A 115,343-nucleotide genomic window follows, 5' to 3' on the forward strand; every position below is an offset into this window, starting at 1 on the left:
GCTCACGGCCACGGCCGACGCGGCCGCGGAGCTGGTGCAGCTGCGACAGGCCGTAGGAGTCGGCGCGGTCCACGATCAGCGTGTTGGCGTTGGAGATGTCCAGGCCCGTCTCGATGATCGTCGTGCACACGAGCACGTCGAACCGCTTCTCCCAGAAGTCCACGATGATCTGCTCGAGCCGTGACTCCGTCATCTGCCCGTGCGCGACGGCGACGCGCGCCTCGGGCACGAGCTCCTTGAGGTGCGCGGCGGTGCGGTCGATCGACGAGACGCGGTTGTGCACGAAGAACACCTGGCCCTCGCGCATCAGTTCACGGCGGATCGCGGCGGACGCCTGTTTGTCGGTGTAGGGGCCCACGTAGGTGAGCACGGGGTGGCGTTCCTCCGGCGGCGTCGCGAGGGTGGACGTCTCGCGGATGCCGGTGAGGGACATCTCCAGGGTGCGCGGGATCGGTGTGGCGCTCATCGCGAGGACGTCCACGTTGGTGCGCATCTTCTTCAGCGCCTCCTTGTGCTCCACGCCGAACCGCTGCTCCTCGTCCACGATCACGAGCCCCAGGTCCTTGAAGGAGATCTCCTTCGACAGCACCCGGTGCGTGCCGATCACGACGTCGACGGCGCCCGAGGTGAGCCCCTCCGCCGTCTCCCGGGACTCCTTCGCGGACTGGAACCGTGACAGCGCCTTCACGCGCACCGGGAAGCCGGAGAAGCGCTCGGAGAACGTCTCGAAGTGCTGCTGCACCAGCAGCGTGGTGGGCACGAGGACGGCCACCTGCTTGCCGTCCTGCACGGCCTTGAACGCGGCACGGACGGCGATCTCCGTCTTGCCGTAGCCGACGTCACCCGAGACGAGGCGGTCCATCGGCACCTCGCGCTCCATGTCCGCCTTCACCTCGTTGATGGTCGTCAGCTGGTCCGGCGTCTCGACATAGGGGAACGCCTCCTCGAGCTCACGCTGCCAGGGCGTGTCCGGCCCGAAGGCGTGGCCGCGGGAGGCCATGCGCGCCGAGTAGAGGCGGATGAGCTCGCCGGCGATCTCCTTGACGGCCTTGCGGGCCTGGTTCTTGGTCTTGCTCCAGTCCGAGCCGCCCATCTTGCTGAGCGCCGGCGCGTCGCCGCCCACGTAGCGGGTCACCTGGTCGAGCTGGTCGGTGGGCACGAAGAGCCGGTCCCCGGGGGCACCGCGCTTGGACGGCGCGTACTCGAGCACCAGGTACTCGCGCGTGGTGCGGGTGGGCCCGGCGCCCGTGGAGCGCTGCATGAGCTCGACGAACTTCGCCACGCCGTGCTGCTCGTGGACCACGAAGTCGCCGTCCTTGAGCTGCAGGGGGTCGACGGCGTTACGGCGCCGCGAGGGCATCTTGCGCATGTCGCGGGTGCCCGCGGCGCTCGTGCGGCCGAGCAGGTCGGCCTCGGTGAGCAGCCCGATCTTCAGGCCGTCCACCACGAAGCCGCGGCCGGCGCACGCCGTCGTGATCTCGATGATGCCGGGCTGCGGTGCCTTGTCGAGGGAGTCGACGCGGCTCGCGGGGATGTCGTTGTCGTGGAAGAGCTCGGCGAGGCGCTGCGCCGGGCCGGGGCCCTCGGTGGCGACGACGACGCGCCACTGGTCGCGGACGCGCCCGCCGATGAACTCCATCATCTCGGCGACGTCGCCCTGGTACCCGCGCGGCTCGCGTGCGTGCAGGCTGAAGCTGTCGACGTCGCTCAGCTCCTCGTCGGCGCCGAAGGACGTGATCCCCCACCAGGCCACGGAGTTGGCGAGCGCCGTCGAGCGGGTGTCGGTGAGCGAGCGGAAGCTCGCCTCCTGCAGGTCCGTGCCGAGGCTCCCGCCGAGATCGAGCGGCGCCGCTCCACCCTCGGACGCCGTCGACCATGCGGCAGCGAGGAACTCCTCGTTCGTCGCGGCGAGGTCATGGGCGCGCGCCCGCACCTTCTCGGGTTCGATCACGACGGCGATGGACCCGGACGGCAGCTCCCCGGCGAACGGCACCATGGCGTCCACGAGCACGGGCGCGAGGGATTCCATGCCCTCGACGGCGATGCCGCCGGCGATCTTCTCGAGCATCGCGGCGGCGGCGGGCAGCTCGGACCGCAGCCGCGCGGCCCGGGACATGACCGACGGCGTGATGAGGATCTCGCGGCACGGCGGCGCGTACAGGGCCGCCGGCGGATCCTCGGAGGTGATCGAGCGCTGGTCGGCGACGGCGAACCAGCGCATCTGGTCCACCTCGTCGCCGAAGAAGTCGACGCGGATCGGGTGGTCCTCCGTGGGCGGGAAGACGTCGATGATGCCGCCGCGCACAGCGAACTCGCCGCGGTGGGTGACCATGTCGACGCGCGCGTAGGCGGCCTCCGAGAGGGCCTTCACCACGTCGGAGAACGCGATCTCGTCGCCGACCTTCAGCGCCACGGGCTCCAGGTCGCCGAGTCCGGCGACGAGCGGCTGCACGACGGCGCGGATGGGCGCCGTGATGACCTTGACGGGCGAACCCTCCGGGTGGGCGAGCCGGCGGAGGACCGACAGGCGGCGCCCCACCGTGTCGGAACGCGGCGACAGCCGTTCGTGGGGCAGCGTCTCCCAGCTCGGGAACTCCTCGATGGCGCTCTGGGGCAGGTAGCTGCGCAGCGCCGAGGCGAGGTCCTCCGCCTCACGTCCCGTGGCGGTGATCGCCAGGACCACGGGCACCGCGCCGTTGCCGTCGGCGGACGGGCCGGCCGCGGCGAGGCCGTCGACCATCTCGGCGATCAGCGGGGCGCGGAGACCCGCGGGCGCACCGATCTGCAGGTCCGCGCTGCGCTGCTCCACGGGCCGCGACGCGTTGGTCAGCACGCGGGCGAAGGACGCATCCTCGGCCAGGGCAGCGCGCAATCCGTTAAGGCTCATCTGTTCGGGACTCCTCAGGCGGTGGTCCGTCCCCTCCCGTCGCCGGGCGGTGCTCAGCACAGCGGCAACGAGGCGGAGACAGCACGAAAGCCCGGAAAGACGAATCGTTCCCGGGACGTCTCCACACTACCAAGCGGCCCTGACGCTTTGCCGCCCGGGACGGAGGACGCGGCCACCGTGGACAGGGCAGGCCGTAGGATGACCGGAGAACCCCTGCCTGCCGCTCCCTGCGGTCTGCGCGCCGAAAACCCGGAGGAACCATGGCCCTGAACGCTTCCACCACGCTCCCCTACGACACCTCGACGGTGCTCGGCATCTTCACCGACGAGGCGTTCGTACGCCACATGAGCGAGTACGTCGGCGGCACACTGGAGTCGCTCACGGTCGACGGCGACACCGCCGGGGCGTTCACGCTCACCGCCGTCCGCACCATGCCGACCGATCGCCTCCCCGACATGGCCCGCAAGTTCGTCGGCGAGACCCTCTCGGTCACGCAGACCGAGCGCTGGGAAGCCCCCACCGCGGACGGCTCCCGCTCGGCGTCCCTCGAGATGACCGTCGCCGGCGTCCCCCTGAACGTCAACGCCGTCCAGCGGCTGATCGCCCAGGGCACCGACACCGTCGTCGACCTCCAGGGCTCCGTCACGTCCTCCATCCCGTTCCTCGGCGGCAAGATCGCCGGTGCCGCAGAGCCGATGATCGGCAAGGCCCTCAACGTGCAGGCCGTCGAGGCCCGGAAGTGGCTCGAAAGCCGCTGACGACGCCGCCCCGCTTCCTCCGCTCCCGACCGAAAGACCCGCGCACGCCATGGAACTCCCCACACCGCTCGCCCTCATCCTGATCCTCGCCGGCGTCTGGACGCTGATCGTCTGGCCGCCCTTCCTGCGCCGCATCATGAAGGACCCGCGGGCACGCGACGAGAAGGGGGCCGCCACCCGCTTCCTCACGGTGCACCTCATGCTGATCTCCACGTCGATGATCCTCGGCGCGGCCACGGCCGTCATCGGCGTGCGCGCCCTCCTCGCCTGAGCCGGGCCGGTTGAGGCGAACGCGACCCGCCTGAGCCGGGCAGAGCCGCCTGAGGCGACCCGACGTGCCGGAGCGACGCCGAACCGCCTCACACCAGCGGGTCAGAGGCGCTCGTCCTGCTCATAGACGTCCGGGATGCCGTCCTGGTCGGCGTCGACGGCTTCCTCCTCGGCCGCCGCGCGGTAGCGGCGATTCCGGGTGACGAGCACCGACGACGCCAGGAGCGCGGCCAGCAGCGACGCCGCGAGGATGCCCACCTTGGCGTGGTCGTCGTGGATGCTGCCCTGGCCGAAGCTCAGCTCCGCGACGAGGAGCGAGACCGTGAAGCCGATCCCGGCCAGGAGCGACACCCCGAACACGTCGATCCACTTCAGGGACCGGTCCAGGGACGCCCGGGTGAGCTTCGTGACGAGCCACGTGGTCCCCAGGATCCCGATTGGCTTGCCCAGCACCAGCGCCACGATGATGCCGATGGCCACCGGGTCCGTGACCGCCGAGAGCAGACCGTCCCAGCCCCCGACGGCGACGCCCGCCGAGAAGAAGGCGAAGACCGGAACCGCGATGCCGGCCGAGATCGGCCGGAAACGGTGCTCGAAGATCTCGGAGAGGCCGGGTCCCGCAGCCGGGCCGCCGCTGGCCTGTGACCGGATGACGGGGATCGCGAAGCCCAGCAGCACGCCCGCGACCGTGGCATGGATGCCGGACGCGTGGACGAGCGCCCAGGTGGCCATGCCCAGGGGCAGCAGGATGAACCATGCCGCTGCGGGGGTGGTGCCGAAGAACCGGCGGTGCCGCTGCGCCAGGACCGTGTAGGCGGCCAGCGGGAGGAGAGCCAGCAGCAGCGGCACGACCGCGAGGTCGGAGGAGTAGAACACCGCGATGATGGTGATGGCCAGGAGGTCGTCGACGACCGCCAGGGTCAGCAGGAAGATCCTCAGCGCGCTGGGAAGGTGCGAGCCGATGATCGCGAGCACGGCCACGGCGAAGGCGATGTCCGTCGCCGTGGGGATCGCCCACCCGCGCAGCGTGTCCGGGCTGCCGAGATTCACCAGGGCGTAGATGACCGCGGGGACCGCCACGCCCCCGACGGCGGCCGCGATGGGCACCACCGACCGGCTGAACTGGCGGAGGTCGCCCGCCACGAACTCGCGCTTGAGTTCCAGCCCCACGAGGAAGAAGAAGATGGCCAGCAGTCCGTCGGCGGCCCAGGCCCCCAAGGTCAGTTCCAGATGCCAGGGCTCGTACCCGACGGGCAGGTCCCGCAGCGCGAAGTAGCTCTCCGAGGCCGGGGAGTTCGCCCAGATCAGGGCGATGACCGCTGCGGCGACCAGCAGGATGCCGCCGACGGTCTCCTTCCGCAGGATCTCACCGATCCGCAGGGCCTCGGTGTAGCTCCCCCGTCCGAGGACGGACGAGCGCGGGCGAGGTGGAGGAGTGCTGTTCATGGAAGCGTCCTTCTGGAGGGTCGACGAAGAAACTGCCGACCAGACTTCCCGGCTCACCTCCTGCCAGTCTACAGAGCACTAGGATCGGCGCATGGGCGAACCCGGACACACACCGATCGCGGGAAGCCTTGCGGAGACGAGTCGCGGTGCGCGGCGCTCCCGGCAGCGGCGCCGCATCATCTTCAGCGAACTCGCCCTCACCGTCACCTTCACCCTGTCCACGCTGCACGGGATCGCCGAGCGCGAGGAACTCACCTCGCTCCCCGTCTTCCTGACGGCCTGGCTCCTGAACCTCCTCGTCCTGGTGCTGTGCTGCACCGTGCCGTGGTCGCGCATCCCGAGCCGTTGGGTGATCGTCGTCCCCCTCGTGGACTTCGTCGCGATCGGCCTGTCCCGCGCGGCGGCGGGCGAGAGCATGCCCGGCATCGGACTGCTGGCGGCGTTCCCCGTGGTCTGGATCGCGGCCTCCCGGGTCCGTACGGGCACGGCCGTCGCCGTCGCCGCCGCCGCCTCCCTGACGATGGTCTGGCTCCCGCTCCCGCTCGGCCGCCCGATCACCTTCGACGCGCTGTTCGACCCGATCCTCCTGCCTGTGATGCTCTGCGGGCTCGCGTGGTTCGTCAGCTCGCTCACGAAGGACAACCGGCAGCGCCAGGAAGCGCTGAGGGCATCCCAGGCAGCGCTGCGCGAGAGCGTGGAGGCGGGCCGCACCCGCGAGCGCCTGCTCAACACCGTCCTCGACACGGTCAGCGTGGGTCTCCTGGCGGTCGACGCCGACGGCCACGACGTCCTCATGAACGCCCGGCAGCGGGCGGTCCACTCCGCCGCGGCGCCTCCCGGCAATGCCGATCCCAACGAGTCGGAGCTGCTGCTGTTCGGCCCGGACAGGGTCACACCCATCCCGCCCGAGGCGCGGCCGGTCAGGCGTGCGATCCACGGTGAGGACCTCGACGCCGAACAGGTGTGGGTGGGCACGGGGCGCTCGCAGCGCGCGCTCAGCATCTTCTCCCACGCCATGCACGACGACGACGGCACCTTCGCCGGGACGGTCGTCTCCTTCCACGACGTGACCGAACTGGTCCTCGCGCTGCAGGCCAAGGACGACTTCCTGTCGAACGTCTCGCACGAGTTCCGCACGCCCCTGACGTCCATCCTCGGGTACCTCGAGCTGACGCTCGAACGCGACGGGAACCTCCCCGACGGCGTCGCCGGCCACCTCGAGGTGGCGCGGCGCAACGCCGTTCGGCTCGAGCGACTGGTCGAGGACCTGCTCGCCATCAATGCCGGCTCGTTCCGCGTGGACCCGGTGCCCACGGACGTGGGCCGGGTCCTGGCGGAAGCGGCGTCCTCGGGCCAGGTCCGAGCCACACGCGCGGGGCTGCGCCTCGTGAACCGCGCGCCGTCGACCCTGCCCGCCGTCGTGGACCCGGTGCGCCTCGCGCAGGCGGTCGACAACCTGCTCACCAACGCCGTCAAGTACAACCGGAAGGGCGGGAGCATCACGCTGAACGCCTGCCGGAGCGACGACGGCCTGATCGTCGAGGTCGCGGACACCGGGATCGGCATCGAGGAGGACGACCTCCACCAGATCTTCGACCGCTTCTTCCGTTCGCCGTCCGTCCGCACGTCGACGGTGCCGGGCGTGGGCCTGGGGCTGCTGATCACCAAGACGATCGTGACCGAGCACCGCGGGTCCATCACGGTGACGAGCGAGCGCGGCAAGGGTACCTGCTTCACGATCCTGATCCCGCAGCCCGCGCTGGGGACCGTCCTGGCCTGAACGAGTGCCGGCGGCGGAGATTCGGGTATCCCTGGACCGTTCCGTACCCGCGAAAAGGACCGTAGATTGGTCCACGGTGCGCTGGACGGCGTCGTGCTGCGCCGTTGACGAGTGATGAGGCCATCCCCCGAGCCGGCGCAGGTGATCGCCGCGCAGGCTGTGCAGGAAGGCGCAGGTCCGGAACGCCTTTCGTGCGGTGAGGTCCGGGAGAAGCCAGGTCGGAAATGAGCCAGACGTCATGAACACCTCGTCCGCCAGAAGGAACGCCCGCCAGGGGAACGGCATCAGGCGTCCGCTAGCGGGTTGTACGCTCCTGATGATCCTGGCCCTGGGAACTGCCGCGTGTTCGCCGGCCGATCCTCGGCCATCCCCACCGGCTGCGCCATCCGCCGAGGTTCAGCCGTCCCCGCAGGCTGCCCCATCCGCCGACGTTCAGCCGTCCCCACTGGCTGCGCCCTCCGCGGACCCCCAGCCGTCCCCGCAGGCCGCGCTGGTCGCCAGTGGGAAGTACCCCTGGCACACGAACATCGTGGCCACGACCTTCTGGGTCGGCGAGATCTTCGATGCGCAGGCCGCGGACGGCAGCCAGGCGTATTCGACCTACGACTCCGCGTGGATGCAGAGCTATGGCGGGTGCGACGGCGTCCTGGTCGATGGGGTCTGCCGGACGGAGGCCCGGGTGGCGGCCAACGGGTACGCTCCGACCCGCATGACGCCGCGGGAGAACCCGTTCTACCTGGACCTGCCGTACGACGACATCAACAATGCCGCGGCCTTCCGGGAGCGGGCGACCGTCATCCCCTGGGCCAACGAGCCGGCATACGCCGGCAGGGGGACGGACACCTCGTTCAGCTACATGAAGAACCGATGGGTCAGGATCCGCAGTGGTGACCGCGAATGCTACGGACAGATCCAGGACGCCGGACCCGGCCAGTACCAGGACAAGGCCTACGTCTTCGGGGCCGACGACGCACGGCCGGCCAACACGAACTTCAACGGAGCCGGCATGGATGTCTCACCGGCCCTCAACGGCTGCCTCGGCTTCCGGCAGGTGAACGGCCAGGACGACCGGGTCGACTGGCAGTTCGTGGACGACCGGGACGTCCCGTCCGGCCCCTGGAAGTCCATCGTCACCACCAGCCAGGTGCGCTGAGCCCCTCTCCCGCCGGGGCAGACACAACAGTCACACCCCCTTGACAGATACCCCCCGGGGGTATAAATTCTGTGGTACCTGAAAAGCTGTCTCCCCTTCGGGACACACACAGTGATGGTCCAGTCGCACAACCGCCGTCGGCGAGCACTCTGCGGACCACGACGGTCATCGGCGCCGGCACCAGCGCGGGCATGAACGCCACCGACACGAACGCGGGCGGCGGGTCCTGCGGCTGCTGCGCGCCTCAACAAACCACCGAGCCGTCAGCGACCCCCCGGGGACGCGGTGACGGCTGAGTACTCACGGACCGGCAGGGTGCCGAAGAGGGAGTCATCATGAGCACGAAGCAGCACCAGAACCACACGGACCACGACCAGGTGACTCCGCACACCAGCGGCTCCGAACACCAGGCAGGGCACGCCGCACAGGCCGACCACAGCAACCACGGCACGGACGACGACCATCAGGTGCACTCCCACGGGGAGCACGCCGGTCACTCGACCGCGATGTTCAGGACCCGGTTCTGGTTCAGCCTGATCCTCGCGGTCCCCGTCGTCGCCTTCAGCCCCATGTTCACGATGCTCCTGGGGTACATGCCGCCGGAGTTCCCGGGGTCCACCCTGATCGCCCCGATCCTCGGCACGGTCATCTTCCTCTACGGCGGCACACCGTTCCTCAAGGGCGGGGTATCGGAGCTGAGGTCCCGGCAGCCGGGCATGATGCTGCTGATCGCGATGGCCATCAGTGTCGCGTTCATCGCCTCCTGGGTCACCACGCTGCGTATCGGCGGGTTCGACCTGGACTTCTGGTGGGAGCTGGCCCTGCTGATCGTCATCATGCTCCTCGGCCACTGGATGGAGATGCGGGCCCTCGGTTCCGCAGCGGGAGCCCTCGATGCCCTCGCGGCGCTCCTGCCCGACGAGGCCGACAGGGTTACGGCCGACGGCGTCGAGACCGTGCCGGTGAGCTCACTGGACACCGGTGATGTCGTGCTCGTACGCTCCGGCGCCCGGGTGCCCGCCGACGGGCGGATCATCGACGGGACCGCCGAGTTCGACGAATCCATGATCACCGGCGAGTCCCGCACCGTACCCCGCACGGTCGGGGACACCGTGGTCGCCGGCACCGTCGCCACCGACAACGCGGTCCGCCTGACGGTGACCGCCGTCGGGTCCGAGACCACCCTCGCCGGCATCCAGCGTCTGGTCGCCGAGGCACAGGCCTCCTCCTCCAGGGCGCAGGCCCTCGCGGACCGGGCCGCTGCCCTCCTGTTCTACTTCGCGCTCGGCGCCGGCATCCTGACCTTCCTCGCCTGGATGCTCCTGGGCAGCCCGGACGATGCGGTCATCCGCACCGTCACGGTCCTCGTGATCGCCTGCCCCCACGCGCTGGGACTCGCGATTCCGCTGGTGATCGCGATCTCCACCGAGCGTGCCGCGAAGGCCGGGGTGCTGATCAAGAACCGGATCGCCCTGGAACGCATGCGCACCGTCGACGTCGTCCTGTTCGACAAGACCGGCACCCTCACCGAGGGCCGGCACGCCGTCACCGCGACCACGACGACCGCTGGTGTCACCGAGGCCGTACTGCTGGCACTGGCCGGGGCCGCCGAGGCCGACAGCGAGCACCCCGTCGCCCGCGCCATCGTCACCGCCGCCCAGTCCGACCCCGCCGCGGCGGACCTCGCCTACACCGGCACCGGGTTCAGCTCGATGACCGGCCGCGGTGTCCGGGCCACCGTCGACGGCCATGAGGTGGCGGTCGGCGGACCGACCATGCTCAGGGAGGTCGGACTCGGCACTCCCGCGGACATCGCCGGCACCGTGCAGGAGTGGGTGGGTCGCGGGGCGTCGGTCCTGCACGTTCTCCGCGACGGTGAGGTGATCGGCGCGGTCCGGCTCGAGGACAGGGTCCGTGAGGAATCCCGGGCCGCCGTGAAGGCCCTGCAGGCCCGCGGGGTGAAGGTCGCGATGATCACCGGCGACGCACGGCAGGTCGCCGACGTCGTCGGCGCGGAGCTGGGCATCGACGAGGTGTTCGCCGACGTCCTGCCGCAGGACAAGGATTCCAAGGTCACGGACCTGCAGGCCCGCGGCCTGAAGGTCGCGATGGTCGGCGACGGCGTGAACGACGCCCCTGCCCTGGCGCGTGCCGACGTAGGTATCGCCATCGGGGCCGGAACGGACGTGGCCATGGAATCCGCCGGCGTCGTCCTCGCCGGGAACGACCCGCGCTCGGTGCTGGCGATGATGGACCTGTCCAGGGCCAGCTACCGCAAGATGATCCAGAACCTCATCTGGGCCACCGGGTACAACGTCCTGGCCGTCCCCCTGGCCGCGGGCGTGCTCGCGTTCGCCGGGATCCTGCTCTCCCCCGCCGCCGGCGCGGTCCTCATGAGTGTCTCCACGATCGTGGTGGCCCTCAACGCGCAACTGCTACGGCGGATCGACCTCGACCCGGAACGTCTCGGCACCGGGGGCGAGAACCGGACGACCGCGTCGTCTCGCTAGGCTGGTGGGACGAAGAAGGACGACGGCGGCGCACGAGCGTCATCGACAGCACGGGCAGGGAGAGGACGGGAACGGTGACCAGGAACCGGGTATCACGTGCCGTCCTCGCCCTGCTGCGCGCCGCCCTACCGTCGGTCCTCGCCTTCGCCGGCCTGACGGCCGTCATCGTCGGGATCCTCGCGATGCACGTCTGGATGGGCGGCCACGGGTCCTCCCATCACGTCGCGGCCCCCACGAGCACGACCACGAGCACCCACCCGGGCGCCGAGGCCCACGTCGCGGCCGGCAGCACCCCGGGCACGCAGCAGGGCGACGAAACGGGTCACGCCCACGCCCAGCCCGCGACGGCGGTGATCGCTGCCGGGACAGCAACCGTGGACGCCGCGTCGAGCATCGTCGCGGAGGGCGGATCGGTCGGGTGCGGCGGGGACTGCGCCGACGAGATGGTGCTGGGTGCGTGTGCACTGGCGATGATCGTCGTCGGCGTCGCCGGTCTGCTGACCCCTGCCGGCCGCGCGCTGCTGTCGATCCTGGGCCGGCGCGGTCCCCCTGCACCGCCCCGGGCGTCCCGTCCCGCGCCCGCTCCGTCGCTGATTCGGCTCTGCATCAGCCGGACCTAGGATCCGCGGCCCGCACCTGGCCCCTCTTCGGGGCGGCAGGGCCACCGTCCTGCCCGGACCGCGCCCGTATGCGCGGCCCGGCACCTGCCGCACCAGGCCTCCACCCGGTGGTGCGGCCCGCTGACACCCCCACCTGAGCATTGAAGGATCTGACCACCATGAAGCGTTCCCTTTCCCTCGCGTCCCTGTCCCTTGCCACCCTCATCACCCTGTCCGCCTGCGGCTCGTCCTCCGGCGGAGGTATGGAGGGCATGGACGGCATGGGCGAAAGCTCCGCAGCGGCCGCCCCCGGCGCCACCACCGGAAGCACCTCCGGCGCCTCCGACGAGGCCGTGGCCGAGCACAACGACGCCGACGTGATGTTCGCGCAGATGATGATCCCCCACCACGAACAGGCCGTGGAGATGAGCGACATGATGCTCTCGAAGGACGGCATCACCCCGGAGATCACGGACCTCGCGACGAAGATCAAGGACGCCCAGGGCCCGGAGATCGAGACCATGACCGGCTGGCTCGAGGCCTGGGGCGAGCCCATGGACCCCGAAGACGGCATGGAAGGCCACTCCATGGGCGGTTCCGGCTCGATGGACGGCATGATGAGCGAGGACCAGCTGTCCGAGCTCGAGGCCGCCGAGGGCACCGACGCGTCCCGCCTCTTCCTCGACGCCATGACCGCCCACCACGAGGGCGCGGTCGGCATGGCGCAGGACGAGATCGACGACGGCGAGAACCCCGAGGCGATCGAACTGGCCGAGACGATCGTCGAGACCCAGAATGCGGAGATCACCGAGATGAAGGAGCTCCTCGCCGGCCTCTGACGTGCGCGAGCACCATCCCGGCAATCCACCTCGGCACCGCCCGGCACCGCAGCCCTGCCGGACTCCCGACTCCCGACTCCGTAAGGACACCCGTTGTTGCCTTCGACCCTTTCCCGCACCGCACGCCTGGGCATGACCGCGACGCTCGCCGTGCTGCTCAGCGCCTGTACCACCCCCACCCCCACGACCCAGAACACACCGGCGGAACCAGCGGCCCCGCGGGGTACCCGTCGGCGCACATCCATGGGATGAGCGTGGACCCGGCCACGAACCGCATCCTGCTTGCCACCCACGACGGCCTGTTCGATGTCACCCGATCCCCCGCACAGCAGATCGGTCCGACGATCGATCTCATGGGATTCACCAGCACCAGCGACGGAACGCTCTACGCCTCCGGGCACCCCGGGCCCGGCACCGACCTGCCGGATCCGGTCGGCCTGATCACCAGCACCGATGACGGGCGTACGTGGGAGCCCGTCTCCCGCCAGGGTGAGACGGATTTCCACGCCCTCGCTGCGACCAGTACGGGGCTCATCGGCCACGAAGGGCGAATCGTCACCAGCACCGACGGGCATCACTGGACGGTCACCGCCGACGACGTGCCCGCCTACAACCTCGCCGGCGCCACCGGCGGTACGGTGCTGGCCACCACGGAGGAAGGCCTGTACCGCTCCGAGGACAGCGGCACGGCCTGGGAGGCAGTACCCGGAGCACCCTTGCTGGTGTTCACCACCTTCGCCGGCGAGACGGCGATCGGCGTCACCCCGGAGGGCGTCATCCATGTCAGCGGTGACGCAGGCGTCACCTGGGAGCAGCGAGGCACCATCGACGCGGAACCGGCGGCGATGGCCGCAGCACACACCAACGACGGCACTCACCGCATCTGGGTCGCCACGACTACCGGGATCCACGTCTCCTCCGACGACGGCGCGACCTTCCAACCCCTCGCCGCTCCCTGATCTCCCGGCACCATCGGGCGGGAGCGATCTCGTCGGGCGCCTACTCGTGGACGGGCTCTCCGGTGACGCGGTGGTCGGCGTGGTTCATGCCCTCGAGGATGAGCCGGGCGAGGTGCCCGTCGATGATGCTGTAGACGACGTTGCGGGCCTCCTTGCGCGTGGACACCAGCCCGGACAGACGGAGTTTGGCGAGGTGCTGGCTCACCGCGGTCCGATTGGCGCCCGTCGCCGCGACGAGGGTCCCGACGTCGGCCTCGCCCCGGGTCAGGAGCCACAGGAGGTGCAGGCGGGTCGGGTCGGCGAGCATCCGGAAGGTCGCGGCACCAGCTTCCAGCCGCGCAGCGTCGGGAGCGACGGGATGCACCAGGCTCGGCCCGCCGGACTCGCCGCCTGAGGCGCTGGGGGTGCTGATCTCGACCACTCTCCTCGTCCCGGCGTCGTGTGCCGTGCCGCTCCTACGCTACCGCCCGCTACCGCCCCGGGAGGGCGCCCGACCTGGCCCGGAGAATCCGGCGCCGTCCCGCGCCGGGCGCCACACGGCGAGCGCCGTGACGGTGCCGGCCAGGGCCAGTCCTCCCAGGACGAGGGCAGCCGCCGGCTGGCCCGCGGCGGCCCCGACCCACCCTGCGATCGGGTAGGTGAGCATGAAGCACGCATGGGACAGGGAGAACTGGGCCGTGAAGAGGTAGCTCCGGGTGTCGTCGGTCGCCGCGCGCCGGAGGAGGCGCGAGGACGGTGTGCTGATCATCGAGGTCCCGACGCCGAGGACCGCCCACAGGCCGAGGAACACCGCCCACGACCCCCCGGTCCCCGCGACGAGGGCCGCGCCGAGCAGGCCCAGGGGCAGGACGGCCGCGCCGACGAGCATGAACGTCCGGTCCGCCACGCGCTCGAGGAGCCCGGGCGCGACGAAGGCGACGAGCATCGACCCGGCACCGAAGGCGGCCAGGGCGATCGCGACGTCGGTGTTCGATCCGCCGAAGAGGTCCCGGGCATAGACGACGGTGTTCACCAGGACGAGCGCGGTGGCCGTGGCGACGACGAGGTTCAGGGCCATCAGCCCCCGCAGGGTCGGCTCGCGCAGGAAGATCCGGGTGCCGAGGGTGGTGCGGTGCAGGAGCGAGCCCTGGTGCTGCGAGGGCGGGATCACCGGGAGCCTCGTCGCGAGGACCATCGCCGCGGACACGAGGAACCCCGCCGTCGTGCCGATGAACAGGTCGGAGTAGGACACCACCGCCAGCAGCGCGGCGGCCAGCAGCGGGCTGACCAGGGACTCCAGGTCGTAGGCGAGCCGGGAGAGGGACAGTGCCTTCGTGTAGTCCTTCTCCTCGGGCAGGACCACGGGGATGAGGGACTGGAACGCGGGCGTGAAGGTCGCCGACGCCGACTGCAGGACGAACACCAGCACGTAGATCTGCCAGACCTGGTCCACGAAGGGCAGGCTCATCGCGATCGCGGCCCGCACGAGATCCGCGCCCACGAGGACGCCCTTGCGCGGCAGGCGTTCGACCAGTGCCGCCATGACGGGTGCGACGAAGACGTAGGCGACCATCTTGATCGTCAGGGCGGTGCCGAGCACGGCACCCGCCCGGCCACCGGCGAGATCGAACGCCAGGAGGCCGAGAGCGACGGTGAGCAGGCCGGTTCCGAGCAGCGCCACGACCTGGGCGGTGAACAGATTGCGGTACGCGGACCGCCGGAGGACAGAGAGCATGGGGAGCCCGTCTCGTGCAGGGATGAGTTCCCCCATCATAGGTGCACGAGTGTGCACCTATGAACTTGCCACGGCGGTGAGACGAAAAGCGTCAGGCGTTCGCCGCGAGCAGCGACTCCTCGAGGGCGACCCACGCCAGCATGGCGCATTTGACCCGCGCCGGGAACCGCGAGACGCCGGAGAACGCGGCGGCGTCGCCGAGGACCTCCTCGTCCGCTTCGATCCTGCCGCGGGACCGAAGCACTTCGCGGAACGCGTCGACGAGGGCGATGACCTCGTCGCGCGGCAGTCCCTGCACCAGGTCGGTGAGCACCGAGGCGGAGGCCATGGAGATGGCGCACCCTGCGCCGTCCCACGTCACCGAGGTGAGCGTCCCGTCCGCGACGCCGGCGCGGAGGGTGATCTCGTCGCCGCACACCGGGTTCAGCTGGTGGGACTCTCCCACCCGGCCCGCGCCGTCGTACTCGCGCAGCGGGGAACCGTGCCGCGCCTTCGCGTGGTCGAGGATGATCTGCTGGTAGAGCTGCTCGAGGCCCGTGCTCATCTAGTTGGCTCCGAAGAACGGACGGACGTGCGCGACGGCTTCGAGGAAGGCGTCCACCTCGTCCGTGGTGGTGTACAGGTAGGTGCTGGCGCGCGTGGTGGCGGTGAGGCCGAAGCGCCGGTGGAGCGGCTGGGCGCAGTGGTGGCCCACCCGCACCGCGATGCCGCGGTCGTCGAGGAACTGGCCCACGTCGTGGGCGTGCACGCCGTCGACGTCGAAGGCCGCGAGTCCGATGCGCGGCACGCCCGCCCGCGGGCCGAGGACGCGGATGCCCGGGATCGCGCCGAGGCCCTCCACGAGCCGCGCGCCGAGGGCGGACTCCCAGGCCTCGACGCGGGACATCCCGGTCTCGGCGAGGTAGTTGGCGGCGGCGCCGAGGGCGACCGCCTGCGAGATGCGCTGCGTCCCGGCCTCGAAGCGGTTCGGCGACGGCAGGTACTCCGCCCGCTCCATGGTCACCGTGGTGATCATGGAACCGCCCGTGAGGAACGGGGGCATGGCGTTCAGCAGTTCCGCCCTCCCGTACAGCGCACCGATGCCCGTGGGACCGAGCATCTTGTGGCCGGAGAACACGAGGAAGTCGACGTCGAGATCCTTCACGTCCACGGGGAGGTGCGGCACGGACTGGCAGGCGTCGAGCAGCGTGAGTGCACCGACGGACTGCGCGAGCCGCACGATCTCGGCCACCGGGTTGATGGTGCCGAGCACGTTCGAGGCATGCGAGAACGCCACGAGCTTCGTGGCGGGCGTGATGACGGCGGCCGCCTCCTCGAGCCGCAGGGCGCCGTCGTCGTCCACCGGCAGGAAGCGCAGCTCCGCGCCCGTGCGGGCGGCGAGCTCCTGCCAGGGGATGAGATTCGCGTGGTGTTCCATCTCGGTGACCACGAGAGTGTCGCCCGGCCCGACGGCGAACCGGCGCGCCGCGTCTCCCCCGCGGCCGGCGGCAGCGTTGGACATCGCGTAGGCCACGAGGTTGATGCCCTCCGTGGCGTTGGAGGTCCAGACGAGCTCGTCGGTGCGGGCCCCGATGAAGCGCGCGACGGCGGCACGGGCGTCCTCGTAGGCGTCGGTGGCCTCGACGGCGAGCGTGTGCGCGCCGCGGTGCACGGCGGCGTTGCGCTGCTCGTAGAACTCCTGCTCCGCCTCCATCACGCTCACCGGATTCTGGGAGGTGGCCCCGGAATCGAGGTAGACGAGCGGCTTGCCGTTGACCTCGGTGCCGAGGATCGGGAAGTCGTTGCGGATGCGGTGCACCTCGGCGTCGGTCAGCCCGGCGTCGGACGGTGTGAGCGTGACGGGCGTTTCGACCACGGGCACTTCGGACTCCTCAGGATCAGGCAACCTCACGGCAATTACGCAAGGATTATCTGCCTTAATCGTGCCACTGGATCCGCTTCCCGGCATCCCAGTGGGACCTAAGTTCCCTCCGCGAACAGGTGGAGGTCCTCGCGCCGGCTGATACCGAACTTCATGAAGATGCGGTAGAGATGCCCCTCCACGGTGCGGATCGACGTGCCATGGCGGTCGGCGATGTCCTTGTTGGTCAGCCCCTGCAGCACGAGGGTCACGACGGCGACCTCCCGTGGCGTCAGCCGCACGGCCGCAGGAAGGCGGATGGTCTCGGTCGTGGCCGGCCCCTCGTAACCCGCGCTCGCCGCGGACAGCTTCTTCTGCGCGCGGCGCGCGGCCGTGGGATCGCGGCGCTTCTCGAACACCTCGCGCGCCCGCTCGAAGCACCCGGCGGCGAGCGGTCGGTAGTCGGCGGCGAGCGCGGTCTCGCCCGCCTCGAGCAGCCGCTCGGCGTCGGACGCCGCACCTGCTCCGGCGAAGGAATGCAGGAGCGCCTGTTCCCTGCCGTCGAAGGACTCCGTCAGTGCGGCGAGGCGCCCGAAGACCGTCCGGTCGCCGAGGATGATCGCCTGGTCCAGTGCCGTCGCGGTGACGAGCGGCAGCCCGGCGGCCTCGGCCTCGTCGGCGAGCTGCAGGAGCGCGGGGATGCCGTCGGCGTCGGTCTCGAGGACCGCCGTCACGGCCACCGTGTAGACCCGGCCCAGCATGCGGGTCAGGCTGGTGCCGCCCGGTGCCTCCGCGGTCGCCTGCTCGACGAGGACGGCCGCCTGCCGCTTGTCGCCGGCGAGGAGCGCGGCGTGCGCGGCCAGCCCGGAGATCCACGGGAGGACGTGCACGTGGTCCGCCGTGCGCAGGGCCTCCACCGCGAGGTGCAGGCGGGACTGCGCGGTCGGGAACCGGCCCTCCCGCAAGGCGCGGACGCCGTCGAGCAGGTCGAGCCACCCGGCCACGAAGTGCGTGCGCCGGGCGTCCCGCCGATGCCGGGCGGCGGCGGTGGACTGCGCCTGGTCCCACTCCCCCGCCGCGGCGAGGGCCAGGAGTTCCAGGCACACCGCGTGGCTGTGGAAGGCCAGGGTGTCCGCGTCCGTGCCGACGAGGTCCAGCGCCCGCCGGGCGAGGCGGGCGGCCGCGGCGGGCCGGCCGCGGCCGATCGAGTCGAGCGAGAGCGTGAGCAGGGCTGCCATGCGGACCGCCGGCAGGGCGTCCGCGTCGTCGGCCACCGGCCGGAGTGCGTCGGCGTCGACGGGTGCGTCGTCGGTGGCCAGCGCGGTGATGCTGCGTCCCACGGCCAGCGCCTGGAGGTCGGAGGAGGTCGGCCCCGCGTGGGGAAAGGACTGCTCCCAGCGGTCGATGTCGTCCAGCAGGCTCTCGGCGGGCTCCGCACTGCGCAGCCTCACCTCGAGCGCGAGCAGCGTGCCCCCGCGCAGGACGTCGGCCGGGGCGGGGGCGTCGAGGGCGTCCCCGACCAGGTCCAGTGCCTCCTCGAGCAGGCCACCGTTGGCGCGGGCCCAGGCGAGTTCCACGAGGCGGCGGCGTCGGAGGTCCGGCGACCGGATGGCTTCGAGCGCCCGGAGGGCGAAGCCGCTCTCGGCGGAGCGGTTGGCGCTGGTCGCGGCGGCGAGGAGCATCCCGTCGTCGAGCGCGGTCCCGGACTCGAGGGCCAGGGTTGCCCGCTGGTGGAGCTGTTCGGCGTCGTGCGGCGCGTCCGTGACGGCGGCGAGGACCCGCCGCTGCAGCAGGACGCGCCGTGCCGTGGGGACCGCGGAGCGCAGCGCCTCGTCGTGCAGCGGGTGCTCGACGACCAGCGCGCCGTCCTCCCGCGTCCGGATCCAGGATCCGCCGAGCAGGCGCTGCAGCACCTGCTGGCCGAGGAGCTGGCGGGCGACATCACCCGGGAGGGGACCGCCCACCGCGAGGAGCTCCATCGCGTCCCGCTGGGCGGCGTCGAGCGGACTGAGGGCGTCGAGCGCGAAGTCCACGAGGTGCGCGCCGAGAGGCGGCAGTTCGCGGGACAGCTGCCAGACGCCGCCGGTCTCGGTGATGGACCGGCGCGCGGCGCCGTCGCGCACGAAGAGGCGGATGAGCAGCGGGTTGCCGCGGGTCACGTGTTCGACGGTGTGGACGAGCCCGGCAGTCACCGGCCCTTCGAGGAGCGAGGCGCACAGTGCCTCGACGTCGGCGACCGTCAGCGGCTCCACGGGGATGCTCACCACGATGCCGTCAGCGACGAGTTCGTCGAGGCCCTGCGGCAGCCCGGGAGCCGGGCGGGCGAGGAACAGCGCGCGGGCCGTGCGCATGCCCATGAGCTGCGCGATCAGGGTCATGGACCCCACGTCGAGGTCGTGGGCGTCGTCGACCACGAGGAGCGGCAGGTCGCCGCCCGGAGAGACATTACCGAGGGCCTGGACCACGCGCCGCAGCACGGCGACGGGTTGCACCATCTCCTCGGGCGGCAGTCCGGCGAGCCAGGCGGAGAAGACGCCGTAGGGCACGGTTCCGAGCACGGCGCTGCCGCGGACGCGGATGACGCGGGTGCTCTCGGCGAGGTGCGCGACGACGGCGGCAGCGAGGGCCGTCTTGCCGATCCCGGCCTCACCGAGCAGGAGGATGCCGGACGTCGAGGAGTCGCCGAGTTCCCCGATGAGGCGGGCCTGCTGGTCCTCGCGCCCGACGAGCGGGGCGGCGTCCCGATGCCCGCTCACTGCGTGAACACCGTGGAGAGCTGCTTGCGGCTGGAGACGCCGAGCTTGGCCATGGCTTTCAGGATATGCCCTTCCACGGTGCGGACGGAGAGATGGTGGGTGGCTGCGACTTCCTTGTTCGTCGCTCCCCGGGCTGCCATGCGGGCGAACGCGCGCTCCCGGTCGGTGAGGATACGGCGCGCGCTGGTGTTCCTCCGGGGCACGTGCGTGCGGCGGAAGATCTGCTCGGCCCGGATGAAGTCCAGCGGCTCGTCCTCGGTGTCGTGGAGGCGCATGGAGATCAGGGCCGCGGACCCGGCGAGGTCCCGGTGCCCGAAGGCGAACGCCGCCTCCGCGGCCTGCAGCAGGATGAAAGGATCCCGTGCCGCGACGCCGCGGGCCAGGAGTTCGCCGGCCCCGGCGAGAGGCGTGTCCATACCCCTCGCGAGGTCCAGCAGCAACGGGGCCTGGGACTGCTGGCCGAGCCGGACGGCGTGCATCCGCAACAGCAGTTCCGCGCCCGAGTTGCCGGCCTGCCGCTGTTCGCCGGCCAGGACGACGAACCGGCGCGCGGCCGCATCGCTGTCCGAGACGAGGGCGTCGGCGAGGGTCCGGAGCATGCCGATCGTGGACCGGTGGACCCAGGGAAGGTGTTCCGTCGCGTGGTGATCCGGCCCGTTCCGGTTGTCCGGGCGGGCGCCGTCCGGGTGGGCACCGTCGTGCCGGTCCAGCAGGGCGGTGGCGTACGCCGCTGCGGCGTCGGCGAGGGGCAGCAGACCGCTCCGGTTGTCCACGCGCAACTGCTCGACGGCGGGAAGAATCACCGAGAGTGCGGCCTCCCCGTGGCCCATCGTCGCGAGGGCGACCCCGCTGAGGGTGTCCGCGACGGAGGGGTCCTCCCACCTACCGGCAGCGAGGGCGGCGCCCCCGGTGAGCAGCAGGGCGTCGTCGAGGTGGCCCTCGTGGACCAGCGCGGCGAATCCGCACTCCTGCAGCAGGCGCGCCGCACTACCCGAGGGCGCCGGCAGGCCTGGCCCGCTGAGCCGGGCAAGGGACCTCCTGGCGCCCGGGCCGGCACCCGTGAGGCTGCGGGCCAGCACGAGCCGCGCGGCACGTTCGGCCGCGAGCGGGCCCGGGCGGTCCGCGCCGTCCTGCGCAGTGGCGAGCTCCAGGACGTCGGAGAAACGTCCCTCGTGAGCAGCCGCCTCGACGGCGACCGTGAGGGCCAGCTCCACGGCCCGGTCCGGGTCCGTCGGCGCGTCGCCCGCCAGGAGCTGCTCGAGGACGGCGCCCGCCTCACTGAACCGGAGACCGTCCAGGCAGGTACGCACCCGCACGAGGGCACCGGCGTCGGCCTCCGCGAGGTGCTCCGCCGCCAGCAGCGCGAGGCGCGGTTCGCCGGCGTCGTTGGCGGCCTGCGCCACGCTCCGGAGGTAGGTGTCCTGCAGCGGGGTCCCCGCCTCGAGGAACCACCGCAGCAGGTTCAGGCGGGCCGGGAACGGGAGGGAGCCGCCGGCGTCGAGGCCCTCGAGGCGCTCGAGGAACGCGGGGAACGGGTTGGCTGCGAGTGCGCTGCGCACGCGGTCGCCGATCACCGCGTTCACCACGGTGACCGCATGCGGCGGCTCGGGCTCGACGACGCACACGCCCGCCTGCTCGAGCTCGTCCACCACGTCCGCTCCGCACAGCGGCAGCAGCACGTCGAGGGGTACCGGGCCGGCGACGGCCACGACGTCCAGCGCGTTCCCGGCGTCGGTGGTCAGCGCGGTGAGCGCGGCCGCGCCACCGTCGTTCCCCTGCACCGGGATGGTCCCCCCTGGATCGTGCCAGACCCATGCATCGGCGGCGCGGGTGAGCGTGCCCGTGGCGGTGCTTCCGCGCAGGGCGGCCTGGAGGGAGCGGAGGTTGCCACGCGATGCCCGCCACAGCTCGACGGCGGCCGTACTGGTGAGGGGGCCGTCGAGCAGCTGCTCGAGGAGGTGGCGCGTCCCGCGAAAGGTCAGGGGTTCGACGTCCACGCGGAGGAGCCGGCCCGTGCGCCAGAGGTGGTAGAAGCGTGCGGCGGGGGTGCCGGGTCCGTCGCAGGCCACGACGAGCCGTGCGGCGCCGACCTCCGCGAGGTAGGACAGCACGCGGATCGAGGGATCGTCGAGGTGCTGCACGTTGTCCACGACGAGGATCGCGGGGCGGTTGCGCGCGCGTATGCGCAGTGCCGACTGGAGGGACTGCAGCATGGGGAGTGATTCGACGCTCCCGGTGGGGTCGACGTCCATCAGCAGCACGCTGAGCGCACCGTAGGGAGTGGAGGTCATGGCTGCCGAACCGCGGATGAGGACGACCTGCGCGGTGCTCTCCAGCTGCGCTGCTGCGGCGCGGGCGAGCGCCGTCTTCCCGACGCCGGCGGCACCGACCATCAGCACGCCGGCCGAGCCGGGCGCGGCGAGGCCCGCCAGGATCGCGGCGACCTCGTCGGAGCGTTCGAGCAACGGCCAGGCACCCGTGTAGTCGTCGGTCATCACGCCGGGTCTCCCGTGTTGATCAGCAGAGTCATAGCCAGTTCCCCTCCAGCTCGCCTGACCTGCTCAGGCGTCCGCCCCGACCATTGCGTCGTCGACCAGGTCGTTTCGCCGAATCCTACTCGACAATATGCGGGCGGCGCAGTAAGAGCGCTCCCACAAGCAAGTAGTCCCCTCCATGAAGCGAGTACCCGCCTTCGTTTGCCACTGGGCGGTACATGAAGCGCGAGCGAATTCGGGCCGCCCCCAGACTGCAGGCCATGACAGCTGATGAGGACCAGGACCCTCCCATCCCCGAGTATCTCGAGGGGAGCTCCCTGAAACGCGTCCACACCGATCCGGACGCCGACAAGGCTGAGCCTGACACGACCGGGGACCCGCGGGGCACGAGTCCGGACGAATAGGTGGTTCCCCCGCAAAGCACAAGGGCCGAGCGGACTTGCCCCTAGGCCAACTCCGTCGCCACTTGATGGGCCGCGTGGTTCTCCGCTGCCAGTCGACGGGCGGTGTCCTCGCGGATAATTTCGAGGGCACTACGCGTCTGGCGGAGCTCCCGGCGTTCGGCGATGACGAACCTGCAGGTCCGGTACACGCCGGGCAGGGAGAACAGCACGCCGTACAGCATGAAGGGTTTGGCCCGTTCGAACTCACGCTGGTCCCGCATGACGCGTCTGCGCTCTTCCATCGCCGAACCTCCCCCTCGTATCCCCGGGCAATGGCCCTGAGCATACGTGGACCGCACACGACATTCAGCGCATTGACGGTCGCGGCGCGCGCAAACCGTGGGGAATAGGTTCGGCCTACCGCCCCAGCGCTCCGCGAGGTGAAAAGTAGACCGGGCGACGCTCGCTCCATTCCCGCACCGCTAGGCGGGGGTGTGGAACTTCTGCTGGGCTGCAGTCAGCCCGTCGCGAATTAGAAGTTCGACGGCGTCTGCTGCATCGTCGAGGAGGAACGGTAGTTCCTTCTTCTCCACCGTGCCGAAGTCCTTGAGCACGAAGTCCGCGGGGTCCTGGCGTCCGGGCGGGCGTCCGACGCCGACGCGCACACGATAGTAGTCCTTGGTGCCGAGGGCCTTGCTGATATCGCGCAACCCGTTGTGTCCGCCCTCCCCCCCGCCGGACTTGAGCTTGAGGGTGTTGAAGGTTATGTCGATCTCATCGTGCACAACGATCACATGATCGGGGGCCACGTCGTGAAAGCGGGAGAGCGCGGAGACCGGCCCACCGGTGATGTTCATATAGGTGAGCGGTTTCGCCAGGACCAGGCGCGGACCGCCGATGCCCATCCGTCCCTCGAGCGTGACGGCCTGCGCCTTCGAGGAGGTGAAGCGGCCACTCATCCGCGTGGCGAGGAGGTCGAGGACCATCTGGCCGACGTTGTGGCGGTTGCCGGCGTAGCCGGGCCCGGGGTTACCGAGCCCGACTACGAGCCAGGTGTCAGTGGACACCGGTTGCTTGCCTACTTCTCGTCGGCGTCGGTGACGACGGCGCTGGAATCGGCATCGCCGGCGGTCGCGCCTTCGGAGGTGCCTTCGACGTCGGCGTCGGTCTCAGGGGTCTCGCCGAGGTCCTGGACCGTGGGTGCCATGAGGTTGACGATGAGCGTCTCGGCGTCGGTGAGGAGGGTGACGCCCTGCGGCAGCACGATGTCGGAGGCGTGGATGTGCTCTCCGACCTCGCGGCCTTCGATGTTGACCGTGAGGGTCTCGGGCAGGTGGGTGGCCTCGGCCTCGACGAGGACCGTGTTGGCCTCGAGGTTGAAGGCGACGTCGACGGCGGGCTCGCCCTCGACGTGGATGGCGACGTCGACCTGGACCTTCTCGCCGCGGCGGACGGTCAGCAGGTCGAGGTGCTCGACGATGCGCTTGAGCTGGTTGCGCTGGATGTCCTTGACGAGGGCCAGGTGATCCTCGCCGTTGATGTCCAGCGTCAGCAGGGCGTTGGGGGTGCGAACGGCCAGCGTGGTCGCCTTCGCAGGCAGCAGGATGTGGATGGGATCCGCGCCGTGGCCGTAGACGACGGCGGGGATCATGTTGGCGCGGCGGGCCTGGCGGGCCGAACCCTTGCCGAACTCGGTGCGGACGTGTGCGGCGAGCTTCTGCTCGGACATGGTTTCTCCTGAACGGTTGCGGCTCCTCGCCGTAAGCGGGAGCACTGGGACGTTACCGGGGCGGAAGGAACACGCGTGAGGCAGTCGTCTAGAAACCAGTAGAGTCGCTAGCCACCGTCGATCACGGAGTACGGCCGAATAGTTCATCCGGCCCGCTCCCTCGCCTAGGCATCGCGCTCCATGTTACAGGAGCTCAAGCGGTCGAACGTCCCCCAAGTTCGGGAGACCATAATGGAGCGACTCCCCCACCGGCCGTCCGGCCTCCCCTTAAAGGACTCACCGTGAGCACAGCCCCGCGCCCCTCCCCTAGGTACAGGACCGTGAGCGTGGCGCTCTGCGCGGCATGGCTCCTTGCGGTCGCGATGATCGTGCTGTGGCCGACACCGGTGGACCGCGCTGGGGGCGGCACCCTTCGGCGCGGGCTCGAATACCTCTACGCGCATGGATTGCCGACCTTCGTCACGTACAGCTTGGTCGAGTTCACCGCAAACGTTCTGATGTTCGTCCCTCTGGGCCTGTTCTGGTTCCTGCTGACTCCGCGGCACTGGCGTAGGTGGGCACCAGTAGTTGGCCTAGTGCTCTCCGCTGCGATCGAGGCCACCCAGCACATCCTGCTCCCCCAGCGCTTCGCCACTCCCTATGACGTGCTTGCCAATACTTTGGGCGCAACCCTCGGAGCGCTCATCGCCGCCGCCCTTCAACTCAACTCGGCGTCACCGCGACAGGAACTCTGACGCCGAGTCGCCGGGAAAGCCCAAGGTTCACACAGGTCACACTCTGACGTCCGCTGTTACAGGTGTGAACCCCGTTAGAATCGGCACGACTGGGACCTTCTCTTGAGGACAAACACATATGCGTATTTCCGTGATCGGTTGCGGCTATCTGGGGGCAGTACACGCGGCGTGCATGGCGAAGTTGGGCCATGACGTGATCGGTATTGATGTCGACCCGCGGAAGATCGGCGACCTGCAGGCCGGCCGTGCTCCATTCTTCGAACCCGGCTTGCCCGAACTCCTCGACGAGGTGCTCGCCACCGGGCGGCTGAAGTTCAGCGCCGACATGGCCGACGCGAAGGGGGCTGAGGTGCACTTCCTCTGCGTCGGCACTCCCCAGAGAAAGGGCGAGTACGCAGCCGACATGCGCTACGTCGACGGCGCCTTCACTTCCCTGCTCGACTCCCTCGAGCCGGGCAACGTCGTAGTCGGTAAATCCACGGTGCCGGTCGGCACTGCTGCACGTCTAGCAGACGAACTCGCTGAAAGCCACCCCGACGCTATCCTCGCTTGGAACCCCGAGTTCCTCCGCGAAGGCTTCGCGGTCAAGGACACGCTCTCGCCAGACCGGTTTGTATACGGGGTGCCGGAGGGCCATGCCGGTGAACGAGCCACCTCCGCCCTCGACGAGGTGTACAGCACTCCACTGTCCCTCGGTACGCGCCGGCTGGTAGCCGACTACGCCACCGCCGAGCTCGTCAAAGCTGCAGCCAACTCCTTCCTGGCCACGAAAATCTCCTTCATCAACGCGATGGCCGAGGTCTGCGAAGTCACCGGCGCTGACGTGACTGTCCTTGCTGACGCCATCGGAATGGACGAGCGCATCGGTCGCAAGTTCCTCAACGCCGGTATCGGGTTCGGCGGTGGCTGCCTACCCAAGGACATTCGCGCGTTTATGGCGCGCGCGGGAGAACTGGGCGCTGACCAGGCGCTCACGTTCCTTCGCGAGGTCGACGACATCAATGTTCGGCGCCGGATCCGTGTGGTCGACCTGACGCGTACCCTGGTCGGCGGCTCGCTTCTTGGAAAGCGCATAACCGTCCTTGGAGCTGCTTTCAAACCCAACAGCGACGACGTCCGTGACTCCCCAGCGCTGAGCATTGCGGCTCAGCTGCAACTACAGGGTGCGGATGTGACAGTCACTGATCCACAAGCGATTAACGGCGCGCGTCAGCGATTCCCGGAGCTCACATATGAACCGCATTTCGAGCGTGCGATGGAAAGCACGGATGCGCTCCTCCTTCTCACGGAGTGGCAGGTGTACCGGGAGATGAAACCGGAGCAAGCTGCGCGGTTCGTCCATACCAAGAACATTCTAGATGGGCGCAATGTGCTGAACTCGTCCGAGTGGCGTGCAGCAGGATGGAACTACAAGGGCATCGGAAAGCCATGAACGAACGTGACGCCCAGACAGACTCCTACGCCCAGCCCTTCCGCATTCTGATGGTATGTACGGGCAACATCTGCAGATCTCCTATGGCAGAGCGACTGTTGCAGGCCCAACTGGACCAGCGATTCCCAGGTCAATTCATTGTAGAAAGTGCGGGAACAGGCGCGCTTGTGGGCAGTCCGATCGACCCGCTAGTTGCCGCCTATATCCGTGACCTTGGGGGCAACTCCGATTCTTTCTCCGCTCGGCAGCTCGTGCCGGAAATCCTAGCGAACAAAGATTTAGTACTCGCGCTAACGCGTGAACATCGAAGTAAAATTGTAGAAATGTCACCCGCCCTACTCCGACGGGTGTTCACTATCCGACAGTTATCCCAGTTACTGAATGAAACAAATCCAGACGTATCGCTCACTGGTGCAGCGCGGTGGCGCGCGGCATTACCGATGGCACTACGTGCTCGCTCGAGGGACCTAGCGACAACTCCAGAGATGTGGGATGTAGTTGATCCCTACCGGCGGGGAAACGTCCTATATCAACAAATGAGGGCAGAGCTCGCGCCAGCTGTTGAACGACTCGGCAGATTTGGATAGTCACAACTAGAAGTTTAGTCTGATCAGTACCCTCTCGAACTAAAGGTCAGTTCTACTAGCTAAACAACATATGAAGCCAGTAGAAATCCATTTTGAATAATCGAGCGACTTGCCGTAAACCTAGAATTGCAACACGCGGGCTCGATTAGCATGCAAACGTCTGAAAACGGATCAAGAAATCGGCTGGATGCAGAACCACCAGAGGAAACAAGACGCACCGCCATCCACGCCACGCTGCCAAATAAGATTTCGCACCTGTACTCACTGGATTCAAGGACAGATGAGAGGTGAACCGAGCAAGCAAAGCGCTACGAATCAATACGCTCCCTGACGTAAGCACCTCAATCAAGAGAACGGTGTTCCAAGAGATAAAGAAAACCGCCCGAAGCTCCGAAATCTTTGGAAAGGATTGAGGAAACCCCGGAAAGTATAATTCTTCCTTTCTCTCACGATACTCCGTGCTCAGCGTGCGCCACGAGAACAGGGGCAAACACCGTGCGACGGACGAGCCTCAACGTCACCTAGACCTGGCCAGCAGCAACTGACAGCGATTCGCGCCTCCCGCACAATCAATACCCACCGTGCACGGTTCTCCTGGATTCCGCTCGTAAGCCACCGCGTCCTGTTATACATGGGAGACGCCGAAGCCAAACGAGCCGCTGCAAATCAGCAGCTCGTCAACGATGCCGACTGGGTGCCGACCCACGCCAACTTCGCTCAGGGAGACGAAGAACGCAGAACTTTCGGCCCGTACGGCTTCTCTACGGTTCGGTCTTGACCCGCCCGGTCACCTCTCGAGTTTAGAGAGATGAGTGTAAACACGAGCACCATCGGCGCGCTAAGAGCCCAAAATGTACCAGTCAACATTATTCCGCAGAGAAAGGCGATTACCGCCGAGCCGGCCGCTCCAGCTTTCACCTCACGATAAAGACCGCCCCACTTTAACCAACTTGCCAACATCAATACGAATGCGATTGTCCCGAATATTCCAAGCTGCAGAAAGATGAAGATATAACCATTGTCGGCCGCAACCCCTCCGAGGGGATAGTCCGATAAAGGGGAGATGCCTGGAAAGCTATCTGCAACCGGACCTGACGCCCCCACGCCGTATCCTAATGGAGAAGCTGCTGCCAACTCGAGAGACACTGGAATGGTCACCTGTTGCCGGACACTTAACGAATAGTCCTTTTGCAAACCGAACAATGACCCAAGACGGTCAACCGCTACGTCAATGCGCTCGGGAGCAACAGACGCGATCACCAACAAGGCACTTGAGAGTAGGCCAATCAGCCCTAGCAACGCGGTCCCGTGCCAACGCCCCTCTTTGGCACGGCCGAGCCGCAGTTGATGAAATACAAGGAAGACTACCGCTGTTGCTACGCCTACTAGGGCACTTCTCTGCAACACGAGAAAGGTGGTCGCCGACGCAGAGATTCCCACTAATAGTAGTAGTGGTCCCGCGCGCCGAATGCCTAGGCTTGCGATTCTCGCCCAAGCCCAGACCGCGCTTGCCCCTGCAAGTATGGACAGATCTTGCCCCGTGGACATAAGCCCGATGAGCCGAGTCTGCGTTCCCACTTGGAAGGAGGATCCCGCCCCAAGAACCGACGCTAATTCCTGAGCGTTCAACCCGGTAATCGACTGGCGAAGCGCAACTGCCATGTTCAGCAGAACGATTGCGAGCAACACGCGCCGAACGACTGACTCGCTGCGTTCCGATAACATCGCACTTTGAATCACAACGGCCGCGCCGAGGGCAACTGTTAGCGCTCGCAAGCCATAAGTTGAATATTGCACATGGTGCCACAAGGTAAGCGCCCACGACAAGAATGCGCACGCCACAAATACCCACAGCCAAATCATCGCCGGAGAGATAGGGCGGTTTACACGCCCGCCGCGGGTCAGCGAAACTACTGCCGCCAAGACTAGCAACGCATCAGGAAGCAATCCGCTGATAGTAGCAAGCACTCCAACCTGTCGAGACAAGACTCCCGTACTGCCGTAAAAAATGATTGCGACGCACAAGCAGAGAGCAATGGCAACTTCGCGCGGTCTCGCGTGAGGAAAGAATTTGGCGCTACGCGTTTTTCTCGCCGCTATAGAATCCACAACTCGACGATTCGAATCAGGCTTCACTGCGCTACTTCGTTCGGCTGCCTGCGAAAGGCGAGATATATCATTACCAATCCCACTATAAGAGCGAACGTGGACCCAAGAAGGACCGCTAAGTAAGTACTGACGGCGGCTAGCCAAAAATAGGAACTCCAAGTGAGCAGACAACCAATCCCGGTTACCGTACTCGCGAGGAGCAAGTGGCCGCGCACCGTCAGCACGTTCAGCGCGGAAGCCGCAATAGCTTGGACACTAACGCCTATACTGAAAAGAAGAACAAGCAACGGTAAATCGGTATAGGCATCAGGAAGTACCGCTCTTGCCACGTATGCCGCTACAATTACGGCTACTAACCCCGGAAGTAGAGCCAGCACCGCCGCCTGCAGTTGGTTGCGCGTAAATCGCCCATGATTAGCTGCTGCGGCCTCACGGAAAGTGATGGCGGACCGCATCTGCGGGAGGCTGCTCTGCAACTCGGTAAGACTGAGGGCGATAGCAACCACTGCGGCTTCTTGCGCACCTGCGTAGGCCGCCGTGGCAAGTATCGGAATTCGCGCAAGAACCTGAGTAAGACCCTGGCTCAGAAAATATGGGAAAGACTGTCTGTACGACGCTCCAACTGCCGCCCGTGCCATACGCACTTTGGGTCGAGGTAGAACAGAGGATCGGAGGGCGAAAATAGCAACAATTTGGAATACTATGTATGCGGACGCGACGGTGGTGGCTGAAAGATCCGCGTAGAACCACACCATAGCGCTAACAGCGAGCGAGCCGAGCGGAATGATCCCACGCCAGGCCGTACTTCGACCAAAATGACCCGCCCCATACTGACTCCAGGAGAGGTTGTTGAAAAGTCCTCCAAGGAATATAGAGATACCAGTGAGAATCGCTAATACATTAGAAAGTCCGTCAATCGGCTGTACTAAAACCATCAGGCAAGTCAACGTGGTAGCTACCAACAGCTGCTGCGGTATTTGAGCAGCTATCAGGTTTTTTGCATCATCGAATGAGCCGCCTGCCGAACATTTGAGAATGATCGACTGCATGCCGAAGCAGACCAAGTAGCCACCCACTGCGGTGCAAGCCATGAATACCGCCAGGACACCTCTTTCCGCTGGACCGAGGAGAAACGCCGTTGCGAATGTAAGCCCGGCACTGCCAGCTAGACTCAATATTTGCGCCGAATATGGCAGCAACCGCTTAATTAGTGGGGTAGTAAGCTTCACCTCACTCTTATCCATTTCGCAGGTACTCCCCCGTATACTTGGCCGGCACTCAGGTCTTTGGTTACAACCGCCGCTGAAGCTACTACCACGGCTGCTCCGATTGTGACCCCCGGCATGACCACGCACCGCGTGCCCAGCCAGGTATTGGGACCGATTGCGACCGAGGCGCTGTACATGCCCTGATCATGAACTGGCCGGCTTGAGTCGCCCGAATTATGGGTCGACGAGAGCAGCACCGACTCGAATCCAATTAATGCGCCCTCATGTATTACCAACGTACCGCGGGCGTCCAACACCACATCTCGAGCGATGGAAGCTCTAGCGCCCACCTCTAGGCCAGCGGGATGAATCACTCTCGCGCCGGTACCCAGCACAACATTCCGCGATATCTTTGCTCCTCGACTACGCAGAATAGCTAGTCTAAGCCTCATGCTCGCTTTTCCGGGAAGGTGCCGAAGAACCCTTTCATCAGCAATTGATGCCAATCGGTTCCACAGTTTCATCGCTTTCCATTCCCTTGCTTACTTAGAATGCTCATCAAACTTGTGGCGGTCCTTGATAAGTCGAATGTGTCCGTCAACCATTGACGTTGCAGGATAAGGTATTCACGCCGCACCTCCGCATGATCAAGAGCTGCAATTCGAACCGTCCAGGACTCGGGAACTTCCCTTTCAGCCCGCGGCACTACGAGTCGCGTTCGAAGTAGAGGGTGGATCGCCTCCGCGCAGCCGCCAACGTCAGCGACAATCGGGACGACGCCGGCTTCACCTGCTTCAAGTAGAATGGTCGGCAACCCCTCGGAAATAGAAGTAATCAGCATCACATCTAACTGCCCAAATGCTCGATACCGATCCGTAAAGCCGTGAAACTTCACTTGGTTGAAGGCCCCTTCAAGATCTGCTCGCATCGGTCCATCGCCGAACACCGCAAATTCACGCGTAGGGTTGGCTGATGCAATTCTGCAGAAAGCGATTGGGTCTTTTTCTGGAGATAGACGACCGACGAATCCAACTCTTAGCCGATCGGCGACGGTCGGCAGCACGCGGCAAAGCTTTTCTTTCTCGAGTGCTGGAAGGCCCGGGTACACTGTTTCCACTTTTTGAGTTGGGAGCAAGTCGCTAAGCAACCCCGTCAGGTACTCGCTCACGGTAAGAACTCCGAAAGCTCTCCGAGCAGCGGAGCGCCATAAAAAGCGCCATAAGATTCGCTTGACAGGATGTCCCTGCTGCTTGACCGGGAAGGGCTGCCCCAGGGCGTATATAAACCACGGAATCTTAGCCTTGCGGGCTAGAAGAAAAGAGAACACAATGTCACTCTGAGAGATGGAGCTGATGACGTGGGTGACTTCCTCATCCGCAATGACTTGCAGCACGCGCTTGCGAAAGCGCAGAGAGGAGACCAAGCGAAGCTTTAGCGGCTCGTTTTCGACTAAATCCTGGTCGGGGTGGCCTCGGAAGACAATTGTGTGCGTCTTTTGCTGCCCAAGCTCGTGACGTAGGTGATCCCAGAATTGATATGCCCCCGCGTTCTTAGTGCTCGGAGACGCGAGCACCAACAATTTGATTCGGTTGTTTTGGTCGCAAGCAAGATTCCGGCCCATCTACCCGCTCCAATTCTGACATGCGGCACGGAAGACGAGGCCATGAAGTTGCGAAACCTCGTGGTCAGTGTGGATGTCCTCTGTAGCTGCAGCGCCGATAGCTAAGTTGTTGAGCAACTCGGGGTCGCTCTGAATGCTTCGTAAGGACCGAGCAAGACTGTCCACGTTATTTGTACCGAAGAGAAGACCATTTTTTCCGCTCGTGATCCACTCTGCAGGTCCACCACAATCCGCCGCCACCACTGCTTTCCCCAATTTTAAGTACTGTAGGACGTTTTGACCCAACGGCTCCGGCCTGGTTGAAGCTTGCACGCACAAGTCCATACTGGATATGAAGCCCTCAACATCAGTGACCTGTCCAAGAAGGTCTACTTGCGCAGCAACACCTAGCTGACATGCAAGGTCTTTTAGGTCCTTTTGATAGCGCTCATGTCCAAAAGGGGCTCCCCCAGCCAACTGCAACTTAACGTTTTCTCCAGCAAATTCTTTTGCGAAGGCTCTGATAAGCAGTTCTTGCCCCTTCCAAGGGTCAAGTCTCGCCACCATGCCAATTCGGAATACATCAGTGTTGCGCCTTCGAGCTCTTTTCAATGGTTGTCCGTCGCTTAACCCGATCGGACTATGAATAACGTGTATCCGACTCGAATCCGGCATGTACTGCCGCGCGGTCGCTGCGGTTGTCTGTGAGTTCGCTATGACAGCAGCCGCACGTGGCAAGGTTATGAAGCGCATGGCGTTCAAGCCGAACCAGCCGAGAGCCTCCCTGTCGACTAGGTCGCGGAGCTGAACGACCACCGGCTTCCTTAAAAGAAACCCGACCACTGATCCATAAATGGCTGAACGAGAGGTATTGGCGTGAATGACATGAGCTCGCCGTACTCTACTGTCACTCAAGAGGTGTGCAACCTGGCGCCCAATTTGTGCAGCGACGAGAAGCGCACCGAGCAGACCAGCCTTGCTTGCGCCGGACGGCTGTTCAGGGCCTACTCGAAACACGTCGACGCTGGATTGCTTCAATGCATCAAATGCGCCTAAGCCCGTATTTTTGCCGTGAGGAAGGACGACTTGCGGCTGCCAACTGTCGCAATGGCGAACTATGCGCATTAGCGCGAGCTCAGCGCCGCCGAGCGCTGTAGTGTGATCCAAATGAATTACCCGCAGAAGTTCCGGCATTGCTCAAATCCCTGTCTTTGACGCAACCCATGAAGATAAGGAAGAACGAAACACCGCGTCGGAGAATTTCATTGCTCGTGACCTGCTCAACGAGGCTTGACCGCTTAGAGCTCGCTGTACTGCTTCTGTGATGCTGGCCTTGCTGCAAAAATTGGCCAGCGCCCCGGTTCTTCCGTCCTCTACTGTTTCGGAAGTTCCTCCAACCTCGTTCGCGAGAACTAGAGCTCCCGCAGCCATCGCCTCTACGGGCATGATGCCAAAATCCTCCAAGGCTGGGAATACATAAAGTAGTGCTTGCTGATATAGCGCGTAGAGCAAGGAGTCCGACGGTTTCAATATAAAAATTGCCAAGGCTCCGCGCTCCTTGGCGTGGGCCCGAAGCCGCATTTCATCCGGCCCGCTTCCTGCGATTACAGCTGCAACCCCCATACTTACTGCGATATCAATAACAGTTTCAAGCTTTTTATATTCGACGAATCGAGATGCGCCCAAGATAAAATCTGACGGCAAGGAACCTAAGAGGTCTGCATCAGGTCCCGTCAGGGAGGCACTCCAGTCAGATTTTGCTTGGATACGACTGACATCAACCGGGGGGTATATAGTCGACGCGTCTATCCCCCAGCTCCTTTCAATCCTTTGCGCAACGAATTTGCTGTTCGCTGCGGCACTGTAGATCTCTTTTGCTCGTTGACGATCTAACGTTCGCAGCATGGGTCCCGCTGTGCGTGCAGCCAGGCTGCGTCCGCGAGCATCGGCTTCGGGAGCCCAGATATAGCGCGCCGGGGTGTGAACGTATACCAATTTCTTCAAATCGGGATTCTTTGAAAATCGAGCATGGTGAGCAAATGAGTGGCTGCTGACGAGCGCCCAGTCGTACTTCTGAATAGCTGGTAGATGTCGCCATGTGACGAGCGCGGCGGGCAGGGCGAGGACTTTCCTATGGCGCAATGGAGTTCGCGCGAGCACCGTCTCGTAAATCTGTCTCGACCCGTATCGCATCGGGTCGTCATTCCAAAGGCAGTAGATGTCGATGTCATCGAAGGATTCGACCATTCCGTCTAAGACTCGCTCCGCGCCCCCCCGCTTTTCAATCCACTCGTGAACTAGCACTCCGGTCACTGTGCCCCATTTCGCTTCCATCGGTTGGTGATCCGCTTGGTGCCATGCACTCACCACGTGCGCACTGCCGCAGCGCCTGCCCGGGATCCGGCGCGAGACTGCATGAGCCGCGACAACCTTCGAGGGGAGTGTGAGACGCTCCCACTGTAGCTTGGCGTATCAGATACAAATCTTGCCGCAGCGGCGCGCCGTCTGAACCCCGGCATGTCGGCGAACCGACCCGCCCGGCATCAGCAAGAACGTCGTCGATGGCAGCTGCACATGGTTACTATAGATCGGATCTTCCTTCTGGGAGCCCGAACTCTAATTCGAAGGGTCTCAACTTGGAGTTGACGGATTACCTGCGGATTTTCCGCAGGAATTGGATATTAATTGCCGCTTTCGCAATCTTCGGTGTTCTTATCGCCTTGTTTATTTCGCTGGTATTGAAAGCAACGTACCAAGCTGAGACGAGGCTGTTTGTTGCAATCAACAGTTCTGGGTCTGTACAGGAACTACAACAGGGCAACACTTTCTCGCAGGCGCGGGTTCAATCCTACGTCGAGACGGTAAGCACGCCGGCTGTTTTGCAACCTGCCATCGACAGTCTTGGGCTCGAAGTCTCGCCTGCGGACCTATCTACGGTAGTGGCGGCAACCGCGGATTTGAACACGGTAATCATTTCTATTACAGCCGAAGACAGCTCGCCGGTGCAGGCTGCCGCCATCGCGCAGGCAGTGGGCGAGAGTCTCGTCCAAGTTGTGAGCGAGATAGAGGCTGGAGACGGCGCAGGTTCGTCTCCTGTGAAACTAACCGTCGTACAACCTGCCGTGGCTCCTGAAGATCCTTCCGCGCCGAATACGCGCATGAACCTTGCGCTTGGCCTGCTGCTCGGAGCCGCGACGGGAGTATCGCTAGCGCTCTTACGAACCACTCTAGACACCCGGGTTCGTGGAGAATCTGACCTACGGCGAGTCAGCGACGCACCTCTCCTCGGTGGTATCTCCTTCGACACGGACGCCCAGAAGAAGCCGTTGCTGACGCAAACACATGCGCAGAGCCCCAGGGCCGAATCATTTCGGCAGATCCGCACCAACTTGCAGTTCGCTCACGTGAGCCATAAGTCGAAGGCGGTGTTGGTGACCTCATCGCTGCCAGGAGAAGGAAAAAGCACCACTGCCACGAACCTCGCTATTGCGATCGCACAAGGTGGTCAGTCTGTGGTGCTCGTGGACGCCGACCTCAGACGCCCCCGGGTGGACGAATACCTGGGTCTCGAGCGCAACGCCGGTCTAACAACTGCCCTGATCGGCCGCGCTGACGTGGAGGACCTTCTGCAACCGTGGGGCACCGACGAGCTTTATATTTTGACGGCTGGCCAGATACCACCGAATCCAAGCGAACTACTTGGATCCGAAGCAATGAAGCAGTTGATTGCTCGCCTTGAGCAGAAGTTCGACGCAGTCATTATCGATGCCCCACCGCTGCTTCCAGTCACCGACGCCGCAGTTCTTGCGCAAGAGGTAGGGGGCGTCGTGCTTGTTGTGGGAGCCTCAAAAGTGAGGTTGCCGGACTTGCAGAAGTCACTAGGCAACCTTGAGATGGTGGGCGCTGACCTGCTGGGTGTTGTGTTCAACTTGCTGCCGAGCAAGGGTCCTGACGCCTATGCATACAGCTATTACTCGTATGACTCGGCCGAACCGTCGGCAATGGATAAGACGCCGGCGCTTCCCAACCGCTTATTGAAGACCCGAAGTTCTGATTTTGACGAGCGGATCTTTGGGATACCACCACAGGCGAGTAATTAGCTGCGTTTTCGGGCGCCGGGTTAGATAGTACGGGGGACTGGTGTCGGTGGCGAAAGAGAATATCGGCTGGGCGCATCGCTATGGGCGACGACTAGCCATAGTTGATGCGGCGGTGGTTCTATGGGCAACTGTCGGAGCCTTGATCATTCGATTTGGAGTGCCCGAGACGGACCGGCTGAGCGCCCGCGGCCAGCCCTACGTGGTTCTATCCCTCGTCCTCGCCGCGGGGTGGTGGGCACTCCTTTCGCTTCGGGGCAGCCGCGAACCGACCGTGCTGGGACATGGCGCTGAGGAGTATAAACGCGTACTAAGCGCCTCCCTGATTCTGTTCGGGGTCGTAGCGATTGTCAGTTACGCCTTCCAGTTCGACACTGCCAGGGGCTACGTCGGCGTTGCACTCCCAGCTGGTCTGATCATGCTTCTGCTGTCCCGGACCATAGTCCGACGCTTGCTGCACGTGGAACGCGCGCACGGCAAGAGTTCGCTTCGCGTGCTGGTCATCGGCAGCACTAGCGGCGTGAAGCACCTGTCGGAGTCCCTGCGAGCGCAGCCAATGGCGGGTTACATTCCAATCGGTGCCTACCTCCCCGGCGTTGAAGCAGACGGAAGTACTGCCGGTAGCTTAGATTTACCAGTCGTCGGGAGGGCAACCGAGGCGGACAGAATAATCGCCGACATCGAGAGCTTCAATCCCGACGCGGTGGCACTTTCGAGCAGCATGCAACTAGCACCGGAAACCATCCGCGCACTGGGGTGGGCGCTGGCGGACCTTAATATTCGTCTAATTATGGCACCGGCGCTCACAGACGTCGCAGGACCCCGCATTCATACGCAGCCCGTAGCCGGCCTTCCACTGATCCACGTATCGACGCCCAACTTAGAAAAAGGCCAACGTTTTGTGAAGCGAACCACCGACATTGTTGGATCCGCTTCATTGATTATCGGGCTGTCACCGCTGCTCGCCGTACTCGCCTTGCTTGTCCGGCTTGACTCACAAGGGCCCGTGTTTTTCCGCCAAGAACGAGTAGGCACCGCCGGTGAGCGTTTCGAGATGTTCAAATTTCGTTCGATGGTGGTAGACGCAGAAAGTCGATTGCAAGAACTTCGCGGCGTTCACGAAGGCAATGAGGTGCTATTCAAGTTGAAGAACGACCCTCGCATCACGAGGATAGGTGGCGTTCTGCGCAAGTTCAGCCTCGATGAGCTGCCTCAACTGTTCAATGTCCTTGGTGGATCGATGTCTCTTGTAGGTCCACGACCGCCACTTGCCGCTGAAGTAGAGCGCTATGACATCCGCGCCCACCGCCGACTTCTGGTCCGCCCAGGGATGACCGGATTGTGGCAGGTTAGCGGCCGATCATTGCTGTCCTGGGACGAGACAGTCCGACTCGACCTTTACTACGTCGAGAACTGGTCTTCTTTAGGTGATCTGACCATCCTGCTACGCACTTTCAAGGCTGTTGTCAGCCGCCACGGCGCTTTTTAACGCCTCTCGCTCATAGTAAAAAGGACTTTCTTGCATGACTGATCGACCCTCGATGAGCTCCCGGAGAGCGCGGCCCGCTACGATTCAGTCGTCCGGTCAACGCGCGAGCGTGGCGAGGAGCAATAGCCGGAAGCGCTCGAATCTATTGCTCGTCATCGCCGCCACCGTCCTAATATTGTTCGTAGCCGCCGGCTCGTGGCTCGCTCACCGAGCGCACCAAGTGCGCAGCAATCTCGAAAGCAGCATGGCCTTGCTTCCCGAGTTGCAGGCAGCCGTCAATAGTCGTGACGCTTCGGGGGCCAGCGCAACAACAGCTCAAATACAGGAGTACACGGCCGCCGCACGTACTGCGGGTGCAGACCCGCTGTGGAAGGCCGCAGCACTTGTCCCGTTTGTGGGTCAGAACTTCAGCGCCGTCACCGAGGTCACGGTCTCAGCCGACGATGTCATCAGCCGAGCAGTGACACCGATTGTGGACAGTTTCGCCACCCTAGACTGGGACTCGCTGTCCCCTACCGACGGCCGGATCGACACCGCTCCCCTTGCAGACGTCTCGCCTACCCTCTCCGCGGCAGCCAACACGGTCAACCTTTCTTTTGGCCGCCTTGAAGGAATTGATCGGTCAGAGTTGCTTCCGCAAATCGCTGGCCCGCTGAAGAAGGCTGTCGACGCGCTCGACGAAGTGCGGGGACCGATTACTAGCGCATCGCGTGCCAGCGAGCTGCTGCCGTCCATGCTGGGCGCTGACGGACCTCGAAACTACTTGGTGCTGGTGCAGAACAGCGCGGAAGTACGCGCGACGGGCGGCATCTCCGGCGCTTTGGCCGTGCTCACCGTGGAGGACGGGCGAATTTCGCTGACCGACCAGGGCAGTGCTTCCGAAATGGGAAGGTTCACTCCCCCACTCCCGATGGATCCGGAGCAGGAACGGATCTACTCGTATCGCATGGGCACATTCATGCAGAGCGTCAACCTCACCCCCGACTTCCCCTCGGCCGCTTCCACCGCCCAGCAGATGTGGGAGCAACGCAACCCGGGCTCCATCATCAACGGTGTCATTGCGCTGGACCCCGTGGTGCTCGCGAATATCCTGTCAGCCACAGGCCCCGTGGAGCTCGGCGCCATCGGCGATCCCGCAGTCGACGCCCTCCTCGCCAACACGCAGCTCCCGACCGCGCTCGATTCTACGAACGTAGTGCCGACACTCCTCTCGGATGTGTACGCACAGATCGAGGAACCGGCTGTGCAGGACGCATACTTCGCGGCGGTTGCGGCGAAGGTGTTCGGTGCTCTCACCAACATTCAGGGGGACGGCACGCAACTCGTCGACGCCCTGGTGACCAGCGGCGAGCAGGGACGCCTGCACCTCTGGTCCGCGTCGACCGACGAGCAGGACCTGCTCGCGCAGACCGACCTCGCCGGGGCCGCGCTCGGACCCGCGGTCGGCGGGGCAGCGTTCGGTGTCTACTTCAATGACGGCACTGGCGCGAAAATGGACTACTACGTGCGGCGCACCGTGCAGCTCGTGAAGAGCTGCCCCGGCGACGGGTACTCGCTCTACACGGTAAGAGTGACCCTGACCAATACGGCGCCGGCAGACGCGGCCACCAGCCTGCCCGAATATGTGACCGGGGCCGGCGCGTTCGGCGTCGACCCAGGACGGGTGAAGACCAACACTGTGAGCTATGGACCCGCCCAGTCACGCCTGCAACAGGCACGCCTCGACGGCGCTGAGGCGCCCATAGGCTCCTTCGCGCACGGCAACCGGCCTGTCGGGATTCTCACCACCGAACTCGGCCCGGGAGAGACTGTGACTTTGGAAATGGACTTCTCCAAGGTGGTGCAGGAAACGGAGCCGGTGGTCGACATCACCCCGACCGTCCAGGACCCGTCCGACGTTTTACTGCCCGCCCAGGGCTTGCAGTCGTGCAGCTAAGGCGCAAGGTCAACGCAGCGCCAGATTAACACTGCGTTACATCTGCGTCCGGAAGGGCAGACCGCTTTTCATACTTGGTTTGCGCTGCTACTTTGTGAGTAGAGATTCTTCTCACCCAAGTAGTTTCCATGCCAGTTAGAGTATTTCGGCTCGGTGCTATACGGTACGAGGAGTCGATCGAGGGCGTTTGGGGAACGAAGGCCCGATCACTTCACCTGTTTCGTCTCGTCTCATTTCTTTTTTCTTTTGGGGAGCCACCATGCGCAAGACCGCCTCCGTCCTGGCAATCGCCGGTACCATCACCCTCATCGGAGCAGGTGCGGCAACGGCCGCTCCCGTCTCCACTCCGGCCTACGTCACCGACGAGACCGCCACCGTCAGCGACGGAACCATCGCACCGGGCGAAGCAGTGGTCTTCAGCAGCACCGGAAGCCCCTTCACCCCGGGCGAGCTCATCACCATCACGGTCGACCGCACGGACGCCACGCCGTCCGCTGCCGGCTTCGGTGCCGGTGGAGCTGCCTCGGCACGCGGCGGTCTCATCGTCCTCAACCAGATCGTCCTCACCGACACGGTGAAGGCCGATGCCAACGGCAACTTCGCCTACACGGTCACGCTTCCCGAAGAGGGCGTCTACACGCTGACCGCAGCCAACGCCGCGGGCAAGACTGTCACGCAGACCGTTGTCGTCGACGCCGCGAACGCTGTCGGCGGCACCACGGGCGGGACAACGGGCGGCACCACCGGCGGTACAACGGGTGGCACCACCGGCGGAACCACCTCGTCGGTCAAGGGCGGCCTCGCCAACACCGGTATCGATTCCGCCATGGTCCTCTGGGGCGCAGCAGGCATCGGTGCACTCGGCCTGGGCGCCGGCAGCATCGTGGTCGCACGCCGCCGCTCCGTCGAGGCGTAATACCTCGCAGTAGGAACGACGAAAAGCCGGGCCGGAGCGATTGCTCCGGCCCGGCTTTTCGTTTCCATGCTCAGGTTCGGTCAGGTTGCCCTGAATCCGGAGGAAGGGGCCAACGACAGCTGGGGACGAAGTCTCGGTCTCAAGAAGACTCCTATGCCGCTGGCCCCAGTCCGGGACCCGCCTTCACTCGGGTGAGGGCATGAGCCCTGCTGCTGGACCACCCTTGCTCCAACAGATGCAACATTACGTATCCCTTGCATACCTCTCACGAGTACCAAGGGCTTGTCTTTGACTTGTATGTACGCGGAGTTGCTGAAAAAACTACCTAGCCGGGAGCGGCGACTACGCGCTCACCCGTCTCCATCACCGCTGCTCCTGGTCCGTCGCGAATTCCGCGGCGAGCTCCTCGCGCGTGGTGATGCCGAGCTTCCCGTAGATGCGGTACAGGTGACCCTCGACGGTACGCGTCGACAGGACGAGGATTCGGGCAATCGCACGGTTCGTGGCCCCCTCGGCAGCCAGCTTCGCGATCTCGCGTTCCCGTGACGTCAGCTCGTGGGAACCGCGCGCGTCACCCTCCTCATGGGGCAATACCCCCTCGAGCATGGACTGGCGCCGGCGCATGGCCCGCAGGGCGAGCCGCCGCGCCCGGACGTCCCCCTTGTCCGCATAGAGCCGCATGGCCCGGGCCGAGGCGTCGGCCGCGAGTGGGACCTTCTGGATGCTCTCGGCCCGGTCAGCGGCCATGAGGAGCGCATCCGGGTCCGCGGCGGAGAGCGCGTGCGCGTACTCCGACACGACCTGTGCCTCCGCACCCTCGAACCGGTCCGCGAGTTCGGCGAGGCGCCAGGCCCTCGCCGTGTCCCCGAGTGCCACCAGCAGTTCCAGGGTGTCCTTCTCGCCGGCCGGGTAGGGCGCGGATCGGGCCTCCTCGGTGAGTTCGCGGAGCTGGGCCAGATCATGGCCGCCCTCGGAGCTGCCCGAGTTGGCGGCGGCGAGGTAGGCACGGGCGACGAGGAGCAGGGGCCGGCTGCCGGTACCCGACACCTTGGTGAACTCCTGCTCGAAGGCGCCGGCGGTCTCGTTCTCCCCCAGGGAATGCGCGCACCACGCCGCGACGCCGAGAGCGTACGGCAGCAGCATCTCGCTGTCGGCCTGCCGCAGCGACACGAGCGCGGGCACGAGGATCCGCAGCGCCGTCCGGAACTTGCCGCGGCGCACCTCGAGGACGGCCTGCAGCACGGGAAGCGCGCCGCTGAGATAGCTCAGGTCCACCAGGGGCTGCCGCCGGTACTCGTCGAGGGCCTCGGTGGCCGTCGCGATGTCCCCCGACCCCATGAGCGCGCCGACGTACTGGGCCACGATGGGTGCGCGGAGATGCTCGAGCCGACCCTGCGAGCGGTCGACGTCGTCGAGCGCCGCCCGCAGCTCCGCCAGGGCAGCAGTGCAGAGTCCGAGGGCGCCATCGATCATACCGCGCAACGCCAGGACCAGGACCGGCACGTGAGCCGCCGGTGCTGCACTCTTCGACGACACGAATCGCTCGAGGGCCTCGAGTTCCGTGCGGGCCGTGGAGAACTGCCCCTCCAGGACCCAGCCGAGCAGGTGGAGAAGTGCCAGGTCCTCCGGGGCCGACTGCAGGTCCCGTCCGTCGACCGCATTAGCGGCTTGCGCGCCGTCGGATTCCGACCCGGTGGCACTCAGCCGGGCGGCGCAGGCCTCCGCGATGAAGTGGATGGTGCCCGGGTCATCCCCGCGCCGCACGCAGGCCAGGGCCTTGAGCGAGGCGGCGTCGGTGAGCGTGCCCGGCCGTGCCGGGCCGGCCAGGACCTGGTCGAGCATGGCGACCGCGACCGCGTACTCCCCTAGGGTCACCCGGACGCGGGCTTCCTCGACGGCCGATGCCGCGTCTCCCGCCTCGACCTTCGCGGCACCCGCGAACCGCAGGGCGGATTCCGGCCGGGAGACGTGCGCGGCCGTGCGTGCGGCCTCGAGGAGGATCGTGGCGGGAACCGGCACGTTGGCGTCGAGGGCCCAGTTCAGGTACTCGATCCGCCCGTCCTGCAGGGCGGGCAGCGTGACGTCGTCGTCGAACACCTGGCGGCGCAGCTCGGCGCTCCGCCCGGCGGGAACCAGCGCGCGCAGGACCCGCGTCATCATGGGATGCGCCACCCGGAGCAACCCGGTGGGCGAGCCGGGACTGCGCAGGAGCCCCCGCCGCAGCAGCTGCTGCGCCACGGCGTCCTCCTCGAGCCGCGCCAGCCGGGCCGAGGTCAGGCCGCCGCTGAGCGAGACGGCCTCATAGGCAGTCCGCTCCTGCTCGCTGAGCCCCTGGAGCAGGGTCTTCGCCAGGTCCATCAGTGGCGGGCCGGGAGGATGGAAGCGACCCGTGAGGCACCACACGCCGTCCCGGAAGACCAGCTCGCCGGTGGCCGAGGAATGGTTGAGGAGGGCGCGCAGCATCAGCGGGTTCCCGGCACTCTGGCGGGCGAAGTAGGCCTCGGCTCCCCGGGTCACGGGCCCTCCCAGCACGGCCTCGCAGAGCCGACCGGCATCCGCGTCGGTCAGGCCCGAGAGGTCCACCCGGCTGATGAAGCCGTCCGTGTACAGGGAGAACAGCTCGCCCGAGCGGGGCGGTATGCCGTTCGAGAAGAGGACCACCTTGATGGTGCGGGACACCACCAGCTGCGTGAGGATGTGGCTGCTGTCGTCGTCGAGGTACTGGGCGTCGTCGATGATCATGACGGCGTCGCGGCCCTGCGACGCTTCCCGCAGGTAGGAGACCAGCGCGCGGAGGGCGGACAGGGAGGAGCGCAGCGCCTGCGGCGACGCGTCCGAGAGGTAGGCGCCGAGCGATCCGTAGGGCACGTCAGCGAGGCTCGCCGTCGCGCGGATGACGAAGCACCGCTTGTTCTGCCCGTCGATGATCGGCACCATGCGCCGGGCGAGCGCGCTCTTGCCCATGCCCGTCTCGCCGATGACGAGTGCACCGTGCAGGTCGGGGTGGGACAGCGTGTGGACGATGGCGCCCAGGATGCGTTCGGTCCCCACGAGGGGGACCTGGCCGTCCTCGCGGAGCATCACTGCAGTGGAGTGGGAAGCAGCTCTGCGAGCTGGAGGCGGGAGGAGACGTGCAGCTTCGAGTAGATCTGGTAGAGGTGCCCCTCGATGGTCCTCACGGACACGCACATGATGTCGGCGATCTCCCGGTTGGCGTAGCCACCGGCCGCGAGCTGGGCGATCTCGCTCTCCCGCGCGGTGAGGGATTCGAGCTGCGACATGGGGCCGCCGGCGGTCTCGTTCACGAGGACCTGCCGTGCCCGCTGCTGCACTTCGCGCACCGTCGACTTGTTGCCCATGGCCTGTGCCGCACTCAGCGCGGACCGGGCTGCGTCGCGACCGAAGTTCTGGTCCCCCGCCGCCGCCGCCAGCTCCATGGCCTGCAGGAGGACCTCGGCGTCGCGGTGTGCCACGCCCTTGGCGAACATCTCACTGAGGCGGGCGAACGGTCCCTGCACCCTGGCGGCGACGTCGGACAGCTCGGCGAGTGCTCCGGTATTGCCGAGCCGCACGGAGCTGGTGAACGCGGAGAGTTCGAAGAGCGACGCTCCCCGTTCCCTGTCCCGCTGCCCGAGCACCTGCAACTGCTGGGCCGCTTCCGACTTCGCCTCCCGCAGGCCGAGGCTGGAGAGCTGCAGCTGGGCGGTGAGCCGCCGGACCATCCACGGCACGCCGGGCGCGGGTTCCGCATGGACGAGGAACGGGATGGCGTCCTGGATGTTCCGGGTCATGGTGTGGCAGAAGGCGATCGCCCCGGCCGCGACCGGCAGGAGGCGGTTCGGGTCACCGACGCGCAGCTGGTCGAACGCCGGCTTGAGGAGGGCGAGGGCGTCCTCCGGCTGGCCGTAGCGTGCCAGGACGAGCCCCAGGGCGAGCTGGACCGAGGAACCGCGGTGCGCCACCTCGCCGTCCTCGATGTCCAGGCCGAGCCGCTGGGATCCGGACGCCCAGCTTCCCGAGGCGCTGTAGACGGTGACGAGGCGGAGGTAGGCGATCTCGCGTGTACGGTGGCTCACTCCCCCGTGCTGCAGGCGGTCGGCGAGGTCGTCCGCGAGCTGGAGCGCATCGAGCTGGCTCTCCAGCATGGCCCAGGCCTCGCACAGCAGCGCGTCGCTGCTGATCTTCCGGTCGACGTCGAGCGGGTACGCCTCCGTGCGCAGGGCCAGCATGAGGTCGCGGGACAGTGCGTAGTCGCCGTCCAGGGAGGCGAGCTCGCCGCGGGCCAGGAGGATCTCGGCCCGGAGTGCGGCGGTCTCCTCCGGAGGGAGCGAGGTCGAGGCCTCGACGCGGTGCTCCGCGTCCCTGACCGGGTTCTCCACCCCCTGCAGTCCCAGGAAGGTGTGCAGGGCGGCGTCGGCGAGGAGCATCCGGACGGCATCGGCCGGCGCGGCCTGCTCCATGAGTGGAGCGGCGAGGGAAAGGGCGTTCGCGGCGTCCTCGAAACGGCCCGCGTCGGTGAGCGCCCGGACCCGCTCCGCCGCGACGGCGGCCGACGACCGGTGGGCGTCCTGGATCTCGGTGAAGTCGACGGCGTCGCAGTACCGGCCGTCGGTCCTCGCGGACTGCGCGGCGGCAAGGCCGAGGTCGGCGGAGACGGACCGGTGGCAGCGCAGCAGCCAGCGAGCGTGCCGTTCCGGGTCGAGGTCGTCGATCAGCTCGGGGTCGTCCGCGAGCCGTGCATACAGTTCCTGCGAACGCGGCGCGGAGAGGGACTCGACGGCGCCGGCGCCCAGCACGGGGTTCGTGAGTTCCACGTACTCCTGCTTGCCGTGGCGGACGACGACGAAGCCCGCGGACTGCAGGGCGTCGACGTCGGCGCTGCCGGCGATCCGGTGCAGGTCCGGGATGGGCAGGCGGCCCGCAAGCGCCAGGAGATGGGCGACGTCCCGCTGCCCCGCGGGCAGCCCGTCCAGCACGGCGGTGGCCACCTCGGTGACCTCCGTGGGCACGGGGGTGCCGCCGGGCAGGAGCACCCAGGTGCCGTCCTGCTCGACGACGCGGCGACCGCGCAGTGCGCGGACGGAAGCCTGCAGGAACCGCGCGTTGCCGCCGCTCATCCGGAGGAGGAGGTGGACGCACTCGACGCTGACCCGCCCCTCCAGTTCGGCTTCGAGGAAGGCCCGGGCCTCCGCCGCGGTGAAGGGCGAGAGGTCGAACCTCTTGAGGGAGCCGTCCCGCCACAGCGAGGCGAACATGGGATCGGCGGCGGTGAAGTCCTGCGAGGTCAGCAGCACGCTCGCCGTCCCGTTCAGGACCAGCTGCGTGATGAGGGAGGCCGAGGACGGGTCGAGGTACTCGATGTTGTCCACCGCGAGGACCACGCGGCGGCCCCGCGCCTGGAAGTTGAGGAGTTCGGAGACCGCCCGCAGCACGGTGACGGGGTGGTCGATGACGTCCGTCTCGAGTTCCGAGAGCAGGAAGTTCACCGGTCGGAACGCCTGGTGGTAGGAGCCCTTGGAGCCCCGGATGCGCACGACCAACAGGTCCGCGGCCCGCGATGCCAGGGCCTGCTGCATGACGGCGGTCTTGCCGACGCCTGCATCACCCACCAGCACGGCTCCGACCGCGCCAGCCGAGAGGAGGGCCTCCTCGACCGCCGCGACCATGTCTGCCCGGCCCACGAAGAAGGGTGCCTCGGCCAGCCTGCTCATCTCGCTACCACCCTGCGGAACGGGAAGGATAGCGATGGTGGGACGATTACGCCAGCGATTCGAGCATCCATGGGAACACTTCCTGGATTCGAAGAATGTATGGTTCCCCTCGAGCCTAGGAAGGCTTGCGACTCTCTACACGAGTAGCACTTACTGGAGTTCCACGCCACCTACTCGCTTTGCACCCGGGTAGTTACCATAAGACTACTTGCTAACCCCGCAATTAATACGTGGAATGCGAGTGCTCGGTTGCTTGCCAGTATGCGTGAAACCCCTGTCAGGCGTTGCCGTCGAACAGGCTGGTGACCGATCCGTCGTCGAAGACCTCGCGGATGGCGCGGGCGATCAGGGGTGCGATGGAGAGCACCGTGAGCTGCGGGAACCGCTTCTCGGCCGGGATCGGCAGGGTATTGGTGACCACGACCTCGCGCGCACCCGACTCGGCGAGGCGGCGCGACGCCGGCTCGGAGAACACCGCGTGGGTGGCGGCGATGATGACATCCTTGGCGCCGGCGTTCTTCAGCACCTGGACCGCCCCGGAGATGGTGCCGCCGGTGTCGATCATGTCGTCGATGAGCACGCAGGTGCGGCCCTGCACCTGTCCCACGACCTGCTTGGAGACGGCCTGGTTCGGGACGGTGAGGTCCCGGCTCTTGTGGACGAAGGCCAGCGGGGCGCCGCCGAGGCGCTCGGCCCACTGCTCGGCCACGCGGACGCGGCCGGTGTCCGGCGAGACCACGGTGACGTTGTCGGCGTCGACCCGTGACCTGATGTAGTCCGCCAGCAGCGGGATGGCCATGAGGTGGTCCACGGGGCCGTCGAAGAAACCCTGGATCTGCGAGGTGTGGAGGTCCACGGACATGAGCCGGTTGGCGCCGGCGGTCTTGTAGAGATCCGCGACGAGGCGCGCGGAGATGGGCTCGCGGCCGCGGCCCTTCTTGTCCTGGCGGGCGTACGGGTAGAACGGCGACACGACCGTGATGCGCTTGGCCGACGCGCGCTTCAGCGAGTCCACCATGATCAGCTGCTCCATGAGCCAGTTGTTCAGCGGTGCCGGGTGCGCCTGGATGACGAAGACATCGGTTCCACGCACGCTCTCCCCCGAGCGCACGTAGATCTCACCGTTGGCGAAGTCGTAGGCGGAGACCGGCAGGAGCTCCGTGCCGAGCCACGATGCGATCTCCTCGGCCAGTTCGGGGTGGGCGCGTCCCGAAGCCAGGACGAGCTTCTTCTCGCCGCGTGCCGTGATCTCACTCATGCGTGGGTGCTCTCTTCTGTGGGGTTGCCCGAGCTCGGGGGGTCGCTCGGGGTGTCTGAAGGGGCTGCGGCTGCCGCGGCGGCGGACGCCGTGTCGGGTCGCTTCTGCGCCACCCAGCCGTCGATGTTCCGCTGCGGTGCGAAGCTCAGGGCGAGGTTGCCGGCGGGGACGTCCTTGCGGACCACGGCGCCGGCGCCGGTGTACGCGCCGTCGCCCACCGACACCGGGGCGACGAACACGGTGTTCGAGCTGGTGCGGACGTGGGAGCCGATGACGGTGCGGTGCTTGTGGACGCCGTCGTAGTTGGCGGTGATGTTGCCGCAGCCGATGTTGGTGTACTCGCCGATCTCGGCGTCGCCGGCATATCCGAGGTGGGAGAGCTTCGAGCCGCGGCCGATCGTCACGTTCTTGGTCTCGTAGAACGCCCCGATCTTGCCCTCCGCGCCCAGCACGGTGCCCGGGCGCAGATAGGTGAACGGGCCCACGCTGGCGCCGGCGCCGATCCGGGCTCCGCTGCCGTGCGTGCGGACCACGTGCGCGCCCTCCCCGATGACGACGTCGGTGAGGGTCGTGCCCGGCCCGACGACGGCGTCCCGCGCCACGGAGGTCCCACCGTGCAGGTGCGTGCCGGGCAGCAGCGTCACGTCCTCGTCGAGGACCACGGTGGAGTCGATCCACGTGGTCGCCGGATCGACGACGGTCACGCCGGCGAGCATCCACTTCTCGATCAGGCGCCGGTTGAGCTCGGCACCGAGCGCGGCGAGCTGCACGCGGTCGTTCGCGCCCTCCACCTGCCAGCGGTCGGCGAGGACGACGGCGGCGACGCGTCCGCCGGCAGCGCGAGCGATGGCGAGGACGTCCGTGAGGTACATCTCGCCCTGCGCGTTGGCGGTGTCCACCCGGGTCAGGGCGCTGCGCAGGACGTCGGCGTCGAACGCGTAGATGCCGGAGTTGACCTCGCGGATGGTGCGCTGCTCGGGTGAGGCGTCCTTGTGCTCGACGATGGCCACCACGGTGCCGTCCTCGTGGCGCTGGATGCGGCCGTAGCCCGTGGGGTCGTCCAGGAGCGCGGTGAGCACGGAGACCGCGTTACCCTCGCGCTGGTGGACGGCCACGAGTTCGCGGAGGGTCTCGGGCGTGAGCAGGGGGACGTCGCCGTAGGTCACGACGACGGTGCCGCTCAGCGGATTGCCGGAGAGGGCGTCGAGTCCGTCGAGGGCCACCTGCACGGCGCGGCCGGTGCCGGGGACGTCATCCTGGTCGATGAGGACCGCCGTGGCGTCCAGGCCCGTTACGTGCTCGGCGACACGGTCGCGTTCGTGGCGGACGACGACGGCGAGTTCGCGGGGCTCGACCCCGCGGGCGGCGCGCAGGGCGTGGCCGATCATGGAGGTGCCGCCGACGGGGTGCAGGATCTTCGGGGTCCGGGACTTCATCCGGGTGCCGGCGCCGGCGGCGAGGACGATCACTGCCGCCGGGGCTTCGGCCGGGCGTGCAGCGGCGATGGAACCGTCATGGTTGCTCATGAAGAAGCGCTCCTAAGCTGTAGCTGACCGGCGGGCGCCCCGGCCTGATCGGCCGAGGGCTCTCCCCGTTCCGCCCATAGGATTCGAACCTATACTCCACAGCTCCAAAGGCTGGGGTGCTGCCATTACACCAGGGCGGACCGCGACCACGCCCGACCGGTGCCGGAGCGAGTGCGCACGGTGTACCAGTTTGCCATGTCCCGGGAGGGCGGGCGACCCGCCGGGGCTGCCCGCCGCCGTCGTCGTCGCCTACCACCGCCGCCCGTCGTCGTTCCCCCTTTTTGGTGGCGGACCTGCCCGAGGTGCGGCGGGTCCCGGTGCGACACCCGCTTCTGCCCGTGAAACCAGGGAACGACGACGGTCCGGTCGCCGACGCCGCCGCCGGCCGTGCCCCGGCCGACCCCAACGCACATACTGCGCGCACGGCCCCCGCCCCTCCGCCTGTGGGCGTCTACTGCAGGGATGACCCTGGAAGCCGTGCTGTCATCCGTCGGAGGAGCGGCTCCCACCCACGTGCTGCGTCGGCGGGGCGTCAGCCAGTGGCAGATCGACCGCGGCGTCGACGCCGGCCGGGTACTGCGCATCCGTCGAGGAGTGCTGGCGCTACCGGGTGCCCCGCCGGAACTCGTCATGGCCGTCGTCGAGCACGCACGCCTGACGTGCATCTCCGCCGCCACCTACTACGGACTCTGGCGTCTTTGCGACCCGGCCGAGGTGCATCTCAGCCGGCGGGAGAGGACATCCGCCGGCTGTGTGAACCACCGGTCGCGGTCCGTGCCCGTGCATCCGCACCTGCCGGTGGTCGGGCTCGCCGACGTGCTCGTGCACGTGCTGCGGTGCCGGCCGGAGGAGGAGTCGGTCGCCGTCGTGGAGTGCGCCCTGCGGCGGGGTGACACCGGCAGGGGCTTCCTCGAGGCGCGCCTGCAGGGTCCCCGCAACGGGAAGGCACGCGCCGCCCTCGCGAAGGTCGAGTGCACGGCCGACTCGGCGATCGAAGTACTGGCCCGCCTGCTGCTGCGCGGAGCCGGCCTCGACGTCCGGCCCCAGGTCCCGATCCCGGGCGTGGGGCGTGTCGACTTCCTCGTGGAGGGCTTCCTCGTGGTGGAGATCGACGGCGCGGCCTACCACTCGGACCGGCGGTCCTTCCGGCGCGACCGGCTCCGCAACAACACGACCGTCGTCGCGGGCTACGCCGTGCTCCACTTCAGCGACGAGGACGTCATGTTCCACCCCGACGAGGTCCTCGCCATGGTCCGCAGGGCCCTCGGGCGGCGCCCCGTCCGGTGACGCCCGTCGTCGTTCCTCCTTTTCGCAGGCAGAATGCCCCGGCAGCGGCGTGTCGCCTCCCGACACGCGGTCGGTGGCGTGAAAAGCATGAACGACGACCGGGTCGGGGGCCGCGACCCGGCGGCACGTCCCGGTACCGTTGTGGCCCGCCCGCAGCGCGGCTAGATTACGACCATGCGTCCTCCCCGGCCAGAGATGTCCAACGCGGTCCCGCCTCCCGTCACCGCCGAGCGGCAACCGCCCCCGCTGCTGCGCCTGGCGGGCGGTCTCTGGCTCGCGTCCCTGGCGGCCGGCGTGGCCGCGCTGGTCATCGCCTTCCTCGACCGCGAGACCTTCCTGACGAACCTGCAGGACACCGCCCTGAGCCTCGAGTCCGGAGTGGCGACGGAGGATGCGGAGATGGTCGCCACGATCGCCTTCTGGGGAAGCCTCGGCGCGCTCGCCGTGGTCCTGCTGGTCACGGGGCTCCTCGGCCGCACACTGCTGCGCGGGCGGGGCTGGGCGCGGTGGGTCCTGCTCGCGGTCCTCGTGCTCGACGCCGGCGCGGTGCTGCTCGTCCAGGCGTTCCTCGGGACCGATGCCGCCGGCTTCCAGCCCGTACCGCACCTCGCCATGGCCCACCTGGTCCTCGCCGCCGTCGCGCTCGTGGTGGCGCTGCTTCCCCAAGTCTCCCGCTGGCTCCGGGGAGCCGATCCAAGGAGGTGACGGGCCGGCGTCAGCCGCCGAGCTTTGCCAGCGGCCCGGGGGCGCCGGCACGTGCCACGAGCTCCTCGCACGAGCGCATCACCACGTGGCAGGCCTCGAGTGCGCCGCGGTCCACGAGCGGATTCTCCGTCAGGGCCCGCCACCGGCCGAGTTCCGCGAGGGACGCCGTGCGGATGTCCTCGGCATGGGCGTCCGGCTCGAGGGCCAGGCGCTCCGCCGGGGCGACCCCGGAGCCCCCGATCAGGCGCTCCGCGTCGGCGGTCACCGACGACGGCAGCGGTACCTCGTCGGACCGCAGCGCCGACAGCAGCTGCAGTTCGCGGATCTCGTGGGCGTTGGCCTTGATCCTCTCGATGCCCGTCACGAGCACCGAGCTCCCCGCCCGCGGGTGGGTGCGCACGAGGGCCTCGAGCCCCGCGAGCGCCGTCCGAGCCCGCAGCGTCGAGGACCGGGCGTCGAACTGCTTCGTCACGAGCGCCAGCAGCAGGTCGAGCCCGCTGCGTCGGGAGAGTTCGTGGGCCAGCGCCGTGGCATTGGCTGCACCGCCGCGCACGAGGGCCGAGCCGAGCCGGACCCCGAAGAGTCCGAAGCGGTCGAGCAACCGGCGTCCGTCGTCGTCGGCGATGCCGAGGGCGGTGCACCCGGCGACGAAGCGGTCGGCGGAGAGCAGCATGCGTTCACGCTGGGTCCGCTCCAGGCCAGCCAGGGTGACGAAGGCCTCATACTCGGCCTGCCGCAGCGTCCGCGAGCTCTGGGCGAGCAGGCCCGCCATGGGGAGGACGTCCAGCACCAGGGCGCGCAGGGACGGATCGGTGCGGTAGCGGTCGGCGACGCGCGAGGCGGAGATGAGGGAGTCGATGCGCCCCGCCCCCACCTCGTCCGCGCGGGACAGCACCGCGAGCGCGTTGACCGTCCCGGCGCTCGCCGCGCTCGTGTCGCGGAAGGCCTCGAGGAACGTGACGTCCGAGGCATGGAGGTGGCGCATCAGGTAGATCACGGCGTCCGCCTCGGACGGCGTGTCCTGCGGCGTGAGGAAGCCCGTGCTGCGCTTCGACACGTCCTCCGAGAGCGAGGCGATGCCCGGGGTGTCGATCAGCGTCATGGCGCGCAGGTTCTCCGCCGGCCACTCGACCACGATCCGCTCCACCTCGGCCGCCGGCCGGCCGCCGAGATCGAACACGAGCTGCCCCTCCACCCTGGTGAGCGGAAGCAGCCACGGTTCGCCCTCCACCGGGTAGGCGGTGATGCGGGGCGTCGATGCATGGCGGTACCAGGTGATGATGCGGGTGCACTCCCCCGTGCCGGTAGGGGCGATCTCCTCGCCGATGATGGCGTTGAGGAGCGTCGACTTGCCCGCCTTGACCATGCCCGCGACCGCCACGCGCAGCGGTTCCTGCAGCCTCCGCGCGTACGTCTCGAGTTCCGTGCGCACGGTCGGCTCGTTGGCGTAGACCTCGAGGGCCTCCTGGAGGAGACTCTCGACGGCGCCGCTGTCCGTCATGAGCGTGCCAGGGCTTCGGCGGGCTGCTGCGCAGCCCCGTCGGCCACCGGGACGAGGCGTTTCGCCTTCGCGGAGAGCTGGTCGATCCGGGAGAGCTGGGCCTTCAGCTCGGTCACCCGGCCGTCCCGTTCCTGCCGGTAGGTCGCGGCGCTCCGCTGGGCGGCGGTCACCGAGTCGGCGAGCGACCGGTGGTGCTCCTCGGCGATGTCCCCGAAGTGGTCGCGGATCTCGCGCTGGACGAGGCGCAACCGGTCCTTGAGCTGCTTCCCCACCTGAAAGACGACGTCGTCCATCTGCCGCCGGACGAGGTTCTTCGCATCCGTCTGCCGGCGCTTCAGCCGCGCCTCCTTGTCCTCGCGGTAGGCCTTGCGGCCCAGCAGCAGTCCTGCGCCCACCGAGAGGGGGTTGATGAGGGACATGCCGATGATGCCGGTCAGCAGGCCGAACATCAGCACGCCCCCGTAGGAGCCGCGCATGCCGATCAGCACCTTCCCCGCCGCGCTGACGCGCCCGGGGTCCAGGAACGGGATCTCCTCGACGGGCGCGAGGACGCCGTCCGTGCCGGCCACCTCCAGCAGGGGCAGCGGCACCTCGTCGAGGGCGAAGAGCTCGGCCACCTGCTCGGCGAGCCACTGCGAACGCTCGTTGGTCCACACGAAGGTGTCGGACACCGCCGAGGCGACGCGCTGCTCGATCCACTCGGCGAACTGGTCCCACACGGGCCCGGGATCCCCTGCGTCGATCGCGGCTTCCGCCTCGCGCTGGATGGACCGGAGGCGGTCGCGGAGATCGTGCTCCATGTCGGCGATCAGGTCCGATGCGCCGTCGTTCAGCGTCGTCTGCCAGCGCGAGGACCGCTTGCGCTGCTGGTCGGCCTTCTCCTTGGCCTCCTCCAGCTCCGCCAGCAGCACCGGGACCCCCTCGGGGTCCTGGAGCGCCGAGAGTTCGGTCGTCACGGACAGGCGCAGGTGATCGGTGACGGACAGCAGGTCCTGGGCGACGGAGCGCCGCCGCAGGGCCTGCGCCTTCCCGACGACGTCCCTGCGGAGGTACCCGACGAGGTCGGGGAACCCCGATTCCTGGTTGAGTTCCGCGTCGTTGCCCTGCGCGGCGACGAGGCGGAGGTCCGAGGACACGGGGATCAGCGGGATGGTGCCGATGCCCGCGGCGTCGAGATGTGCGCGGTCGAGGTCGGCGACGGTCCTCCACTGCGGGTACAGGTCCGTCTTGGACAGCACGCACCCCACGTTCGGCACGATCCGCTGCGCCTGCCTGAGGAACCGCAGCTCCGGCTCGGTGTACTCCTGGGAGGCGTCGGACACGAGGATCATGGCGTCCGCCGTAGGCAGGGCGGTCAGGGTGGTCAGCGCGTGGGCGGAGTCGAGTCCGCCCACACCGGGCGAATCGATGACCGACAGGCCGTCGGCCAGCACCCGCCGGGGCAGCAGCACCTCGGCCGATGCGAGGCCCTGCCGGTTCGAGGGGTTCCCCTTCTCCGAGACGAAGGAGGCGATCTCCTCCAGTGCCACGGGCCGACGCTCGAACGCGGAGCCGTCCTGGTCGGGGCTCCCGCCGGTCCTCGGGACCAGTACCGCCGCTGACGCCGGGTCCCCGAAGCGGACCACGGTGGGCACGGAGGTGGCGATGTCGTCGTCGACCGGGCAGACGGGGGCGTTGACGAGGGCGTTGATCAGCTTGCTCTTGCCCTGCTTGAACTCACCCACCACGATGACCCGGACGTCCGGGTTGTCCAGCCGGACCAGCGTCTGCTCCAGCCGCTGGCGGAGATCGGAGCGATCCCCCTCGGCGACAAGGCCCAGACCGGCTTTCACGAGTGGAATGAGATCGTCCATGTAGAGCTCCCCGATGAGTTGTTATATGAGACCACGGGCGAGCCCAACGGGACCAGTGTCCCGTTGGGCTCGCCCGGCGTGCGGTGGAGTCAGAGCGCCGAGTCCTCGACCGTGACCTCGGTCTCGACCTCGACCTCATTGTCGACGAAGAACGCCGAGTCGTCGATGGAGGTGTACTCGTTCTCCGAGTTGTCGGTGACGACCGCGGTGTCGTTGAACGCGTCCTCGACCACGACGTCGGTGTTGATCGAGCTGTCCGAGGTGAACGAGTCGACGATGTCCACATCGGCGTTGATCGTGTTGTCGGTGGTCTCCGTGATCGTGGTCGAGCTGTCCGACGTGAACGAGTCGACGATCTCCACATCGGCGTTGATCGTGTTGTCGGTGGTCTCCGTCGTCGAGCTGTCGGACGTGAAGGAGTCCTCGATCTCGACATCGGTGTTGATCGAGTTGTCGGAGTTGTCCGAGTTGTCCGAGTTGTCGGTGTTCAGCGAGTCCTCGATCTCGACGTCGATGTCCGCGTCGATGTCGGTGTCGACCGAGTTGTCGGAGTTGTCGTTGTAGGAGTCCTCGGTGGAGTTGTCCGAGTTGTCGTTGTAGGAGTCCTCGATGGAATTGTCCGAGTTGTCGGAGTTGTCCGAGTTGTCGTTGTAGGAATCCTCGACGGTACCGATGTCGACGCTCACCGAACCGCCGGCCTCGACGTTGGTCGAGCTGTCCTGGGAGTGGTCGTCGGAGTTGTCCACGGAGTTGTCGACCTCGACGTCGCCGTCCGCTGCCACTGCACGGTCACCCGAGGCGACGAAGGCGTCGTTGTCGAACATCTGGCTGACGTCGCCGTTGGCCCAGATGTTCTGGTTCACGGACTGGTCCGTGATGGTGTCGCGGTCGTCCACGGACGAGGTGTAGGAGTAGTTGTTCACCACGTGGAGGAGCTGCTGCACCGCGTTGCCGTGGTCGCTGTCGTCCCCACCGGTGCTGCCGCCACCGCCACCGTCGTGATCGTGGTCGTGGTCGTGGTCGTGGTCATGGCCACCATCCGCGGGCGTGGACGGTCCGGTCGGGGTGGTGGACCCGCCACCGCCGCCGCCCGGGGCGACGTCGCCCGAGGAGTTTCCGCCGGTGTCGTAGCTGCGGTCGAACGAACTCTCGTTCCGGCCGCCGAAGCTGACCGGTGCGTAGTCGAGGACCACGGGCATGACGGCGTCGACGTCGTCCGAGCAGACGTCACCGAGGCCGGCCTCGGCCAGGGCGGCCTCGGGGTCGCTGATGAAGGCGCTGGCCGCTTCCTGGTCGTTGAAGAGGTTCATCAGGAAGTCGAGGAGATCTGAAGCGAGAGTAGTCATGAGTCGTTCCTTCGTCGGTTATGGGTTCGCCGGCGGCTCTGCTGGCTTGGTTCAAACGTAGGAGTGGAGGGGGAACTGGGCATCGGTAGTAGGACCCCTAGCCTCCGGCAACCATTAGGGGTTTCGCCCGCGCCCGTTAGGGGTTTCGGTGGGAGAACTACCCCCTGCGGTGCTGCCACCGGGGGCGGGCTCGAGGGAGAGGCGGAGGCGGGCGAGCAGTTCCGAGCGGGAGGACGCACCGAAACGCCGCCGGATGCGGGCCACGTGGTGCTCGACGGTCCGTGGCGAGATGAAGATCTCCTCGCTGATCTCCCGGTACGTCCGGCCCAGGAGCACGAGCTGTGCGATCTCGCGCTCGCGCCCGCTGAGCGCCGGCCCTCCGGAGCGGTGCTGGGTGCTCCCCGGGACGGCACGTGCGGTGGTCGGGCTCGGCCGGTGGGTGGCGGGAACCGGTGGCACGGGTGCTTCCCGATGGGGCCGCACCTCAGGCCGCGCCGCCCGGTCGCGGGCGGGCCTGAGGTCGCGGGCACAGGAGAGCAGCCGGGTCATGTCGCTGCGGTCCCCTGCCCGGGCCGACGCGTGGCCGGCGAGCCGTGCCCCCTCCCAGGAGAATCCTGCCGTCGCCAGGCCGCGCGCCGCCTCCTCGACGGCGTCGGTGTCGAAGTGTTCGGCGAGGACCGAGACCCAGGCCTTGCCCGCCGTCGCGAACGTGGCGGCGAGCGGGTACGTCGTCGACCGGCTCACCAGCGCCGCCGCGTGCGGGGCGAGGTCGTCCGGGCGTTCGAGCAGCAGTGCGGCCTGCGCGGCCGACCAGTGCAGCGGTACGCACCAGAGCGGCGGGTCCCCCAGCTTCGAGAGGAGCCGCCAGGCCTCGTCCAGGTGCGGTCTGAGTGCCTCGGCATCCCGGACCCGGGCCGCGGCGATGACGAGCTCGTTGAGCGGCAGGACGGTCAGCAGGTCCACCGACACGTGGAGCAACGCCTCGCGGGCCTTCTGCCAGGTCCTGACGAGGGCGGAGGCCTCGCCGGCCCGCCGGGCGAGTCCCACTTCGAGGGACTGCAGCAGCAGCTCGTCCCGCGGACCGGGCCGGAAGCCGGCACGCCCGGCCTCGGCGATGAAGCTCCGCGCCGCGGCGGGCTGGTCGAGGAGCATGGCGGCCCATCCGCCCAGGAGGCACAGGCGCGGGCGCATCCCCTGCCCCCCTTGCCCGCTTGCGAGCGCCGCCTGGACGAGGGCCAGTGCCGTCTGCGGGCTGCCGGCCAGGAGCCCGACGATCGCGGCGAAGCTCGCCGGTAGCTCGGGTGCCGGCGAGACCCTGCCGGCCGCGTCGAGGGTGTCGGAGGCGCGGATGAGGACGGGGAGGGCAGCGGCGGGGTCCTCACCGACGGACAGCAGAGCCCCCTCCATGAGCAGTGTGTCGGCAGCCTCCTGCAGTGACGGGCTCGGTGCGTGCCCACCGACGTCGAGCAGGCGACGCGCCCCGGCGGCGTCACCGGCGGCCAGCAGTGCCAGCGCCCCGAGGGGTTCGATCTCCGGTGGGCGGAGGGTCGCCGCCCACCGCTGCACGTCCGCGGCTCGCGACATCATGCCGCGGTGCGCCCACAGCGCGCAGGACACCCGGAGTGCGCGGGGAAGATCGGGGAGCGTCTTCCGCGCCTCGGCGGAATGGTGCGCGAAGTAGGACTCCAGGATGCGGGAGGCGGCGTCGAGATCGCCTGTGGCCAGGGCTGCCTCCGCCCGTCGCGGGGCCGTGCGAGGCACGTCCGCACCGGCGGCCACGGCGAGGCCGAGCAGTTCCAGGGCGCCGCCCGGGTCCGTGCCGAGGAGCGCCGTGCCCTCGTCCTCGAGGACGACCGCGAGGCGTTCGTCGGCGAAGCCGTCGGCGGCGAGCTGGCGGGCGAGCCGTCCGAGGGGCAGCGCTTCGAGGCAGTACAGGTCCACGAGGGCGCGCTGCAGCCGCCGTACCTGGTACACCTCGGCGTCCTTCAGCATCGTGGCGCGCAGTTCCGCCGTGGGACGCCCGTCGGACTGCACGAAACCGGCGGCCCTGGCACGGGCCATGAGCTGCTCGGGAGGCACTCCCTCGCTGTGCAGCAGGGGCGGGACGAGGCCCGGGATCGAGAACCCGATGCACAGGGCGAGGACCACCTCGTAGGTCGCCGCATCCAGCTCCAGCGGGTGGCTCACATGGGCCGGGCGCACGCCGGTGTCCAGGAAGTTCCCGGCCACCGTCAGGACTCCGGAATCGTCGACTGGGCGGCGGCACCCTCGCCGGGAGACGGCGGATCGACGGGAGCCGGAGGCCCGGGCGTCGCGGTGGCGGTCGGCTCGACCGGCGGCGGAGGCGGCTCCGTCGGTGGGACCGGTGGGGTCGTCGGCGGGACGACCGGCGGGATGATCGGCGGGACCGTCGGGTCCGTCGTCGGCGGGACGACCGGCGGAACCGTCGGCGGAACCGTCGGCGGAACCGTCGGGTCCGTGGTCGGCGGCGTGGTCGGCGGGACGACCGGCGGAACCGTCGGCGGAACCGTCGGGTCCGTCGTCGGCGGCACGGGATCGGCCGGCGTCGTCGGTGGGGCGGTGGGGTCCGGCGACGGAAAGGGAACGGGCGGCGAGGGGTTCCCCGGGGTCGTGCCGGGCCTGGACGGCGACGACGGCGACGACGACGGGGATGACGGGGACGGGGCCGGCGCTGCGCCTGCCCCCGACCGGGGCTCCGGCGTCACTCCCGGGGTCGGCCGGCCCTTGGGGACGTCGTCGGACGCCGTGCTCGCGCTTCTCCTCGCACGGTCGGGCGAACTCGACGGGGTGCCTGCGGCACCCGCTGCTCCGTCCGCCGTCGCTCCCGAACCCACGCCGAAGAGCTTGTCCTGCAGCGGGGCGTTGGCGACGCCGGCGAGCGGTCCGACGCCCGCCCCGGTGGCTGCGGCGGCCGGATCAGAGGCCTGCGGCGTCGGTGTCTGCTGTGCGGGGTTCGGCTCCTCGGCCGCCTCGGCAGCCGGGTCGCCCGCCCAGTTGGAGATGGCGGCGGACAGGTCGGGGGCGTTCGTCGCCGTCGCCGTCGCGACCCCCAGCAGAGCCACCGCTGCGGCGACAGCACCCACGCGGAGGCCCAACCGCTTCTTCGTCGCCATGGCCGCCGGGCCGTGGTGGGGCGAGGATGCCGCCCCCGCACGGGTCGGTACCGCGAACCCCGCTGCGTTGACCCCGGAGCGGCGCCGGCCGGTGGCGCCCGCCGGCACATCGGCGTCGCCCGGCACCGCGGGGACCGCCTGCGTCCGGTCGTCCTCCAGCGCGGCCGTCGCGAAGGCCGCGCCGAGGGCGACGGACGCCTTCGGGTCGACGTCGATGGCCAGCGGGCGGTTGAACTCACCGGACAGCAGCTGCGCCACGAGCGGGATCCGCGAGGACCCGCCGATCAGCAGGATCGCGGACAGGTCCGCGGCGCGGACGCCCGCGCTCTCGAGGGCGGTGCGCATGGCGTCGAGGGTCTCCCGGAGGGCGGGCTCGACCATCAGTTCGAATTCCGACCGCACGAGGCGCACCTGGGAGTGGGAGCCGGGGACCATGATGGAGACGGTCGCCTCCGAATCGGAGGACAGCGCCTCCTTGGCCTCCGAGCACTCGCGGCGGAGCCGGGTCAGTGCGGCGAGCACCTCCGGAGACGAGTGTTCCAGTTCGCCGAAGGACACCCCGGAGTCCTCCAGGACCCGGTTGAAGACCTCCTGGTCGAAGTCGGCCCCACCGAGGCGCTCGATGCCCTGGGGTGTGCCGAGGATGGTGAAGGTGTCGGCGTCGGCCTTCCGGACCACGGTCGCATCGAAGGTGCCGCCGCCCAGGTCGTAGACGGCGAGGGTGCTGCCCTGGGCCACGCGCTCCCGTGCTGCGTAGGACAGGGCGGCGGCCTCGGGCTCCGTCATCAGGACGACGTCGGGGAACCCCGACGCGGCGAGCGCGCCCTGCAGCAGCGAGGTGCGGTGCTCGCCCCACCCCGCGGGGTGGGTCAGGGTGATCGAGGCGGGCGGTTCGCCCTCCCTCTCGGTGGCGACGCCGACGACCCACTCGACGACGACCGCGAAGAGTTCCTCGGGGAGGATCGGGGTGCCGCCCAGGACGAGGGGTACGGCATCGCCCATGCGGCGCTTGAATTCCCGGGCGACGTTCGCGGGCTCCGCGAGTCCCCTGCGTTCGGCGATCTCGCCGACGAGGCGGTGGCCGTCGGTGGTGAGGAAGACGACCGTCGGGATGCTCGTCCCCCGGCTGCCCAGCGGGAGGATCCGGGGCTCCTCCGGCCCCTGGCTGCCGGTGCGCAGAACGGCTGCGGCCGTGAAGCTGGTTCCGACATCGATGCTGAGACCATAGCTCATAGCTTCCCCACGTGACGCTCGTCTTTGACCATGTGGACCCCAGCTAACAGGCCGTCCGTCGCGAAAACGAGAGTGGTTCCCCGGGCCCGATACCTGTCTTGGATGACGAACTACTTGCTCCTTCGCGCGACCGACTACTTGCCGCGTCCTATCTCACTTCGCGCAAGGAAGCACAAGTGTTCCCGCAGAGGTTGCACTTTTTCTCGACAACTGGGTGAGAACCCATGGCGTCCCGCCATCCGCCTTCGTAGCCTCGGACCCACTAGACCGCGCATGCGGGAAGGTCTCACTAGGAAAGAAGCAGATGAAACAGTACTTCTCCGCGCGTGCCGGTCGCCGACTCGCGATGGTCGCCGCTGTCACCGCCGTAGCATCCTCCTCCTTCGCCCTCCCGGCGTCCGCCTCCACTCCGACCGTCCACGGGGACGGTTCCCCCCTCGCAGACACGGTGCAGCCCGACGGCGTGCTCACCGTGGGCGTCGACGCCCCGGCCGGGGTGAAGGTGAAGTTCAAGCTGGACGGCACCTACCTGGGCCAGGATTCCACTGCCCCCTACTCGTGGCCCGTGACGACGGGAGCGGGGTCGCATAAGCTCAACGTCCGATGGGAGACGCCCAGCGGGCGGGAGGAGAGCACCGTGGTCTTCTCCGTCGCCGAGCCCGCCGCACCGGCTCCCGCGCCGGCCCCTACGCGAGCACCTGCTCCCGCTCCCGCACCCAAGCCCGCCGTCGCGGCGGCACCCAAGCCCGCCGTCGCGGCGGCACCCAAGCCCGCCGTCGCGGCGGCACCCAAGCCCGCCGTCGCGGCGGCACCCAAGCCCGCCGTCGCGGCGGCACCCAAGCCCGCCGTCGCGGCGGCACCCAAGCCCGCCGTCGCGGCGGCACCCAAGCCCGCTCCCGCTCCCAGGCCCGCCGTCGCGGCGGCACCCGCAGCCGTACCGGCACCCGCCGTCGTTCCGACGGCCGTGCTCCAGGTCTCGACGGCGGCCGGCCTCAAGTCGGCCCTCGCCACCGCCCGTCCGGGCTCCGTGATCCAACTGCGCGACGGCCGCTACGTCGGCGCCTTCAAGGCCTCGGCCTCCGGGACCGCCGCCGCCCCGATCACCCTCCGCGGTTCGCGGAACGCGGTGCTCTCCTCGGGGTCCGTCTCCTCCGGCTACGGCCTCCACGTCACGGGCTCGCACTGGCGGATCGAGGGGCTCTCGGTCGCGTCCGCCGCCAAGGGCATCGTCCTCGACGGCTCGAAGAACACCGTCATCAGCGGGGTGGACGTCGGCACCATCGGAGCCGAGGCCGTGCACTTCCGCGCCGGCAGCACCGACGGCGCGCTCCTCGGCTCCTGGATCCACGACACCGGCCTGAAGCAGCCCGCTTACGGCGAGGGCGTCTACGTGGGCAGCGCCAAGAGCAACTGGACCGGCGGCGTCCCCGACCGGTCGGACCGCATCTCGGTGCGCGGGAACCGCATCTCCAACACGGGCGCGGAGGGCGTGGACATCAAGGAGGGCACCACGGGCGGCGTCGTCGCCGGGAACGTGTTCGTCAACTCGGGTGTCTCGGGCGCCAACGACGCCGACTCCTGGATTGACGTGAAGGGCAACGGCTACCGGATCGAGGGCAACTCCGGCTCCGGCACGAAGCTCGACGCCATCCAGGTGCACTCGGTCCTCGCCGGCTGGGGCACGAACAACGTCATCACCGGCAACTCCGTGCTGGGCGGCGTCCCGGGGTACGAGGTCTGGGTCCAGTCCGCGAAGCTCGGCACCACGGTCACCTGCAAGCCCAGCGGCGCCGTCCGCGGGCTGACCAACATCGCCTGCCGCTAGCCGCACCGGCAGGACACGGCAGAGGCCGGGTGGGATGCCCCACCCGGCCTCTGCCATGTGCCGCTGCGTGCCCGAAGGCTACATCGCGAGCGTCGGCGTCTCGTCGCGCACGTCGCTGGCGAGCTCCACGGTCGCTGCCTGCGCCGGTCGGCCGAGGGCCCGGTACTGCCAGCCCTTCGACGTGTAGTCGTTGGCGTTCAGCGCGTGGCGTCCGTCGAGGATCCGCTTGTGCGTCACGAGGGCGCCCAGCTCGTCCGGATCGGCGTCGCGGAACTCGGACCACTCGGTCAGCAGGGCGACGACGTCGGCCTGGTCCACGGCCTCGGCCATCGACCCGACGTAGTTGAGGTCCGGGTAGAGGCGGTGGGCGTTGGTGTTGGCCTCGGGGTCGTAGACCGTGACGATCGCACCCTCGAGGTACAGCAGCCGTGCGACGTCGAGCGCCGGCGCGTCGCGGACGTCGTCGGAGTTCGGCTTGAAGGCGGCGCCGAGGGCGGCGACGCGGACGCCGTCCAGGTTCCCGCCGGCGAGCTCGCGGATGAGGTCCACGGTGCGGACCCGGCGGCGGTTGTTGATGGAGTCGACCTCGCCGAGGAAGCTGACGGCCTGCCCGACACCGAGCTCTTCGGCGCGGTACTTGAAGGCGCGGATGTCCTTGGGGAGGCAGCCGCCGCCGAAGCCGAGGCCGGGCTTGAGGAACCGGCCGCCGATGCGGTCGTCCAGGCTGAGGGCCTTGGCCAGGTGGTTGACGTCGGCGCCGGTGGCCTCGCAGATCTCCGCCATCGCGTTGATGAAGGAGATCTTCGTGGCGAGGAAGGAGTTCGCGGCGACCTTCACCAGCTCGGAGGTGGCGAGGTCGGCGACGATGACCGGGGTGTCGAGCTCGAGGATCGGCGCGAACACCCGGCGGAGCTGCTGCTCGGCCCACTCGGAGCTGACGCCGAAGACGAGGCGGTCCGGGAAGAGGGTGTCCTGCACGGCGAAGCCCTCGCGGAGGAACTCGGGGTTCCACGCGAGTTCGAGCTCGGCACCGAGGGGTGACACCGACTGCACCATGGTGGTCAGGCGGGCGGCGGTGCCGATGGGGACCGTCGACTTCCCGACGAGGAGGGCCTTCCGGTCGATGCGGGTCGCGAGCGCCGTGAAGGCGGCGTCGACGTAGCGCATGTCGGCGGCCGAGGAGTCGGGGGCCTGCGGCGTGCCGACGCAGACGAAGTGCACGTCGCCGAAGGCGGCGGCCTCGTCGAAGTCGGTGCTGAAGCGCAGGCGGCCGGATGCGAGGGCCTCCTGGAGCTTCTCGGGCAGGCCCGGCTCGAAGAACGGCACCTCGCCGGCGGACAGCATGTCGATCTTGCGCTGGTCCACGTCGACGCCGAGGACGTCGAAGCCCATGATGGCCATGCAGACGGCATGGGTGGCCCCGAGGTAGCCGGTGCCGATGACGGTCACGCGGGGTGCTGGCTGGTCGTGCTGGAAGGGGATGCTCATGATGAGGCCTCTTTTGGGGTAGGAAGTAGCTCGGTTTGTCGTTTCGGGGTGGTGCAGGTGGTGCGTGGGGGTATGGGGTGGGTCAGCCGGAGGTGCAGGGCTCGTTGGACAGGCCTTCTCCGGCGTCGGAGGCCGTGTTGCTGCATTCGACGACGTTGTCGCGCACCGGTTTCAGGGAGTAGCCGAGGCCGGGCCCGTTGACCTGCGCGACGTTGTCGCGGAAGACGTTCTCGGTTCCCCAGCCGTCCACGATCTCGTGGGTCTGGAAACCGTCCAGCGGCGAGTTGGCGCCGGTGTTCTCGGCGATGATCCAGCCGCGGCCCTTCACGTCGACCCAGGAGTCGGCCTCGACGATGCCGGACCCGTCGAAGCTGTTGGCCCGCAGGATGCCGTCCGAGGTGCCCTCCTTGATGTCGACGTTCTCCGAGGTGGTGCCCGAGATGGTGTTCCCGGCGATCTCGTTGCGGTCGCTGCGGTCCGGTTCGCAGTTGCTGATGTCGCACCAGTTGCTCTCGGCCGTGCCGATGTAGACGCCCTCGCCGAACTTGGGCTTCCGCAGGCCGGTGTCGCTGATCGTGTTGCCGATCACCCGGTTGTCGGTGCTGAACTTCCGCAGGTGGATCGCCTCGTCGCCGAGGGTGGTCACGGTGAGTCCCTGGATCACGGTGTTCGTGCTCTGGTCCACCATGACGCCCTTCTGTCCGTTGCGGACGGTGAAGCCCTGGAGCACCCAGTAGGAGGAGTCCTCCAGGTGGAACACGTAGCCGTCGTCGGTGGTGCCGCCGTCGAGGATGCTCTCCGTGGTGCCGCAGAGCGTGATGGGCTGCTCGGCCGTCCCCGCCGCGGAGGCGGTGAAGTTCCCCGTGTACACGCCGGGCGCGATGCCGATGGCGTCCCCGGGCTTGGCGGCGTCGAGCGCGGTCATGAGGTCGTTCGGGTTGGACACCGTCACGGTCGCCTCGGGGCACTCCGCCGGTGTCTCGACGGGCGCGGGCGGCGGGGCGGCCTCCTGGGAGGTGCCAGGCTGGGGCTCGCGCTCGTTCTGGGCCGACCCCTTGCCGTTCGACCCGTTCAGGCCGACCACGACGACGACGACGGCCACGGCGAGCGCGACGACGGCGAGGATCAGGGCGGTCAGGCCGCCCCGGCGGGTCATCGTGCACCCCGGACGTCGTCGATGCGCACGATGCCGCGGCTGAGGGCCGTCAGCGGGACGCGCTCCTCGTAGGGGTTGCGGATGGTCCGCACGCGCAGGTGCCGCTTGCGCGTGAAGGCGGTCGCGACGAGCAGTGCGCCCAGCAGCAGCCAGACGAACGTCAGCGGCTGGAACACGGAGTTCAGGACGCTGTGGACCGTCGGGGCGGGGTGCCAGTTGAGCAGTTCGTTCTCCTCGACGACCGCGCCCGTGGACGTCTCGTCCCAGATGGCGGTGGTGCCGTACCCGCCCACGTTGTTGCCGGTGACCCGGGTGTCGGGGACGTTCCCGCGGAGGGAGACGCCGTGTCCGGAGAGCGAGGTCATGGTGTTGCCGGTGACCGTCGCCGAGGCGTCCCGGACGTACACGCCGGTGTCGCCGCCGGAGATGGAGTTCCTGCGGATGTCGGCCTGTGCGCCGGTCTCGCGGACGGCGATGCCCTGCTGGCGCTGGTCGCGGATCTCGTTGTCGATGATGGCGACGCCCTGGGCTCCGTAGTTCACGACGACGCCGACCTCGTTGCCCCGGATGGTGTTGCCGGTGAGACGCAGGTTGTCGCCGCCGCTGACCTCGACGCCGTAGCGGCCGTTGTCGCTGACGGTGCTCTTGACGACGCGGTTCGCGCCGTAGGTGACGACCGCCGTGCCGACGGCGTTGGGGCCGTCCGCGAGGGGCTGTCCGTCGAGGGAGATCCCGTTGCGTCCGTTGCCCCTCGCCGTGACGTCCTGCAGCTGGACCCGCATGCTGGACCGGCCGACGGTGATGCCGTCCACCGCGTTGTCCGACGACGTCGTGCCGGTGATGGTCGCGTCGGTGACGGAGCGGTGGAGTACCAGGCCGTCCACGAGGCTGCCCCGGATCGTGGTGTCGCGGATGGCGACGTCGCGGGCATTGGTGATGAAGAGGCCGAAGGCGTTGTCCTTCACCGTGAGGTTGTCGATGCCGGCGGTCACGACGCTGTAGTCGAGGTCCGACTGGTCGGCGAGGGACTGGAGGTCCGCCTCGGGGAGCAGGCGGGCGCCCGCCGGTGCCACGGGGTCGGCCGTCGCCGGCGCGTCCTGGAAGGTTCCGGCGGTGTCCGTGCCGGTCAGCGCGAGGCCGCCGGTGTTGCCGCTCCAGAAGCCGAGGGAGGAGACGGTGGTGTGGGAGAACGAGGCATGGCCGCCGATCATCCGCACGTAGGCCCGTCCGTCGGAGGTGTCGGTGTCGACGCCCACGCCGTTCCAGCTCGTGAGCGCGACATCGGCTTCCGGGGTACCGGCGATGGCCAGGGAGCCGCCGAGGGCGACGATCGAGACGAAGGCCTCCTCGTCGCTCTGCATGCGGACGGTGACGCCGTCTCCCCCGTTCAGGGACAGGGTGGCGCCGGGCAGCACCACGATGTTCTCGCTCAGCAGGAACGTCGACGACGCCAGCTGCTTGAAGGTGTCCGGCGCGAGCTGGAGGAGGTCCGCGGTGGTGTACGGGATGGTGCGGGCCGGCAGCACGAGCGTGTCCGTGGCCCCCGTGTGGAGGCGGTACGGGCCTTCGAGGCCGTCGACGCGCCAGCGGGCCGCCGAGGCGATGGTCCGCACGTAGACGAGGCGTTCCTCCTCGCTCTGGACGATCCGGGCCTCGCTGCGGGGGTCCCCGGTGTAGAGCTCGCCCTGCACGTTGCCGTTGGCGGCGATCTCGTTGCGTCCGACGGCGTCGGCCTCGGACTCCTTCCACACGTTGCCGGCGGCGAGGAAACCCGCTCCGACGAGTGCGATGAAGACGAGGGCGAGGATGCCGAAGAGGATCGGTTTGCGGTTGGTCATACGACGGCCCCCCGGGTGTCCTGGTCGGAGAGAACCGACGCGGGGGTCATGGAGTCGAGGCTCAGGGCGTCCTGTCCGTCGCCGCCGACCTGGTCGGCGTGGCGGGTCAGCCAGCCCTGCTTGTTCATGGTGGCGAAGGCGTACAGCTTGATGGGCAGGGCCACGAGGATCACGGCGAAGGCGAGGACGGGCAGGATCAGGATGTCCTTGGGGTGGCGGCGGAGGTGGGAGGCGCCGCGGATGCCGCGGCCGAGGAGGAGCCAGCTCAGGGCGGCGGCGACGCCGAGCACCGTGAAGTCCAGGCGGTTGAAGATCAGGTAGAACATGGTCAGGCCCATGGTGACCGGCGTGAGCAGGATCTGCAGGACGGTGACCTTGGTGATGAAGGGGGTGCGCCACAGCCACCCGGTGCCGATGGCCGTCAGGTAGCAGCGGTAGGAGTTGCGGCTCCAGCGGATGCGCTGCTTGACGAAGGCGCGGAAGCTGGAGGGGAACATCGAGAGGGCCCGCGCCGTCGACTGGTGCACGGTCTTGTAGCCGGAGGCAAGGACCAGCCAGGTCAGGCGGCCGTCGTCCCCGGAGATGCAGCGCTTCCCGAGGAAGTACTCGTTCTCGAGGTGCTCGAGGACGGGCAGGACGGCGGAGCGGCGGTAGACGGCCGTGCGGCCGGAGATGCACGGGACGGCGCCGGCGGCACCCATGGCGGGGACGTAGTCGAGGTAGCGCAGGTTCACGAGCCAGTCGGCGACGCGGCGCCACACGCTGGAGTCGCGCTGGAAGACGTTCTGGTGGGTGCCCACGGCTCCGACGAGCGGGTCGACGAAGGGCATCTGGACGTTGCGCAGCAGCTCCGGCTGCCACCAGGTGTCGGAGTCCGTGAGCACCAGGATGTCGTACTTCGCGAGGCGGATCCCGGCGCCGAGTGCGGAGCGCTTGCCCACGTGGTGGAACAGGATCGGCTTGATGGTCGGGTCCCCGAGGGCCTCGATCCGGGCGTAGGCGTCCAGGTCCTCGACGTCGAGGACGATGATGATCTCGTCGGGACGCTGCGCACGCCACGATTCGAGCGCGCTCATCAGGATGTCCGGGTCCTCGTGGAAGGACGGCACCACCACGGACGTCGTCGCGGTGTGGTCCGTCACGATCGGCTTCGCACGGTGGGAGAGGATGAAGCGGTAGAGCCAGAGGCCCCAGACGATGGCGCCGGCGACCGCGATCGGGAAGTAGGGGGAGACCTCGGCCCAGAAGGCACTGACGTCGGTCCAGTCGAGGGCGGCGGTCCAGGAGGACCACGTGTCGCCCAGGGCCTGCGCGCCGAGATCTACGGCGGAGGCTGGGCTGGCGGCGAGCGCGAGTGATTGCATCGGTGTCCTTGGAAAATGAGACGGCTGTCGGGATGCACGTCAGCGGGCGTAGGGCGCCTTCCACCGCCGCAGCAGTGCTGCGTCCTGGTGTGGCAGTCGGTCCGATCAATGATCAGGACCCGTTCCCTTTCTTGAGACTAGGGGGGCTCGCCAGACCCTGTCCTACTCTAAAAAAAGTCGCCACTACTCGGTACTACTTAGGCGCTCTAGCGGGTCCTTCCGCACCCCGATCCGGGCCGCTGGCTGCCCTGCGGACCTCCTGCACCGGACGGCGTCGGGGCTTCCGGGCTGCCGGCCGGGTAGTGTCCGGAGGCAACCTACAGTGCCGTGACCTGCGGCTTCATCCCTCGAGTACCGCGGGTCCCTCCATCGACGGGCGGGAGCGCGGGGCGCCTGAAGGGCCGTGGCTGCGTCCCCCCGGGCGGGGTCCTCGACTACTTGCCCGGTCGAGCCTGGGGCTCGGTGCCGACCATTCTTAACAAGCCGGTGTGTGATCCGAAACATGCCCGACCAGCCGCCGAAACGGGGGCGGGAGGAGGACCTACTCCCCGAGTACCTCGGCGGCCTCCATCCACTGCGTCTCGAGGTCCTCGATCTCCCCCTGCAGTTCCCGCAGCCGGGTGTTGAGGCCCGCGATGTGATCGAAGTCGGCATCGGCCTTGCCGCCGGCGTCGTTCATCTGCTGCTGGACCTTGCCCTTCTGGGCGTCCACCTTGCTGATCTGCCGTTCGATGCGCGCGAGATCCTTGCGGGCCTGCCGGAGCTCCGCCTCGGACGAGCTCGAGGTCGTCCCCGTGGACCCGCCGCTGACGGCGGGCGACGCGGCGCTCCCGGTCGCCGTCATGGGTCCTGCGGCACGGCGCAGCTCGAGGTACTGGTCCACGCCGCCGGGCAGGTCCCGCAGCCGGCCGTCACCGAGGAGCGCCATCTGGGAATCGGTGACGCGTTCGAGCAGGTAGCGGTCGTGGGAGACCACCACGAGGGTACCGGGCCACCCGTCCAGCACGTCCTCGATGGCCGAGAGCGTGTCGGTGTCGAGGTCGTTGGTCGGCTCGTCGAGCATCAGGACGTTCGGTTCGCCCACGAGCAGGCGGAGCAGCTGCAGGCGGCGGCGCTCGCCGCCGGAGAGCTCGCTGACGCGCGTCCACTGCTTCTCGTTGGTGAAGCCGAGCTGCTCCACGAGCTGGGTCGCCGAGACCTCCTTGCCGCCGACGGCGAACACGCGCTTCTCGGATTCGATGACCTCGATGACGCGGCTGTCCCGGACGTCGTCGAGTTCGCGGACCTCCTGGGACAGCACCGCGGTCTGGACGGTCTTGCCGCGCTTCACCTTGCCCGTACCGGGCTGGAGGTCACCGTTGAGCAGCCGCAGCAGCGTGGTCTTGCCCGAGCCGTTGACGCCCACGAGCCCGAGGCGCTGGCCCGGGGCGAGCCGCAGCGTGATGTCGTCGAACAGCCGCCGCTCGGAGCCCTCGCCGTCGTCGATGGTCAGGCTGACGTCCTCGAGGTCGAGGACGTCCTTGCCGAGCCGGGACATGGCCATCTTGCTGAGGGCGAGGGAGTCGCGCGGTTCCGGGACGTCCGCGATCAGCTCGTTCGCGGCCTCGATGCGGAACTTGGGCTTCGCGGTGCGGGCCGGGGCGCCGCGCCTCAGCCACGCCAGCTCCTTCTTCACGAGTTGCACGCGCTTGGATTCGACGACGTTCGCCATGCGGTCGCGTTCGGCGCGCGCGAGGACGTAGGCGGCGTACCCGCCGTCGAAGTCCTCCACCATCGCGTCGTGGACCTCCCACGTGTGGTTGCAGATCTCGTCGAGGAACCAGCGGTCGTGGGTGACGACGAGCAGGCCGCCCTCGGTCGCGCGCCACCGCTGCTGCAGGTGCCGGGCGAGCCAGGCGACGCCCTCGACGTCGAGGTGGTTGGTGGGCTCGTCGAGCATGATGACGTCGTCGTCGCCGATGAGGAGCTTGGCGAGGGCCACGCGCCGCTTCTGCCCGCCGGAGAGGGAGGAGACCTTCGCGTGCCAGTCCACCTCGGAGACCAGCCCGCCCATGACGTCGCGGATCTTCGGGTTCGACGCCCACTCGTGGTCCGCCTGGTCGCCCACGATCGCGGTGCCGACCTCGAGGTCGCCGTCGAGCACGTCCGACTGGTCGAGGTACCCGACGGAGACGTCGCGCCGTTTCGTCACGCGACCGGAGTCGGGCGTGCTGTGCTGGGCGAGCAGGCGCATGAGCGTCGACTTGCCGTCACCGTTGCGGCCCACCATGCCGATGCGGTCGCCGTCCTCGAGCCCGAGGGACACGTTGTCGAGGATGGTGCGGGTGACGAAGGCGACGCTGAGGTTTTCCGCGCCGAGGAGGTGTGCCAAGGAGATACTGCTTTCGGTTGGAGCGATGCGCTGGATGCGCGGTGTGCGCGAGGGACGCTGCGGGCCCGGTCAGCCGGCGACGATGCGGGCCCCGTGGGCGGGGCCGCGGACCGACGCCGCCTGCAGTCCCTCCGCCGCGAGGAGGGACTCGAGTTCGGCCGCGTGGCCCGAGCTCTGCGTCAGGAACGCGATCGTGGGACCGGAGCCGGAGACGATCCCGGCCAGGGCTCCCGCGATCCTGCCCGTCTCAAGGATATCGCCCAGCGCCGGGGCGAGTTCGAGCGAGGCCTGCTGCAGGTCGTTGTGGAGCAGCGGGGCCAGGCCGAGGGCGTCGCCGGCCCGCATGGCGCCGAGGATGGCGGGGTCGATCTGCGGCTGCGGGTCCGGTTCCACGCCGTCGCGCAGGCGGATCTCGTCGAGCCTGCGGTACACCTCGGGCGTGGAGAGCCCGTAGTCGGAGGTCACCAGGACCCAGTGCAGGGGCGTCTTGGAGATGGCCGGCGTGAGCTGGTCGCCCACCCCGAGCCCGACGGCGGTGCCCCCGACGAGCGCGAAGGGCACGTCGGCGCCGAGGTCGACGGCGATCTTCGCGAGTTCGTCCCGGGAGAAGCCGCTGCCCCACAGGGCGTCGCAGGCCAGCAGGGCCGCCGCGGCGTCGGCCGATCCCCCGCCCATGCCGCCGGAGATGGGCACCCGCTTGGTGATGTCGAGGACGACCCCGGTGCGTCCCGGACTGACTTCGGCGAGGAGCTCGGCGGCGCGGACCGCGAGGTTGGTGCGGTCCAGCGGGATGGAGTCGTGCGGCAGGTTCAGGGTGCCCTGGCCGTTCACGGTCACGGTGATGCCGCCGCCGGGCGCCTCGGTGGCCGTGACCTCCTCGTACAGGGAGACGGCGAGGAACACGCTGGCGATCCCGTGGTACCCGTCCTCGCGCGGGGGTCCCACCTTGAGGGAGACGTTGATCTTCCCGGGGGCCCGGACGCGGACGGAGCGGGTTCCGGCGCGCATGTCGAACGTTCTGCCCGGGACCATACCCACCAACCTAGCCCACCGGCCGGGGTGCCGCCGGGGAGGCCGGTGCTTCCCGGCGGGCTTCCGCGATGCGCGCGAAGGCCGTGATGTCGAGCACCTCGCCGCGGGCCGTGGGATCCACGCCGGCGTCGCGCAGTGCCTGCTCGGCGAGGACGGGGCTGCCGGCCCAGCCCGCGAGCGCGGCACGCAGCGTCTTCCGGCGCTGCGCGAAGGCGGCGTCGATGACGGCGAACACCTGCTCGCGCGTGGCGCTCGTCGCGGGGGGTTCCCGGCGCGTGAAGCGGACGAGCCCGGAGGCGATCTTCGGGGCGGGCCAGAACACGTTCATGCCCACCCCCCCGGCCTTCGTCATGCTCGAGTACCACGCGGCCTTCACGGACGGCACGCCGTAGGTCTTGGATCCCGGAGGAGCGGCGAGGCGGTCCGCGACCTCGTCCTGCACCATCACGAGCCCGTGGCGCAGGGAGGGGAAGCGCTCGAGGAGGTTGAGGACCACGGGCACGGCGACGTTGTACGGCAGGTTCGCGACGAGCGCCGTGGGCGGGTGCGGCAGCTCCGTGACGCGCAGGGCGTCCTCGAGGAGGACATCGAGGGCTGCGGCGCGGTCGGGCCGCCACCGGGCGACGGTGTCGGGGAGTTTCCGGGCGAGGACCGGATCGATCTCGACCGCGACCACGCGCTCGGCGGCGTCGAGCAGGCCCAGTGTGAGGGAGCCGAGGCCGGGCCCCACCTCGAGGACCGTCTCGTTGGGGCCGAGGTGCGCCGCGGCGACGATCCTGCGGATGGTGTTGCCGTCGATGACGAAGTTCTGTCCGAGGGTCTTGGTGGGACGGATGTCGACGTCGGCCGCGAGGCGCCTGATGTCGGCGGCGCCGAAGAGGGGTGCGGGCGTGCCGGCGGCGGGGGGCGTAGTCACCCTGCCATGGTATCGGTCGCGCCGCGGCGCTCCGGCGGCTCGTCCGTTCCCCGGCGCCGTGGCCGGAGGGCCGGTGGGCGCCGGCCCGGGAGTCGGCGACGCCTGGTGGAGGCCCTGGTCTCAGGAGAGCCTCCGGCGCCGCCGACCCATTCGGGGCTGCTTCCCTGCTGGGAAAAGGAAGCTGCCGGTCGTACCGTCGTCTTCCGGTCTCACGAGAAGGACGGTACTGGGAGGGCGGCCGGCTTCGGCGCGATGTAAGGTCGGCGGCGCCTCTCCTTCTAGAACAGTACGAAGGAGCGGCGGCACGGGCACGAGTGCCCCCTACCCGACTTCGGGGGGTCCGTACTCGCCCCTCCGGCCGGTGCTACGTGTGATCGGCGACACCCGCTACGGGGCGGTGTTTCCCGGGTTCTCCGGGCCGGTCCCAGGTGCCGTAGACGGCCTCCGTGTTCGCCGTCAGGCGTGCGCACAGGGAGTCGAGGTCGGCCTCCAGGAAGCCCGCCATGGCGCGCACCGTATAGGGGACGAGGTAGGCGGCGTTGGGCCGGCCGCGGAAGGGGTGCGGTGTGAGGAACGGTGCGTCGGTCTCGGTCAGGACGAGGGAGGGGTCCGCCACGAGCAGCGCCTCCCGCAGGTTCTCCGCGTTGCGGAACGTCACCGTCCCGGCGAAGGACATGTACCAGCCCTGCTCGTTGCAGATGCGCGCGAGGCCGGCGTCGCCCGAGAAGCAGTGCAGCACCACACGGTCCGGGGCGCCGTCGGCCAGGAGGGTGGCCACGACGTCGTCGTGCGCGTCCCGGTCGTGGATCTGCAGCGCCTTGCCGAGCCGCTTGGCGATGTCGATGTGGCGGCGGAACGACGTGAGCTGGCTGCCGCGCCCGCCCTCCCCCGTCCGGAAGTAGTCGAGCCCTGTCTCCCCGAGGGCACGGATGCGCGGACCGGCGGCGAGGCGTTCGATCTCCTCGAGGGCGTCGTCGAGCGTTCCCGCCCCCGCGAGCAGCGGGGCGTCGTTGGGGTGCAGCGCCACGGCACCGAGGAGCCGGGCGTCCTGCTCCACGACCTCGGCGGTGAAGCGCGACGACGCGAGGTCGGTGCCCACCTGGACGGCGCCCCGCACCCCTGCCGCCTCCGCCGCGTCGAGGGCGTCCCCGAGGGAGACGGCGGGGCCCTCGCTGAAGTCGAAGTGCGTGTGGTTGTCGATCACGGGGACGGGCAGCGGCTCCGGCAGGGGCGGGTAGGTGCCCTTGCGACGCCGTCGGGCCCCGTCGCCGCCCTCTCCCCCGTCGGCGGCCTGTGCCTCCCCCGTCTCCTCCGGCTCCCGGTAGGCCTGCGGCGTCTCCCCCACCGCGTAGGGATGACGGACCGATGCTGCGCTGTTACACATGGGACAAGCCTAGCCACGGGGCGGAACTTATCTCCCGGGGATCAAGTTGACCTAGTAATCTGTTGAATCAGCCAGGCCTGTCCTGCCCCGCGCCGGAACGGTCGTGGCGGTTCCCTGCGTGTCGCTCGCCTGGCCGTCCGGCTCGTGCGTGCCGCCGCAGCCGCACGCATGGAAGGTACCCATGGACGTCCAGCACAACATCGCCGAGGCCGCAGCGGAACCCCGGACGGCGGCGCGGGTGGACCCGGACGTCCCCGGCGTCGGCTTCCACGACATCAGCACCCGCATCCTCGGCTCCATCAACACGGTCATCGACGGCAAGCCCGAGGCCGCGCGCCTCGCCCTCACCGTCCTGCTGGCCCAGGGCCACCTGCTCCTCGAGGACGTCCCCGGCGTCGGCAAGACGATGCTCGCGAAGACCCTCGCCCGGACGATCGACTGCACCGTGAACCGCATCCAGTTCACGCCCGACCTGCTGCCCTCGGACGTCACCGGGGTGTCCATCTTCAGCCAGGACACCCGGCGCTTCGAGTTCCGCCCCGGACCCGTCTTCGCGAACATCGTGATCGGCGACGAGATCAACCGGGCGTCGGCCAAGACCCAGTCCTCGCTCCTCGAGTGCATGGAGGAGCACCAGGTGACCGTGGACGGCACCACCCACGTGCTCGGCGACCCGTTCATGGTGGTCGCGACGCAGAACCCCATCGAGATGGAGGGCACGTACCCCCTTCCCGAGGCCCAGCGCGACCGCTTCATGGCGCGGATCTCCATGGGCTACCCCGACGCCCGGGCCGAGGCGGACATGCTCGAGACGCACCAGTCCGTGTCCCCGCTCGAGGGGATCCGTCCGGTGGCGAGCGTCTCCGACATCGCCGCCATGATGCGCGAGGTGCGCGGCGTGTACGTCTCGCCGGCCGTCAAGGACTACACCGTCGCCGTCGGGCACGCCACGCGCCAGCACCCCCGCCTGCGCCTCGGCGCGAGTCCCCGGTCGCTGCTGCAGCTCCTCCGGGCGGCGAAGGCGGGCGCCGCGCTCGAGGGCCGCGACTTCGTGCTGCCCGACGACATCGCGTCCGTCGCCGACGCCGTACTCGCCCACCGCCTCCTGCTGGACCGCAAGGCGACGAGCGCGGGCGAGACGGCGTCGAGCATCGTGCACGACATCCTCTCGCGGGTCCCGGTGGCCCGCGAGGCCCAGCGGCGATGACGGCCCGGGCAGGCGCCTGATGGTCCTCCTCGACAGGCTCCCCTCGCGCATCCTGACGGTGCGCGGGTGGGGCTTCGTCCTCGTCGCCGTCGTCGCGCTGCTGTCGGCGCAGGTGCTCGGGCGCCGCGACCTCCTCTACGTGGGGATCCTGCTCGCCGCCCTGCCCGCGGCCTCGATCCTCGTCCTCAGGCTCGTCAAGCCCCGCTTCACGGTGGCCCGCCGGTTCCAGCCGCAGTCCATGGAGATCGGCTCGACGACGACCGTCACGCTCTCGCTCACGGCGTCCGTGGCGGGAGGAGCCAGTATCGCGATGGAGGAGCAGCTGCCGGCCCGCTTCGGGCAGGCGCCGCAGTTCACCTACCCGTCGCGCAATCCGACGCCGGACGGCAAGTCCCTCTACGAGTACCGTCTCCGGTCCGCCTCGCGCGGCGTCTACGCCATCGGTCCCGTCACCGCCGAGTTCACCGACCCGTTCGGCCTCGCGAAGTCCTGGCACGTGCTCGGCGGGGCGGACGGCCTCGTGGTCACGCCCGCACCGCTCGAGCTGCTCGCCTCGACCCTGCAGGGCTCCCGCGGCAACGACGGCCTCGCCGCGACGCACCGCCAGGCCAACCCGAGCGACGACGACGTCATGACGCGGGAGTACCGGCACGGGGACTCGATGCGGCGCGTGCACTGGGCGGCCACCGCCCGGCACAGCGAGCTCATGGTGCGCCAGGAGGAGTCGGTGACCACCCCGCAGGCCACGCTGCTCCTGGACCAGCGGCACGCGAGCTTCAGCGGCGGCTTCACCGCGGCCTTCGGCGGCGACGGCGCCGCCGGCAGCGGGTTGTCCACCTCCCCGACGTTCGAGTCGGCGGTCACCGCGGTCATGTCCATCAGCGCCCACCTGCTGGAGCGCAACTACGCGCTGCGGTTCCTCGACCACCAGGGCGCCCCGGCCCTGCTGCACTCCCCCTCCGCGCCGTTCCCGTCCGACGAGGAGCACCACGGCCCGGGCGCCGTCGCCGGCATCGCCGAGGGCCTCGCGGCCCTCGAGCTGGGCCCCGAGGGCGGGCGCCGACAGCACGCCGACGAGGGACCCGGCGTCACCGCACGGGCGGGGGACGCGGTGCGCGGCGCCGCGCGTCGTCTCCGGCGTCCGACGTCGGACACGTCGCAGGCCACCCCGCACGCGGCGTTCGGTGACGACCTGCTGGACAAGCTGGCCGCCACGCGGCACCGGGGCCCGCTCATCGCCGTCCTCGGGACGCTCACGAGCGAGGAGGCGCGGTCCCTCGCGTCAGCCGCCGACTACGGGTCCGCGTCCTACGCCGTCCTCCTCACCGAGCGGCCGGCCGACGCCCGGCGGCAGCTCGACATCCTGCGTGACGCGGGCTGGCATGCGACGGCGGCCTCGCCGTCAGCGCACCTGCCCACCGTGTGGGCCGGCCTCGGGAACGCGGCCGGCTCGACGCCCGCCGAGCAACCCCTCCCGGCATCCTCCCCCGGGCCGGTCCGCGGCTCACGACACTCCCGAGGATCGGTATGACCACCACGCTCTCCCGCCCCGCGGCCGCACCGGCGGCCGGGACGCCGTCCGCCCGGCGACCGCCGTCCGCCGACCCCTGGCACTGGTCCGTGACCGGGGCCTCGCTCCTCGCCGTCCTCGCCGCGGCCACCAGCCTCAACGGCGTCGTCGAGCCGTGGACGTGGCTGCTGCCGGTCCTCGGCACGCTCGTGCCGGTGCTCCTGGCCATGGCGCTGACCCGGACCCTGCGCCTGAACGGTGTGCTGACGGCCCTCGTGGGCGTCCTCGCCCTGATCGGCGCCCTCACCGCGCAGTTCGTCCCCCGGCAGAGCATCCTCGGGGTCGTCCCGGGGCCGGGCACCTCGCTCGAGCTCCGGCGCCTCCTCGCCCAGGCCGAGGAGACCGTCGTCTCGCAGGTGGCCCCCGTGCTGCCGGGCGCCGGCATCGTCCTGATCATGTGCGCCGCGCTCGGCCTCGTCGCCGTCGTCGTGGACATCCTCGCGACGACCATGCGCATGCCCGCCGCGAGCGGCCTGGGGCTCTTCGCGGTCCTGATCGCCCCGGCCATCGTGAAGCCGAACGGTGTGGGGATGGCCGCGTTCATCGCCACCGCCCTCGCGTTCCTGCTGCTCCTCGCGGCCGCGCAATGGCGCGAGAACCGTCTCGCGTCGGGCGGGGCACGGGCCTCGTCGGGGTTCGCGGGACGCAGCGCCGTCATCGGCTCGGCGGCCCTCGCCGTGACCGTGATCCTGCCGATGTTCGTGCCCGGCTTCAACTCCGGCGCCTTCCCGCAGGGGGCGCGGCTCAACGTGTGGGGCAACGCGACCGGCCTCAACCCCGCGGTGACGCTCGGCAACGACCTCCGCAACCCCACGGGCTTCGGCCGGATCGCGTACTCCACGAACTCGGACACCCCCGTGTACCTGAGGGCCGTCACGCTCGAGGACTTCAGCGGCCGGCGCTGGGAACCCGACCAGAGACTCGACGACCGCGAGCAGGGCGTCGCCGAGATCGGGGCCGAGGAGGGCGCACCGCAGAGCGCGCCGGCCGGCAGCACCGTCTTCACGCGCGTCACGACGCAGAGCTACTCCAGCCCCTGGCTGCTCTCGCCCTACGCCCCCGTGGGCATCACGAACCTCTCCGGCAGCTGGGCCTGGGACCCCGCGAACCTGTCGGTCCTCGCGACCGACGGCGGGTCCACGGCACGCCAGGAGTACGTCGTGCAGAGCACCTCCGCCGAGCTCACGCGCGAGGGCCTCGGGGCCATCGGGCCCTCGGAGGACCCGGCCGTCCCCGAGGTCTTCACGCAGCTGCCGGAGGACACGCCGGAGATCGTCCGCACCAGGACGGACGAGGTCACCGACGAGTTCGTGAACCCCTACGACAAGGCCCTCGCCATCCAGAGCTACCTCCGCGGCCCGGAGTTCACCTACTCCGTGGAGGCGCCGGTCGACGGCGGGTACGACGGCAGCGGCATGGACGTCATGGCACGCTTCCTCGAGTCGAAGTCGGGCTACTGCGTCCACTACGCCGGCACGATGGCCGTCATGGCGCGTGCCGCGGGCATCCCCAGCCGGGTCGCCATCGGCTACACACCGGGCAGCCCCACGGGCGACACCACGGAGGGGCCGGGCGGGACGGAGCTGCGCGAGTTCGTCGTCGACTCCCGCAACGCGCATGCCTGGCCCGAGCTGTACTTCGAGGGCGTGGGCTGGGTCCAGTTCGAACCGACGCCGTCCCGCGGCGTCGTCCCCACATACGCCCAGCAGTCCTCCTCGCCGGTCGGCCCGCGGGCCGACGACAGCGACGCCCTCAACCCGGGCGGTGCCACCGGTGCGGGCAGCCAGACCGGATCGGCGGCCGAACCGTCGAACGCCGCCGACGGTTCCCCGGGCGGCGGCCCCGAGGACGAGGCTGGTCCCCTGGCCGGCGCACTCGCGCTGACGGGCATCGGGCTGGTCGCGCTCCTGCCGCTCCTCCTCAGGACGTCGAGGACGCGCTCCCGGCGGTCCGTCGTCGTCGGCGACGCCTCGCCGGGTGCCTCCGGTGCTTCCGGTGCTGCGACGGCCGCCTGGGCGGAGACCACCGAGATCGCCGGCGACTACGGCTATCCGCTCGAGCCCACCGACACGCCCCGCACCTTCGCCGGGCGCCTCAGCCGGGATGCGCGGCTCGAGGGTGACCCCGCCCTGTCCCTCGGGAGGCTGCAGTCGGCCTACGAGCACGAGGAGTACGCCGCGCACATGGTCCCCTCCTCCGCCCCGTCCGCGGCGCGGGGCGGGGGTCCCGGCGCCCGGCCCGGGACGGTCGCGCGGCCGCCGGTGGTTCCGCGCTGGGACGACGTCGACGCCGTCACGCGCGCGCTCCGGAGCGGCAGCCCCTGGACCCGGAGGATCAGGGCGCGCCTGCTCCCGCAGTCGCTCCTCAACAGGTTCAGGACGGGGACCCGCCACTGACGGACGGCGACAGCCCGCCCGGCACACGGAAGGCCGGCACCCTTGGGTGCCGGCCTTCCTGCTGCGGCCCTGCCGTGCTCTGTCGCCTGCCGCCGTCGGCCGTCCGCCTCCGGCCTTCCGCCTGTCGGCGGGCGCCCGCTAGGAGGCGTAGGGGTCGGCGATGCCGACGTACTGCGTGTACAGGTACTCCTCGATGCCCTCGGCGCCGCCCTCGCGTCCGAGACCGGACTGCTTGACCCCGCCGAACGGTGCCGCCGCATTGGACACGACGCCCGCGTTGAGGCCCAGCATGCCCGTGTCGAGCCGCTCGCCGATGCGGAGCCCACGGTTCAGGTCCCGCGTGAAGACGTAGGCCACGAGGCCGTACTCGGTGTCGTTGGCCAGGTCCACGGCCTCGTCCTCGGTGTCGAAGGTGATGATCGGCGCCACGGGGCCGAAGATCTCCTCCTGCATGATGCGCGAGGTCCGCGGCACGTTCGTCAGCACGGTGGCCTCGTAGAAGTAGCCGTCACCCGTCACCGGCGCCCCACCGGTCACGGTCTGTGCGCCGTCGCCGACGGCCGCCGTCACGAGCTCGTGCACCTTGTCGCGGCTCTTCCGGTCGATCAGGGGGCCGAGCTTCGACTCGTCCAGGGTGCCGCGTGCCGGGGTCATGTGCTCCATGCGCTCCGCGAGGGCCGCCGCGAAGCGGTCCGCCACGGAGGAGTGCACGATGAAGCGGTTCGCAGCCGTGCACGCCTCACCCATGTTGCGCAGCTTCGCGAGCATCGCTCCCTGGACGGCGGCATCGAGGTCGGCGTCCTCGAAGACGAGGAAGGGGGCGTTGCCGCCGAGTTCCATGGAGGTCCTCAGGACGTTCTGCGACGCCGCGGCCAGCAGGCTGCGGCCCACGGGCGTGGACCCCGTGAAGGAGAGCTTCCGCAGCCGCGGGTCCTCGATGAGCGGTCCCGTGACCTTGCCCGCCGTCGTCGTGTTGACGATGTTGAGCACGCCGGCGGGGAGGCCGGCCTCCTGCAGGACGGTCGCGAACAGCGACGACGTCATGGGCGTGAGGTTCGCGGGCTTGAGGACCATCGTGCAGCCCGCGGCGATCGCGGGGGCGATCTTCCGGGTGGCCATGGCCAGCGGGAAGTTCCACGGCGTGATGAGCAGGCACGGGCCCACGGGCTTCTTGCTCACGAGGAGCCGCGACTTCCCGTCGGGGGACGTGGAGTAGCGGCCTGAGGCGCGGACCGACTCCTCGGAGAACCACCGGAGGAACTCGGCGCCGTAGGTGACCTCGCCGCGGGCCTCGGCGAGGGGCTTGCCCATCTCGAGCGTCATGAGCAGCGCGAACTCGTCGGCGCGTGCCGTGACCAGGTCGAAGGCCCTGCGCAGGATCTCGCCCCGCTCCCGCGGGGCCGTCCGCGCCCACTCGGCCTGCGCGGCGACCGCTGCGTCCAGTGCGGCCATGCCGTCCTCGGGAGTGGCGTCGGCCAGCGTCCGGAGGGTGCGGCCGGTGGCCGGATCCTCGACGTCGAACGTGGCACCGGACGCCGACGCACGCCACTCGCCGCCGATGAAGAGGCCTGTGGGCACCTTCTCGAGTACTGCCTTCTCCTGGTCGGCGGTGACAGCCATACTGAGCTCCTTCACGAAGATACTGGGGGTCGAGAACCGGGGGTCCGGGGCATCCCGGACGGGGACATCCCGCTCACGCTAGACCGGGCGGCGAAGGGGTGTCCAGTGAAGGCTGCACTCCCGGACCGCCTGTCCGTTGGACGAGTGCACAGGCTACGGGAGGGCGGCGCGGGCCGGGGTCAGCGCGCGGCGATCACCGCGGCGTACAGTTCGCGCTTGCTGACCCGGCTCTCGGCCGCCACGGCGGCCACGGCGTCCTTGAGCCGCATCCCGCCCTCGATCAGCGCGTTGACGTCGGTCACGTGGTCCTCGGGGCTCGACGGCGGCGCCTCCGGCGCACCGGCGACGACGACGGCGATCTCCCCGCGCACCTCCACGGCCTGGGCCCACTGGAGGAGCTCGAGGAGGGAGCCGCGGATCACCTGCTCGTGCACCTTGGTGAGCTCCCGTGCCACCGCTGCGGGCCGTTCGGATCCGAAGGTCTGCTGCAGCGAGCGCAGCATCGGTTCGAGGCGGTGGGGTGCCTCGAAGAACACCATGGTGCGGCGTTCGGCGGCGAGGTCGATCAGGCGTCCCGTCCGCAGGCCCGGCTTGCGCGGCAGGAACCCCTCGAAGCAGAACCGGTCCGTGGGCAGGCCGGACAGCGCGAGCGCGGCGAGGACGGCGGAGGCGCCCGGCACCGACGTCAGGTCCAGGCCCTCGGCCACCGCGGCCTCCACCAGCCGGTAGCCGGGATCGGAGACCGAGGGCATGCCCGCGTCCGTCACCATCAGCAGGGTGGCGCCGTCGCGCACGAGCTCGAGGAGTTCGGGGGTGCGCTCGGTCTCGTTGTGTTCGTGATAGCTGATGACCCGGCCGGTCACGGTCACGCCGAGCGCCTGCACGAGCCGGTGCAGGCGGCGCGTGTCCTCCGCGGCGACGACGTCGGCGGACCGGAGCAGCCCGATCAGCCGCTCGGTCGCATCACCCATGTTGCCGATCGGCGTGGCCGCCAGGATGATCCGGCCCCTGCCGCTGCCGTCGCCCGCGGTGCCGCGGTAGGCCGTCCCGGGGACGCGGGCCTCGGGATCCCCGGAGCCGTCCTCGGCGTCCTGTGCTCCCGGCTCGTCGCGCTCGTCGTGCTCGTCGTCGTGGGGTGCGTCCCGCTGGTCGTCGCCTGCGCGCGCATCCTGGCTCCCGTCCCAGCCCTCCCCGGGGTCGTCGCTGCTCGTGTCGGGGGTGGCGTCGTTGCGTGGCTGGTTCACCGGACCAGCCTAACCGCCGCGGCTTCCCGGGAACCCGGCCGCGGATCCGCCGGCGTGCGGACCGGCGTGCGGACCGGCGTGCGGACCGGCGTGCGGGGCCGGCACAGGTGCCGCCGGTAGCATGACAGGGTGAGCCACACCGCCGTCCAGCCCCGACGGGACAGTCCCCAGCCGGGCGGAGCCTGGATCGTGGCTCCCCTCCACGCCTACACGCGCGCCGGCCTCACCGAGCGGCTCCTCGGCGCCACCGCCCCGGGTGGGCCGCTCCGCTGGATCCTCCCGCTCGCCATGGCGGTGCTCGGCGGGATCCTGCGCTTCGTCCGGCTCGGCGAGCCCGGGTCCCTCGTGTTCGACGAGACGTACTACGTGAAGGACGCCTACTCCCTGCTGCAGTCGGGCTACGAGCGCGAATGGCCCGAGAACGCGAACGACTCGTTCAACGCGGGCGACCCAGGCGTCCTCCTGGACGCACCCAACTACGTGGTGCACCCGCCCGTCGGCAAATGGATGATCGCCTTCGGGATGCTCGTGTTCGGTTCCGACAACGCCTTCGGCTGGCGGTTCTCGGCCGCGGCGATCGGCACGCTCTCGGTCCTCCTCCTCGCGCTCGTCGCCCAGCGCATGTTCGGCTCCGCACTGCTGGGCGCCGCCGCGGGCCTCCTGCTCGCCATCGACGGACACCACCTCGTGGAGTCGCGGACGTCGCTGCTGGACATCTTCCTCAGCTTCTGGCTCCTCGCCGCGTTCGCGGCACTGCTCCTCGACCGCGACGACGGCAGGCGGCGGCTGGCGCGGCGCCTCTCCTCCCGCGTCGGCGACGACGGCCTCCCCTCGCCGGCACACCTCGCCTACGGGCCCTTCCTCGGGTTCCGGGCCTGGCGGCTCGTGGCGGGCATCTGCCTCGGCCTCGCCCTCGGGACCAAGTGGTCGGCCCTCCCCTTCATCGCAGCCTTCGGCCTCCTGACCGTCGCGTGGGACCTCAGCGCCCGGCGGATCGCCGGCGTCCACCACTGGGTCCGCGCGGGCGTCCTCAAGGACGGACCGCTCGCGTTCGCCTGCATGGTCCCGGTGGCGCTGCTGACCTACCTGGGCACCTGGACGGGCTGGTTCCTCTCGGAGGACGCCTACGACCGCACCTGGTCGGAGCGCAACCCGTCGGAGCAGTGGGGCTGGGTGCCGGACGGCCTGCGCTCGCTCGCCGAGTACCACCGGAGCGCGTTCTCCTTCCACCAGGGCCTCGGGACGGACCACCCGTACGAGGCGAGCGCCTGGACGTGGCTCCTCATGGGACGGCCGACGTCGTTCTTCTACGAGAAGCCGACCGGCTGCGGGGCCGACGCCTGCTCGCAGGCCGTGACGGTGCTCGGGAACCCGCTCATCTGGTGGAGCGCGGCGCTCTCCCTGCTCGTGCTGCTGTTCTTCTGGCTCGGCCGCCGCGACTGGCGCGCCGCGGCGATCCTCACCGGGGTCGCGGCGGGCTACCTGCCGTGGTTCCTGTACCCGGAGCGCACCACCTTCTACTTCTACGCGGTGTCCTTCGAGCCGTTCCTCGTGCTCGCCCTGGTGTACTGCCTCGGCCTCGTGCTGGGCGGACCGGGAGCGGAGGGGCCCCGCCGCCGAAGCGGTATCGTGCTCGTGGGGCTCTTCCTCGCCGTCGCCGTCGCGCTGTCCGCCTACTTCCTGCCGATCTGGACGGCCGAGGTCATCCCGTACGACCAGTGGCGCATGCGCATGTGGCTGCGGAGCTGGATCTAGGGCCGAGGCCCCTCTGCAACGAAAGCGAGCACTCGTGCGCGAAGCCATCACGGAACTCCTGGTCGACCTCCCGACGACCAGCAACACCACGGACCTCCTCCTGCGCACCCACGACGCCGATCCCGGACGTGCGCTGTACGCGCTGCAGTCCGCGGGGCAGTGGCGGGACGTCTCGGCGGCGGAGTTCCTCCGGCAGGTGGGCTCCGTGGCCAAGGGCCTGATGGCGCTCGGCGTGCGGCCCGGCGACGCCGTCGCCGTGATGTCGAAGACCCGCTACGAGTGGACGCTCGCCGACGTCGCGATCTGGTTCGCCGGGGCGGTCACCGTTCCCGTCTACGAGACCTCGTCCGCCCACCAGGTGGCGTGGATCCTCGAGGACGCCCGGCCGGCCGTCGTCTTCGTGGAGGACCAGGGGAAGGCGGAGATCGTCCTCGACGCCGCCGGGAGGTCGAGCCGCACGGACACCACCACCGTGGTCCACCTGTCCGGCAGCGCACCCGCCGGGGCGGCCGCCCTGACGCTCGCCGCCCTCGTCGAGGCCGGGGTGGGGGTGTCCGATGCGGCGCTCGAGGCCGCACGGAGCTCGCGCGGCCTGGCGGACGCGGCCTCCATCGTCTACACCTCGGGCACCACGGGCCGGCCGAAGGGCTGCGTGATCACGCACGGCAACTTCGCGCTGTTCGCGGTCAACACCCTGGAGTTCCTGCCCGAGTTCCTGAAGCAGGAGGACGCCCGCACGCTCATGTTCCTCCCCCTCGCGCACGTCCTGGCCCGCGCCGTGCAGGTGGTGTGCTTCACCGGCGGCATCAAGCTCGCGCACTCCGGGTCGGCGGCGCAGCTGCTGCAGGACCTGACGACGTTCCGGCCGACGTTCCTCCTCGCCGTCCCCCGCATCTTCGAGAAGATCCACGCGACGGCCGGCCGTCGGGCCGCCGACGCCGGCAAGGGACGCCTGTTCGCGGCTGCCGAGCGGACCGCCGTCGCCTACTCGCGTGCCGTCGACGCCCGCGGACGGGGAGGGCGCGGACCCTCACCCGTGCTGCGTGCGGCGCATGCCCTCTTCGACCGCAGCGTCTACCCCCGGCTGCGCGGCGTCTTCGGCGGTGAGGTCACCTACACCGTGTCCGGCGCCAGCCCGCTCAGCGAGCATCTCGTCCATTTCTTCCGCGGCGCGGGCATCCTGGTCCAGGAGGGGTACGGCCTGACCGAGAGCACAGCGCCGTGCACCGTGAACACCGTGCCGCTGACGCGCGTGGGGTCCGTGGGTATCCCGATGCCCGGCACGAGCGTTCGACTCGACGACGACGGCGAGGTCCAGGTGAAGGGCGCGGCCGTCTTCGCCGGGTACTACCGCAACGACGAGGCGACCGCCGCGGCCTTCACCGGGGACGGGTACTTCCGCACCGGTGATCTCGGCTCGCTCGACGAGGACGGCTTCCTGACCATCACGGGCCGCAAGAAGGACCTCCTCGTGACCGCCGGCGGCAAGAACGTGGCGCCCGGGCCCCTCGAGGAGAAGCTCCGGGAGCACCCGCTGGTCGGGCAGGCCGTGGTGGTCGGCGAGGGCCGTCCCTTCATCGGCGCGCTCATCAGCCTGGACCGCGAGGCTCTCGGGCCCTGGGCCGCGGCGCACGGGAAACCGGGCCTGACCGCCGACGACGCCGCCCGTGACGACGACGTCCTCGCCGAGCTGCAGACCGCCGTCGACGCCGCGAACGCGACCGTCTCCCAGGCGGAGGAGATCCGGCGCTTCACGGTCCTCGACGTCGAGTTCACGGTGGAGTCGGGGCACCTGACGCCGACCCTGAAGCTGAAGCGGGCCGCCGTCGTCGCCGATCACGGGGACGCGCTGGCGGAACTGTACGGAGCGGCGAGGCGCTAGGCGCGGTACCCCTTACCTCTCCCCGCACCCGGCGCGGCCGCCCAGACCCGGAGCATCTCCCCCGGCTCCTTCCGCGCACCCGGCTCGGCCGCCCAGACCCGTGGCACATTGCCACCGGGTCTGGCCGCCCGGCGCGGCGGCCAGGCTCCGAGGGGGTGCTACGAGGCTTCCAGCGCCTCCCGATTCCTCGCCTGGGCGGCGTCCTGCGCCAGCATCGACCGCTCACGCCGCGCCTTCGTGGGCCACGTGAGGATCAGCGTGAGCAGGGTCGCCCCGAGGACGAGCACTGCGACCGTGATCGCAGAGTCGGTCCAGAACTGCTCGGGGAACAGCCGGATCAGGGTGTCGTCGACCCGGAAGGTCCAGCTCCCGTCGGCGAAGAACAGGGCATGGACCTGCGTGAAGAAGGTCTCCCAGGCCAGCACCGCGAGCACCGTCAGGGCGGCGATCCCCACGAGCGTCAGGACGGCCCCCGCGAACAGCGCGCGCCGGATACCGCCCTTGTACCGCCGTGCGAGATAGACGCAGGCCACCACGGACAGCACGAAGAGCACCAGCGCGACGAAGAAGGACAGGCCGAGCACGCCCTTCACGTCCGCCATGTGACCCACCTCGGACTCGAGGAACAGCGGCTCGCCCTCCGGCGTCACCAGCCCGCCCAGGTACCGGGCGGGCGCGAAGTTGAGCACGTAGTCGAGGGCATAGGACCCGTAGGTCATGCGGTCGTCCAGCGAGAAGCCGTACTGGTCGTCGGGGAAGCCGGGCCGGTGGTACTCGAGCCAGAGGAACGACGACGTCGCGACGGCGCGGACGGCTGCCGCCACCACGACGACGGGGAAGAAGAGAGCGACGACGACCTGGAGGAAGCGCGGGAGGACGGGCTTCGCGGCCACGGCCTGGTCGCGGACGGCGGCCCGGCGCGCGGCGTCCTTGTCGGGGGGACTCGCCGAGAGCGACGCCGTGTCGGTGGACGGTTCGCGGGAACCCGACGACCCACGGCCGCTGCTGCTCGGCGCTGCCACTGCGGCCGCTCCAGCAGCCGCCCCAGCAGCCGCGGCGGGTCGGTGATCCGGCGCCGGACGAGCGTCCGCGTCGGCGTCGGCCCGGGCCGGAGAGTGGTCGGAAGTGTCGGTGCCCTGCGGTCCCTCGTCGGACGCCGCCGTCCCGACGCCGTCCGCCGAGGGGGCGGCGGAAGGGGTCGTGGCCCCCGTGCGGGGCGTCGCCGTCGCCGGTGCAGCACCAGCGGCGGTGGCCCCGGCAGCCGACGCGCCCGGCACGGCGGGCATCATCCGGGTCGCGGTCCCGCCGCCGTCGCCGGAGGAGGCGTCACCTGCAACGGTTCCACCGGACGAGGTATCAGCTGACGGACGGGCATCGGAGTCGTCGGGATGCCGGTCACCCACGGAGTCGGGCGCAGAGTCACCCAAAGAGTCGGGTGCAGAGCCGCTCGCGGACTCGGGCGTAGAAGAGGCGTCGGCCCGGTCGTGTGCGGAGTCGCTCGCGGAGTCGGGGAGAGTGTCATCGGCCGGGTCCTCCCCCGTGACGCCGGACAGGTCGGGCATCGTGCCGGCCTTCCGCCGCGGCAGGTCGTGGCGCTGGGCCACGCCCGATGCGGGCTGGTCGTCCCGGCCGGCCGCACCGTCCTCGGCGGGAATCGACGAATCGTCTGCGCGGCGCATGCCTGAAGCGGTCGAACCGGTGCTGTCCATCTCTGCCACTGCGTTGTCTCCTCGATCGGTGCCCGCCGTCACTGCCTCCGGCGTCTTTTCGACACTACCGGGCATTCGGGCACCCCGACGGGAGGCTCCCCGCGCACCGGCCCGGGGTCAGGCGGTGATGACGGCGTCGCCGCGGTCGACGACGCCGAGGTCCCCGCGGTGCCCGGCCGTGACGGCCCGGCGCCCGAGGACGAGCGTGTACGCCCAGTAGCCCGCGAGGACCAGGAGGCCGATGGTCAGGCGGAGCCACGGCGGCAGTCCGCTCGGCGTGACGAAGCCCTCGACGAGGCCGGAGACGAGCAGCACCAGCACCAGGCCGAGGGCCACGGTGATGAGGGACCGCCCCTCCTCCGCGAGGGCGACCGAGCGCAGCCTGCGGCCCGGCGCCACCCACGCCCAGAAGATCCGCAGCCCGGCGGCGGTCGCGATGAAGATCGCCGTCAGCTCCATGAAGCCGTGCGGCAGGATGTAGAGGAAGAAGACATCGAGCCGGTCGTAGGCCGCCATCGTGCCGGCGGCCATCCCGACGCCCTGCGCGTTCTGGTACAGGATGACCGCCGGCCAGATGCCGGTGACCCCGAAGGCGACGGCCTGCAGGGCGATCCATGCGTTGTTCGTCCACACCAGCCCCGCGAAGGACGCGGCAGGGTTCTCGGAGTAGTAGTCGATGAAGTCCTCCTCCACGTACCGGCGGAGCGCCTCGTCCGTCCCCAGCGCACCGATGACGCCCGGCGTCGCCGCCACCCAGAATCCGTAGAGCGCGGCCACCCCGAGGAAGACCGCGCCGATCACCACCGTGAGCCACCGGACGCGGTAGAAGGCGGCGGGCAGCGAGAACACGAAGAACTGCGCCACGTCCTCCATGAAATGGGACCTCGCCCCGGTGAAGCGGGTGCGGGCACGGGACAGGCGGGTGGACAGCGCTCCGGACAGGGCACTCTCGGGATCGACCGAACGGATGATGGACAGGTGCGTCGACACGCGCTGGTACAGGACGAGCAGCTCGTCCGCCTCCGCGCCGTCCAGCCTGCGCCGGCGCACGAGGTCGTCCAGGCGTTGCCAGTCGCTGCGGTGCACGGCGATGAAAGCGTCCACGTCCATGCGCCCCACCCTATAGTCCCGTCCGCCGACCACCCGCTGTGGGCGCACGCCGGCGATAGGCTGACCCCATCGCATCCAGCCGACCCAGGGGGAACACATGAGTCCGGTCGTCACCGGCGAGGCAGTCGTCCTCGAACTCAGGCCTGCCGGCTTCGCGGCCCGCGGCGTCAGCATCCTCATCGACGTCGCGGCGCAGCTCCTCGTCGCCGTGCTCCTGATGCTGCTCATCGGGAACGTCTTCGGCGGCGTCCTCGACCCGGCGCTCACGTCGGCGCTCCTGATCGCCGTCGTCGTCCTCCTCCTCGTCGTCGTGCCGGTGACGGTAGAGACCCTCACCCGCGGCAAGTCCCTCGGCCGCCTCGTGATGGGGCTGCGGATCGTGCGCGACGACGGCGGCGCCATCCGCTTCCGCCACGCCTTCATCCGCGGGATGCTCGCCGTCTTCGAGATCTACCTGCTCGGCGGGTCGCTGGCGTTCCTCGTGTCCCTGTTCAACGAGCGGTCCAAGCGTCTCGGCGACCTGCTCGCGGGCACCTACGCGATGCGGGAGCGCGTCGTGGCGAGGCCGCGCGCGCTCGCCGTCATGCCGCCGGGGCTTCAGCAGTGGGCCGCGACCGCGGACATCGGCCGCCTGCCCGACGCCCTCGCCCGCAGGATGTCGCAGTTCCTCGCCCAGGCGCCGAAGCTGACCGCGCAGGCGCGGTATGCCCTGTCCGTGGACCTGGCCGGTGAGGCGAGCCATCATGTCTCACCGCCGCCGCCCGCGGGCACCCGTCCCGAGGAGTTCCTCCATGCCGTGATCGCCTCGCGCCGCGACCGTGACTACGCGGCGATGGCCCGGCAGCGCGAGCGCACCGAGGCGACGGCGAAAAGGCTCCACACGCTGCCGTTCGGCTAGCAGAGCCCGGGACCCGCCTCTACGGCTGGCCGACCCACTCGTCCCAGGGCACGTTCCAGTCGCCGAACCCGTCCCAGACGTACATGGGGCCGTAGCCGGTATTGAGGATCTGCACGACGTCACCGGGACCGAAGGTGTCGTAGAAGTACTTGGCACCCTCGGGAGACATGCCGATGCAGCCGTGCGAGACGTTGATGTTGCCCAGGGCCACCTGCGCTGCCGGGAGCGCCTCGTGGACGAACGCGCCGCCGTTGCTCAGCCGGCTGGCGTGGTTCACGACCGTGGGCGGGTAGTAGGCGGGATCGCCGGGCTTCAGCCCGATCGACTCCGCCGTGAACTGCGTGGACTCGTAGTGCTCCATCACGACCATGTACCCCTCGGTGGAGGGCCATTCCTCGGTGCCGAGGGTGATGGGGAAGGTCCTGTCGAGCTTGCCGTCGAGGTAGACCTTCATGGTCTTCGTGGTGTTGTCGACGACGGCGAGGCGCGCGTTGTGCGTCTTCACGGTCATCGTCGTGTCCGCGTTGCCGATCATGCCGTTGCCGAAATCGACGCCGAAGAGTTTCGATTCCACGGTGATCGTGCTGTTCGGCGCCCAGAAGGTCTGGGGGCGGTAGCGGACCTTGGTGTCGGTGAGCCAGTAGAAGGCGCCGGGCTGGCCGCTGGTGCTGGTGACCGTGATGGCCTTCTCCACGGCATCCCGGTTCGTGACGGGCTCGCTGAAGCTGAACTCCAGCGGCTGTCCCGTGCCCACCGTGCTGCCGTCGCGCGGGAACATCGAGGCGTCGGCCTCGTTCGCCGGTTCGACGGTCGTGAAGCTCGACGTCTCCCGCTGCGGCTGGCCCGCCGAGTCGAGCACGGTGTAGGAGAAGGTGTAGGCGGTGTCGAAGGCGAGCCGTTCCGTCGCCGTCCAGCTCGTGCCGTCGGCAGAGAGGGTGCCCGCCACGGGAGTCCCGCCCGCGCGCGGAGCCAGCTCGACGGCGTCGAGGGTCGCCCCCGCGACCGTGATGGCGGCGACGGTGGCGGGGTTGACGGCGTACGCCTCGTCCGTGGGCGTCAGGCCCACGGTGTACTCGCCGGCGGGAGCCTGCGGATCCCCGTCCGCCGCGGCCGGGGCGGGGTCGGCCTGCGGGTCCTGGGCGGCGGCGGGCGACGACGACGCGGACGAGGGTGCCGGCGAGGCCGAGGGCGACGCCGGATCGTTCCACGGCGACGCGGTCGCGATCCCCACACCTCCGCCGACCACGACGACCGCGGCGGCCCCGATGGCCGCGATCTTCCAGCCCTTCCGGCGTGCCGCGTCCCTGCCCGATTCCTGCTTCATGCGCATGCATCTGCCCTTCGATGTCGCTTCCCGGTGCGATGCTACGCGACGGCGCCGACCACCCGCCGCAGGAAGCGGCGGGTCGTCGGCAACGATTCGGCAGCGATCGTCAGCAGCCGGCGCCGCCGGTCGGCGGCGGTGCACAGAGGGTCCGGGGGCGGCCCTAGTAGCGGTACTGCTCGGACTTGTACGGCCCGGCGACGTCGATGTCGAGGTACTCGGCCTGACCCTTGGTGAGTTCCGTGAGTTCCACGCCGAGGGCGTCGAGGTGCAGGCGCGCGACCTTCTCGTCGAGCATCTTCGGCAGCACGTAGACCTCGTTCTCGTACTCGCGGTCGCCCTCGGCGTCCTCCTGCTCGAACTTCGTGTAGAGCTCGATCTGCGCGATGGTCTGGTTCGCGAACGAGTTGCTCATGACGAACGAGGGGTGGCCGGTGGCGTTGCCCAGGTTCAGCAGGCGGCCCTCGGAGAGCATGATGATCGAGTGCTCCGCCACGCCCGCGGCCTCGTCGGCGGGGATAACCCACTCGTGGACCTGCGGCTTGATCTCGATCTTCCCGACCCCGGGGATGCGGCCGAGCCCGGCGATGTCGATCTCGTTGTCGAAGTGGCCGATGTTGCCGACGATGGCCTGGTGCTTCATGCCCGCCATGTGGCGGGCCATGATGACGTCCTTGTTGCCGGTGGTGGTGATGAAGATGTCACCCTGCGCGAGCACCGTCTCGAGCTTCGCCACCTGGTAGCCGTCCATGGCCGCCTGGAGGGCGCAGATGGGGTCGATCTCCGTGACGATGACGCGGGCGCCCTGGCCGCGCAGGGCTTCCGCCGCACCCTTGCCGACGTCGCCGTAGCCGCAGACGACGGCGACCTTGCCGCCGATCAGGACGTCCGTGGCCCGGTTCAGGCCGTCGGGCAGGGAGTGGCGGATGCCGTACTTGTTGTCGAACTTCGACTTCGTGACGGAGTCGTTGACGTTGATCGCCGGGAACAGCAGATTGCCCTGCGCGGCGAGCTGGTAGAGGCGGTGCACGCCCGTCGTCGTCTCCTCGGTGACGCCCTTGATGCCGGCGGCGATCGTCGACCACTTCTGCGGCTCCGACCCGAGCGTGGAGCGCAGGGTGTCGAGGAAGACCGTGTACTCGTGCGAGTAGTCGGCGTCGCCCTCCTGCGGGTTCGCCGGGACCGCGCCGAGCGCCTCGAACTCGGCGCCCTTGTGCACGAGCATCGTGGCGTCGCCGCCGTCGTCGAGGATCATGTTGGGGCCGAGGCCCTCGGCCTGTCCCGGCCAGGTGAGGATCTGCGTGGCGGTCCACCAGTAGTCCTCGAGCGATTCGTTCTTCCACGCGAAGACGGGGACGCCCGCGGGCTCCTCGACGGTGCCGTTCCCGACGACGACGGCGGCGGCGGCTTCGTCCTGGGTGGAGAAGATGTTGCAGGACGCCCAGCGGACCTCGGCGCCGAGGGCGGTGAGCGTCTCGATGAGGACGGCCGTCTGCACCGTCATGTGGAGAGACCCGGCGATCCGGGCGCCCGCGAGGGGCTGCGCCTCGGCGTACTCGCGGCGCAGGGCCATGAGCCCGGGCATCTCGTGCTCGGCGAGGCGGATCTGGTGGCGCCCCGCCTCGGCGAGGGAGAGGTCGGCGACTTTGTAGTCGAACATGGTGCTGTTCCTGCCTGTGGGTCGTGGGGGAGGTCTGCGGGCGCCTGCCCTAGGAGGTGGCCGCGCCCTCGAGTAGTTCGGCGCGGAGCAGCACGGGGATGCCCTCGTCGAGTCCGTAGGTGAGCGTCCCGCCGTCCGGCCCCGGCGCTGTCGACCGGAGGACCGGGCCCTCCTGCACGAGCTTCGACCCGGTGACGGGGCAGCGGAGGACATCGAGCAGCCGTGCTGGGAGGTTCGCCATGAGGTAGCTTTCGCTCGGGAGGGACGGGAAATCGCGCACCCCAAGTCTAGCGCGGGAGCGGTGACCCGTCGGCGCCCGTGTACCCGGGCGACGGCGGGCGGATCAGGGTTCGGGCAGGATCCGCAGGTGGCCGCGCCGGGGCCCCGTGACGCCGGCCGGCGGCTCCATGGGTGCCTTGCTGCCGCGCTTGCCCGCGGGAGCCTGCTCGACGGCCGGTTCCGCCGCCGCTTCCCGCACCGCGTCCGCGAGCGCCAGGAGGTCGTCCGAATTGTGCTCCGGCGGGGCGTCGGGGAGCGTCAGGCGCACCACTTCCCAGCCCCGGGGGACGGTCAGGCGCCCGGCGTGCACGGCGCACAGGTCGTAGGTGTGGGGCTCCGCGTACGTGGCGAGGGGGCCGAGGACCGCCGTCGAATCCGCGTAGACATAGGTGAGGGTGGACATCGCCCGCCGCTGGCAGGCGGATCTGGAGCATTGACGGAGTGATCCCACGATCGGCAAGCCTACCGGGCTTTGGTCCGCCTGCCGGGCAGGACGCGCACCGGGGTCTCCTCGACGTCCTCCACCGTCGTCCCATTCGGGAGTGCGGCAGCAGGGCTCAAGGCTTAGAGTCTTTACATGCAGGATGCCTCCTCTTTTTCGGTCAGCCTGACCGATCCCACGTCCACCGAAGGACGTCAGGCACGGTCGTTCTACGAACGTCGGCGCAATCGTCGTGGGCGTGGCATGCGCGGTGAGCTCTTCCCGCAGCACCTCCCGGCGTCCCGGTCCCGCTCCGAGCAGTTCGACGACTGGGTGATGGAGTCCGCGCAGCGGCTCGAGCGCCTCTGGGGCGAGCGGATCCAAGACCTGCAGATCGTGGTGCAGGAGATCCCCGACGGCCTTGAGGAGATGACGTCCGACACGCTCCGCGGCCTCCTCGGCTCCTGCTCCCCCGCCGCGCCCGGAAGGCCGGCCGTCATCACCATCTACCGCCACCCCGTCCTCATGGCCGCGAAGGCCCTGCTGCCGGTCAACGAACTCGTGCACGACGTCGTCGTGGAGCAGACCGCCGAACTGATGGGCCTCGCACCGGAGGTCGTGGATCCCGCCTACGGCCGTTCCCAGGCCTGACCGGAGTTCCGGGCAGCTAGTACCCGAGCTCCACGGGGATGCTCTGCGGGCCGGTCGCGCCCGCCGGTACCGCGGCCACCGACAGTCCGGCACGCGCCCCGGGCAGGGTCATGACCTGCGCGCCGTACACCGGGTCCCCGGTCGCGTCGATGACGACCCCGGCCGGCGCGCGGCCGAGCGAGGACGCCGGGACCGTGACGGACGTGCCGCCCGCGAGGCCGATCACCACGGGGTCGCCCAGCGTGCCGTCGGCCGCGACGGGGGTCAGGGTGACCTCGCCCCTGCCGCTCGGCGCTCCGAGCACGAGGGCCGTGTCCACGCCCTCGGCCAGGGCCATGGCGTGGTCGGCGCCCAGGCGCGCGGCGGAGGGCGCTCCGGCGAAGTCGACGGGCTTGCCGCCGTCGATGCCGCGGGTGATGCGCGCCGATGCCACCACCGAGACGTCGGAGGTGACGGCGATCGTGTAGGTGCCCTCCGGCAGGTCGGTGAGGGCGACGGTCGTCACCGACCCGGCCGCGGCCGTGCCGACTCCCCCGCCGGGCAGCTCCACCACGCCGTCGGGTCCGTAGACCTCGATGTCCAGGACGGCGTCGCTCGTTCCGGGGACGAGCACCTGGAGTTCGGGGGCCGCTGTGCCGTGGCCCTCCTGCTCGCGGATGCGCCGCGCCGTTCCGGCGTCCTGCACGACGACGCCGGGTACCACCTGCGTGACGCCCGCCGCGGCGGTCGGTGACAGCAGCTCGAGGCCTCCCGGGGTGAGGCCCCGCAGCACGCTCTGCTGGACGATGCCCGTGATGCGACCGCCGTCGCTGCGGACACGCACCGCCACCTGCTCCTGGACGCCGGCGAGGCCGCCGAGGACGATGCGGCGGGTCTCGCCGGGAGCGACGAGCTGGCCCCGGGCCCCTGTGGCCTCGATCGGGCCGTCCTGGCCGTACAGCTCGAGGTCCACGGTGGCGGGCGTCCCGCTGGGGTTGGTCAGCGTGAGGATCGATGCCTGGCCCACGGTCGTGGAGGCTCCGAGGATCCAGAAGTCGCTCGAGGGCACCTGGCAGCCCGTCGCGGCCAGCCCCCGGAGGTCGCCGTCCGTGGCGGTGTACGTGGCGGTCGCGGCGGCCACCGGGGTGAGGCCGCCCTGCGGCTGTGCGCGGAAGAGCGTGGGGGCGTCGACGGCGACGTCCCGGGCGACGCCGGCGAGGCGGCTGGTGAGCCCGTCCGCGCCACTGCTGGCCGGGCCCTCGGCGAGGGAGGCGGCGGGCGCGAAGTCCTGGATCATCGCCAGCGGTGCGCCGCCGCCGACGGGCAGCAGCCCGCTCCCGGTCAGGGTGGCGCTCAGGTCGCTGAGCACCATCGCCGCGACCGTGGTCCTCGCTGTCGAGGACGCAGGGCTGAACTGGGGGTCCGCACCCTCGTCGGCCGCCTCGAGGAGGCGGGGCGGGGCGGGGCACACGGCCGTGTAGTCGCCGGCGGGCACGGTGGCCGCCGGTACCGCGAGGTCCGTCGCCGGGGGCCGGACCAGGTCGTCCGTGGCCCCGGAGGCGATGGCAGCGGTCGCGGCGAGGAGCACGACACCCGCGACCGCGCCGACCGCGGTGCCCCTGCGGGCACGACGGAGCACGCCGCCGGTCGCCGCCCTGTCCCGGGCCACCGCGCGCGCGGCGATCGCGGCGTCCGCCGGTGCCGCCTCCGCGACAGGTGCGGCCTCCGGCCCGCCCGCCCGGGGCACCTCGTGCCCGTCGCGCCGCGTGCGTCCCCGGATCACATCGAACCTCTTCCACTGGTGACGGGCTGCGGTTCGGCGTCGAGCGTTCCCGCGTCGCCGGCACCCGTCGCCGCGCGCGGGGACGGGCCGGGGCGGCTGCCGTGCGGGCGCCCCGTGGGCCTGACGACGCGGCCCTGCGACGGGAGGGGGATGGCCAGGAGGAGGGTGAGCGTGAGGAGCACCGCCTGCACGGCCTCGGCCCAGGGGTGGAAGGGGCTCACGTAGGACACCGTCACCTCGCCCCCGTCCGCGGACAGCGCGAACGCCTGCTGCCACCCGTCGGACGTGGCATCGAGCCGCTCGCCGTCGAGGCTCGCCTGCCAGCCCGGATCGGACTCCTCGGCGAGCACGAGCTTCCGCCCGCCCTCCCCGGGCGGGACGGTCCCCCCGGCGAGGACCGCGGAGGAGGAGATCGTCGCCTGCGTCCGGCCGTCGGCGTCGACGACCCGGACGCGCGCCGTGCGGTCGCCCGCGTCCTCCGTCCCGTCGTCGAGGGTCGCCGGGACCACCCGCCAGAGGCGTCCGGCGTCCGTGTCACCGACCGCTGTGAGGCCCGGGACCGCATCGATGCGGCCGCCGAGGAAATCGCCGGCGGTGCCGGACTGCTGCAGGACGACGAACCCGACGCCGAGATCGCGCAGGTCGCCGCGCGGATCGGCGCCGGTCGCGCCGACGATCACCGCGACGGTCGTCCGGAGGGTCCGTGCGGATGCGCTGTCGTCGGCCGGGGCGCCCCCACCCTGCAGGGTGCGTGCCGCGTAGACCGGGTTGAGCGCGTCCAGGGTGGTCCCGGATCCGCGCATGAGGGACGCCGTCACGGTGTCGTCGTCGTCGACCGTGATCACGAGCGTGCGTGTCCGGTCGGGACCGTCGCCCCGGTCCGCGGCGGTGGCCGGCAACGGCCGCTCGGCGGCGGGGGCGAGCTCGACGGCGGTGCCGAACCCGGTGGTGTCCGGTCCCGCCTCGGGTGCCTCCTCGGCCGGTGTCCCCGGGATGACCACGGGTTCGGCCACCACGGCGGGCGGTCCGCTCACCGCGGGGGCCAGCCACAGGCCGAGGCCGAGCACCGGCCCGACGGCGAGGACCACCCCGCCCGCGAGGCGGAGGGAGCGGCGTGCTGCCGGCCGGCGTCCGGCGGGCGGGGCGTCGAGTCCGGGGAGGCCCGACAGGGCCGCGGCGAGGAGGCAGAGGGCGACGACGGACACGAATGGTCCGGGGAAGACCGGGAGCAGCGATGCGGATCCCAGCGCGACGGGGAGGAGGGGCGCGACGGCGGCCAGCACGAGCGCCAGGACGGCGAGCAGCCAGAGCCGGCGCGCGATCCGGCCGCGCCCGGAGAAGAGGGCGACGGCGGCGAGCACCACGACGGGCCCGCCGATGAGGACGGCGGCGACGAGCGACCACGGCCCAGCGCCCAGGAACCCGGCCGCGGCGGGCGGGAGCATCGGGTCGAAGGACACGGGGAAGCCGAGGAGGTGCTGCCAGGAGGCGGCCGGGTCGAAGGGCGTCGGCACGCCCGGATCGCCGAGGATGCCCCGGGGGGAGCGCACCGCCGACAGGGCGTACGGGAGGTGGAGCGCCACGACCGGCACGAGCGCCCACCACAGGGTGCGGGCCCGGCGTCCGCCGAGGACCAGCGTGACCGCCAGTCCCACGACGACGACCGTGAGGAGGGAGGGGGCGCTCGCGGTGACGATCGCGAGGACGAGTCCCGCGCAGGCTCCCGCGGTCCAGCTCCTGGTCCCGCCGACGCCCGGGAGGACGACCCCGTCCGGGAGGATCCGCGACGGCAGGCCGGCACCCACCGCGCGGACGACCCCGAGCAGCGCCAGGGGCAGCAGCAGGTGGGCGATCAGCGCGCCGAGGCGGCCGCTGCCGAGGGCGACCTGGAGCGCCGGTGCGGCGCCCCAGAAGAAGGCCGCCCAGAGGCGCAGCCCCCGCGATCGCGTCAACGCACCGGCCGCGATCCACGCGGACAGGCCCGCCAGCGGCAGGGCGCAGACCACCGTGACCACGATCATCGTGTTCGCCGAGCCGAACCCCGCGAGGGACAGGAGCCAGAGGACGTAGGAGAACGGCGAGCCGTGGGCGGCGTATCCGGTGCCGAGGCCCGTCCACCAGGTCGTCGCGTTGGCCCAGATGGCCGCGGGGGTCTCCGCCGCCGGCAGCAGTGCTCCGCCGGCGACGGCGCCGGCGCCGACGAGCCGGTGCAGGCCCGTCAGGGCGGCGGCGAGGAGCACGACGACGGCGAGCACCGCTCCGGCCCCGGTCCACAGCCGTGCGGGTGTGGCGAGGGCCGCGAAATCGTCGTTGCTGTCGCCGGACGGGATGTACTCCTCGGTGGGCTGCAGCGGCTCGGCGCCGGGGTGCGCGCCGCGGGAGGTGAAGGCGTCGAGGACGGACCTGCGGTGGGACCAGACGTCGCGACGGGAGGTGACGAGCGGGCGGACGATCGAGCGCGGGCGCTGCCGGGTCCTGGCGGTGGAGCGGCGCGAGCGCCAGAGCTGCAGCGGCCGGCAGACACCGCCGAGGCTGCCGAGCAGCTGCCCGGTGCCGTGCGCCGGATCCTTGGCGAGGAGCCCGAGGACGAGGCGCGCGAGTCCGCCGAGCACTGCGCCGACGGCGAGGAGGGGGACGTTCCAGGGGGCCGCATGCTTGAGCCGCAGGTAGACCTCGGCGGCGCGGGCGGCATGCGGCGCGGAGACCGGGTGCGGCCTGGCGGGAGCATGGCGCATCACCGCCGCGGGTACCACCACCACGCGGTTCCCGGCGAGGCGGTTGCGCCAGCAGAGGTCGACGTCGTCGCCGACGCCGTGGAGGGCGGGGTCGAACCCGCGGAGGGAGTCCCACACGTCGCGGCGCACGAGCATGCCGGCGGAGTTCACGGCGAACACGTCGCTGCGGGCGTCGTACTGGCCCTGGTCGTGCTCGTCGACGTCGATGAGCGTGAGCCGCTCGGCCCACCGGCTGACGGACAGGCCCACGTCCACCAGTGCGCGGCGGTCGTCCCAGGCCACCTGCTTCGCGCCGGCGACCGTCACGGAGGGCGCCCGCTCGACGGCGTGGAGGAGTTCCGCGAGCGCGTCCGGTTCGGGTGCGGAATCGTCGTGGAGGAGCCAGAGCCAGTCGGCGGCGTCCCCGGGGGCACCCCGGTCGGGGATCTCCGCGACGGCTGTCCGCACGGCGGTGCCGAAGCCGGCACGCGCGGGCGCGCCGACCACGGGGCTGCCCGTGGGCAGGTCGAACTGGAGGATGGAGGCCGAGGTGTCCGTGGACCCGGTGTCCACGCCGACGCAGAAGTCGGCCCGGCGCGTCTGGCGCTGCAGTGCTTCCAGGGTGCCCGGAAGGTACTCGGCGCCGTTGTGGGCTACGACAACGGCGGTGACGCGGAGGTGCTGCGGGATCAGACCGCTCGCTTCCGCAGTCTGCGGCGCTCGCGCTCGGAGAGCCCGCCCCAGATGCCGAAGCGCTCGTCGTTCTCCAGCGCGTACTCGAGGCACTCGGACTTCACCATGCAGGAGCCGCACACCTTCTTGGCGTCGCGCGTCGAGCCGCCCTTCTCGGGGAAGAACGCCTCCGGGTCGGTCTGCGCGCACAGGGCGTCGGCCTGCCAGGAGAGTTCGCCGTCGTCGTCGATGTTCCCGGGCACCATCGGCTGCACGGTCCAGGACGGCGACGCGACGGGGGTCAGGGGACGCGCATCGTGCAGTGCGCCGGGGAGGATGCGGAAGGACTCGGGGTCCGCCATCGGGAGGACGAGGAGGCTGCTCGGGCCCTGCTCCACGTCGGGCAGTCCTGCGAGGGCCTCCTGGGCGGCGAGGAAGGCCGTGGCCTGGTCCTCGAGCGGGGACCGCGTGACCTCGCGGTACCGCTCCCCCGCCAGGGGATCGGCGGGGTCGAGGAACCAGTCGGCAGGAACGCCCCTCGAGCCGTAGCGGGCCGATGCCTGCGCTGCGATATCTGGTCGTGCGTGAGTGCGTTCTGCCTGCCCCATGGATAAGCCCTTCCGGTGTTTCCGTTCCAACATCAGCGTGGGTCGACCCTCGCGCCCAGCTGCTGGAACCAATCCGATACCTAATTACACGGGTGTAAGTCGATTTTCGTCAAGCGGCCGGGCGGATGATATAGATTCGCTATCTCCAAATCACGAGCGCCACGCCGGTCCGACTACCTGTCTTTGTCGGCGTGTCCAAGTAGTCTCCGACGTAGCCGAAGGGGCCCATCATGCCACAGACACCCGCAGGCATCCTGACCGATATGCGGTCGCTCAGCCCCGCCTCCCCGCGCCTGATCTGGTACGGCCAGGAGGGCCGGATCGAGCTGTCGGGACGCGTGTTCGACAACTGGGTCGCGAAGAGCTCCAACCTCCTCGTCGACGAGCTGGATGCAACCGCCGCGAGCCGTGTCGCCTTCGACCTGCCGCCGCACTGGAAGTCCCTCGCGCTCGCCTTCGCCTGCTGGCAGGTGGGTGCGCTCGTGGTCCTGCCCGAGGACGGGGAGGCCCCGGCGGCCGGCGCGGACATCGTCTTCTCCTCGCGCACCGCACCGGCAGTCGATCCGTCGAGCCTGCTCGTCTGCGTCGCCCTCGGATCGCTGGCGATGAGCTGGGACGGGCCACTGCCGGGCGGAGCCGTGGACTTCGCCGGGGAGGTGCGGTCGCACGGCGACGTCTACCTGGGCCGATCCGCCGACGCCGGTGCCCCTCTCGTGGTCGTGGGAGGCCGGACGCTCTCGGCGCAGGACCTGCTGGACTCCGTGGCGCTGCCCGCGGGTGCCGGAGACGGCGGGGCGGGGCCCCTCCTGCTCGAGCCGGGCGTCCCGCTCCTGAGGGCCCTCGGCGCGGCGCTGGCCGTCTGGACGCGGGGCGGCGCGCTCGTCCTCGTCGAGGAGGGGGTGCCCGTCACCGACCGCATGCTGGCCGGCGAGCGGGTCACGGGCCGGTTGGGGACTGCCTGACGGGCTCGCGTGCCGCGCCGGTCTGCGGCCGGAGGATCTCCTTGTCGTGGCTGAACTCCGGCTCCTCGTCGAGTTCGACATTGAAGACCCAGAAGCGGTACGCGACGAACCGCACCAGGGTGGCGAGGACCGTGCCGAAGATCCCGACGAGGAACAGGGCGCTCGGCTCGGTGACGTCGAAGCCGTACTTGGCCACCCACACGCAGCCGGCGGCGATGCCCATGCCGATGACGTTGATGAAGACGAACATGAGGAGTTCGCGGGCAGCGTTCGGCTGGCGGCGGTGACGGAATGTCCAGTAGCGGTTCGCGACCCAGGCGAACATCGTGGCGATGCCCGCCGAGACGAACCGGGCCTTGACCTCGCTGCCGCTCATGGGACCGTGGATCAGGTACCAGTACAGCCCGTTGTCGATGACGAAGGCCACGCCCCCCACGGCGCCGAATTTCGCCACCTCGCGCCAGAAGAGGGACGCGAGTCCCCTGATCCTGTCCATGAGTCCTGCCACTGCTTACCTCCGCGGTCGGTCCGGACGCCGCCGCGGGGCATGTCTCCCGGCGACTGCAGGACGAACCGCGAGAGGGGCCGGCAGAGCAAGCCACCCCGGCTGACCTTTGCATGGCGTGTTTCGACCCTATTTTACGGTGTCGTGCCCCCACCCGCGTCGACAATCCGGTCCTGGCAACCTGAGAGCTTCCCGGCAAGTCGCCGGAAGATGCCGCGCCGCGCCCGGCCGATGGCGGGCCCGGACCGTGCCGTGGGTACGCTGTAACGGTGACTTTTCCCGTGATAGGCGTGATCGGCGGCGGCCAGCTCGCCCGGATGATGGCCGGTCCTGCCGTCGAACTCGGACTCGAACTCCGCGTCCTGGCGGAGGGGCCGGACGTCGCGGCGGTGGCTGCCGTGGCCCGGGCGCAGGTCGGGGACTACCGCGACCTGGAGACGCTCCGGGCCTTCGCCGCGGGCGTCGACGTGCTGACCTTCGACCACGAGCACGTGCCGGGTGAACTGCTCGACCGGCTCGCCCTCGACGGCGTCGCCCTCCACCCCTCGCCCCCGGCCCTGCGCCACGCCCAGGACAAGCTGGTGATGCGGCGCGCCGTCGAGGACCTGGGCCTGCCCAACCCCGCATGGCGGGCCGTGAGGACCCTCGCCGACGTCGAGTCCTTCGCGGACGCCACGGGGTGGCCCGTGGTCCTGAAGACACCGCGCGGCGGGTACGACGGCAAGGGTGTCCTCGTGGTGCGGGACGCCGCCGGCCTCGCCGCTGCCGGGTCGTGGCTGACCGGCGGCGAACTGCTCGTCGAGCAGTTCGTGCCCTTCCGCCGCGAACTCTCCGTGCTCGTGGCGCGGCGCCCGTCCGGGGACGCCATCACGTGGCCGGTCGTGGAATCGATCCAGGTGGACAGCGTGTGCGACGAGGTCCTGGCACCCGCGCCGGACCTCCCCGGCGAGGTCGCCGCCGCCGTCACCGCCGCCGCGCTGCGCCTCGCCGAGAGCCTCGGCGTCACGGGCGTCATGGCCGTCGAGCTGTTCGAGACACCCGGCGTCGGGGCGGGCTACCTCATCAACGAACTCGCCATGCGCCCGCACAACTCCGGCCATTGGACCATGGACGGTGCCGCTACGGGCCAGTTCGAGCAGCACCTCCGCGCGGTGCTCGACCTCCCGCTGGGGGCGACGCACGCGATCGCCGAGCACGCCGTCATGAAGAACGTCCTCGGGGGCGCCAACACCGACCTGTACGGGGCCTACCCGTCGGCCCTGTCCTCAGGTACGTCCGCTAAGGTGCACGTCTACGGCAAGGGCGTACGCCCGGGCCGCAAGATCGGCCACGTGAACGCGCTGGCGGTTCCCGGCGAGCCGCTCGCCACCGTGCGCGCGAGGGCCTCGAGGGTCGCCGCGATCCTCCGCGACGGCACGGACCTGCCCTCCGCCGAGCAGGATCGACCGAAGGGAATGCAGTGACGAACGCCCAGGTAGGCCTCGTGATGGGCTCGGACTCGGACTGGCCCGTGATGGAGGCAGCAGCGGCCGCGCTGGCCGAGTTCTCGGTCCCCTTCGAGGTCGACGTCGTCTCCGCGCACCGGATGCCCGACGCCATGATCGAGTACGGGCGGACGGCCTCCGAGCGGGGCCTCCGCGTCATCATCGCCGGCGCCGGAGGCGCAGCGCACCTGCCGGGGATGCTCGCCTCCGTCACGCCGTTGCCCGTCATCGGCGTCCCCGTCCCCCTGCGCTACCTCGACGGCATGGACTCCCTGCTCTCCATCGTCCAGATGCCCGCCGGCGTGCCCGTGGCCACGGTGTCCATCGGCGGCGCCCGCAACGCCGGCCTGCTCGCCGTGCGCATCCTCGCCGCGGGGACCGACGGCCGGGCGTCCGAGCTCCGCGCCCAGCTCGTCGAGTTCGCCGGCGCCCTCCGGACGACCGCGGAGGAGAAGGGCACGGCCCTGCGGGCGCGCATCGCGGACTCCACGGCGGAGGGCACATGATCGCCCCCACCCGCGTCCACGGCACGGACGGCACGGACGGCCCGGGCACCCCGGGCCTCACCAACCCCGTCCGCTACCCGCAGACGGCACCGCCCGCGGTCCGCACCAAGCGGGCGTTCGTGCTGCTCGCCCTGACCCTCGTGCTGCCCGGTTCCGCGCAGGTCGTCGCGGGTGACCGGCGGCTCGGGCGCAGGGCCCTCAGGACCACGTTCGCGTGCTGGGCCCTGATCCTCCTCGGGCTCGTCGTCGCCCTGACCGACCGCACCCTCGCGGTCGGGGTGGTGACCCACCGCTGGTGGTCCCTGGCGCTGATCGTCGCGCTCCTCGGCATCGCCCTCGCCTGGGCGCTGCTGTTCGTCAACACGCTGCGGCTCATCCGCATGCCCCTGCTCGAGCGCGGCGTCCGCCCGCTCGTGGCCGGGACGCTGGTGCTGCTCATGGTGCTCACCAGCGGATCGCTCGCCTACGGTGCCTACGTGCTCGGCGTCGGCCGGTCGACGGTGGGCTCGATCTTCCAGTCGGGCCCCGCCTTCGACCCGGTGGACGGACGCTACAACTTCCTGCTCATGGGCGGCGACGCGGGCGAGGACCGCACCGGCCGCCGGCCCGACAGCATCTCGGTGATCAGCGTGGACGCCGAGACCGGCGCGACCGTGACGTTCAGCATCCCGCGCAACTTCCAGAACGCGCAGTTCTCCGGGGACTCCCCGCTCTGGGAGGTCTACCCCGACGGGTACAACTGCGGCGACCCGTGCATCATCAACAGCCTCTACACCGACGTCACGCAGAACTACGCCGACCTGTACCCGGGCAGCGCGGACCCGGGCGCCGAGGCGATGATGGACGCCGCGAGCGGTGTGCTCGGCATCGAGGTGCAGTCCTACCTCCTCGTCGACATGAACGGCTTCGAGCAGCTCGTGGACGCCATGGGCGGGATCCGGATCGACGCGGGCGGCTGGGTGCCGATCACCGCGGCGGAGATCCCCGGCACCGAACCCATCCGCCACTACCCGCCCGACGGCTGGATCAGGCCCGGCGTGCAGACGCTCGACGGCTATCACGCCCTCTGGTACGCGAGATCGCGCGAGTTCGTCACGGACTACGACCGCATCTCCCGCCAGCAGTGCGTCCAGCAGGCGATGATCGCCCAGCTCGACCCCGCCACCGTCCTGACCCGCTTCCAGTCGATTGCCGCGGCGGGCACGCAGATCGTCGAGACGGACATCCCCCAGGACCAGCTGGCGAGCTTCGTGGACCTCGGCCTCAAGGCCAAGGGGCAGGAGACCCGCCGCCTGACGATCGGCCCGCCGGACTTCGGCACGCCCGCCGACAACTTCGTCACCTACCCGGACTTCGACCTCATCCACGAGCGCGTCCAGGGGATGTTCGCCGACCCGGCGGCAGCCGCCCCCCTGCAGCTCGAGCGTGCGGGCGTCGTGGCCCCGGCCCGGACCACCGACGACGGCATCACCGAGGAGTACCTGCAGGAGCTCGCCACGATCGGCGACGACGCGACGCTCGGGGACCTGCTGGCGGACAACGGACAGTGCTCTCCCGCCTGACCCGCGCCCGCGCCCGCGCCCGACCACCCGACCAGCCGAAGGACGCCACGATGTACCTCCTCGAGAACCCCCTCCGCCCCTACGCCTGGGGATCGGAGCGCGCCATCGCCGACCTCCTCGGCCGGGAGCCCTCGGGCGGGCCGGAGGCGGAGCTGTGGGTCGGCGCCCACCCGGACTCGCCGTCGGCGGTGGTACATGCGGACGGCACCCGGGAGGGCCTCCACGAGGTGATCGACCGGGATCCCGCGGGGCTCCTCGGCGGACCGGTCGCCGAACGCTTCGGGAACCGCCTCCCCTTCCTGCTGAAGGTCCTCGCCGCCGGCTCCGCCCTGTCCCTGCAGGTGCATCCCAGCCTCGAGCAGGCGGCAGCGGGCTTCGACGCGGAGGAGGCAGCGGGCGTCCCCCGCGACGCCGGGCACCGCAACTACCGGGACCGGAACCACAAGCCCGAGATGATCTTCGCCCTGACCCCGTTCGAGGCGCTCTGCGGATTCCGGCCCCTGCCCGAGGCCGGAGAGGTCTTCACGGTGCTCGGCGCCGCCGTCGCGCCCGGCTCGCCCGCGCACGACCTCCTCGACACCGTCGCCGCGCGGCTCGCCTCGGGCGACCACACGGCCCTGCGGGAGACCTTCACACTGCTGCTCGACGCGCCCGGGGAGGTCGTCGACGAGGTCGAGGCCGCCGCGGACCGTGCCCGGAGCACCGCAGGCGCACCGGGATCCGCCGTCGCCGGTGACCTCGCCACCGTCGCCGAGCTCTCCCGCCAGTACCCGGGCGACCCCGGCGTCCTGGTGGCCCTGCTCCTCAACCGGGTGTCGCTGCGGCCCGGGGAGGCCCTCTACCTGTCGGCCGGGAACATCCACGCGTACCTGAGCGGGCTGGGGATCGAGGTCATGGCGTCCTCGGACAACGTCCTGCGGGGCGGCCTCACGCCCAAGCACGTGGACACCGCCGCACTGCTCGCCACCGTGGTCTTCGAGCCGCTCGCTCCCCCGGCGCTGGCCCCCCACTCCACGTTCCTCGACCAGGAGCTCTACCGGCCGCCCTTCGACGAGTTCCAGCTCCAGCGGATCGAACTCGCCGACCCCGCAGCCGGACCCCGGGGGCCCGGAGAGGGTGCGGGGGGCACGGGCGGCGTCGCGGACAGCGCCCTGACCGCCGGCGAGAGCCTCACGCCGGCGCACGTCCCCGTGGTGCAGAACGGCCCCGTGGTGGTCCTGGCCGTGAGCGGGCCGATCCTGCTGGACACGCCGAACTCGACCCTCGTCGTCCCGCGCGGCGGCAGCGCCTTCGTGGGCGCATCGGAGGCGCCCCTCGTGGTCCGCCCCGCGGCCGACAGGCACGGCGCGACGGACGGTCCCGTGCTGGCGTTCGCAGTGACGGTCGGCGGCGGGATGCCCGGGCTCTAGGAGCGGGCGCGCACCCGCCGGGCCGCGCCGACGGCCCGGGCGGCCTGCCTGCGGGCGAGCTGCATTCCGCGCTTCGCGACGGGCAGCGCCCGGCTGAACACCGGGTAGAACGGCGAGAGCGGCAGGTCCCAGGTGCCGGCGAGCTGGTCCTCGTGCTGCGCCCAGCCCATCTTGAAGCGGGACACGCCGTCGTTGAGGAGGCCGTTGAAGTCGTAGCGGGCCACGCCGCGCGCCTTCATCTCCTGGATGGCGAACCACTTGAGTGCATAGTTGGCCCTCAGCCGCTCGCCCTCCTCGGTCATGCCGCCGTAGAGCTCGAAGGAGGTCGTGTCCGTCGCCGAGATCCACAGGAAGGCGACGACGTCGTCGCCCCGGAACGCGGCGTACACGGGCGAGGCGTCGCCGAGGTTGTCGAGGATGTCCAGGTAGTAGGAGTCCTCGTGGATGCCGAAGCCGGCCCGCTCCGCGGTCAGCCGGTAGACGTCGAGGCAGGCGCCGATCTCGCTGCGCACCACGCGGCGGATCGCGAGGTCCTCCCGGCCCGACTTGCGGATGTACTGGCGGTGCTTCTTCGTCATGCCCGCGAGCAGCTCCTCCTCCGACCGGCGCAGGTCGAGGATGAGGGTCCGTCCGATGAGGATCGTATTGGCGCTCTCCTTCCAGCCCGCGGCCGGCAGCGCCTGCGCGGCGTCACCCGTGGCATCCCAGTCGGGTTCGATCGAGAGCGCGACCGAGCGGTGCGCCTCGCGGACGTACCCGGCGATCGCCTCGAGGACCTCGATCTCACGGCCCTCCGCCGTCTGCGGTCCCCGGGGGATGTACGCGAGGTTCCGCAGCGGCAGCGGGAGGGACCGCACCACGATCTGGGCCGCACCCAGGACGACGCCGTCCTCGGCGACGAGCACGCGGTCGGCGCTCCACCCGTGGGCGGCCTTCGTCTCGCCCCAGCCCCACAGCTGCTGGGGATGCCCTCCCAGCTCGTTGACGGTGGTGTCCCATCGGGTGCGGTCGGGGCAGGGCGAAACGGAAAGGCTCATCCGACCAGCCTATAGGGACGCGCCGCCACCCCGGTGCCGGGCGGCGGCCGACGCACGGCCCGGGGCGCGGACGGCCTAGTCCTTGACGCGGGCGTACGTCTCCCACTTGTGGGCCTGGTGCTCGCCGTCGACCACGCGGATGGTGCCCGACTTCGAGCGCATGACCATCGACTGGGTGAGTACCTTGTCCTTGCTGTAGCGCACCCCGCGCAGCAGGTCGCCGTCGGTGATCCCGGTCGCGGCGAAGTAGCAGTTGTCGCTCGTCACGAGGTCGTTGGTCGACAGCACGCGGTCCAGGTCGTGCCCGGCATCGAGGGCCTTCTGCTTCTCGTCGTCGCTCGTGGGCCAGAGCCTGCCCTGGATCACGCCGCCCAGGGACTTGATGGCGCAGGCCGCGACGATGCCCTCCGGGGTGCCGCCGATGCCCATGAGGGCGTCGACGTCGGTGCCCTCGCGCGCCGCGGCGATCGCGCCGGCGACGTCGCCGTCCATGATGAACTTGGTGCGCGCGCCGGCCGCGCGGATCTCCTCCACGAGGGGCTTGTGCCGGTCGCGGTCGAGGATCATGACGTTGAGCTGGCTGACCTTCTTGCCGTTCGCCTTCGCGATGAGGTGCAGGTTCTGCTTGACGGGCAGGCGCAGGTCCACCATGTCGGCGGCCTCCGGCCCGGTCACGAGCTTCTCCATGTAGAAGACGGCGGACGGGTCGAACATCGAGCCCCGCTCGGCGACGGCGAGCACCGCGAGCGCGTTGTTGATGCCGAGGGCCGTCAGGCGGGTCCCGTCGATCGGGTCGACGGCGACGTCGCACTCGGGTCCGCTGCCGTCCCCCACGTGCTCCCCGTTGAACAGCATGGGCGCCTCGTCCTTCTCGCCCTCACCGATCACCACCACACCGTTGAAGTGGACGGTCTGCAGGAGCGAGCGCATGGCGTCGACCGCCGCGCCGTCGGCGAGGTTCTTGTCACCGAACCCGACCCAGTGGCCGCCCGCGATCGCCGCGGCCTCGGTGACGCGGACGAGTTCGAGGGCGAGGTTGCGGTCCGGTTCGTCGTCCCCGACGGCGAGCGCCGGTGAAAGGGTGGAGTACTGGGCGTTCGTGGCGTTCTGGGACACGTCGATCCTCATCGTCGAAGGTGGCCAGGCCCCACGCGGGCCTGGTGCTGCCGTGCTGCCATCATAGGCGTGCCGCGGCCCCCGAGCCCGGAACGCTGCCGGCGGGCGCACCCGCCCGGAGCCCGCCGGTTAGGTGGCGGGACCGGCATCAGCGAAAATGGGAGAGTGAACGATCAAGGCGATGAGCGGACCACCCCCGGCACCGAGGCGGACTTCGACGACGACGCGCCCCCCGTCACGCTCACCCCGAACCAGGCGAAGCGCGCCAGTGCGACGGCGCGCGGCATGCTGATCGCCACCGGCGCGACCATCGCCGTCGTGCTCCCCGTCTATTTCCTGAATCCCACGTACACGGCCGAGACCTACCGGCGCGACATCGACGTCGCGACCGTCGCCCGCCAGGCCGCCGGCGACGCCGGCTACCTCCCCGCCTCGCCGGAGCTCCCCGAGGGCTGGTCCTCGAACTACGCGCGCTGGGTGACCGGCCGCAGCGACAGCGTGGACTTCTGGGAGGTCGGGTACCTGACCTCGGACACCGGCTTCATCCAGCTCACCCAGTCCGACGACGCCAACCCCACCTGGGCGGCCCAGCGCATCGGCGACGCGCAGGTCTCGGGGACGCGGACCATCGGCGGGCTCGAGTGGGAACTGCTCGACGCGCCGGACGGGGACACCGTGCTGAGGTCCGACGTCGACGGGGCCACCGTGATCCTCAACGGGGAGGCGGCGCTCACCGAGTTCGACACCCTGGGGGCCGCCGTGATCGAGGACGTGCGGCGGAACGCGGCGGAGGAGGCCGAGCGCCTGTCATCTTCGGACACGGACGCTCCCTGAGTGCGGGGCGGTCGACGGCGGACAGTACAGTGGACGGCGTGAACCAGCAACTGACCCCGGCCGACGCGTGGCTCCGGCTGCAGGAGGGCAACGCCCGCTTCGTCGCCGCCGACTCCTCGCACCCCAACCAGGACGCCTCGCGCCGCGCGGCGCTCGTGGACAACCAGAACCCGTTCGCCGTGATCTTCGGCTGCTCGGACTCGCGCCTCGCCGCCGAGATCATCTTCGACCTCGGCCTCGGTGACGTCTTCGTGGTCCGCACGGCCGGGCAGGTCATCGACGACGCCGTCCTCGGCTCCCTCGAGTACAGCGTCAGCGTGCTCGGCGTGCCCCTGATCGTGGTCCTCGGCCATGACAGCTGCGGCGCCGTCACGGCCACCATGAACGCGATCGAGACCGGCGACATGCCGGCGGGGTTCATCCGGGATCTCGTGGAGCGGATCATGCCGTCGGTCCTCACGGCGCGGCGCTCCGGCGTCACGGACGTCAACGAGACCGTCGTCGAGCACACGAGGCAGACGGCCCAGCGGCTGGTGGACAGTTCCCGCGTGATCGCGGACGCCGTCGTGGGCGGGGACACGGCCGTCATCGGCGTCTCCTACCGCCTCGACGAGGGGCGGGCCGTGCTCGTGTCAGGATTTGGCGCCTAGGAGCGCGACCCGCGAGAATTGCCGCATGACGCCTGCAGCCAGCCCTGAGTACCGCATCGAACACGACACCATGGGCGAGGTGCGCGTCCCCGTCGACGCCCTGTACCGCGCACAGACGCAGCGCGCCGTGGAGAACTTCCCGATCTCCGGCACCACCCTCGAGCGCGCGCACATCGAGGCACTGGCCCGCATCAAGAAGGCCGCGGCCACGGCCAACGCCGAGCTCGGCGTGCTCGACGAGGAGCGCGCCCGGGCCATCGAGGCCGCCGCCGAGGACGTCGCGTCGGGCAGGTACGACGGCGACTTCCCCGTGGACATCTACCAGACCGGTTCGGGGACGTCCTCGAACATGAACGCCAACGAGGTCATCGCGACCCTCGCCAGCCGTGCGCTGGAAGCGGCGGGCAGCGCCACCTCGGTGCACCCGAACGACCACGTCAACGCCTCGCAGTCCTCCAACGACGTCTTCCCGACCTCGGTCCACGTCGCGGCGACCTCCGCCCTCGTGAAGGACCTCATCCCCGCGCTGGCGCATCTCGCCGAGGCGCTGGAGCGCAAGGCCGCGGAGTTCAGCACCGTCGTGAAGTCCGGCCGCACGCACCTCATGGACGCCACCCCGGTCACCCTCGGCCAGGAGTTCGGCGGGTACGCCGCCCAGGTCCGTTACGGGATCGAGCGCATCGAGGCCTCGCTCCCGCGCGTGGCCGAGGTGCCCCTCGGCGGCACCGCCGTCGGCACCGGCATCAACACGCCGGCGGGCTTCTCGGCCCGGGTCATCGAGCTCCTCGCCGAGGACACGGGGCTCCCCCTCACGGAGGCGCGCGACCACTTCGAGGCCCAGGCGAACCGCGACGCGCTCGTCGAGGTGTCGGGGATGCTGCGCACGATCGCCGTGTCGCTCACCAAGATCCACAACGACCTGCGCTGGCTCGGGTCCGGCCCCAACACGGGCCTCGGCGAGATCTTCCTCCCCGACCTGCAGCCCGGCTCGTCGATCATGCCGGGCAAGGTCAACCCCGTGATCGCCGAAGCGGTGCTCATGGTCTGCGCCCAGGTGGTCGGCAACGACGCCACCGTCGCGTGGTCCGGCACCAACGGCGCGTTCGAGCTCAACGTCGGCATCCCCGTGATCGCCCGCAACGTGCTCGAGTCGATCCGCCTGCTGAGCAATTCGACGCGGGTCTCCGCCGACCGCATGGTCGACGGCATCACCGCCAATGTCGAGCGTGCCCGATTCCTCGCCGAGGCCTCCCCCTCGATCGTGACGCCGCTCAACAAGTACATCGGTTACGAGAACGCCGCGAAGATCGCCAAGAAGGCCGTCGCCGAGGGACTCACGGTCCGCGAGGCCGTCCTCGCCCTCGGCTTCGTCGAGCGGGGGGAACTCACCGAGGAGCAGCTGGACTCGGCGCTCGACGTGCTCTCGATGACGCGGCCCCCGCAGGCCTGACCCGCGCGTCACCCGCGGTCCCGGGAGGGGCGTACCCGTACCGGGTACGCCCTTTTCCCGCCTCCGCGGGAAGTTGCACTCGGTACGTCATAGTGCAAATATGTACTTCGTGCAGAATAGTGCAAAAAATGAGGACCTGGGGCTGCGGGAACGCAAACGCCGCCAGACCCGCTCGTCCCTCGTGGCGGCCGCGCGCCGCCGCACGCTCGAGCACGGCCTCGGCGGCTTCACCGTCGAACAGCTCTGCGACGAGATCGGCATCTCCCGCCGCACGTTCTTCAACTACTTCCCCTCCAAGGAGGACGCCGTCCTCGGATCCTCCGACGAGGGGCTGCCGGACGAGCTCCTCGACGGGTTCGTCGCGTCGGGGCGGACCGTGCCGCCGAAGCCCCTCCTCGACGCCCTCACCGACCTCCTCGCCGAGTTCGGGGCCAGGATGGCCATCTCCCGCGAGGAGTACGAGATGATGTCCGCCCTCCTGCACCGGGAACCGCAGCTCATCGCCCGGCTGTTCGCCCGGGCCGAGTCGAGGTCCCAGCTGCTGACCGACCTCATCGTCGCCCGGGAGGGCCTCCCCGCGGACCACCCCACGCCCCGCGTGGCCACGTTCGTGCTGGGCGGCCTCGCCCGCCGGTCGCTCGACGAGTTCTTCGCCGACGGCAACGACCTGTCCTACCCCGACGTCATCCGCCGGAACATCGACGCTCTGCGCTACCTCTTCCCCTCCCCGCCGCCCGAGGCCGCTTCCGGCCTCCCCGCACCGAACCAGGACCCCTCATGAGCACAACCACGGCGCCGGACGGCCCGCTCCTCCTCACGCAGAGACGCATCTGGATCATCTTCTCGGCGCTCATCGCCGGGATGCTGCTCTCCAGCCTCGACCAGACCATCGTCTCGACGGCCATGCCCACCATCGTGGGGCAGCTCGGCGGCGTCGAGCACCAGACCTGGATCACGACCTCGTATCTCCTCGCCACCACGATCGTGATGCCGATCTACGGCAAGTTCGGCGACGTCCTCGGGCGGCGCAACCTGTTCCTCTTCGCCATCGCGCTGTTCACCGTCGCGTCCATCGGCTGTGCGTTCGCCACCGACTTCTGGGTCTTCGTGGTGTTCCGGGCCGTCCAGGGCCTCGGTGGCGGCGGCCTGATGATCCTGTCGCAGGCGATCATCGCCGACATCGTCCCCGCCAACGAGCGCGGCAAGTACATGGGCCCGCTCGGCGGCATCTTCGGCATCAGCGCCGTCGCGGGTCCTCTCCTCGGCGGGTACTTCGTGGACCACCTGACCTGGAACTGGGCCTTCTACATCAACATCCCCGTCGGCATCGCGGCGTTCGCCATCGCCTGGTTCACCCTGCGCCTGCCGTCCAGGAAGGCCACCCGGCGCATCGACATCCCGGGCGTCGTCCTGCTGTCCGTCGCCACGACGTGCCTCATCTTCTTCACGGACTTCGGCGGTGACGCCGAGGAGGGCTGGACCTCCCCGCTCACCTGGGGCTTCGGAGCCGGCATGGTCCTCGCCGTCGTCGCCTTCGTCCTGGTGGAACGCAGCGCCGAGGATCCCATCATCCCGCTCGGACTCTTCCGCAACCGCACCTTCGTCACGAGCACCGGCATCGGCCTCACGCTGGGGCTCGGCATGTTCGCCGCACTCGCCTTCATGCCGACGTTCCTGCAGATGGCCTCCGGCACCTCGGCCGCCGTGTCCGGCCTGCTGCTCGTCCCCATGATCGTGGGCCTGATGGGCACGTCCATCTACTCGGGTATCGCGATCTCCCGCACAAGCCGCTACCGCAAGTACCCGATCATCGGCACGTCGCTGACGCTCGCCACGCTGCTCTGGATGTCCACGCTCACCGCGAGCACGCCGATCTGGACCATCTGCACCATGCTGTTCTTCTTCGGTGCCGGGCTCGGCCTCATCATGCAGGTCATCGTCCTCGTGGTGCAGAACTCGGTGGCCCCGACCATGATCGGCGTCGCGACGAGCACCAACAACTACTTCCGCGAGGTGGGCGCGTCGCTCGGCGTCGCCGTCTTCGGCGCGATCTTCACGAGCAGGCTCTCCGAGCGGCTGCGGGAGACCTTCACGGCCTCCGGCGCGAGCCCCGAGGCCGCAGGGCAGGCGACGTCGACGCTCGATCCCGCCGCCCTGAACGCACTCCCGGACCAGGTGCGGGACGCCGTCGTGAGCGACTACGCCGAGTCCCTGGCCCCGGTGTTCCTCTATCTCGTGCCGTTCCTCGCGATAGCGCTCGTGCTCGCGCTCCTGCTGCGGGAGATCCCGCTGTCCGAGACCTCGGGCATGGTGGCGCGCGGCGAGGCGATCGGCGGCGAGGAGGCGCTCCGGCTGGAGCGCGAGCGGGCCGCTGCGTCATCCGCCGGGACGGCTCCTGGCGCGACGCCCGACGGGGAACCCGCCGGTGCGCGGACCGGGCCCTCGGAGTACTCCGGATCCTGACGGGACGCCTCGGCGCGGGACCCGCCGGCCCGGCAGTCCACGGACTGCCGGGCCGGCGGCGTCAGCAGGCGAAGCGGGTCACGCCGTCGAACCCGACGGCCTGCCGTACGAGGGCGAGGTGCCGCGGTCGAAGGTCCGGGAGCGCATCCAGCGGGAACCAGCGGACGTCGAGGGACTCGTCGTCGTTGACCCGGGCCGTCCCGCTGACCCACCGGCACCTGAAGTCGAGCGTGAGGAAGGTGCACACGTCACCGTTGGGGAAGGTGATCGGACCGTCGACCCCGGTGGCGAGCAGGTACTCGACCTCGACGACGACGCCGGTCTCCTCCTCGACCTCACGGCGCAGCGCGACGGCGGGCTGCTCACCCGGATCGACCATGCCGGTGATGATCGCCCAGCGGCCGCTGTCGGCGCGCTGTCCGAGCAGGACGCGCCCGTCGCCGTCGAGGACGACGCCACCGACGCCGGGCAGCCAGAGCGGGTCATGGCCGATCTTGCGGCGCAGGTCGACGACGAATTCGGGGGTGGGCACGCTCCTCAGGCTAGTACAGCGAGCGCCAGCGCGGCTCCGAGGACGAGGAACGGCCCGAACGCCACCGACGAGGCGGGCGTCGCCCGGCCCGCCAGGACGAGCGCCAGGCTCCAGAGACCACCGAGCACGACGGCGAAGAACGGTCCCCACCACAGCGCGGTCCCGCCCGCGAAGCCCAGGTAGAGGCCCAGGAGCCCCGCGAGCTTCACGTCGCCGAGACCCAACCCCCGCCGGGACAGCAGGTGCAGGGCCCCGAAGCCGAGCCAGAGGACGGCCGCCCCGACGAGCATCCCGAGGATCCGGTACCACTCGCCGGCGATCCCGGCCGCGAGCCCGAGCAGGAGGGCGGCCGCCGGGTAGGCCGGCAGGACGATCCGGTCCGGGAGGCGGTGCGTACGCCAGTCGAGGACGCTCAGCCGCCCGCCGACCAGCGCGAAGCCGAGCAGCGCGGCCGCGAGCAGGGCGGACGCGAGGGGCTCCTGCGCCAGGTAGTCGGCGAACACGGCGGTCACGCCCCCACGCTACGCGAGGGCCCTGACCGCCCTGCGGAGCGCCGGTTACACTGTGGAAATGTCGGGCCAGCGCAGCACCAGTTCCGCGTCCACGCCGGAGGAGACGTTCCGCTCGCTCTGCCGCTCCTCCCCCTGGCGCTGGGAGACACTCAGGTTCACCATCGCCTGGCGGACGCCCGCCGCGCAGGGCCTCGATACGGCCCCGCCGCTCAGGGCCTGGCTCCGCAGGCCGGCAGCGCTCCGGGTCGAAGCCGCGGACGGCACGCTGCTGCACTCGACGACGGGCAACGAGCAGTCGCGCGATGCGCTCTACGTGAGCGCCACCCGCAAGTCCTGGCTCGTCGCCCCCCGCCTCGTCACCCCCGTGTACGACGGCGCGGGGCTCGTGCGTCGCCGGCCCGAGGCCGCCTACGGCGAGGCGGTGTTCGGTGATCCCCGGTGGTCCTCCATGCTGGACCCGGTGGAACTGGCCGGCAACGCGCCGGTGGCCATGGTCTACCCCGGGGCGAACCGCGTGGAGGTCGAGGACCTCGCGGAGGAGACGTTCGCGGGCCGCGCCGTCCTGGCCGCCACCGTCACCCCGAACGCCTCCTACGAACCCGCCGCCCCGGGCCGCCCGCTCGTCGGGGGCCGGAGCCGCGTCCTCCTCGACGTCGGTACCGCGGTCTGCGTGTCCACGACCGCCCTCGACGGGCCCGCGCAGGGCGCCGGCCACGACCTCGCCATCCTCGGCGTCGACGAGTACCTGACCGACGACTACTTCCGCGCGGCTCCCCCGGAGCTGAGCGACGTCAGCCGGCACGTCCCCTGGATCGTCGGCTAGCGCGCGGGCCGGGCGGCCCGCGCGCCGGCCGGCCTAGACGTCCGCCTCCTCCAGCAGTTCGGTCACGAGCGCTGCGATGGGCGAGCGCTCCGAGCGGGTCAGCGTGACGTGACCGAAGAGCGGATGGCCCTTGAGGATCTCGACGACGGCCGCGATGCCGTCGTGCCGGCCCACCCGGAGGTTGTCGCGCTGGGCGACGTCGTGGGTGAGGACGATCTTCGAGTTCTGGCCGATCCGGCTCATGACCGTCAGCAGCACGTTCTTCTCCAGGGACTGCGCCTCGTCGACGATCACGAAGGAGTCGTGCAGGCTGCGGCCCCGGATGTGGGTGAGGGGCAGCACCTCGAGCATGCCGCGGTCCAGGACCTCCTCGACGACCTCGGGCGAGACGAGCGCGCCGAGGGTGTCGAAGACGGCCTGCGCCCACGGGTTCATCTTGTCGTTCTCGCTCCCGGGCAGGTAGCCGAGCTCCTGGCCGCCCACCGCGTAGAGGGGGCGGAAGACGACGACCTTGCGGTGCTCGCGGCGCTCCAGGACCGCCTCGAGGCCCGCGCACAGGGCCAGGGCGGACTTGCCCGTGCCCGCGCGCCCGCCGAGGGAGACGATCCCCACCTCGGGATCCATCAGCAGGTCGATCGCCAGGCGCTGCTCCGCCGACCTGCCGTGCAGGCCGAAGACGTCGCGGTCACCGCGGACCAGCCGGATGTGCTTGTCGGCGCCGACCCGCCCGAGGGCGGATCCGCGCGGCGAGAGGAGGATGACACCCGTGTTCACGGGCTGCTCCGCGGCGCCGCTCGTCAGGATCGCCTCGTGGTCGTACAGTGCGTTGACCTCCTCGACCGTGGCGTCGAGCTCGGCCACG

Annotated in this window: 88 protein-coding genes and 1 tRNA gene (2 of these 89 running past the window's edge); 37 read left to right on the plus strand and 52 right to left on the minus strand. The window is 69.7% G+C overall.

The window, feature by feature from the left end; translation table 11 throughout:
• Positions 1–2,887: the 5' portion of a transcription-repair coupling factor gene (mfd, locus tag CXQ97_RS06605; RefSeq protein ID WP_104180056.1), read on the minus strand. It extends 713 nt beyond the left edge of the window; 2,887 of the gene's 3,600 nt are visible here — the first part of the coding sequence; it begins with the start codon at positions 2,885–2,887; the stop codon falls past the left edge of the window.
• 260 nt (positions 2,888–3,147) lie between these two features.
• Here mfd and CXQ97_RS06610 point away from each other — a divergent pair, with 260 nt between their 5' ends.
• Both CXQ97_RS06610 and CXQ97_RS06615 read left to right on the plus strand, forming a co-directional pair.
• A complete protein-coding gene (locus CXQ97_RS06610) occupies positions 3,148–3,645 on the plus strand; it encodes a DUF2505 domain-containing protein (protein WP_104180057.1) in 498 nt (165 codons plus the stop codon).
• Positions 3,646–3,694: 49 nt separating this feature from the next.
• Complete coding sequence (locus tag CXQ97_RS06615) at positions 3,695–3,916, plus strand: SCO4848 family membrane protein (RefSeq protein WP_104180058.1); 222 nt, start codon at positions 3,695–3,697, stop codon at positions 3,914–3,916.
• 101 nt (positions 3,917–4,017) lie between these two features.
• On the opposite strand, the gene nhaA is transcribed toward CXQ97_RS06615, so the two are convergent.
• Positions 4,018–5,361: a Na+/H+ antiporter NhaA gene (gene nhaA / locus CXQ97_RS06620; protein WP_104180059.1), complete on the minus strand. Its 1,344-nt coding sequence runs from the start codon at positions 5,359–5,361 to the stop codon at positions 4,018–4,020.
• A gap of 91 nt (positions 5,362–5,452) precedes the next feature.
• On the opposite strand from nhaA, the gene CXQ97_RS06625 reads away from it, so the two are divergent.
• The 6 genes from CXQ97_RS06625 (at position 5,453) to CXQ97_RS06650 (ending at position 13,201) form a co-directional block, all read left to right on the plus strand.
• Positions 5,453–7,141, plus strand: coding sequence for a cell wall metabolism sensor histidine kinase WalK (locus CXQ97_RS06625; RefSeq protein WP_104180060.1), 1,689 nt, complete (start codon positions 5,453–5,455; stop codon positions 7,139–7,141).
• Between the two features lie 529 nt (positions 7,142–7,670).
• Entirely contained in the window at positions 7,671–8,294 is a 624-nt protein-coding gene (locus CXQ97_RS06630) for a hypothetical protein (protein WP_258062361.1), read from the plus strand.
• 506 nt (positions 8,295–8,800) lie between these two features.
• Complete coding sequence (locus CXQ97_RS06635) at positions 8,801–10,804, plus strand: copper-translocating P-type ATPase (protein ID WP_258062419.1); 2,004 nt, start codon at positions 8,801–8,803, stop codon at positions 10,802–10,804.
• 74 nt (positions 10,805–10,878) lie between these two features.
• Positions 10,879–11,424 carry a hypothetical protein gene (locus CXQ97_RS06640; RefSeq protein WP_104180062.1) on the plus strand — a complete coding sequence of 182 codons (546 nt, stop codon included), beginning with the start codon at positions 10,879–10,881 and terminating at the stop codon, positions 11,422–11,424.
• 158 nt (positions 11,425–11,582) lie between these two features.
• Positions 11,583–12,242, plus strand: a complete 660-nt coding sequence (locus tag CXQ97_RS06645) for a DUF305 domain-containing protein (RefSeq protein WP_104180063.1) — start codon at positions 11,583–11,585, stop codon at positions 12,240–12,242.
• A 248-nt stretch (positions 12,243–12,490) separates the two neighbouring features.
• On the plus strand, positions 12,491–13,201 hold the full coding sequence (locus CXQ97_RS06650) for a F510_1955 family glycosylhydrolase (RefSeq protein ID WP_104180064.1): 711 nt from the start codon (positions 12,491–12,493) through the stop codon (positions 13,199–13,201).
• A gap of 40 nt (positions 13,202–13,241) precedes the next feature.
• On the opposite strand, the gene CXQ97_RS06655 is transcribed toward CXQ97_RS06650, so the two are convergent.
• From CXQ97_RS06655 to CXQ97_RS06680, 6 genes are all read right to left on the minus strand, one after another.
• Positions 13,242–13,622 (minus strand): metalloregulator ArsR/SmtB family transcription factor, encoded by a 381-nt coding sequence (locus tag CXQ97_RS06655; protein ID WP_258062364.1) that lies wholly within the window; start codon positions 13,620–13,622, stop codon positions 13,242–13,244.
• Between the two features lie 39 nt (positions 13,623–13,661).
• Entirely contained in the window at positions 13,662–14,915 is a 1,254-nt protein-coding gene (locus CXQ97_RS06660) for an MFS transporter (protein ID WP_104180065.1), read from the minus strand.
• A 91-nt stretch (positions 14,916–15,006) separates the two neighbouring features.
• Positions 15,007–15,459 (minus strand): Fe-S cluster assembly sulfur transfer protein SufU, encoded by a 453-nt coding sequence (gene sufU / locus CXQ97_RS06665; RefSeq protein ID WP_104180066.1) that lies wholly within the window; start codon positions 15,457–15,459, stop codon positions 15,007–15,009.
• The gene (locus CXQ97_RS06670) at positions 15,460–16,770 is read right to left on the minus strand and encodes a cysteine desulfurase (protein ID WP_258062420.1); all 1,311 of its coding nucleotides are present in this window, start codon (positions 16,768–16,770) and stop codon (positions 15,460–15,462) included.
• A 104-nt stretch (positions 16,771–16,874) separates the two neighbouring features.
• Positions 16,875–19,511: a LuxR family transcriptional regulator gene (locus tag CXQ97_RS06675; RefSeq protein ID WP_104180068.1), complete on the minus strand. Its 2,637-nt coding sequence runs from the start codon at positions 19,509–19,511 to the stop codon at positions 16,875–16,877.
• Positions 19,508–22,006, minus strand: a complete 2,499-nt coding sequence (locus CXQ97_RS06680; RefSeq protein WP_104180069.1) for a LuxR C-terminal-related transcriptional regulator — start codon at positions 22,004–22,006, stop codon at positions 19,508–19,510. Before CXQ97_RS06680 ends, CXQ97_RS06675 begins: the two co-directional genes overlap by 4 nt.
• 260 nt (positions 22,007–22,266) lie before the next feature.
• Here CXQ97_RS06680 and CXQ97_RS19765 point away from each other — a divergent pair, with 260 nt between their 5' ends.
• A complete protein-coding gene (locus CXQ97_RS19765; protein ID WP_181034997.1) occupies positions 22,267–22,410 on the plus strand; it encodes a hypothetical protein in 144 nt (47 codons plus the stop codon).
• Between the two features lie 41 nt (positions 22,411–22,451).
• Here CXQ97_RS19765 and CXQ97_RS06690 read toward each other — a convergent pair whose 3' ends face one another.
• The 3 genes from CXQ97_RS06690 to CXQ97_RS06700 all read right to left on the minus strand — a co-directional run bounded on the left by CXQ97_RS06690 (position 22,452) and on the right by CXQ97_RS06700 (position 24,118).
• Positions 22,452–22,691, minus strand: coding sequence for a hypothetical protein (locus CXQ97_RS06690; RefSeq protein WP_146069584.1), 240 nt, complete (start codon positions 22,689–22,691; stop codon positions 22,452–22,454).
• A gap of 180 nt (positions 22,692–22,871) precedes the next feature.
• Entirely contained in the window at positions 22,872–23,456 is a 585-nt protein-coding gene (gene pth, locus CXQ97_RS06695; protein ID WP_104180072.1) for an aminoacyl-tRNA hydrolase, read from the minus strand.
• Between the two features lie 11 nt (positions 23,457–23,467).
• Positions 23,468–24,118 carry a 50S ribosomal protein L25/general stress protein Ctc gene (locus CXQ97_RS06700; RefSeq protein WP_104180073.1) on the minus strand — a complete coding sequence of 217 codons (651 nt, stop codon included), beginning with the start codon at positions 24,116–24,118 and terminating at the stop codon, positions 23,468–23,470.
• Positions 24,119–24,438: 320 nt separating this feature from the next.
• On the opposite strand from CXQ97_RS06700, the gene CXQ97_RS06705 reads away from it, so the two are divergent.
• From CXQ97_RS06705 to CXQ97_RS06715, 3 genes are all read left to right on the plus strand, one after another.
• The gene (locus CXQ97_RS06705; RefSeq protein ID WP_146069585.1) at positions 24,439–24,852 is read left to right on the plus strand and encodes a VanZ family protein; all 414 of its coding nucleotides are present in this window, start codon (positions 24,439–24,441) and stop codon (positions 24,850–24,852) included.
• A gap of 118 nt (positions 24,853–24,970) precedes the next feature.
• The gene (locus CXQ97_RS06710; protein ID WP_104180075.1) at positions 24,971–26,284 is read left to right on the plus strand and encodes a UDP-glucose/GDP-mannose dehydrogenase family protein; all 1,314 of its coding nucleotides are present in this window, start codon (positions 24,971–24,973) and stop codon (positions 26,282–26,284) included.
• A 50-nt stretch (positions 26,285–26,334) separates the two neighbouring features.
• The gene (locus CXQ97_RS06715) at positions 26,335–26,871 is read left to right on the plus strand and encodes a low molecular weight phosphatase family protein (RefSeq protein ID WP_258062421.1); all 537 of its coding nucleotides are present in this window, start codon (positions 26,335–26,337) and stop codon (positions 26,869–26,871) included.
• A gap of 717 nt (positions 26,872–27,588) precedes the next feature.
• Here the strand turns inward: CXQ97_RS06715 and CXQ97_RS19400 are convergent.
• From CXQ97_RS19400 to CXQ97_RS06735, 6 genes are all read right to left on the minus strand, one after another.
• On the minus strand, positions 27,589–29,007 hold the full coding sequence (locus tag CXQ97_RS19400) for an O-antigen ligase (protein ID WP_146069586.1): 1,419 nt from the start codon (positions 29,005–29,007) through the stop codon (positions 27,589–27,591).
• Positions 29,004–30,029, minus strand: a complete 1,026-nt coding sequence (locus CXQ97_RS19405; RefSeq protein ID WP_146069587.1) for a hypothetical protein — start codon at positions 30,027–30,029, stop codon at positions 29,004–29,006. The genes CXQ97_RS19400 and CXQ97_RS19405 overlap by 4 nt, the downstream gene beginning before the upstream one ends.
• A gap of 176 nt (positions 30,030–30,205) precedes the next feature.
• Positions 30,206–30,712 (minus strand): hypothetical protein, encoded by a 507-nt coding sequence (locus tag CXQ97_RS20630; RefSeq protein WP_104180077.1) that lies wholly within the window; start codon positions 30,710–30,712, stop codon positions 30,206–30,208.
• Entirely contained in the window at positions 30,709–31,809 is a 1,101-nt protein-coding gene (locus tag CXQ97_RS06725; RefSeq protein ID WP_104180078.1) for a glycosyltransferase family 4 protein, read from the minus strand. Before CXQ97_RS06725 ends, CXQ97_RS20630 begins: the two co-directional genes overlap by 4 nt.
• Positions 31,810–32,982 carry a glycosyltransferase family 4 protein gene (locus tag CXQ97_RS06730; RefSeq protein ID WP_104180079.1) on the minus strand — a complete coding sequence of 391 codons (1,173 nt, stop codon included), beginning with the start codon at positions 32,980–32,982 and terminating at the stop codon, positions 31,810–31,812.
• A gap of 3 nt (positions 32,983–32,985) precedes the next feature.
• Positions 32,986–34,035 (minus strand): glycosyltransferase, encoded by a 1,050-nt coding sequence (locus tag CXQ97_RS06735; protein WP_258062367.1) that lies wholly within the window; start codon positions 34,033–34,035, stop codon positions 32,986–32,988.
• A gap of 389 nt (positions 34,036–34,424) precedes the next feature.
• Here CXQ97_RS06735 and CXQ97_RS06740 point away from each other — a divergent pair, with 389 nt between their 5' ends.
• From CXQ97_RS06740 to CXQ97_RS19410, 4 genes are all read left to right on the plus strand, one after another.
• Positions 34,425–35,888, plus strand: coding sequence for a polysaccharide biosynthesis tyrosine autokinase (locus CXQ97_RS06740; protein WP_104180081.1), 1,464 nt, complete (start codon positions 34,425–34,427; stop codon positions 35,886–35,888).
• Between the two features lie 40 nt (positions 35,889–35,928).
• Positions 35,929–37,374, plus strand: coding sequence for a sugar transferase (locus CXQ97_RS06745; protein WP_258062368.1), 1,446 nt, complete (start codon positions 35,929–35,931; stop codon positions 37,372–37,374).
• Between the two features lie 220 nt (positions 37,375–37,594).
• Positions 37,595–39,310, plus strand: coding sequence for a DUF4012 domain-containing protein (locus CXQ97_RS06750; protein WP_258062369.1), 1,716 nt, complete (start codon positions 37,595–37,597; stop codon positions 39,308–39,310).
• A 259-nt stretch (positions 39,311–39,569) separates the two neighbouring features.
• A complete protein-coding gene (locus CXQ97_RS19410; RefSeq protein ID WP_146069588.1) occupies positions 39,570–40,226 on the plus strand; it encodes an LPXTG cell wall anchor domain-containing protein in 657 nt (218 codons plus the stop codon).
• Between the two features lie 363 nt (positions 40,227–40,589).
• On the opposite strand, the gene CXQ97_RS06765 is transcribed toward CXQ97_RS19410, so the two are convergent.
• The 5 genes from CXQ97_RS06765 to CXQ97_RS06785 all read right to left on the minus strand — a co-directional run bounded on the left by CXQ97_RS06765 (position 40,590) and on the right by CXQ97_RS06785 (position 48,861).
• Positions 40,590–43,307, minus strand: a complete 2,718-nt coding sequence (locus CXQ97_RS06765; protein WP_104180085.1) for a LuxR C-terminal-related transcriptional regulator — start codon at positions 43,305–43,307, stop codon at positions 40,590–40,592.
• Positions 43,307–45,937, minus strand: a complete 2,631-nt coding sequence (locus CXQ97_RS06770) for a LuxR C-terminal-related transcriptional regulator (RefSeq protein WP_104180086.1) — start codon at positions 45,935–45,937, stop codon at positions 43,307–43,309. Before CXQ97_RS06770 ends, CXQ97_RS06765 begins: the two co-directional genes overlap by 1 nt.
• Before the next feature lie 277 nt (positions 45,938–46,214).
• Complete coding sequence (locus tag CXQ97_RS06775; RefSeq protein WP_104180087.1) at positions 46,215–47,195, minus strand: ribose-phosphate diphosphokinase; 981 nt, start codon at positions 47,193–47,195, stop codon at positions 46,215–46,217.
• Positions 47,192–48,721, minus strand: coding sequence for a bifunctional UDP-N-acetylglucosamine diphosphorylase/glucosamine-1-phosphate N-acetyltransferase GlmU (gene glmU, locus CXQ97_RS06780; RefSeq protein WP_104180088.1), 1,530 nt, complete (start codon positions 48,719–48,721; stop codon positions 47,192–47,194). Before glmU ends, CXQ97_RS06775 begins: the two co-directional genes overlap by 4 nt.
• A 68-nt stretch (positions 48,722–48,789) precedes the next feature.
• Positions 48,790–48,861: transfer RNA gene (locus CXQ97_RS06785), tRNA-Gln, on the minus strand.
• Between the two features lie 322 nt (positions 48,862–49,183).
• Between CXQ97_RS06785 and CXQ97_RS06790 the strand changes: the two genes are divergently transcribed.
• Entirely contained in the window at positions 49,184–50,008 is an 825-nt protein-coding gene (locus CXQ97_RS06790; RefSeq protein ID WP_104180089.1) for a DUF559 domain-containing protein, read from the plus strand.
• Positions 50,009–50,182: 174 nt separating this feature from the next.
• Positions 50,183–50,713 (plus strand): hypothetical protein, encoded by a 531-nt coding sequence (locus CXQ97_RS06795; RefSeq protein ID WP_146069589.1) that lies wholly within the window; start codon positions 50,183–50,185, stop codon positions 50,711–50,713.
• A gap of 10 nt (positions 50,714–50,723) precedes the next feature.
• Here CXQ97_RS06795 and CXQ97_RS06800 read toward each other — a convergent pair whose 3' ends face one another.
• From CXQ97_RS06800 to CXQ97_RS20530, 5 genes are all read right to left on the minus strand, one after another.
• Positions 50,724–52,214 carry a dynamin family protein gene (locus CXQ97_RS06800; protein ID WP_104180091.1) on the minus strand — a complete coding sequence of 497 codons (1,491 nt, stop codon included), beginning with the start codon at positions 52,212–52,214 and terminating at the stop codon, positions 50,724–50,726.
• On the minus strand, positions 52,211–54,067 hold the full coding sequence (locus tag CXQ97_RS06805) for a dynamin family protein (protein WP_104180092.1): 1,857 nt from the start codon (positions 54,065–54,067) through the stop codon (positions 52,211–52,213). Before CXQ97_RS06805 ends, CXQ97_RS06800 begins: the two co-directional genes overlap by 4 nt.
• Positions 54,068–54,156: 89 nt before the next feature.
• On the minus strand, positions 54,157–55,413 hold the full coding sequence (locus tag CXQ97_RS06810) for an IniB N-terminal domain-containing protein (RefSeq protein WP_104180093.1): 1,257 nt from the start codon (positions 55,411–55,413) through the stop codon (positions 54,157–54,159).
• A gap of 114 nt (positions 55,414–55,527) precedes the next feature.
• Entirely contained in the window at positions 55,528–57,642 is a 2,115-nt protein-coding gene (locus tag CXQ97_RS06815; RefSeq protein WP_104180094.1) for a LuxR C-terminal-related transcriptional regulator, read from the minus strand.
• Positions 57,643–57,644: 2 nt separating this feature from the next.
• Positions 57,645–59,780: an Hsp70 family protein gene (locus CXQ97_RS20530; RefSeq protein WP_104180095.1), complete on the minus strand. Its 2,136-nt coding sequence runs from the start codon at positions 59,778–59,780 to the stop codon at positions 57,645–57,647.
• 304 nt (positions 59,781–60,084) lie between these two features.
• Here CXQ97_RS20530 and CXQ97_RS06825 point away from each other — a divergent pair, with 304 nt between their 5' ends.
• Complete coding sequence (locus CXQ97_RS06825) at positions 60,085–61,605, plus strand: Ig-like domain-containing protein (RefSeq protein ID WP_104180096.1); 1,521 nt, start codon at positions 60,085–60,087, stop codon at positions 61,603–61,605.
• A 78-nt stretch (positions 61,606–61,683) separates the two neighbouring features.
• On the opposite strand, the gene CXQ97_RS06830 is transcribed toward CXQ97_RS06825, so the two are convergent.
• From CXQ97_RS06830 to CXQ97_RS06865, 8 genes are all read right to left on the minus strand, one after another.
• Positions 61,684–63,093 carry a UDP-glucose/GDP-mannose dehydrogenase family protein gene (locus tag CXQ97_RS06830; protein WP_104180097.1) on the minus strand — a complete coding sequence of 470 codons (1,410 nt, stop codon included), beginning with the start codon at positions 63,091–63,093 and terminating at the stop codon, positions 61,684–61,686.
• Positions 63,094–63,175: 82 nt separating this feature from the next.
• A complete protein-coding gene (locus CXQ97_RS06835; RefSeq protein WP_104180098.1) occupies positions 63,176–64,249 on the minus strand; it encodes a right-handed parallel beta-helix repeat-containing protein in 1,074 nt (357 codons plus the stop codon).
• Complete coding sequence (locus CXQ97_RS06840; protein WP_104180099.1) at positions 64,246–66,087, minus strand: nitrous oxide reductase family maturation protein NosD; 1,842 nt, start codon at positions 66,085–66,087, stop codon at positions 64,246–64,248. Before CXQ97_RS06840 ends, CXQ97_RS06835 begins: the two co-directional genes overlap by 4 nt.
• On the minus strand, positions 66,084–67,451 hold the full coding sequence (locus CXQ97_RS06845; protein ID WP_104180100.1) for a glycosyltransferase: 1,368 nt from the start codon (positions 67,449–67,451) through the stop codon (positions 66,084–66,086). The genes CXQ97_RS06840 and CXQ97_RS06845 overlap by 4 nt, the downstream gene beginning before the upstream one ends.
• 541 nt (positions 67,452–67,992) lie before the next feature.
• The gene (locus tag CXQ97_RS06850; RefSeq protein ID WP_104180101.1) at positions 67,993–69,822 is read right to left on the minus strand and encodes an ABC-F family ATP-binding cassette domain-containing protein; all 1,830 of its coding nucleotides are present in this window, start codon (positions 69,820–69,822) and stop codon (positions 67,993–67,995) included.
• Between the two features lie 69 nt (positions 69,823–69,891).
• The gene (locus CXQ97_RS06855; protein WP_104180323.1) at positions 69,892–70,830 is read right to left on the minus strand and encodes a 4-(cytidine 5'-diphospho)-2-C-methyl-D-erythritol kinase; all 939 of its coding nucleotides are present in this window, start codon (positions 70,828–70,830) and stop codon (positions 69,892–69,894) included.
• A 34-nt stretch (positions 70,831–70,864) separates the two neighbouring features.
• On the minus strand, positions 70,865–71,770 hold the full coding sequence (gene rsmA, locus CXQ97_RS06860; protein WP_104180102.1) for a 16S rRNA (adenine(1518)-N(6)/adenine(1519)-N(6))-dimethyltransferase RsmA: 906 nt from the start codon (positions 71,768–71,770) through the stop codon (positions 70,865–70,867).
• Positions 71,771–72,134: 364 nt separating this feature from the next.
• The gene (locus CXQ97_RS06865) at positions 72,135–73,154 is read right to left on the minus strand and encodes a TatD family hydrolase (protein ID WP_104180103.1); all 1,020 of its coding nucleotides are present in this window, start codon (positions 73,152–73,154) and stop codon (positions 72,135–72,137) included.
• Positions 73,155–73,335: 181 nt separating this feature from the next.
• On the opposite strand from CXQ97_RS06865, the gene CXQ97_RS06870 reads away from it, so the two are divergent.
• The 3 genes from CXQ97_RS06870 to CXQ97_RS06880 are packed head-to-tail and all read left to right on the plus strand — an operon-like array spanning position 73,336 to position 78,327.
• Positions 73,336–74,361, plus strand: coding sequence for a MoxR family ATPase (locus tag CXQ97_RS06870; protein WP_104180104.1), 1,026 nt, complete (start codon positions 73,336–73,338; stop codon positions 74,359–74,361).
• Positions 74,362–74,380: 19 nt separating this feature from the next.
• The gene (locus CXQ97_RS06875) at positions 74,381–75,892 is read left to right on the plus strand and encodes a DUF58 domain-containing protein (protein ID WP_104180105.1); all 1,512 of its coding nucleotides are present in this window, start codon (positions 74,381–74,383) and stop codon (positions 75,890–75,892) included.
• Positions 75,889–78,327: a DUF3488 and transglutaminase-like domain-containing protein gene (locus CXQ97_RS06880; protein WP_104180106.1), complete on the plus strand. Its 2,439-nt coding sequence runs from the start codon at positions 75,889–75,891 to the stop codon at positions 78,325–78,327. Before CXQ97_RS06875 ends, CXQ97_RS06880 begins: the two co-directional genes overlap by 4 nt.
• A gap of 138 nt (positions 78,328–78,465) precedes the next feature.
• On the opposite strand, the gene CXQ97_RS06885 is transcribed toward CXQ97_RS06880, so the two are convergent.
• Both CXQ97_RS06885 and rsmI read right to left on the minus strand, forming a co-directional pair.
• Positions 78,466–79,947: an NAD-dependent succinate-semialdehyde dehydrogenase gene (locus tag CXQ97_RS06885; protein WP_104180107.1), complete on the minus strand. Its 1,482-nt coding sequence runs from the start codon at positions 79,945–79,947 to the stop codon at positions 78,466–78,468.
• A 179-nt stretch (positions 79,948–80,126) separates the two neighbouring features.
• The gene (gene rsmI / locus CXQ97_RS06890) at positions 80,127–80,948 is read right to left on the minus strand and encodes a 16S rRNA (cytidine(1402)-2'-O)-methyltransferase (RefSeq protein ID WP_258062422.1); all 822 of its coding nucleotides are present in this window, start codon (positions 80,946–80,948) and stop codon (positions 80,127–80,129) included.
• A gap of 531 nt (positions 80,949–81,479) precedes the next feature.
• Between rsmI and CXQ97_RS06895 the strand changes: the two genes are divergently transcribed.
• Together CXQ97_RS06895 and CXQ97_RS06900 are read left to right on the plus strand one after the other, a co-directional pair.
• Positions 81,480–82,946, plus strand: a complete 1,467-nt coding sequence (locus CXQ97_RS06895) for a dolichyl-phosphate-mannose--protein mannosyltransferase (protein WP_104180324.1) — start codon at positions 81,480–81,482, stop codon at positions 82,944–82,946.
• Between the two features lie 34 nt (positions 82,947–82,980).
• The gene (locus CXQ97_RS06900; protein ID WP_104180109.1) at positions 82,981–84,828 is read left to right on the plus strand and encodes a long-chain fatty acid--CoA ligase; all 1,848 of its coding nucleotides are present in this window, start codon (positions 82,981–82,983) and stop codon (positions 84,826–84,828) included.
• Between the two features lie 158 nt (positions 84,829–84,986).
• On the opposite strand, the gene CXQ97_RS06905 is transcribed toward CXQ97_RS06900, so the two are convergent.
• Positions 84,987–86,507: a TIGR01906 family membrane protein gene (locus tag CXQ97_RS06905; RefSeq protein WP_258062374.1), complete on the minus strand. Its 1,521-nt coding sequence runs from the start codon at positions 86,505–86,507 to the stop codon at positions 84,987–84,989.
• Between the two features lie 147 nt (positions 86,508–86,654).
• On the minus strand, positions 86,655–87,647 hold the full coding sequence (locus CXQ97_RS06910) for a stage II sporulation protein M (RefSeq protein ID WP_104180110.1): 993 nt from the start codon (positions 87,645–87,647) through the stop codon (positions 86,655–86,657).
• 97 nt (positions 87,648–87,744) lie between these two features.
• Here CXQ97_RS06910 and CXQ97_RS06915 point away from each other — a divergent pair, with 97 nt between their 5' ends.
• Positions 87,745–88,545 (plus strand): RDD family protein, encoded by an 801-nt coding sequence (locus CXQ97_RS06915; RefSeq protein WP_104180111.1) that lies wholly within the window; start codon positions 87,745–87,747, stop codon positions 88,543–88,545.
• Between the two features lie 19 nt (positions 88,546–88,564).
• On the opposite strand, the gene CXQ97_RS06920 is transcribed toward CXQ97_RS06915, so the two are convergent.
• The 4 genes from CXQ97_RS06920 to CXQ97_RS06935 all read right to left on the minus strand — a co-directional run bounded on the left by CXQ97_RS06920 (position 88,565) and on the right by CXQ97_RS06935 (position 92,259).
• Positions 88,565–89,875, minus strand: coding sequence for an Ig-like domain-containing protein (locus CXQ97_RS06920; RefSeq protein WP_258062376.1), 1,311 nt, complete (start codon positions 89,873–89,875; stop codon positions 88,565–88,567).
• Between the two features lie 157 nt (positions 89,876–90,032).
• Entirely contained in the window at positions 90,033–91,529 is a 1,497-nt protein-coding gene (ahcY, locus tag CXQ97_RS06925) for an adenosylhomocysteinase (RefSeq protein WP_104180112.1), read from the minus strand.
• A 49-nt stretch (positions 91,530–91,578) separates the two neighbouring features.
• Positions 91,579–91,809 carry a hypothetical protein gene (locus CXQ97_RS06930; protein WP_258062386.1) on the minus strand — a complete coding sequence of 77 codons (231 nt, stop codon included), beginning with the start codon at positions 91,807–91,809 and terminating at the stop codon, positions 91,579–91,581.
• Positions 91,810–91,872: 63 nt separating this feature from the next.
• Positions 91,873–92,259 (minus strand): DUF3499 domain-containing protein, encoded by a 387-nt coding sequence (locus CXQ97_RS06935; protein ID WP_146069590.1) that lies wholly within the window; start codon positions 92,257–92,259, stop codon positions 91,873–91,875.
• 126 nt (positions 92,260–92,385) lie between these two features.
• Between CXQ97_RS06935 and CXQ97_RS06940 the strand changes: the two genes are divergently transcribed.
• On the plus strand, positions 92,386–92,880 hold the full coding sequence (locus tag CXQ97_RS06940) for a metallopeptidase family protein (protein ID WP_146069591.1): 495 nt from the start codon (positions 92,386–92,388) through the stop codon (positions 92,878–92,880).
• A 16-nt stretch (positions 92,881–92,896) separates the two neighbouring features.
• Here the strand turns inward: CXQ97_RS06940 and CXQ97_RS06945 are convergent, their stop codons facing one another.
• Genes CXQ97_RS06945 through CXQ97_RS06955 form a run of 3 tightly spaced genes read right to left on the minus strand, consistent with a single transcriptional unit; the run spans position 92,897 to position 98,636 of the window.
• Positions 92,897–94,642 carry a DUF5719 family protein gene (locus tag CXQ97_RS06945; protein WP_258062387.1) on the minus strand — a complete coding sequence of 582 codons (1,746 nt, stop codon included), beginning with the start codon at positions 94,640–94,642 and terminating at the stop codon, positions 92,897–92,899.
• Positions 94,639–98,142, minus strand: coding sequence for a glycosyltransferase family 2 protein (locus tag CXQ97_RS06950; RefSeq protein ID WP_181034999.1), 3,504 nt, complete (start codon positions 98,140–98,142; stop codon positions 94,639–94,641). The genes CXQ97_RS06945 and CXQ97_RS06950 overlap by 4 nt, the downstream gene beginning before the upstream one ends.
• Positions 98,046–98,636 (minus strand): WhiB family transcriptional regulator, encoded by a 591-nt coding sequence (locus CXQ97_RS06955; protein WP_104180117.1) that lies wholly within the window; start codon positions 98,634–98,636, stop codon positions 98,046–98,048. The genes CXQ97_RS06950 and CXQ97_RS06955 overlap by 97 nt, the downstream gene beginning before the upstream one ends.
• Positions 98,637–98,866: 230 nt before the next feature.
• On the opposite strand from CXQ97_RS06955, the gene CXQ97_RS06960 reads away from it, so the two are divergent.
• On the plus strand, positions 98,867–99,598 hold the full coding sequence (locus CXQ97_RS06960; RefSeq protein ID WP_104180118.1) for a TIGR03089 family protein: 732 nt from the start codon (positions 98,867–98,869) through the stop codon (positions 99,596–99,598).
• Here CXQ97_RS06960 and CXQ97_RS06965 read toward each other — a convergent pair.
• The gene (locus CXQ97_RS06965) at positions 99,573–100,094 is read right to left on the minus strand and encodes a GtrA family protein (RefSeq protein ID WP_104180119.1); all 522 of its coding nucleotides are present in this window, start codon (positions 100,092–100,094) and stop codon (positions 99,573–99,575) included. The genes CXQ97_RS06960 and CXQ97_RS06965 overlap by 26 nt on opposite strands.
• Positions 100,095–100,372: 278 nt before the next feature.
• Here CXQ97_RS06965 and CXQ97_RS06970 point away from each other — a divergent pair, with 278 nt between their 5' ends.
• Genes CXQ97_RS06970 through manA form a run of 4 tightly spaced genes read left to right on the plus strand, consistent with a single transcriptional unit; the run spans position 100,373 to position 105,064 of the window.
• Positions 100,373–101,566 (plus strand): 5-(carboxyamino)imidazole ribonucleotide synthase, encoded by a 1,194-nt coding sequence (locus tag CXQ97_RS06970; RefSeq protein WP_104180120.1) that lies wholly within the window; start codon positions 100,373–100,375, stop codon positions 101,564–101,566.
• Positions 101,567–101,589: 23 nt separating this feature from the next.
• Positions 101,590–102,093, plus strand: a complete 504-nt coding sequence (gene purE, locus CXQ97_RS06975) for a 5-(carboxyamino)imidazole ribonucleotide mutase (protein ID WP_104180328.1) — start codon at positions 101,590–101,592, stop codon at positions 102,091–102,093.
• Positions 102,090–103,655, plus strand: a complete 1,566-nt coding sequence (locus CXQ97_RS06980; RefSeq protein WP_104180121.1) for an LCP family protein — start codon at positions 102,090–102,092, stop codon at positions 103,653–103,655. The genes purE and CXQ97_RS06980 overlap by 4 nt, the downstream gene beginning before the upstream one ends.
• A 50-nt stretch (positions 103,656–103,705) precedes the next feature.
• Positions 103,706–105,064 carry a mannose-6-phosphate isomerase, class I gene (manA, locus tag CXQ97_RS06985; RefSeq protein WP_104180329.1) on the plus strand — a complete coding sequence of 453 codons (1,359 nt, stop codon included), beginning with the start codon at positions 103,706–103,708 and terminating at the stop codon, positions 105,062–105,064.
• Here manA and CXQ97_RS06990 read toward each other — a convergent pair.
• Both CXQ97_RS06990 and glpX read right to left on the minus strand, forming a co-directional pair.
• On the minus strand, positions 105,061–106,101 hold the full coding sequence (locus tag CXQ97_RS06990) for a peptidoglycan bridge formation glycyltransferase FemA/FemB family protein (RefSeq protein WP_104180122.1): 1,041 nt from the start codon (positions 106,099–106,101) through the stop codon (positions 105,061–105,063). The two genes, manA and CXQ97_RS06990, sit on opposite strands and share 4 nt — an antisense overlap.
• A 75-nt stretch (positions 106,102–106,176) precedes the next feature.
• Positions 106,177–107,229 (minus strand): class II fructose-bisphosphatase, encoded by a 1,053-nt coding sequence (glpX, locus tag CXQ97_RS06995; RefSeq protein WP_104180123.1) that lies wholly within the window; start codon positions 107,227–107,229, stop codon positions 106,177–106,179.
• Between the two features lie 153 nt (positions 107,230–107,382).
• Between glpX and CXQ97_RS07000 the strand changes: the two genes are divergently transcribed.
• The 5 genes from CXQ97_RS07000 to CXQ97_RS07020 all read left to right on the plus strand — a co-directional run bounded on the left by CXQ97_RS07000 (position 107,383) and on the right by CXQ97_RS07020 (position 112,614).
• Positions 107,383–108,051, plus strand: coding sequence for a DUF4245 domain-containing protein (locus tag CXQ97_RS07000; protein ID WP_258062388.1), 669 nt, complete (start codon positions 107,383–107,385; stop codon positions 108,049–108,051).
• 38 nt (positions 108,052–108,089) lie between these two features.
• On the plus strand, positions 108,090–108,701 hold the full coding sequence (locus tag CXQ97_RS07005; RefSeq protein WP_104180331.1) for a carbonic anhydrase: 612 nt from the start codon (positions 108,090–108,092) through the stop codon (positions 108,699–108,701).
• Positions 108,702–108,726: 25 nt separating this feature from the next.
• Positions 108,727–110,151 carry a class II fumarate hydratase gene (locus CXQ97_RS07010; protein WP_104180124.1) on the plus strand — a complete coding sequence of 475 codons (1,425 nt, stop codon included), beginning with the start codon at positions 108,727–108,729 and terminating at the stop codon, positions 110,149–110,151.
• Between the two features lie 100 nt (positions 110,152–110,251).
• Entirely contained in the window at positions 110,252–110,932 is a 681-nt protein-coding gene (locus tag CXQ97_RS07015; protein WP_104180125.1) for a TetR/AcrR family transcriptional regulator, read from the plus strand.
• Positions 110,929–112,614 carry an MDR family MFS transporter gene (locus tag CXQ97_RS07020; protein WP_104180126.1) on the plus strand — a complete coding sequence of 562 codons (1,686 nt, stop codon included), beginning with the start codon at positions 110,929–110,931 and terminating at the stop codon, positions 112,612–112,614. Before CXQ97_RS07015 ends, CXQ97_RS07020 begins: the two co-directional genes overlap by 4 nt.
• Before the next feature lie 61 nt (positions 112,615–112,675).
• On the opposite strand, the gene CXQ97_RS07025 is transcribed toward CXQ97_RS07020, so the two are convergent.
• Together CXQ97_RS07025 and CXQ97_RS07030 are read right to left on the minus strand one after the other, a co-directional pair.
• Positions 112,676–113,146: an NUDIX domain-containing protein gene (locus CXQ97_RS07025; RefSeq protein ID WP_104180127.1), complete on the minus strand. Its 471-nt coding sequence runs from the start codon at positions 113,144–113,146 to the stop codon at positions 112,676–112,678.
• A gap of 5 nt (positions 113,147–113,151) precedes the next feature.
• Positions 113,152–113,658: a prepilin peptidase gene (locus tag CXQ97_RS07030; protein WP_104180128.1), complete on the minus strand. Its 507-nt coding sequence runs from the start codon at positions 113,656–113,658 to the stop codon at positions 113,152–113,154.
• Between the two features lie 58 nt (positions 113,659–113,716).
• Between CXQ97_RS07030 and CXQ97_RS07035 the strand changes: the two genes are divergently transcribed.
• Positions 113,717–114,481, plus strand: coding sequence for a hypothetical protein (locus tag CXQ97_RS07035; protein WP_104180129.1), 765 nt, complete (start codon positions 113,717–113,719; stop codon positions 114,479–114,481).
• Positions 114,482–114,514: 33 nt separating this feature from the next.
• On the opposite strand, the gene CXQ97_RS07040 is transcribed toward CXQ97_RS07035, so the two are convergent.
• Positions 114,515–115,343, minus strand: the 3' portion of a protein-coding gene (locus CXQ97_RS07040) for a PhoH family protein (RefSeq protein ID WP_258062390.1). 500 nt of this gene lie beyond the right edge of the window; only the last 829 of its 1,329 coding nucleotides appear in the window; its start codon lies beyond the right edge, outside the window; its stop codon occupies positions 114,515–114,517.

It is taken from the genome of Arthrobacter sp. B0490 (assembly GCF_002929355.1).
Taxonomy (GTDB): domain Bacteria; phylum Actinomycetota; class Actinomycetes; order Actinomycetales; family Micrococcaceae; genus Arthrobacter_D.

Excerpts from the sequence above, each read along its gene's own strand:
- CXQ97_RS06610 (WP_104180057.1), top strand. The coding sequence starts at position 3,148 with ATGGCCCTGAACGCTTCCACCACGCTCCCCTACGACACCTCGACGGTG.
- CXQ97_RS06615 (WP_104180058.1), top strand. The coding sequence starts at position 3,695 with ATGGAACTCCCCACACCGCTCGCCCTCATCCTGATCCTCGCCGGCGTC.
- nhaA (WP_104180059.1), bottom strand. The coding sequence starts at position 5,361 with ATGAACAGCACTCCTCCACCTCGCCCGCGCTCGTCCGTCCTCGGACGG.
- CXQ97_RS06625 (WP_104180060.1), top strand. The coding sequence starts at position 5,453 with ATGGGCGAACCCGGACACACACCGATCGCGGGAAGCCTTGCGGAGACG.
- CXQ97_RS06635 (WP_258062419.1), top strand. The coding sequence starts at position 8,801 with ATGTTCAGGACCCGGTTCTGGTTCAGCCTGATCCTCGCGGTCCCCGTC.
- CXQ97_RS06645 (WP_104180063.1), top strand. The coding sequence starts at position 11,583 with ATGAAGCGTTCCCTTTCCCTCGCGTCCCTGTCCCTTGCCACCCTCATC.
- CXQ97_RS06650 (WP_104180064.1), top strand. The coding sequence starts at position 12,491 with ATGAGCGTGGACCCGGCCACGAACCGCATCCTGCTTGCCACCCACGAC.
- CXQ97_RS06660 (WP_104180065.1), bottom strand. The coding sequence starts at position 14,915 with ATGCTCTCTGTCCTCCGGCGGTCCGCGTACCGCAATCTGTTCACCGCC.
- sufU (WP_104180066.1), bottom strand. The coding sequence starts at position 15,459 with ATGAGCACGGGCCTCGAGCAGCTCTACCAGCAGATCATCCTCGACCAC.
- CXQ97_RS06680 (WP_104180069.1), bottom strand. The coding sequence starts at position 22,006 with ATGACCGACGACTACACGGGTGCCTGGCCGTTGCTCGAACGCTCCGAC.
- CXQ97_RS19765 (WP_181034997.1), top strand. The coding sequence starts at position 22,267 with ATGACAGCTGATGAGGACCAGGACCCTCCCATCCCCGAGTATCTCGAG.
- CXQ97_RS06690 (WP_146069584.1), bottom strand. The coding sequence starts at position 22,691 with ATGGAAGAGCGCAGACGCGTCATGCGGGACCAGCGTGAGTTCGAACGG.
- CXQ97_RS06700 (WP_104180073.1), bottom strand. The coding sequence starts at position 24,118 with ATGTCCGAGCAGAAGCTCGCCGCACACGTCCGCACCGAGTTCGGCAAG.
- CXQ97_RS06710 (WP_104180075.1), top strand. The coding sequence starts at position 24,971 with ATGCGTATTTCCGTGATCGGTTGCGGCTATCTGGGGGCAGTACACGCG.
- CXQ97_RS06715 (WP_258062421.1), top strand. The coding sequence starts at position 26,335 with ATGGTATGTACGGGCAACATCTGCAGATCTCCTATGGCAGAGCGACTG.
- CXQ97_RS19405 (WP_146069587.1), bottom strand. The coding sequence starts at position 30,029 with ATGCAGTCGATCATTCTCAAATGTTCGGCAGGCGGCTCATTCGATGAT.
- CXQ97_RS20630 (WP_104180077.1), bottom strand. The coding sequence starts at position 30,712 with ATGAAACTGTGGAACCGATTGGCATCAATTGCTGATGAAAGGGTTCTT.
- CXQ97_RS06725 (WP_104180078.1), bottom strand. The coding sequence starts at position 31,809 with ATGGGCCGGAATCTTGCTTGCGACCAAAACAACCGAATCAAATTGTTG.
- CXQ97_RS06730 (WP_104180079.1), bottom strand. The coding sequence starts at position 32,982 with ATGCCGGAACTTCTGCGGGTAATTCATTTGGATCACACTACAGCGCTC.
- CXQ97_RS06735 (WP_258062367.1), bottom strand. The coding sequence starts at position 34,035 with ATGGTCGAATCCTTCGATGACATCGACATCTACTGCCTTTGGAATGAC.
- CXQ97_RS19410 (WP_146069588.1), top strand. The coding sequence starts at position 39,570 with ATGCGCAAGACCGCCTCCGTCCTGGCAATCGCCGGTACCATCACCCTC.
- CXQ97_RS06765 (WP_104180085.1), bottom strand. The coding sequence starts at position 43,307 with ATGCTCCGCGAGGACGGCCAGGTCCCCCTCGTGGGGACCGAACGCATC.
- CXQ97_RS06770 (WP_104180086.1), bottom strand. The coding sequence starts at position 45,937 with ATGAGCAGGCTGGCCGAGGCACCCTTCTTCGTGGGCCGGGCAGACATG.
- CXQ97_RS06775 (WP_104180087.1), bottom strand. The coding sequence starts at position 47,195 with ATGAGTGAGATCACGGCACGCGGCGAGAAGAAGCTCGTCCTGGCTTCG.
- glmU (WP_104180088.1), bottom strand. The coding sequence starts at position 48,721 with ATGAGCAACCATGACGGTTCCATCGCCGCTGCACGCCCGGCCGAAGCC.
- CXQ97_RS06790 (WP_104180089.1), top strand. The coding sequence starts at position 49,184 with ATGACCCTGGAAGCCGTGCTGTCATCCGTCGGAGGAGCGGCTCCCACC.
- CXQ97_RS06795 (WP_146069589.1), top strand. The coding sequence starts at position 50,183 with ATGCGTCCTCCCCGGCCAGAGATGTCCAACGCGGTCCCGCCTCCCGTC.
- CXQ97_RS06800 (WP_104180091.1), bottom strand. The coding sequence starts at position 52,214 with ATGACGGACAGCGGCGCCGTCGAGAGTCTCCTCCAGGAGGCCCTCGAG.
- CXQ97_RS06805 (WP_104180092.1), bottom strand. The coding sequence starts at position 54,067 with ATGGACGATCTCATTCCACTCGTGAAAGCCGGTCTGGGCCTTGTCGCC.
- CXQ97_RS06810 (WP_104180093.1), bottom strand. The coding sequence starts at position 55,413 with ATGACTACTCTCGCTTCAGATCTCCTCGACTTCCTGATGAACCTCTTC.
- CXQ97_RS20530 (WP_104180095.1), bottom strand. The coding sequence starts at position 59,780 with ATGAGCTATGGTCTCAGCATCGATGTCGGAACCAGCTTCACGGCCGCA.
- CXQ97_RS06825 (WP_104180096.1), top strand. The coding sequence starts at position 60,085 with ATGAAACAGTACTTCTCCGCGCGTGCCGGTCGCCGACTCGCGATGGTC.
- CXQ97_RS06830 (WP_104180097.1), bottom strand. The coding sequence starts at position 63,093 with ATGAGCATCCCCTTCCAGCACGACCAGCCAGCACCCCGCGTGACCGTC.
- CXQ97_RS06835 (WP_104180098.1), bottom strand. The coding sequence starts at position 64,249 with ATGACCCGCCGGGGCGGCCTGACCGCCCTGATCCTCGCCGTCGTCGCG.
- CXQ97_RS06840 (WP_104180099.1), bottom strand. The coding sequence starts at position 66,087 with ATGACCAACCGCAAACCGATCCTCTTCGGCATCCTCGCCCTCGTCTTC.
- CXQ97_RS06845 (WP_104180100.1), bottom strand. The coding sequence starts at position 67,451 with ATGCAATCACTCGCGCTCGCCGCCAGCCCAGCCTCCGCCGTAGATCTC.
- CXQ97_RS06855 (WP_104180323.1), bottom strand. The coding sequence starts at position 70,830 with ATGCGCGCCGGAACCCGCTCCGTCCGCGTCCGGGCCCCCGGGAAGATC.
- CXQ97_RS06865 (WP_104180103.1), bottom strand. The coding sequence starts at position 73,154 with ATGTGTAACAGCGCAGCATCGGTCCGTCATCCCTACGCGGTGGGGGAG.
- CXQ97_RS06870 (WP_104180104.1), top strand. The coding sequence starts at position 73,336 with ATGGACGTCCAGCACAACATCGCCGAGGCCGCAGCGGAACCCCGGACG.
- CXQ97_RS06875 (WP_104180105.1), top strand. The coding sequence starts at position 74,381 with ATGGTCCTCCTCGACAGGCTCCCCTCGCGCATCCTGACGGTGCGCGGG.
- CXQ97_RS06880 (WP_104180106.1), top strand. The coding sequence starts at position 75,889 with ATGACCACCACGCTCTCCCGCCCCGCGGCCGCACCGGCGGCCGGGACG.
- CXQ97_RS06885 (WP_104180107.1), bottom strand. The coding sequence starts at position 79,947 with ATGGCTGTCACCGCCGACCAGGAGAAGGCAGTACTCGAGAAGGTGCCC.
- CXQ97_RS06895 (WP_104180324.1), top strand. The coding sequence starts at position 81,480 with ATGGCGGTGCTCGGCGGGATCCTGCGCTTCGTCCGGCTCGGCGAGCCC.
- CXQ97_RS06905 (WP_258062374.1), bottom strand. The coding sequence starts at position 86,507 with ATGCGCCGCGCAGACGATTCGTCGATTCCCGCCGAGGACGGTGCGGCC.
- CXQ97_RS06910 (WP_104180110.1), bottom strand. The coding sequence starts at position 87,647 with ATGGACGTGGACGCTTTCATCGCCGTGCACCGCAGCGACTGGCAACGC.
- CXQ97_RS06915 (WP_104180111.1), top strand. The coding sequence starts at position 87,745 with ATGAGTCCGGTCGTCACCGGCGAGGCAGTCGTCCTCGAACTCAGGCCT.
- CXQ97_RS06920 (WP_258062376.1), bottom strand. The coding sequence starts at position 89,875 with ATGCGCATGAAGCAGGAATCGGGCAGGGACGCGGCACGCCGGAAGGGC.
- ahcY (WP_104180112.1), bottom strand. The coding sequence starts at position 91,529 with ATGTTCGACTACAAAGTCGCCGACCTCTCCCTCGCCGAGGCGGGGCGC.
- CXQ97_RS06940 (WP_146069591.1), top strand. The coding sequence starts at position 92,386 with ATGCAGGATGCCTCCTCTTTTTCGGTCAGCCTGACCGATCCCACGTCC.
- CXQ97_RS06955 (WP_104180117.1), bottom strand. The coding sequence starts at position 98,636 with ATGGGGCAGGCAGAACGCACTCACGCACGACCAGATATCGCAGCGCAG.
- CXQ97_RS06960 (WP_104180118.1), top strand. The coding sequence starts at position 98,867 with ATGCCACAGACACCCGCAGGCATCCTGACCGATATGCGGTCGCTCAGC.
- CXQ97_RS06965 (WP_104180119.1), bottom strand. The coding sequence starts at position 100,094 with ATGGACAGGATCAGGGGACTCGCGTCCCTCTTCTGGCGCGAGGTGGCG.
- purE (WP_104180328.1), top strand. The coding sequence starts at position 101,590 with ATGGGCTCGGACTCGGACTGGCCCGTGATGGAGGCAGCAGCGGCCGCG.
- CXQ97_RS06980 (WP_104180121.1), top strand. The coding sequence starts at position 102,090 with ATGATCGCCCCCACCCGCGTCCACGGCACGGACGGCACGGACGGCCCG.
- manA (WP_104180329.1), top strand. The coding sequence starts at position 103,706 with ATGTACCTCCTCGAGAACCCCCTCCGCCCCTACGCCTGGGGATCGGAG.
- CXQ97_RS06990 (WP_104180122.1), bottom strand. The coding sequence starts at position 106,101 with ATGAGCCTTTCCGTTTCGCCCTGCCCCGACCGCACCCGATGGGACACC.
- glpX (WP_104180123.1), bottom strand. The coding sequence starts at position 107,229 with ATGAGGATCGACGTGTCCCAGAACGCCACGAACGCCCAGTACTCCACC.
- CXQ97_RS07010 (WP_104180124.1), top strand. The coding sequence starts at position 108,727 with ATGACGCCTGCAGCCAGCCCTGAGTACCGCATCGAACACGACACCATG.
- CXQ97_RS07015 (WP_104180125.1), top strand. The coding sequence starts at position 110,252 with ATGTACTTCGTGCAGAATAGTGCAAAAAATGAGGACCTGGGGCTGCGG.
- CXQ97_RS07020 (WP_104180126.1), top strand. The coding sequence starts at position 110,929 with ATGAGCACAACCACGGCGCCGGACGGCCCGCTCCTCCTCACGCAGAGA.
- CXQ97_RS07035 (WP_104180129.1), top strand. The coding sequence starts at position 113,717 with ATGTCGGGCCAGCGCAGCACCAGTTCCGCGTCCACGCCGGAGGAGACG.